The sequence below is a fragment of the Burkholderia sp. AU15512 genome (assembly GCF_002223325.1).
In the GTDB taxonomy this organism is placed as follows: Bacteria; Pseudomonadota; Gammaproteobacteria; order Burkholderiales; family Burkholderiaceae; genus Burkholderia.
In genome coordinates, this window is sequence record NZ_NKEX01000005.1 from 56,065 (window position 1) to 171,407 (window position 115,343).

The window sequence follows — 115,343 nt, forward strand, 5'->3', positions numbered from 1 at the left end:
CTGTGCGTGGCGGTGTGTCTTGATGCGCATCAGGCACAGCGGGTCGGCTGCAGACGCGTGTCACAGGGCCATGTCAGACTGTGAGCCATTCTTCGTGTGGCCCCGCTGTTGTCAGCCGTGATGCGTGGACGCTGTCGTGAGCGCAGTGCCCGCGGATTCACGCCGGGCGAACCGGTGCGCCACGCTTCCTGAACGGAGGACATCGCATGTCGAACCGGACCCACGACGACGGGAACGACGCCCGCCCTGCCAAAGCAGCGGAAGAATTCGCTGATGCGCAGCGCGACGCGTTGCTTGTGTTGTTGAATGAGCTGCTGGAAGCCGAGCGCGCAGGTGCGCGGGTTGCGTCGGAGACGGCGGCGGAAATCGACGATCCCGAACTTCATCGGCTCGTCGCGAGTATTCGGCAGGATGAGGCGCACTGGTGCGCGGTACTGGTCGATGCGATTCGGTCGCTCGATGCGACGCCAACGCATGCTACCGGGGCGTTCTATGAGAAGGCGATGGCGATCGAGGACCTGGCCGAGCGGCTGGCGTTTTTGAATCGTGGGCAGCGGTGGGTTGTGCGGAAGCTGCAGGCGTTGCTGCCGACGCTTGTGCAGCCGGATATGCACCATGCGCTCACGCAGATGCTCGTGGCGCATGAGAAGAATATTGGGGCGGTTGATGTGCAACTGCGGATCAAGGGTGGTGGCCCGAGTGCGGCATAGCGACGGTGGTGCGAAAGACGTTGTTTGCGGATGCCCGCCGATGTCGGACCCGCAAGGAACGGTCGCCCATATGCAACGCGGCCGTTCAGACAGAGTCCGCCGGGCGCAGTGTTCAACGAAATGCCTGCCGGATTCCCAGCGCAATCATGAGCCCGCCACATGTGAGGTCGATCCACGCCTTCGCGCGACGATATGCGGTCGCGATCGCCGCGTGCGACAGAACGAGCGCGACTGCTCCGTACCAGCACGTCGCCGATACACCGACAGTAGCCAGCATCTCGACGAACGTCGGCGTGGAAACATGGGAGGGCACCGCTGAGGAAAACACCGCCGCATAAAAGGCGATGGACTTCGGGTTCGCGATATTTGTCGCGATGCCTTGCAGGAACGCGCTGCGAAACAGCGGCGCCTTCGTTGGGTGACGTGATGCTGGTGGGGTTGAACGTGCCGACGCAACGAGCCGTAGCCCAAACCAGATCAGATAAGCCGCGCCAGCAAGCCTGACGCCGACAGCGAGCCACGGGAAAATGGCGAACACCATTCCGAGACCCAGGATGGCGCAAGTCGCCCAGAACAGATTTACCGTCACGATTCCGGCGACAAGCGCGAGCGCATCGGCACGTGTGCCAGTGACCGCCTTGTGAGTGATTGCGACGAAGTTCGGCCCGGGTACGACGGCCCCTGCAGCATAGACAGAAGCGACTGTCGCAATAGCAGACCAATCAACCATTTGACGCCTCACTGAAATGGGGTCGTACAAAACGTGGCGTTGCTTCATCAGTCGGTATTCTGAAGCAATTCACGACGGACCGCTGGTGGCAGCCGACATCTGGCTACTTTGCCTTGCCGAAAAATTGCTGACGCATTTTCGAGAATGCAGTGGGGTTAGGTCGAGTCCGCAACCATGCCAGTACGGACTGGCCGCACTCGAGTGCGTTTGTAAACGACGTATCGATGACGTGATCGTAGTGCCGGTCAGCATGAATCGAGTGGAATTGAGACTTTGCCAATCCGATCTTACGGTCGCCACGGGCAAGCTCGCGCTCGATCAGAATCTCGAGCGAACAAAAGACTCCGACGATGAGGACCGGGAGACCGACCAAGTCTTCGAGCATGTAGTGCCATGCATCGGATGAAAGGACATGGTCAACGATCACTGGCTGACCATGCCTGGAAAAAGTCGCGGCAGTGGCATTGATTGCTCGGCACAGCGCGGCCATACGAACCTCTATCTCCTGCTTCTCAACTTCCCAGTAGTTTGCTGGCTCCATGTGTCGGAACACGTCCAGCTCCACGTGCAAATGATGTTCAATCAAGTTCTCGCATAAATACCTGGCCAGCGTACTTTTTCCTGCACTACTCGGACCGTTGAGCACAACAACGGCCCCGTATGGTCGATGCGGCAATTCCGTGATCGGCATAGAGGTACCCGTCAGTGGTCCGTGAATGCAGGCGGCGCTCAATTGTCGGCGAACCGAGATGCGATGTCGAACGGCTTCTTGTGGTTGAAAATGAGCGGCATATACCGCGTTCCCAGTCAATTTACGCCAACAAAAAAAGCCCGCCGAAGCGGGCAACCTCACGATGCGGAGGGGGAGATACGAATACGCGAAGCTGCGCGTTCAGCCTTTGGTCGCACCAAACGTCAGCCCCGCCACGAAATGCTTCTGCATCGCGAAGAACATCGCGACGGACGGCAACGCCGCCAGGATCGACCCGGCCGACACGAGATTCCAAGACGTCGTCCACTGCCCCTTCAACGCGGCAACGCCAGCCGTAATCGGCGCAGCCTCGTCCCCTTGCGTGAGACACAGCGCCCAGAAGTAGTCATTCCACACGAACGTAAAAACGAGAATCGCCAGCGCGGCCAACGCGGGCCGAATCAACGGCAGCACGATCCGGTAAAACACCGTCCATTCCCCCGCCCCTTCGATCCTTGCCGCTTCGATCAACTCGAACGGCAGTTGCTTGATGAAGTTACGCAGGAACAGCGTGCAGAACCCGGTCTGAAACGCGACGTGAAACAGAATCAGCGCCTCGACGGTATTGAACACGCCGAGCCGCAGCGACAGATCCCGCACCGGAATCATCAACACCTGCACGGGCACGAAGTTACCGGCAACGAACGTCCCGAACAGCGCCGTGCTCCCGCGAAACTTGTAGGTCGCCAGCGCGAATCCGGCCATCGCCGCGAGCGCGATCGACCCGACAACGGAAGGCACCGTAATCTGCACGCTGTTCCAGAAGTAATGCAGCATCGGCGACGTCGTCAGCGCGTCGCGATAGTTCTCGATCATCGAGAAGTGCCGTGGCCAGCCCCAGTAGTGGCCCTCGACCAGTTCCTCGGTCGAGCGCACCGACGTAATGAACACGGCAATCATCGGCAACAGCCAGATCAGCAGCGCAACCGGCAGCGACAACTTGTACAGCCTGCGCGAGACAGGCTTCCATTGGGCAACGGGAGTCGGAAACATGATGGCCACCGGTCAGGTTATTGCTCGTTGCGCAGCAGGCGGCGCAACTGGAACACGATGTAGACGAGCATGATCGCGAACAGCACGACCGCAATCGACGCGGAATAGCCGAGCCGGTAGTACTTGATCGCCTGGTCGTACATGTAATACGCGAGCACGGTCGAGCTCTCGAACGGGCCGCCGCTCGTCATCACCGAGATCAGGTCGAAGCTGCGCAGCGCGCCGATCACCGTGACGACGATCGCCATGAAGGTGGTCGGTCGCAACTGCGGCAGCACCACGTGCCACAGCAGCGCGAAGCCGCGCGCGCCTTCCATCCGTGCGGCTTCGATCTGTTCCGGGTTGAGCGACGTAAGGCCGGTGAGGTACAGGATCATGCAGTACGCGGTCTGCGGCCACAGCGCGGCGAACACGATGCCGAACGTCGCATAGCGCGCGTCGCCGAGCACCGGGATGCCGTGCCCGGCGATCAGCGCGAGCAGCCCGAACGTCGGATCGTAGAACCACGAGAAGATCAGCCCGACGACCACGCCGGACAGCACGAACGGCGCGAAGAACAGCGACTTCACGAGCCGGATGCCGGCCACCGCCTGGTTCAGGTACAACGCGAGCGCGAGGCCGAGCGGCGGCGCGAGCATGAAGAGCGCGAGCCAGATCACGTTGTTGCGCAGCGCGGTGTAGAACGTCGGCGCATGCAGCAGCTCCGCGTAGTTCGCGAGACCGACGAAGGTGCGCTCGGTCATCCCGTCCCAGTTGTACAGGCTCAGCCACAGCGTCGACAGGATCGGCCAGATCACATAGACGGCCACCATCGCGCAGGCCGGCGCGAGAAAGAGCCATGCGGCGCGCTGTTGCCGCCGCACGGCAGGTGACGGGCGACGTGCGGGCAGGGCGGTGGCGGCGGATGCGCCGCGCGGCGGCGGCGCGGCGCCCGCGCCGGCGGGCGGGGTGGACGTGATCGGACTGGACACGGCAAGCCTCCTGAACGGGCACGGCGGCACGAGGCCGCCGGTTGAGTCACACGGTCACTTCTTGTAGATGCGCTTGCGGGTCTGTTCGAGTTGCGCGAGCACCGTATCGAGCTGCGCGGGATTCGCGACAAACTGCTGCATCCCCTTCATCCCCTCGTCGGCCATTTCCTTCGTCATGTCGCGGTCGTAGAACTGCGCGACGCCGCCCTTCGTGTCGGCGAGGATCCGGAAGCCGATACGCGAGATCGGATCGGCCGGCTCCGGCGACTTGCTGTTGGCCGACAGCGAGCCGAGCCCTTCCGCGAGCTTCGCGCCCATCTCGGGCGTTTCGACGAACGCGAGGAACGTGTGCGCGTCGGCCTTGTTCTTCGCCTTCGTCGGAATGTGCAGCGATTCGACCGGGCCGTCTTCGGCGGTCGGCACCTTCGGGTCGATGATCGGGAAGCGGTAGTAGCCCATTTCCTGCTTCACGTTCGGCGGAAAGCCCGCCGCGATGAAGGTGCCCATCAGCATCATCGCGGCCTTGCCCTGGAACAGGAACGGCTGCGCGCCGTCGAGATCGTAGGACAGCGCGTTGTCGATGAAGTAGCCCGCGTCGATCAGCGATTTCCACGTCGTGTAGACCTTCTTCACGCGCGGGTCGGTGTACGGCACGTCGCCGGCCATCAGCTGCTGGTGGAACACGTTGCCGTTCAGGCGCAGGTCGAGATAGTCGAACCAGCCGGCGAGGGTCCACGCGTCGCGGCCGCCGACCGCGATCGGCGTGATGCCGGCCGCTTTCAGCTTCTTGCACGCGTCGAGAAACTGGTCCCACGTCTTCGGCTCGTCGGCGATGCCGACCTTGTGGAACAGGTCCTTGCGATAGAACAGCCCCCACGAGTAGTAGACGGTCGGCGCCGCGTACTGCTTGCCGTTGTACGAGGATGCGTCGCGCGTCGACGCGTACATCGTGCCCCAGCCGTTCTTCGTCCAGTCGCCGCTCAGGTCCTCGAACAGCCCGCGCTTCGCGTAGTACGCCATCCGTTCGCCGGCGTGCCAGTTCACGACGTCCGGTGCGACGGTCGTGAGCCAGGCGGGGAGCTGCACCTTGTACGCTTCCTCGTCGACGAAGGTCGCCTTCACGTCGATGTCGGGATGCGCCTTGTGGAACGCTTCAATCGTCGACTGCCAGACCGCGCGCTGGCTGGCGCCCTTGAACGCGATGTTGATCGTCAGCGTGCCGGCATCGGCGGGCGCCGTCATGCCGAGCGATGCCAGTGCGACAGCGGCGGCCGTGGCGAGCCGAACGGCGGTGCGAAGGGGGCGATGGGTCATACGTGTCTCCAGTCCTGGGTGTCGTTGTGCGTGACCGGCGCGTCGTGGCGCCGGTCGCGGTTGCTACGGACGGCTTCGATACACGGCCACGTCTTGCGGCCCGACTTGCGTCGTGCCGAGCACGAACGCGGACGGCGGTACCGCGTCGATCGTGTGCGGCGCGTCGCCATAGTTGAAAACGTAGGTCAGGCCGCCGCGCCGGCTTACGCGTACGCCGTCGCCGAGCGGCGCGGGCGCGAGGCCGGCTTCGGCCGCGACATCGGCGAACAGCCGGGCGGTGGTCGCGTCATCGAACAGCGCGGCCCAGTAGTGCAGCGTGCCGTGCGATACCCACGCCGGGTGACCGTCGGCGAAGCGCGCACGCACGACGCCGTGCGTGTCGTCGTGCAGCTCGACGAAGTCGCGCCAGTGGCGTGCGTTGCCGGCGAGCGGCGCGCCGTCGCGCAGCGTGCCGTCGATCCGCTCGGTCACGTTCGGCCGCAGCGATTCGACGCGCCACACGCGCACCGGCAGGATCGACGCGAGCGGGCCGGGCGGCAGCGTCGGCGGGATCTGCAGGTCGACGGTCTTCGAACCGGTGCGCGGGCCGAGCACGACATGCGCGCCGGAGGCGGCGAGCCGCGTGGCGAAATCGTTCGGCACGACCGGCAGCGGCGGCACGACGACGAGGCGGTAGCCGTCGAGCGGCGCGTGCGCGGAAACGATGTCGACGTCGAGGCCGAGCGAGCGCAGCGCCGAGTAGTACTCGAACGCGAAGCGCGGGTAATGGAAATCGGCGCCCTGCGGCTGCACTTCGAACAGCCACTTCGCTTCGTAATCGAAGACCAGCGCGACGGGAGCGCGCACGGCGCCGTCCGCATCCGCGCCGGCGTCGTGCACGGCCGCGATCTCTTGCGCCACGCGTTGTGCCTCGCGGCCGCCTTCGTCGAGCTTGTCATCGGGGGTATGCAGGCCCGCATGCATCTGCTCCTGCGCGAACGGCGCCTGCCGCCAGCGGAAGTACGACACGCAGCCGGCGCCGTGCGCGAACGCTTCCCAGCTCCACAGGCGCACCATGCCCGGCAGCGGTGCAGGGTTCCACTGCGCCCAGTTCACCGGGCCGGGCTGCTGCTCCATCACCCAGAACGGCAGTTTCGACATGCCGCGATAGAGATCGTGATTGAACGACGCGAAGTCGGGATGCCCGGTGCGCAGCCAGCGCGCTTTCACGTCGGGTGCGAACCATTGCTCCTCGAGCGCGCCGAGCGGATAGCTGTCCCAGGTCGCGATGTCGAGGTCGCGCGCGACTTCGTAGTGATCGAACTCGGTGAACAGCTGCATGAAGTTGTGCGCGACGGGGCGGCCCGGCGAATGCGCGCGGATCACGTCGACCTGCATCCGGTGATAGCGCGCGACTTCGTCCGACGCGAAGCGCCGGTAGTCGAGGCGATGCGACGGGTGGGCCTCGGTCACGGTGCCGACCGGTGCGTCGATCTCGTCGAAATGGCGATACTCCATGCTCCAGAACACGGTGCCCCACGCGCGGTTCAGCGCGTCGATCGTGCCGTAGCGCGCCTTCAGCCACGCACGGAAACGCACGAGCGCGGCCGGCGAGTAGCTGACGACGGTCTGGTGGCAGCCCAGCTCGTTGTCGGTCTGCCAGTAGCGCACGGCCGGGTGGCGGCCGTAGCGTTCGGCGACGGCCGTGCAGATCTGGCGCGACGCCTCGAGATAGGTCGGCGACGAGAAGTCGTAGTGGCGGCGCGAGCCGAACGCGCGCGGCCGGCCGTCCGCGCCGATCGCGAGGATGTCGGGGTGGCGATCGACCAGCCATTTCGGCGGCGTCGCGGTTGGCGTGCACATCACGATCTCGAGGCCGGCCGCGCCGAGCACGTCGATCGCGCGATCGAGCCAGCCCCAGTCGTATTCGCCCGGCGAAGGCTCGATGCGGCTCCACGCGAATTCGGCGATCCGCACCTGCTCGATGCCGAGGGCTTTCATCCGGCGGGCATCGTCGGCCCACATCGTTTCCGGCCAGTGTTCCGGGTAGTAACAGACTCCGAGGCGCATGCCCGATCCTTATGCGTAGTGGTGAACGTGGACGTCGGCGCGCGCGGGCACCGCGCGGCCGTCGTCGGTGAAGAGATGGCAGGCCGCGGCCGGCGCATGCACACGCACGCGTTCGCCGCTGCGCACCTGCGCGTCGCCGGGCACCTTCGCGATGATCGAGTGGCCGCCGGGCTGGTCGAGATGCACGTAGGTCTGTTCGCCGAGGCGTTCGACGAGTGCGACGTCGCGCGCGAGCGCCGTCGCGTCGTGTGCGGCGCCGAGCGTCAGGTGTTCGGGGCGAATGCCGAGCGTCACGGTGGCGCCCGCGCCGAGCGCCGAGCCGTCACGTGGCAGTACGAAGGTTTCGCCGGACGGCGTGAGCGTGACGGTCGTGCGATGCGCGTCGCAGGCGGTCACGACGGCCGGCAGGAAGTTCATGCGCGGCGAACCGATGAAGCCCGCGACGAAGCGGCTCGCCGGGTGGTGGTAGAGGTCGAGCGGCGCACCGACCTGCGCGATGCTGCCGTGCTGCGCGGTATCGGCGCCGGCGTGCAGCAGCACGATCTTGTCGGCGAGCGTCATCGCTTCGGTCTGGTCGTGCGTCACGTAGACGACGCTCGCGCGTTCGAACTGCCGGTGCAGCTTCGCGATCTCGATGCGGGTCTGGCCGCGCAGTGCGGCGTCGAGATTCGACAGCGGCTCGTCGAACAGGAACACGCCGGGCTCGCGCACGATCGCGCGGCCGATCGCGACGCGCTGCCGTTGTCCACCCGACAGCGCCTTCGGCTTGCGATCGAGCAGCGTATCGAGCTGCAGGATGCGCGCGGCATCGCGCACCTTCCGGTCGATCTCGGCCTTCGGCACGCGCGCGAGCTTCAGCCCGAACGCCATGTTCTCGTAGACCGTCATGTGCGGAAACAGCGCGTAGCTCTGGAACACCATCGCGACGCCGCGTTCGGCGGCCGGCACGTCGTCGACGCGGCGGCCGTCGATCGACAGCTCGCCCGCGCTCAGATCCTCGAGCCCGGCGATCATCCGCAGCAACGTCGACTTGCCGCATCCGGACGGCCCGAGGAACACGCAGAACTCGTGCGCGCCGATCTCCAGATCGACGTCGCGAATGACCGGCGCGTGATCGCCATAGGCTTTCTGCACGCGCCGCATCGAGATGCTCGCCATTGTCTCCGCTCCATGTTCTAATGCGCTTTCATCAGTGATTAAGCGCTTAATCATCGCGATCAAAAAAAGAGGCGATGCGATCGCGGCCGAGTCGCGCCCGTCGGTCGGGCGGCAGGGTGTGCGGCGATAGTGCGCCGCTTCGGTAAGCGAAGCAAATACTGGATAGACGTCTCATATAGTGAGCAAGCGATGGCAACCCTGGATGAAGTAGCGCGCCGCGCCGGCGTGACGGCCGCGACCGTGTCGAACGTGCTGCGCGACCGCGGCCGGGTGGGCGAGGCGACGCGGGCGCGGGTGCTGGAGGCCGTGGCGGCGCTCGGGTATCGGCCGCATCTCGCCGCGCGGGCGCTGGCGGAAGGGCGTGCGCCGACGGTCGCGCTGATGGTGTCGAGCATCGCGAACCCGTTCTATCCGGAGTTCGCGCTGGCGGTCGAGCGTGCGGTGCGGCGCAACGGGCAGTTCCTGATCGTCTGCAACACGAACGAAGATCCGTTGCAGGGGCGTGCGTATCTCGACCAGATCGCCGGCACGATCTCCGAAGGCATTCTCGTGACCAATGCGAACCTGCATCTGCCGGATCTGCGCGACGTGGCGGCACGCGGCGTGCCGGTCGTGCTGTGCCTGTGGGAGCGGCCCGAGGCGCCGCCCGACGGGTTGCCGTGCGTGGCGATCGATTTCCGCGAGGCGGGGCGGATCGCGACGCGGCACTTGCTCGAACTGGGCCACGAGCGCATCGGCGTGATCATCGGCGGGTCGGCGAGCGGCGTGCAGGCGGCGCGCTACGACGGCTTCGTCGACGTGATGCGCGAAGCGGGGCTCGATGCGTCGATCGTCGCGGCCGAGCCCGATTCGATCGAAGGCGGCGTGCGCGCGGCGGGGTGGTTGCTCGATGCGCACCCGCGGTTGACCGCGCTGGTCGCGACCAACGACCTGCCTGCGATCGGCGCGATGCATGCGGCGGCCGATCGCGGCCGGCGTGTGCCCGATGATCTGTCGATCGTCGGGATCACCGACATTCACCTGGCGAGCGACACGCGGCCCACGCTGACGACCGTCGCGATCCCGACCGCCGAGGCCGCCGGGCTCGCGGTCGAACTGCTCAATGCGCTGCGCGAGGCGGGTGGTCACAGCGATGCGGCATCGCGCGTGCGGACCGCGTCGCTGCCGAAGCTGGTGGTGCGGGGTACGACGGGGCGCGTACCGGGCGGGGGCGCGACGCCGTCGGTTTGATGCGTGGCGGCGGCGAGTAGGTTGAAGTCGCTGTCGTGATCGTTGCGACCCGGCATCGGGTGGCGCCCGCCTTGGCAAACGGCACATGGCAAGCGGCAAACGCACCGCCGTCCTCACCTGCCTTCGACGAGCCGCATCACGATGCTTCTGGCCGATTCCAGATGCGCGACCGTCATCGAGCGCGCTGCACGCGCATTGCGTTCACGGCACGCCTGCAGGATCTCCTCGTGCTCGACCTGGAACGACGGCGTATCCGCGAGCAGCGTGGCCTGCAGGCGCTCGTACCGTTCAACCTGGCTGCGCAGTTCCGCGATCGTCTTCAACTGCCGAGCGTTGCCGCAGCACGAATACAGCAGCGCGTGGAATTCGCGGTTCAGTTCACCCTGCCGGCGCGGCACGGCCGCGTCACCGAGCAAACGATGGACGAGCTCGGCGCGTGCGAGCGTCTCGTCGTCGAGCCGCTTCACGCTCCGGTAGATCGCGTCGCCTTCGAGCAGCGCGCGCAGGTCGTAGATTTCCTGCACGTCCGACGCACTCAGCATGCGCACGACGGCGCCGCGATTCCTGAAGATGTCCAGCAAGCCTTCGCGTTCCAGGCGCTGGATCGCCTCGCGCATCGGAATCCGGCTGATGCCGAACCGGTCGGCCAGATCGCGCTCGACGAGCCGCTCGCCGGCTTCCAGTTCGCCGTTGATGATCATGTCCCGCAACGAGGCGGCGACCGCGTCCGCCGTGGAATCGAGTTTGGCTTCCATGCCTGCATGTTCCGTCAATTTGGAATAATGGTATACCAAATGGGAATCCGGTGCCAAAATGGCGAGCGCAGGCGGGCTTCGCAAAGCGACATCCGGCCCGGCCGAAGCAACCCACATCAATGGAGAGCGAGATGGCATCTGGCGAACACACGTATCGCGTCGCAGTAGAGTGGACGGGCAATCGCGGCACCGGCACGTCGGGGTATCGCGAGTACGGGCGCGATCATCTGATCCGGGCCGGTTCCAAGCCGGATATTCCCGGTTCGTCGGACGCGGCGTTTCGCGGCGACGCCGCGCGCTGGAATCCGGAAGACCTGTTGCTGGCGTCGGCATCGGCGTGCCACAAGCTCTGGTACCTGCATCTGTGCTCGGAAGCGGGTATTCGCGTGCTTGCGTATGTCGACAACGCGGAAGGCACGATGGTCGACAGTGCCGATGAAGGCTGCTTCACGGAAATCGTGCTGCGCCCGCATGTGACGATCCAGGCCGGCGACGATCGCGAACGGGCGGCACATCTGCATCATGACGCGCACGCGAAGTGCTATATCGCGAACTCGGTCAACTTTCCGATCCGCTGCGAACCGGTGATCGAGTTCGCCGCCGCGTAGTCGACTGGAACCGCCGCGACGACGTCACAGCGCGACACCGTAAACCTCCCGCGCCGCCGCGCGAATCGCATCGGCCATCATCGCGACGGCCGGCGAATGCAGCCGGTCGGTGCGCGTGATGATCCCGAAGTCGTCCATCCGGCAATCCATCTCCAGCGGCAGCACCGTGACGATCCCGTGCCGCGCGTAGTAGCGCGCGACGTCCTCGGCCAGCACCGCGATCATGTCGCTCTGTTCGAGCAGTTGCGTGATGAACAGCAGCGCGGACGTCTCGACGAGGTTCGCCGGCGGCGCGAGGCTCGCGCGCTGGAACACGAGATCGAAGCGGTGGCGCAGCACGCTGCCGGCCGGCGGCACGACCCACGCGGCGCGCTGCACGTCCGCGAGCGACAGCGGCGCTTGCGCGAGCAGCGGATGGCCCGTCCGCACGACCGCGGCCACCGGCTCGCCGGTCAACGGCTCGTAGCGCAGCCGCAGCTTGTCGTGTTCGGCGGAGAGCCGGCCGATCACGATGTCGATTTTTTCCTGTGCGAGATGTTCGAGCAGCACGTTGCTGGTGTCGATCTCGACCGACACGTGCAGGCCGGCATGCGTGCCCTTCACCGCGGCGACGGCCGGCGGCACGAGCCGCAGCCCCGGTGACGTGATCGCCCCCACCGCCACGTGCCCGAGATGGCCGGCCTTCAGCGCGGCCAGCTCCTCGTGCGCCTGGTCGAGGCTGCCGAGCGCCGCGCGCGCATGGCGGATCAGCGCATCGCCGTAGAGCGTCGGCCGCATCCCGCGCGGCAGGCGCTCGAACAGCACCGCGCCGATCGATTCCTCGAGTTCGCGCAGCAGCTTCGACGCGGCCGGCTGCGTCATGTTCAGCGCGGCCGCCGCGCGGTGAATGCTGCCTTCGTCGGCAAGCGCGACGACCAGCAGAAGCTGGCGCGTCTTCAGGCGGCCACGGTTTCCCCACGGGCTGGCTTCGGGCATCGTACGGGTTTATATCGATATCGGAATCGATATCGTAATCGCCAAAAACGTCATTAGCCAGTTATCAAAATTCTGCCTAGACTGCGCCGGTATCCCGTCACCACAGGACTGACGATGTCGGCAACGAAACCCAGGCTGCGCTCCACCCAATGGTTCGGCACGAACGATAAGAACGGCTTCATGTACCGGAGCTGGATGAAGAACCAGGGCATTCCCGATCACGAGTTCGACGGCCGGCCGATCATCGGCATCTGCAATACGTGGTCCGAACTGACGCCGTGCAACGCGCACTTCCGCAAGCTCGCCGAGCACGTGAAGCGCGGGATCTCCGAGGCGGGCGGCTTCCCGGTCGAGTTCCCGGTGTTCTCGAACGGCGAATCGAACCTGCGCCCGTCGGCGATGCTCACGCGCAACCTCGCGTCGATGGACGTCGAGGAGGCGATCCGCGGCAACCCGATCGACGCGGTCGTGCTGCTGGCCGGCTGTGACAAGACGACGCCCGCGCTGCTGATGGGCGCGGCGAGCTGCGACGTGCCGGCGATCGTCGTGTCGGGCGGCCCGATGCTGAATGGCAAGCTCGAAGGCAAGAACATCGGCTCCGGCACCGCCGTGTGGCAACTGCACGAAGCGCTGAAGGCCGGCGAGATCGACGTCCATCACTTCCTGTCGGCCGAAGCCGGGATGTCGCGCTCGGCCGGCACCTGCAACACGATGGGCACCGCGTCGACGATGGCGTGCATGGCCGAGGCGCTCGGCGTCGCGCTGCCGCACAACGCGGCGATTCCCGCCGTCGATTCGCGCCGCTACGTGCTCGCGCACATGTCCGGCATCCGCATCGTCGAGATGGCGCTCGAAGGGCTCGTGCTGTCCAAGATCCTCACGCGTGCGGCGTTCGAGAACGCGATCCGCGCGAATGCGGCGATCGGCGGCTCGACCAACGCGGTGATCCACCTGAAGGCGATCGCGGGCCGCATCGGCGTGCCGCTCGAACTGGAAGACTGGATGCGCATCGGCCGCGATACGCCGACGATCGTCGACCTGATGCCGTCGGGGCGCTTCCTGATGGAAGAGTTCTATTACGCGGGCGGGCTGCCGGCGGTGCTGCGCCGGCTCGGCGAAGGCGGGCTGCTGCCGAACCCGGATGCGCTGACGGTGAACGGCAAGTCGCTGTGGGACAACGTGCGCGAAGCGCCGAACTACGACGACGAAGTGATTCGCCCGCTCGACCGGCCGCTGATCGCGGACGGCGGCATCCGCATCCTGCGCGGCAATCTCGCGCCGCGCGGCGCGGTGCTGAAGCCGTCGGCGGCGAGCCCCGAGCTGCTCAAGCATCGCGGCCGCGCGGTGGTGTTCGAGAACCTCGACCACTACAAGGCGACGATCAACGACGAGGCGCTCGACATCGACGCAAGCTCGGTGATGGTGCTGAAGAACTGCGGGCCGCGCGGTTATCCGGGGATGGCCGAGGTCGGCAACATGGGGCTGCCGCCGAAGCTGCTGCGTCAGGGCGTGAAGGACATGGTGCGGATTTCCGACGCGCGGATGAGCGGCACCGCGTACGGCACGGTCGTGCTGCACGTCGCACCGGAAGCCGCCGCCGGCGGGCCGCTCGCGGCCGTGCGCAACGGCGACTGGATCGAGCTCGACTGCGAGGCCGGCACGCTGCATCTCGACATTACGGACGACGAACTGCAGCGCCGCCTATCGGACGTCGATCCGACCGCGGCGCCGGGCGTGGCCGGACAGCTCGGCAAGGGCGGCTACGCACGGCTGTACATCGATCACGTGCTGCAGGCCGACGAGGGGTGCGACCTCGACTTCCTGGTCGGTACGCGCGGCGCGGAGGTACCGAGCCATTCGCATTGAGCGGCTGCGCGGCTGCGCGGCAGCCGGTTGCGGGCTCTCACGGCCCGCGCAACGTGAAACCGTAAACGCATGACGGCCGGTCGTCACCGAGGCCGAAGCAGGACGCGAACCATGACATCGAGCAGCGCGCCGCGCTATCGCGGCATCTTCCCCGTCGTTCCGACGACGTTTACCGATACGGGTGAACTCGACCTCGCGAGCCAGAAGCGCGCGGTCGATTTCATGATCGACGCGGGCTCGGACGGGCTGTGCATCCTCGCGAACTTCTCCGAGCAGTTCGCGATCACCGACGACGAGCGCGACGTGCTCACGCGCACGATCCTCGAGCACGTCGCGGGCCGCGTGCCGGTGATCGTCACGACGTCGCATTACAGCACCCAGGTGTGCGCGGCGCGCAGCCTGCGCGCGCAGCAGCTCGGCGCGGCGATGGTGATGGCGATGCCGCCGTACCACGGTGCGACGTTCCGCGTGCCCGAAGCGCAGATCTTCGAGTTCTATGCGCGCGTATCCGATGCGATCGCGATCCCGATCATGGTCCAGGACGCGCCCGCGAGCGGCACCGCGCTGTCGGCCCCGTTCCTCGCGCGGATGGCACGCGAGATCGAACAGGTCGCGTACTTCAAGATCGAGACGCCGGGCGCCGCGAACAAGCTGCGCGAGCTGATCCGGCTCGGTGGCGATGCCATCGAAGGGCCGTGGGACGGCGAGGAGGCGATCACGCTGCTCGCCGACCTGCACGCGGGCGCGACCGGCGCGATGACGGGCGGCGGGTTTCCGGACGGCATCCGGCCGATCCTCGAAGCGTGGCGCGAAGGGCGCCATGACGACGCCTACGCGCGCTACCAGGCCTGGCTGCCGCTGATCAATCACGAGAACCGCCAGTCCGGGATCCTCACCGCGAAGGCGCTGATGTGCGCAGGCGGCGTGATCGCGTGCGAGCGGCCGCGGCATCCGATGCCGGAACTGCATCCGGACACGCGCGCGGAACTGCTCGCGATCGCGCGCCGGCTCGACCCGCTCGTGCTGCGCTGGGCGCACTGAACGGTCACCGAACGATTCGCGAAGGAGGCATGCACGATGAGTGATCAGGTTTCGCTGGGGGTCGTCGGCATCGGCAAGATTGCGCGCGACCAGCATCTGCCGGCGATCGACGCCGAACCGGGTTTCAAGCTGACCGCGTGCGCGAGCCGCCACGCGGAAGTCGCCGGCGTGCGCAACTATCGCGACCTGCGCGCGCTGCTTGCCGCCGAGCGCGAGCTCGACGCCGTGTCGCTGTGCGCGCCGCCGCAGGTGCGCTATGCGCAGGCGCGCGCCGCGCTCGAAGCCGGCAAGCACGTGATGCTCGAGAAGCCGCCGGGCGCGACGCTCGGCGAAGTGGCCGTGCTGGAAGCGCTTGCGCGCGAGCGCGGCCTCACGCTGTTCGCGACCTGGCATTCGCGCTGCGCGAGTGCGGTGGAGCCCGCCCGCGCCTGGCTCGCGACGCGCGCGATCCGCGCGGTGCAGGTGCGCTGGAAGGAAGACGTGCGGCGCTGGCATCCGGGGCAGCAATGGATCTGGGAGCCGGGCGGCCTCGGCGTGTTCGACCCGGGCATCAACGCGCTGTCGATCGTTACGCGCATCCTGCCGCGCGAGCTCGTGCTGCGCGAGGCGACGCTCATCGTGCCGAGCGACGTGCAGACGCCGATCGCCGCCGAACTCGATTGCGCGGATACCGACGGCGTGCCGGTGCGCGCGGAATTCGACTGGCGGCACGGCCCGGTCGAGCAATGGGAGATCGCGGTCGACACGGCCGACGGCGTGCTCGCGATCAGCCGCGGCGGCGCGCAATTGTCGATCGCGGGCGAGCCGGTCGAGCTCGGCCCCGAACGCGAGTATCCGGCGCTGTATGCGCACTTCCATGCGCTGATCGCGCGTGGCGAAAGCGACGTCGACGTGCGGCCGCTGCGGCTCGTCGCCGATGCGTTCCTGTTCGGCCGGCGCGTGCAGACCGACGCGTTCGGCCGCTGATCACGCGGGCGCGCCGCGGCGCGATCGCACACGACGAATCATTACGGCATAAGCCGATATCAAGGAGACACCGCATGAACCGCACGACTCACACGATCCGCCGCCATACCTTGCGCGCGCTGCTTGCCGCACTGTGCATCGCGCCGCTCGGCATGCAGGGCGCCGCGCGCGCAGACGCACCGCTGAAGATCGGCTTCCTGGTGAAGATGCCCGAGCAGGCGTGGTTCATCAACGAGCAGAACGCGGCGTCCGCGCTTGGCCAGAAGGAGAATTTCTCGGTCGTGAAGATCGGCACGCCCGACGGCGAGAAGGTGCTGGCCGCGATCGACAACCTCGGCTCGCAGGGCGCGCAGGGCTTTGTGATCTGCGCGCCGGACGTGCGCCTCGGCCCGGCGATCGCCGCACGCGCGAAGCGCTACAACATGAAGTTCGTGACCGTCGACGACCAACTCGTCGATTCGACCGGCAAGCCGCTGCCGAACGTGCCGCACCTCGGGATGTCGGCGACCAAGATCGGCAACCAGGTCGGCCAGGCGATTGCCGACGAGATGAAACGGCGCGGCTGGAAGCCCGAGGAAGTCGGCGCGCTGCGGATCACGAACTACGAGCTGCCGACCGCGAAGCTGCGCACCGACGGCGCGACGCAGGCGCTGCTCGCGAACGGTTTCCGCAAGGAGAACATCTTCGACGCGCCGCAGAAGACGACCGACGACGAAGGCGGCTTCAGCGCGGCCGCGCCGGTGCTCGCGCGCCATCCGAACGTGAAGAAGTGGGTGGTCTACGCGCTGAACGAGGAAACCGTGCTCGGCGCGGTGCGCGCGACCGAGCAGCTGCATATCCCGGCGGCCGACGTGATCGGCGTGGGCATCAACGGAGCGGGCGAGGCGTTCGCCGAATTCCAGAAGAAGGAGCCGACCGGCTTCTACGGGACGATCGCGGTCAGCTCGACGAATCACGGCAAGGACAGCACGCAGAACCTCGTCGAATGGATTCGCGACGGCAAGACGCCGCCGGCCGACACGCAGACGAGTGGCAAGCTGATGACGCGTGCGAACTGGCAGGCGGTGCGTGCCGAGCTCGGCATCTGAGCGCACGAGGCGAGAACGCGATGACGACGCAGACGATGACGGCCGTATCCGGCAACGATGCCGCCGAGACGCCGCCGGGCGGCCCGCTGCTCGCGCTCGACGGCATCACGGTGACGTTCCCGGGCGTGCGCGCGCTCGACGCTGTGTCGCTGTCGGTGCGCGCGGGCGAAGTGCACGGGCTGATGGGCGAGAACGGCGCGGGGAAGTCGACGCTGCTGAAGGTGCTGTCCGGCGTGAACCAGCCGCAGGCCGGCACGCTGACGCTGAACGGCACGGTGCAGCGCTTCGCGTCGACGCGCGCGGCGCTGGAGGCCGGCATCGCGATCATCTACCAGGAGCTGCATCTGGTGCCCGAGCTGACGGTCGCCGAAAACCTGATGCTCGGGCAACTGCCGAGCCGGCTCGGCGTGGTCGACGAACGCACGCTTGCCGCGCGCGCGCTCGATGCGCTGGAGCGGCTCGGCGAGCATATCGATCCGGGTATTCCGGTGAAGTACCTGTCGATCGGCCAGCGCCAGATGATCGAGATCGGCAAGGCGCTGATGCGCGACGCGCGCGTGATCGCGTTCGACGAGCCGACGAGTTCGCTGTCCGCGCGCGAAACGACGCAGCTGTTCCGGATCATCCGCGCGCTGCGCGCGGAAGGGCGCGCGATCATCTACGTCACGCACCGGATGGAGGAAGTGTACGAACTGTGCGACCGCGTGACGGTGTTCCGTGACGGCCGCCGCATCGACACGTTCGATTCCGTCACCGATCTCGACCGCGACCGGTTGATCGGCTGCATGGTCGGCCGCTCGATCGAGGACGTGTACGGCTACCGGCCGCGCCCGGCCGGCGACGTGCTGATCGAGGCGAAGGGGCTGGTGGGGCCCGGGTTGTCCGAGCCGGTGTCGTTCACCGCGCGGCGCGGCGAGATCGTCGGCTTCTTCGGGCTCGTGGGCGCGGGCCGCTCGGAGCTGATGAAGCTGCTGTACGGTGCCGCGCGCCCGAGCGCGGGGCATGTCGAGCTGAACGGGAAGCGGGTGGCGTTCGGGAGCCCGCGCGACGCGGTGCGCGCCGGCCTCGCGCTGTGCCCGGAAGACCGCAAGCAGGAGGGCATCGTCGCGATCGCGTCGGTGGCCGACAACCTGAACATCAGCGCGCGCCGGCATTTCAGCCCGGCGCGGGTGCTGCTCGACGGGCGGCGCGAACGCGAACTCGCGCAACGCTACATCGAGCGGCTCGCGATCAAGACCCGCGACGGCGACACGCCGATCGGCGCGCTGTCCGGCGGCAACCAGCAGAAGGTCGTGCTCGCGCGCTGGCTGGCCGAGCGCATCGACGTGTTCCTGATGGACGAGCCGACGCGCGGCATCGACGTAGGCGCGCGCGCGGAAATCTACAACCTGTTCTACGAACTCGCGGAAGCGGGCCGCACGGTGATCCTCGTGTCGAGCGACCTGGCCGAGGTGATCGGCGTGTCGGACCGGATCATCGTGATGAAGGAAGGGCGGATCGCGGGCGAGGTCGCGAAGGCGCAGGCGACGCCCGACGCGCTGATCAAGCTCGCGCTGCCGCGCTAGCGCCCCGCAACGATCAACCGGATGCAAACGACATGAGCCAGGCAATGCAACCCCAACGCACTTCCCCGTCCCCCGATGCCGCCGTCGTACCTGCGCGAGCGCGCGGCGGCGTGTGGCAGCTGATCAACCGCTCCGGCATCGTGATGGTGTTTCTCGTGCTGTTCGCGACGCTGTCGCTGACCGTGCCGGACTTCCTCACGCCGCGCAACATCCAGGGCCTGCTGCTGTCGGTCACGCTGATCGGCTCGATCGCGGTGACGATGATGTTCGTGCTCGCGCTCGGCGAGGTCGACCTGTCGGTCGCGTCGATCGTCGCGTTCTCGGGCGTCGTCGCGTCGACGCTGATCACCGCGACGCACAGCGTCGTGCTCGGCATCGCGGGCGGCGTGCTCGCGGGCGGCGCGGTCGGGCTCGTCAACGGCGTGCTGATCGCGCGCTGGCGGATCAACTCGCTGATCGTCACGCTCGCGATGATGGAAGTCGTGCGCGGGCTCGCGTTCATCACGTCGAACGGCGACGCGGTGATGATCTCCGAGGAACGCTTCTTCGATCTCGGCGGCGGCTCGTTCCTCGGCATCTCGTATCCGATCTGGAGCAACATCGTCGGCTTCGTCGTGTTCGGCTTCCTGCTGCGCAAGACGGTGTTCGGCAAGAACGTGCTCGCGGTGGGCGGCAACGGCGAGGCCGCGCTGCTCGCGGGGCTGCCGGTGATGCGCATCAAGATCACCGTGTTCGTGCTGCAGGGGCTCGTGACGGGTTTTGCCGGCGTGATGCTCGCGTCGCGGATGAGCCTCGGCGACCCGAAGACGTCGGTCGGGCTCGAACTCGGTGTGATTTCCGCGTGCGTGCTGGGCGGCGTGTCGCTGACGGGCGGCGTCGCGACGATCTCCGGCGTGCTGGTCGGCGTGCTGATCATGGGCTCCGTGCAGGATGCGATGAGCCTGCTGAACGTGCCGACGTTTTACCAATATCTGATACGCGGCGGAATTCTGTTGCTCGCGGTGCTGTTCGACCAGTATCGTCGCAACCAGCGGCGCGCGATGAAGATCTGACCCTGGCGAACGCGCGGCCGCCTGCATAAGCGACAGATATCGGGAGACGGCATGCAACAGATTCATCCGGCGGGGCAGGCGACGCTGCTGGCGGACACCCGCAACATGCTCGGCGAAGGCGCGACGTGGTGCGACAGGACGCACGCGCTGTATTGGGTGGACATCGAAGGCGCGCAACTGTGGCGCTGCCGTGCGGATGGCTCCGACCTCACGCCGTGGGCGATGCCCGAGCGGCTCGCGTGCTTCGCGCTGACCGACGACCCGGACGTGCTGCTCGTCGGGCTCGCGACGCATCTCGCGTTCTTCAATTTGCGCAGCGGCGCGTTCACGCGGATCGTCGACGTCGAATCCGAGCTGCCGACGCGGCTGAACGACGGGCGCTGCGACGGTTCCGGCGCGTTCGTGTTCGGGATGAAGGACGAAGGCAGCGAGCCGCCGCGCGCGGTTGGCGGGTTCTATCGGCTCAATGCCGATCTCACGCTCGAACGGCTTGCGTTGCCTGCGGCCGCGATTGCGAACAGCATCGGGTTCTCGCCGGATGGCACGAAGATGTACTTTTGCGATTCGCTCGTGCGCGAGATCTTCGTCTGCGATTACCGTGCGGGCGGCGATGTCGCCAACGTGCGGCCGTTCGCGCGGCTGATCGATCCAGATGGCGACCCGGACGGCTCGATCGTCGATCGCGACGGCGGCCTGTGGAATGCGCAGTGGGGTGGCCGGCGGGTCGTGCGCTACGGGCCGGACGGTGTCGAGACGGATCGCGTGGCTGTACCGACCGCGCAGCCGAGTTGCACGGCGCTCGACGGTGAGGGCCGCCTGTACGTGACGAGCGCGCGCATCGGGTTGAGTGACGATGCGCTGGCCGACGACCCGCACGCAGGCGGCATGTTCGTCGCGCAGACGCGGCACGCGGGGTTGCCGACGGCGCGGTTTGCGGGAACGCCGCGCGGCTGAGTGCATACGGAAAGCCGTTAATGGGATGCCGCTGACGCAGCGGGTTTCGCGGCCGGGCCGGCGGTTCGCCATGCGCGCGTGAGTGCGCAGCGGCTGTCCGGCATGCCTGGAACGCCCTGTTCCCCTCCCGACGTGCTGGTAAGATGGCCCGCAATTCCATCCCGCCCGCACCATGAGTTCCGCACCGACCAAACCCGCGAATCCGAAGAACGCCACGAAGCCCGCCGCCCGCGCAACGGGAGACAAGCCGAAGGCGCGCGTGCAGCAGCGCCTGACCTACGTGATCGGCGGTCTCGACCGGCTGCTGCGCCGCCACATGACCGACGCGCTCGCCCCGCTTGGCATCACGCTCGCGCAGTACACGGCGCTGTCGGTGCTCGAGGCGCGCGGCGCATCGTCGAACGCGCAACTGGCCGAGCGCTCGTGGATCACGCCGCAATCGGCGAATGAAGTGATGAGCGTGATGGCCGCCCGCGGTTTCGTCACGCGTGAAGCCGACCCGTCGCACGGCCGCATCATCCTGCTGACGCTGACCGACGAAGGCGCGGCGATGCTGCGTGAATGTGAAGCCGTGCTGCGCCCGCTCGAAAAACGCATGCTCGGTGACATCTCGGCCGACGACGCCGCGCACGTGCAGCGCGCGCTCGAACTGTTCTCGCGCAACCTGCGCGGCTGACCGCTTCCCCGATTTTCACGACACGGGCCCGCCGGGCCCGCGCTCGCTTCGTCCGCGCCATCGACGGCCGCCCGACCGCTCCCTGATTTCCCCGCCGCTTTCTCCGCGTTCCGCTCCGGGTTTACACCGGCGCTCGTGCCGCTTGCAATATCAGGTAGCCTGATATTAAATGAAGCCGTCCGCAGCAGGAATGCTGCGCACCGAATCGCACTGGAAACGAACGACAGGAACAGACATGAGCAAGTACGACAACCGCTGGCAGACCGTTGAAGTGAACGTGGAGGCCGGCATCGCGTGGGTGACGTTGAATCGCCCCGAGAAGCGCAACGCAATGAGCCCGACGCTGAACCGGGAGATGCTGGAAGTCCTCGACGCAGTCGAGTTCGACGACGAGGCGAAGGTGCTGGTGCTGACCGGTGCGGGCGCCGCGTGGACGGCCGGCATGGATCTGAAGGAATATTTCCGCGAGATCGACGGCGGCTCCGACGCGCTGCAGGAAAAAGTGCGCCGCGACGCATCGGAATGGCAATGGCGCCGCCTGCGGATGTACAACAAGCCGACGATCGCGATGGTGAACGGCTGGTGCTTCGGCGGCGGTTTCTCGCCGCTCGTCGCGTGCGACCTCGCGATCGCGGCCGACGAAGCGGTGTTCGGGCTGTCGGAGATCAACTGGGGCATCCCGCCGGGCAACCTCGTCAGCAAGGCGATGGCCGACACGGTCGGGCACCGCCGCGCGCTGCACTACATCATGACCGGCGACACGTTCACCGGCACCGAAGCAGCGGACATGGGCCTCGTGAACAGCAGCGTGCCGCTGGCCGAACTGCGTGAAGCGACGATTGCGCTCGCCGCGCGTCTGATGGACAAGAACCCGGTCGTGCTGCGCGCGGCGAAGCACGGCTTCAAGCGTTCGCGCGAACTCACGTGGGAACAGTGCGAGGATTACCTGTATGCGAAGCTCGACCAGGCGCAGCTGCGTGACCCGGAGCGCGGCCGCGAGCAGGGTCTGAAGCAGTTCCTCGACGACAAGACGATCAAGCCGGGCCTGCAGGCTTACAAGCGCTGATACAAGCGCGGACGCAGCCGCCGGCTTCCCCGCCGGCGTAATCGCAAGAGACAGGCAAGGCAGGAGACAACATGACCGACAGACGGATGCTGATCGCCGGCGAGTGGTGCAACGCTCGCGACGGCCGCACTTTCGACCGCTTCAACCCCGCGACGGGCGCGCTGGCGTCGCGCGCGCCGGCGGCCGGCCTCGCCGACGCCGACGCGGCGATCGACGCCGCGCACCGCGCGTTTCCCGCCTGGTCGGCGCTCGCGCCGACCGAGCGCCGCCGGCTGCTGCTGAAGGCGGCCGACCTGATGGACGCGCGCATCGACGCGTTCATCGCGACCGGCGTGGCCGAAACCGGCGCGACGCCGGGCTGGATCGGCTTCAACGTGACGCTCGCGGCGAACATGCTGCGCGAGGCCGCGTCGATGACGACGCAGATCGCCGGCGACGTGATCCCGTCCGACGTGCCCGGCAATCTCGCGCTCGCGATGCGCGTGCCGTGCGGCGTCGTGCTCGGCATCGCGCCGTGGAACGCGCCGGTGATCCTCGGCACGCGCGCGCTCGCGATGCCGCTCGCGTGCGGCAACACGGTCGTGCTGAAGGCATCCGAAGCGTGCCCCGGCGTGCATGCGTTGATCGGCGCGGTGCTGGATGAAGCGGGGCTCGGCGCGGGTGTGGTCAACGTGATCACGCACGCGGCGGCCGACGCACCCGAACTCGTCGAGCGGCTGATCGCGCATCCGCACGTGAAGCGCATCAACTTCACCGGGTCGACGCATGTCGGGCGCATCATCGCGCGCCACGCGGCGGCGCACCTGAAACCGGTGCTGCTCGAACTCGGCGGCAAGGCGCCGGTGCTGGTGCTCGACGATGCGGATCTCGACGCAGCCGTCGATGCGATCGCGTTCGGCGCGTTCTTCAACCAGGGGCAGATCTGCATGTCGACCGAGCGCGTGATCGTGGCGCGGGCGGTTGCCGATACGCTCGTCGAACGCCTCGCCGCGAAGGCGCGCACGCTGGTCGCAGGCGATCCGCTGGCCGGCCATCCGCTCGGCACGATGGTCGACGCGGCGGCCGCCGCGCGCGCGGCGTCGCTCGTCGAGGATGCGCGGGTGCATGGCGCGAATCTGCCGCTCGGCTGTCGCGTCGAAGGTGCGACGATGCAGCCGGCGATCGTCGATGGCGTGACGCGCAACATGCGTCTGTATCGCGAGGAATCGTTCGCGCCGGTCGTCGCGATCCTGCGCGCGGACAGCGACGACGAAGCGGTCGCGCTCGCGAACGACAGCGAGTTCGGGCTGTCGTCGAGCGTGTTCAGCCGCGATATCGCGCGCGCGATGGCGGTCGCGCGACGGATCGAATCGGGGATCTGCCACATCAACGGCCCGACCGTACACGACGAGGCGCAGATGCCGTTCGGCGGCACGAAGGCGAGCGGCTACGGCCGCTTCGGCAGCCGTGCATCGATCGCCGAATTCACCGAGCTGCGCTGGATCACCGTGCAGACCACGCCGCGGCATTACCCGATATGAGCGAGGCGACGATGAATGTAGCGAAGCCTCCGGGCGAGGCCGCACAAGATACCGGCGGCGTGCGCTATCGCGCGGCGGCCGTCGCCGTCGGCGCGGCCGAGATTCGTCGCGCGGAAAACGGCGCGTGGTACCTGCGTTCGCGCGAACCGCTCGGCGACTACCCGACGCGCCTGACCGACTGCCTCGTGAACGGCGCGCAAGCGCATCCCGATCGCGTGCTGGCCGCGAAGCGCGGCGACGACGGCCGCTGGATCGAGATCACCTACGCGCAGATGCTCGACCGCGCCCGCGCGCTCGGACAGGGCCTCGTCGATCTCGGGCTGTCGGCCGAGCGTCCGCTCGCGGTGCTGTCCGGCAACGATCTCGAGCATCTGCAGCTGATGTTCGCGGCGATGCTGGCCGGCGTGCCGTACTCGCCGATCTCGCCCGCGTATTCGCTGGTATCGACCGACTACGGCAAGCTGCGTCATACGCTCGGCGTGCTGAAGCCGGGTGCGGTGTTCGTCGCCGAACGCGCGCCGTTCGCGCGTGCGCTCGACGCCGTGTTGCCGGCCGATGCGGCGCTGATCGTCGCACGCGACGACGATGCCGATGTCGACGCCGACGGAAAGGGCCGCGCGGTGCCGCTCTCGCACTTGCTCGCCACCCCTCCGCGCACGATCGACGCGATCCACGCGGCGGTCGGCCCCGATCATCTCGCGAAGATCCTGTTCACGTCCGGCTCGACGAAGCAGCCGAAGGCCGTGCCGACCACGCACCGGATGCTGTGCAGCAACCAGCAGATGCTGCGCCAGACGATGCCCGAACTGACGCGCGAACCGCCGGTGCTGGTCGACTGGCTGCCGTGGAATCACACGTTCGGCGGCAGTCACAACCTCGGCATCGCGCTGTACAACGGCGGCTCGCTGTATATCGACGACGGCCGCCCGATGCCCGGCCGCTTCGACGAAACCGTACGCAACCTGCGCGAGATCGCGCCGACGATCTACTTCAACGTGCCGAAAGGCTGGGAAGAGCTGACGGCCGCGCTCGAACGCGATGCCGAGTTGCGCGACACGTTCTTCTCGCGCGTGAAGCTGTATTTCTTCGGCGGCGCGGGCCTGTCGCAGGCCGCGTGGGACCGGCTCGACCGCGTGACCCACGCGCATTGCGGCGAGCGGATCCGGATCATGGCCGGCCTCGGGATGACGGAGGCGTCGCCGTCGTGCCTGTTCACGACGGGGCCGCTGATGCGCGCCGGCTATATCGGGCTGCCCGCGCCCGGCTGCGACGCGAAGCTCGTGCCGTGCGGCGGCAAGCTCGAACTGCGTTTCAAGGGGCCGAACGTGATGCGTGGCTACTGGCACGCGGACGTCGATCCGCGCGACGTGTTCGACGACGAAGGCTATTACCGCAGCGGGGATGCGGGCGTGTTCGCCGATCCGGCGCGGCCGGAGCTCGGGCTGCTGTTCGACGGGCGGCTGACCGAGGATTTCAAGCTGAGCAGCGGCACCTTCGTGAGCGTCGGGCCATTGCGCGCGAACGCGGTGTCGAGCGGTGCGCCGTACGTGCAGGACGTGGTCGTCACCGGGATCAATCGCGACGACATCGGGCTGCTGGTGTTTCCGCGCGTCGACGCGTGCCGTGCGTTGGCGCGGCTCGCGGCCGATGCGTCGGTGACCGACGTGCTGCGCGCGCCGGCCGTGCGCGCGGTGTTCGAGCAATGGCTCGTCGAGCTGAACCGGCAGGCGAGCGGCGGTTCGACGTTCGTCGCGCGCATCCGGCTGATCGACACGCCGCCGTCGCTCGATCTAGGCGAAGTGACCGACAAGGGTTCGCTGAACCAGGCGGCCGTGCAGAAGCATCGCGCGGCGACGATCGACGCGCTGTATGACCCGGCGCGGCGCGATCCCGACGTGATTTACGCGTAAGCAGTACGCGCGAGCAGTAAGCAGCAACAAGCACGCACAACGACCGGCCGGCCACGATACCGGCAGGCATGCTTGCGGCCAGTGAATCAGGTTGCCTGATAAAGGCGGCCGTTCGGACGACACCTTGCGCGCCGCATCGCCACTGGCCGGCGACGGCGCGCGGCGGCCGTTACCGGGCTGACCGACTACAAGACATGGGACTGGAGACAGGATGAACACTTACGTTGCCGAAAAACCCACGGTCGCGACCACGCTCGCGCTGTGTTTCGCGATCGCCCTCCTCGAGGGGCTCGACCTGCAGTCGGTCGGCGTCGCCGCGCCGCGCATGGCGCGCGAATTCGGGCTGTCCGTATCGCAGATGGGCATCGCGTTCAGCGCGGGCACCTTCGGGCTGTTGCCGGGCGCGATGCTCGGCGGGCGGCTCGCCGACCGGATCGGCCGCAAGCGCGTGCTGATCGCATCGGTCGTGCTGTTCGGGCTGCTGTCGCTCGCGACCGCGCAGGTATCGACGTTCGCGATGCTCGTCGTCGTGCGCGTGCTGACCGGCATCGGCCTCGGCGGCGCGATGCCGAACCTGATCGCGCTGTCGTCCGAAGCGGTCGAGCCGCGCTCGCGCAGCAGCGCGGTCGCGACGATGTACTGCGGGATCCCGTTCGGCGGCGTGATCGCGTCGGTGATCGGCGTGCTGCTCGCGGGCGACACCGAATGGCGACACATCTTCTACGTCGGCGGCGTGGGGCCGCTGCTGCTCGTGCCGCTGCTCGTGTGGTTCCTGCCGGAATCGCGTGCGTATCTCGACGTAGCGGGCACGCCGGCCGCGCGGTCCAGCGTCGCACGCACGCTGTTCGGCGACGGCCGCACGACGTCGACGGTCGCGCTGTGGGTCAGCTACTTCTGCACGCTGATCGTCCTGTACTTCCTGCTGAACTGGCTGCCGTCGCTGATGGCCTCGCGCGGGCTCGATCGCGCACACGTCGGCCTCGTGCAGATCGCGTTCAACGTCGGCGCGGGGCTGGGTGCGCTCGGCATCGGCGCGGCGCTCGACCGGATGCGCGCGTCGCGCGTGGTGGGCGGCATGTATATCGGGATCGTGCTGTCGCTCGCCGCGCTCGCGGCCGCGCCCGGCTTCGCGTCGCTCGCGGCCGCCGCGTTCGCGGCCGGGATGTTCGTGGTCGGCGGCCAGTCGGTGCTGTATGCGCTCGCGGCGATCTACTACCCGACCGCGATGCGCGGCACGGGTGTCGGCGCGGCGGTGGCCGTCGGCCGGCTCGGTTCCGTCGTCGGGCCGCTCGCGGCTGCGACGCTGCTGGCCGCGGGCCGCAGCGCGCCGGTCGTGATCGGCGCGAGCATCCCCGTCACGCTCGTCGCGGCCTTCGCTGCATTCGTGCTGATTCGCCGCCCGCAAGCCGGCGACTGACGGTTCGTTTTTATCAATGCGCGCCGTCAGAGCGCGCTTACTCAAGGTCTGGAGACGCAACGAATGAAAACGAAGACAAGGAACGGCCTGCTGGCCGCCGGCGCGTGCTGCGCATTTGCCGCGCCGGTCGCGCACGCGCAGTCGAGCGTGACGCTGTACGGGATCATCGACACGGGCGTCGAATACGTGTCGCACGCGAACGCGGCCGGCGACCACGTCGTGCGGATGCCGGGCGTGACGGGCGAGCTGCCGTCGCGCTGGGGGCTGCGCGGCACCGAGGATCTCGGCGGCGGCTATCAGGCGGTGTTCACGCTCGAAAGCGGCTTCAACGTGCGCGGCGGCGATCTCGGCCAGGGCGGCCGGTTGTTCGGGCGCCAGGCGTTCGTCGGGCTGAAGAGCGGTTTCGGCACGCTCGCGTTCGGCCGTCAGTACACGATGACCTATCTCGCGCTGCAGGGCGCGGACATCATCGGCCCCGACATCTACGGGCTCGGCTCGTTCGACGCGTACGTGCCGAACGGCCGCGCCGACAACGCGGTGACCTACGTCGGCGCGTATCGCGGCGTGACGTTCGGCGCCGCGTATTCGTTCGGCCGCGACGGCGCGGGCACCGGCAACTCGCCGGGGCAGGGCACGTGCGCGGGGCAAGTGCCGGGCGACGCGGTGCAGTGCCGCAACTGGTCGGTGATGCTCAAGTACGACAGCGCGTACTTCGGTGCGGCGGCGTCGTACGAGGAACAGCGCGGCGGCACCGGCGCGGCCGCGAACTTCTTCGACGGCGTGGCGCCCGTTCCGTTCACCAGCAGCGGCGGCAAGGACGCGCGCGCGCACGTGAGCGCGTATGCGCAGGCGGCCGGCGCGAAGATCGGCGCGGGCTGGATCGGGCGGCGCGTGTCGACCGGTTCGCCGGCCGCGGCCGGCGCGCATTCGGACCTGTTCTTCGTCGGCGCGTCGTATGCGGTGAAGCCCGATTTCGTCGTCGACGGCGAAGGCTACCGGATCATCAACAGCGCGCACGACACGCGCGCGACGATGGCCACGCTGCGCGCGACCTATCTGCTGACCAAGCGCACGGCGGTCTACGCACAGTCGTCGTATCTGTGGAACAGCGCGCATGCGCGCTACTCGGTCAGCGGCGGCGGGCCCGGCACGACACCCGGCGAAGGGATGGGGCAGCTCGGCGCGATGGTCGGCGTGCGGCACATGTTCTGATTCACCGGCGTGACGAACCGAACGGGAGTTATCTTGAACAGGAAATCTGCATTCCTCTGTATTGCGCCGCTGTCCGCCGCCGCGATGCTCGCCGGTTGCGGCGGCGACGATTCGGTGAATTCCGCACCGACGCACCTGAGCGCCGCGACACCGGCCGCGATGGCGCAGACCTGCGACGCGCTCGCCGCGAAGCTCGCGTATGCGAACACGTCGTTCACGTCGGTGACGACCGCGGCTGCCGGCGCGCTCACGGTGGCCGGCAAGCCGATCGCCGAGCACTGCGTGATCGAAGGGAAGATGAACGAGCGCGTGAGCACGGTCGACGGCAAGACCTATGCGATCGGCTTCGAAATGCGCTTGCCGAAGGCGTGGAACGGCCGCTTCTTCTACCAGGCGAACGGCGGCCTCGACGGCAACGTCGTGACCGCGACCGGTGAGATCGGCGGCGGCGGGCCGCTGACCGACGCGCTGAACCAGGGCTTCGCGGTGATCAGCTCGGATTCCGGGCACAGCGCCGCGCAGAACCCGCTGTTCGGCCTCGATCCGCAGGCGCGCATCGACTACGGCTACGGCGCGGTCGATGCGCTCACGCCGATGGCCAAGCAGGTGATCCGGCTCGCGTACGGCAAGGCGCCCGACCGCAGCTATTTCGGCGGCTGCTCGAACGGCGGCCGTCACGCGATGGTCACGGCGGTGCGCAACCCGGCGGACTACGACGGCATCATCGCGGGCGATCCGGGCTTTCATCTGCCGAAGGCGGCGATCGGCGAGATGTACGGCGCGCAGCAGTTCGCGAAGATCGCATCGGCGACCGGCTCGAACGGGCTGCCGGATATCCGCAGCGGCTTCACCGACGCGGAGCGGCAGTTCGTCGGCGCGAAGATCCTCGAGAAATGCGATGCGCTCGACGGCGCGGCCGACGGGATGGTGCAGGACGTTGCCGCGTGCCAGGCGCACTTCAGCGTCGATACGGACATCCCGACCTGCGCGAACGGCACGCGCACGGGTGCCTGCCTGACGACCGCGCAGAAGACCGCGCTCGAGAACGTGTTCACCGGCGCACGCAACAGCGCGGGCACGGCGCTCTACGCGGGCTTTCCGTACGATCCGGGCATCGCCGGCGGCGGCTGGGCCGCGTGGAAGCAGTCGAATTCGATCACGCTCGACCCGGCCGCGATGGCGTTCACGTTCATGTCGCCGCCGAAAACCGCCGCGGCGCTCGCGAACCTGCCCGGTTTCGCGCTCGGCTTCGACATGGACAACGACGCGCCGGCGATCTTCGCGACCAGCGGCGTGTACACGCAATCCGCGTGGACGTTCATGACGCCGCCCGACGAGACCAACCTGTCCGCGCTGAAGACGCGCGGGGCGAAGCTGCTGGTCTATCACGGCACCGGCGACCCGGTGTTCTCGTTCGACGATACGCGCGACTGGTACTCGCGGGTTGCGCAGGCGAACGGCGGCGATGCGTCGGATTTCGCGCGCTTCTATCCGGTGCCGGGGATGAACCATTGCTCGGGCGGCCCGGCGGCCGACCAGTTCGACCTGCTGACGCCGCTCGTCGCGTGGGTCGAACAGGGGCAGGCGCCGGGTGCGGTGGTGGCCACCGCGCGCGATGCGACGAACGCGGTGCCGAATGCGGACGTGCCAGCGTCATGGGGCGCGGGACGTACGCGGCCGCTGTGCCCGTATCCGCAGGTGGCGCGCTACAACGGATCGGGCGACGTGAATTCGGCGGCGAGCTTCAGTTGTCGCTGACGTAGCCGTCGATGGGAGGCGGCCGGCGCATGCATTCGTGCGCCGGTCGCCTCATGTGTGCAACTGTTCACTTATTCGCCCGGTTCGACCGGCACTTCGAGCCCAACCTTCACGCGGCTCATGCTCACCAGCGTCTTGAACCGCTTCACGTTGTTGTTCGCGAAGAACAGCTCGCGCGTGAGCGCGTTGTACTGATCCATGTTGCGCACGGCCAGGATCAGCACGAAATCCCATTCCCCCGTCACGTAGTAGCACTGCTGGATCTGCGGGCAGCGCTCGAAGCTCCGCTTCATCGCGTCGAGCTGGTCGATCTGCTCGCTTTCGACCTCTACGTTGACGACGATCGTCAGCGGATGATCGACCTTGTCCGGCGCGACGACGGCCGTGTAGCGCTCGATCACGCCTTCGTCGGCGAGACGTTTCAGGCGCCGGTTCACGGCCGCGGTCGACAGGTTGACGCGCGCGCCGAGTTCGCTTTGCGGCGTTTGCGCGTCGCGCTGGATTTCCATCAGCAGCTTGCGATCGAACGCATCGAGTGGGGTGGTCATGATGGCGCGTGAAGCCTCGAAAGAATGAGAAATTTTTGCGTGGCGGCCGCCGATTTGGCGATTTTATTGATCCGCATGCGCAATATTATTTTTCGAACCGGCGGCGCGTGCAACCCGTGCGCGCCCGACCCGAACCGACTCACGGAGTGCTGCCCGCCATGCTGATCGCCAACCCCCGCGCCTCGCGCGCCGCCTATCCCCACGCGCTGCGCCGCGTGATGAACATCGCATCGGCCGACGAGAGCGGCGCGTGGCTGTCGCACTGGCCGCTCGTCGGCAACGCGCGCACGCCGCTGCGCGCGCTGCCCGATCTCGCCGCGCGGCTGGGCGTCGCGAGCGTCAGCGTGAAGGACGAGTCGTGCCGTTCGCCGCTCGGCAGCTTCAAGGCGCTTGGTGCGCCGATCGCGCTGGTGCGGCTCGTGAAGCGGCTGCGACGCACGCAGGATCTCGATCCGCAAGGGCTCGTCACCGGCCGCTACGCGGCGGAACTGGCCGACCTGACGGTGATCAGCGCGACCGACGGCAATCACGGCCGCGCGCTCGCCGCCGCCGCGCGTGCGATCGGCTGCGGGTGCGTGATCGTGCTGCACGCAAACGTCGACGCCGAGCGCGAACGCGCGATCTCCGCGTACGGCGCGCGGATCGTGCGCATCGAGGGGAACTACGACGAGTCGGTCGTCTGCGCGGCGCAGCTCGCGCAGGCAAACGGCTGGTATGTCGTGTCGGATACGTCGTACGACGGCTACGAAGCGATTCCGCGCGACGTGATGCAGGGCTATGGCGTGATCGCCGCCGAGGCGGCCGCGCAGGCGGCTGAGGACGACGGGCGGCCGTTCACGCACGTGCTGCTGCAGGGTGGCGTGGGCGGCCTCGCCGCGGGCGTCGCGAGTTACCTGTGGGAGCGCGACGGCGCGCAGCGGCCGCGTTTCGTCGTCGTCGAGCCGCGCCAGGCCGACTGCCTGTACCAGAGTGCGCTCGCGGGGCGCGCGTCCAGGGCGACCGGCAGCGTCGACTCGGTGATGGCCGGGCTCGCGTGCGGCGAGGCGTCGCCGCTGGCGTGGGACTTCCTCGAGATGTGCATCGACTACTTCATGCTGATCGACGACGAAGACGCGGTGCAGGCGATGCGCGGCCTCGCGGCCGGCAGTGAACGCGACGTGCCGCTCGTGGCCGGCGAATCGGGCGCGGCCGGCGTCGCGGGGCTCGAGGTGCTGATGCGCGACCCGGCGCTCGCGCGGCAGGTGGGGCTCGATGCGCACTCGCGCGTGCTGGCGATCAATACGGAAGGCGCGACGGCGCCGTCCGTGTACCGGAACTGCGTCGGCGAAACGGCCGATGCCGTGCTCGCGCGGCAGCGCGCCTGGCTGGACCGCGCGGCAGTGGCGGCCTGAACGACATCCCGACCGATCCCGATCGACCACGACTGACGAGGCCAACGCGATGGACGCAACCGAAGAAAGCACGCTGCAGGGGCAACTGAAGGCCTGGCGCCGCCACTTGCACCAGCATCCGGAGACGGGGTTCGAAGAGGTGAACACGTCGGACTACGTCGCGCGCATCCTGACGACGCTCGGGCTCGACGTGCATCGCGGGATCGGCGGCACGGGGCTCGTCGCGAACCTGACGGCCGGCACCGGCAAGCGCGCGATCGGCATCCGCGCGGACATGGACGCGCTGAACATCGCCGAGCACGCGCCGGGCCGCGAACACGCGTCGCGCACGCCCGGCAAGATGCATGCGTGCGGGCACGACGGCCACATGTCGATGGTGCTCGGCGCCGCGCAGCTGCTGGCCGAGCGCAAGGATTTCGACGGCACCGTGCGCTTCATTTTCCAGCCGGCCGAGGAGCACGGTCGCGGCGCGAAGGCGATGATGGCCGACGGGCTGTTCGAGCGCTTCCCGGTCGATGCGATCTTCGGCGCGCACAACATGCCGGGCATGCGCGCGGGCACGTTCTCGACGCGTGCGGGCGGCATCATGGCGAGCGAGGACAACTTCGTGATCCGGATCGACGGGCGCGGCACGCACGCGGCGCGCCCGCACATGGGCATCGATCCGATCGTGATCGGCGCGCAGGTCGTGCTCGCGCTGCAGACGATCGTGTCGCGCAATCTCGATCCGGGCGAGCAGGCCGTGATCTCGTGCACGGAGTTCATCACCGACGGGCTGCGCAACGTGCTGCCGTCGACGGTGACGATCAAGGGCGACACGCGCAGCTATTCGCGCGACGTGCAGGCGCTGCTGGCCACGCGGATGCGCGAGATCAGCGAAGGGATCTGCCGCACGCACGGCGCGACCTGCGCGTTCGAGTACACGCACGAGTTCGCGCCGACGGTGAATTCGCCGGAATGGGTCGACACGGCCGTGCGGGCCGCGGCGCAGGTGGCGGGCGCGGAGAACGTGGATGCGAACGTCCAGCCGATGATGATCTCGGAAGACTTCGGCGCGTTCTTGCAGGCGGTGCCCGGCAACTTCGTCTTCATCGGCAACGGCGAGGCCGCCGGGCGCGGCGGCGTGCCGCTGCATAACGCGGGCTATGACTTCAACGACGAGATCCTGTCGATCGGCGCGCGGTATTTCGAGGCGGTGGCGCGGCAGGCGTTGAAGGCGGCGTAGCGCATCGCTGCATGAGGCGGATGCGACGGGAAACGGCTCGCTGTGCGGCGGTCCGTTTCACTGTCACGCGACACGAGCGACGCCGCAGCCGCAGGCAACACATCGTGGCCGCGCTCGCGCGATGTGTTGCCTGCCGCGAATGTCACTGCATCACACCAGCTCGCCGAGACACGCGTCGAACTGCGCGACGAGCCGGTCGACATCATCGGCCGTCGTCTGCGGACATACGAGCATCATGTTGTGGAACGGCGTGATCAGCACGCCGCGATTCAGCAGGTACAGGTGCACGATGTGTTCGAGCTCGCTGTCGAGCTGCGCGCCGGCGAGCGTGCCGTTGCGCGGCGGCACGGGCGCGAATTGAAACTCGGTGCGCGCACCGATGCGCGTCACGCACCACGGCAGTTTGTGTTTCGCGATCGCCTGTTCGAGCCCCGTCGCCAGCCGCGCGGCGAGTTCGAACATATGCGCATAGGCCGCGTCGGTCGCGACTTCGGCGAGCGTCGCACGCATCGCATGCATCGCGAGCATGTTCGCGGTGAGCGTCGTGCCGATCCCCGAGTGGCCGGGCGGCGCGTTCAGCTTCGCCTGCTTCGCGCGTTCCGCGAATTCGGCGCTGAACCCGTACACCGCGCACGGCACGCCGCCCGCGATCGGCTTGCCGACCACCAGCATGTCCGGCTCGAGATCGTGCGCGACCGCATAGCCGCCCGGGCCGCTGCTGATCGTGTGCGTTTCGTCGATCACGAGCAGCGTGCCATGGCGGCGCGTCAGTTCGCGCGCGGCCTCCCAGAAGCCCGGATCGGGCAGCACCATCCCGATGTTCGTCATCGCGGGCTCGGCGAGCACGCAGGCGACATCGCCGCCTTTCAGCGCGGCTTCGAGCGCGGCGAGATCGTTGAATTCGACGACGCGCGTGTTCGCGAGCAGGTCGTACGACTGCCCGAGCAGGCTGTCGCGCTGCACGGGGCGGCCATCGACGAGATCGACGAAGACGTCGTCGACCGTGCCGTGATAGCAGCCGTTGAACACGACGATCGTGTTGCGGCCGGTGGCCGCGCGCGCCCAGCGCAGCACGAAGCGGTTCGCGTCGCTCGCGCTCAACGCGAATTGCCAGACCGGCAGCTTGAAGCGGCGCGCGAGTTCGCGCGACACCCACGCGGCATCCTCGCTCGGCAGCATCGTCGTGTAGCCGCGCGTGGCCTGCTCGATGAGTGCCCGCGCGACGGGTTCGGGCGCGTGGCCGAACATCGCGCCGGTGTCGCCGAGGCAGAAGTCGGCATAGCGGTGGCCGTCGACGTCGGTGAAGGTCGCGCCGCGCGCTTCTTTCACATACAGCGAGAACGGCGTCGACCAGTCCTGCATCCAGTGCAACGGCACGCCGAACAGCAAGTGCTCGGACGCTTCCGCGGACAGGGCGCGGGAGACCGGCATGGCTTCGGTGAATGCACGGCGCTCGCGATCGAACAGCGCGCGGGCGCGGATGAGGTCGACTCCGTGGCGGGAAGGCAAAGGCAGCTCCTGGGCTGTGAGGATGACGAAGACGATAGCGCGGAGCGCGGGGGGCTGAATAGAGGCGGAATTACGGAGGCGGACGCAGGTGCTCGGACGCGGTGATTCAATGATGCGCATGTTGACGTGCGAGCAGCACGAAGGCCAGGCTCATGTTTCCATTCGATTCAATTTGATTGGGGGATAGCATAGGTAAATAAAAAACGGAAATCGGCATAAAGGTTTCCATGTATTTGATTCCGGTTTTTCGCAACCTATCGTTGACGCATGTCGTTGCGTGAATATGTCCACATGGCTAGGTGAATACTGCCTTACGGGAGGGTGGCGGCAGGGTGGGCAGGCTGGCGAAAGGGCATTGCCGGCCCCGTGCGCGCAATGGCGTAAATGGCATTCCACGGGGATATTGCATTCAAATTTCGAGATACTGGAATATCGACTTTGAATGGAATGGGCGGAATGTTTTGTCCGAATCGAACCGCTCATGGGCGGCGTTCGGATTTCACGAAACGGCCTGAATATGGAATAGAAAAATGAAGATCGGCAAATACCTCATCGCGGCGGGCGCATGCATTGCATTCACCGGCCTCGCCCAGGCGGGCCCGACGTCGCCGCACGCCGTCGTCAAGACGATCCGGCTGACGGCGCACATTGGCGACAGCCTGTTCGTGTCGACCTCGGGCGATGCGGCCGCCCATGGCGTGGTCGAGCTGAATGCGACGGACGGTTCGCCGCAGACGTTCGGCGCAACGCTGCCGATCCACGTCTACACGACGAATCCCGACGTCCGCGTCGCGCTGCTGCAGCCGCTGAGGCTGTCGAACGGCCGCTACGACATGACCGACGCGAAGGTCGTGCTGGCGGACAAGGCCGGCGGCGCGGACATCGCGCACGACGGCGCGCGCACGCTCACCCTGGTCAAGCCCGGCATCAATGGCTACGACGAAACCCGCAACCTGACGATCCGTGCCAATGCGCCGGCTACGCGCGGGGCAGCCGGGATCAACGGAAGCTATCGGGGCGATCTGGTGCTGATGTTCGAACCGGTCGCGTCGGCGGGGGACGATACGATCCCGGGCGGCGGGGTGGCGGCGGTAGACAAGTAAGGATCTGGCCGGCCGGGTTGCTGCAATAAAAGTTTTTGCGCATAAACCGACAGCGGCACGACTGGCCGCTGTCGTATTGCATGGAAAGTTAGTGTGTGCTCACATTCGGGCTGTTTCGTTCGACGTGTGTTCGGCGCCGGTCCATGGTGTGCCGACGTCGCTGCGAATGACGGGAGCGTCGACGCGCGGTGCCGGTGAGTGGGTGCTCGCTTGGCGGTGCCTGGCGCTTCCCGTTCGCAGCAGCGGCACGCTACGCCAGCGTCTTGACCATGTGGTGTTCGTCGTAGAACCGCCCATCGACGAACATCGAGCGCGGTTCCGTCCCGAACCGCACGAACCCTTGCGACGCATACAGCCGCTCCGCGGTGGCGTTGACCTCGTTCACGCACAGCATCAGCTGCTTGCAGTCCCATTCCCGCGCCGCGTGCGTGGTCGCGCTTTCGAGCAGCGTTTGCGCGATGCCTTGCCCGCGATACGCGGGATCGACGAACACGCCCCAGATCGTCGCCTTGTGCGCGATCTTCACGCGCGCATCGCGGCGCACGCCCGTGATGCCGACGAGCGTATCGCCGTCGAACGCGCCGAACACGGCACGTTCACGGGTCGGCGTGATGCGCGTCGCGAATTCGTCGACCGGCACCTGGGATTCTTCGTCGAGCGTCGGCAGGAATGAGGTGGGGGCGGTGTCGACCGCACGCAGGCGAACGGTCTGGAAACGGGCGGCGTCGGCCGCATCGAGCAGGCGGGTGGTGATCGTCATCGGGGTCGTTCCGGTTGATGGTCTTGCATGCCGGCGCGAGCCGCTGGGGCCGCGGGATGCATCGTCCTTATCGTAATAGGAATCCCGGTGTTGCGCGGCGACGTTCGGCACCGCCGCGTGATCGCATTCAGACCGTCAGATCGCGTCGCGCGGCCGCTTGGCATCGCCGTCGACGCAGCACGCGAGCACCTCGGCATCGGTGTCGCCGAGGCTCAGGTACACGTGCCCGACCGCACTGTCGAAATACAGGCTGTCGCCGGCGCCGAGCCGGTACGCATGGCCGTTCTCGAAGCGCAGCTCCAGCTCGCCGCTCAGCACGAACACGAACTCCTCGCCGCTGTGCCGGATGTAGTCGGCGAAGTCCGACAGCTTGCGCGCATGAATGCGCCCGCGCACGGGCACCATCCGCTTGCCGGTCAGGTCGTTCGCGAGCATCCCGTACGCGTAGTTCGGCGTGTCATAGACCATCTGCTGGCCGGCCGGCGTGAACGACGGCGTCATCGCGCCGGCCGGCGCGGGGCGCCCGAACATCGTGTCGAAGTCGAGCGCTAGCGCATGCGTGAGCGCCGCGAACTTGTCGTAGGTGAGCGCGATGTCGCCGCGCTCGGCCTTCGAAATCGTCGACACCGCGATACCGGAGCGCTCGGACAGTTGCGCGAGCGTCAGGCCGCGCGACTTGCGCGCGTCGCGCAGCCGCGCGCCGACCGTCTGGTGGTCGAGCTGCGGCGCGGCGTCGGTGGGCGGCGGAACGGGGACGGTGGATTTGGGCATGCGGATACGGGGCGCGGCGTCCGTGACGTGAATACGGGTTTTGTCGTATACGAGAATAAATTTTCTCGTATATGATAATTTTCGTCGAAATCGCCGACGGTGGGCGTGACGGCCACTCTAGCATCGGACGGCGCGAAACTCGCGGAGCCGGTGCGGCCGGCGTGAACGACACGTGTGCGTATCGGCGCAGCTCGCCCGTGCGGCGGTTGCCCGACGATTCCGCACACGGCAGCGGCTTTCCCAGCCATTTATTTTCCCGGCCGGTCGCGGCCGGCCTTGCGAAGGTGCAAACCATCATGTCCAGTGAAATCCAACGTCTGCAGACGAGCGCGCGCATGAGCCAGGTCGTGATCGCGAACGGCTTCGTCCACCTGGCCGGCCAGGTGCCCGATACGGCCGGCGCGCCGATCGCCGTGCAGGCGACCGAAATCCTCACGCGCATCGACGCGCTGCTCGCATCGGCCGGCATCGACAAGACCCGCGTGCTGACGGCCAACATATGGCTCAGCGATGCCGCGCACTTCGACGCCTTCAATGCGGTGTGGGACGCGTGGGTGCCGGCCGGCCACGCGCCGACCCGCGCCTGTGTGCAGGCGTTGCTGATGAAACCCGGTCTCGACGTCGAGATCGCCGTGACCGCGCTCGCCTGACGCCCGCGCCGCGCGCCCCGAGGCACTCACGATGACATTCGACACGCTCGTTCTCGGCGGCGGCATGATCGGCGTGTCCGTTGCCGTGCACCTGCAACAGCGCGGCCTGTCGGTCGCGCTCGTCGACCGCAAGGCGCCCGGCAACGAGACGTCGCTCGGCAATGCCGGGCTGATCCAGCGCGAAGGCGTGTATCCGTATGCGTTTCCGCGCGGCTTCGGCACGCTGCTGAAATACGCGTGCAACCGCTCGCCCGATGTCCGATATCACTTTGGCGCGCTGCCGAAACTGATTCCGTTCCTGTACCGCTACTGGCGCAACTCGCATCCGGCGCGCCATGCGGAGATCGCGCGCGCGTATGCGCCGCTGATCGAACACTGCGTGACCGAGCATCGCGCGCTGATCGACGCGTCCGGCGCCGGCGCATTGCTGCGCGAAGGCGGGTGGCTGAAGGTGTTCCGCACGGCCGCGACGCGCGATGCCGAAACGCGTGACGCCGAGCGCTGGCGCGCCGAATACGGCGTGACCTTCGACGCACTCGATGCGGCCGCGCTGCGCGACGCCGAGCCGAACCTGAGCCGCGCGCTGGTCGGCGCGCTGCGCTACACGGGCTCCGATTCGATCAGTGATCCGAATGCACTCGTGACCGCGTATGCGCGCCGCTTCGAGCAGCTCGGCGGCCGCATCCTGACCGGCGATGCGCTGACGCTGTCGGCCGCGAACGGCTGGCGCGTCGACACCGCGCAAGGCCTGGTCGATGCGCGCGCGGCAGTCGTCGCGCTCGGGCCGTGGTCGGACCTGCTGTGCGAACGGCTCGGCTACACGCTGCCGCTCGCGGTCAAGCGCGGCTATCACATGCACTACGCGGCGCAGCCGGGCGCGCGGCTGAACGGGCCCGTGCTCGATGCCGACAGCGGTTTCCTGATCACGCCGATGACGCGCGGCATCCGCCTGACGACCGGCGTCGAGCTCGGGCTTTGTGATACGCCGCCGACACCCGTCCAGCTCGCCGCCGTCGAACCGGTCGCGCGCGAGCTGTTTCCGCTCGGCGCGCGCGTCGACGGCGCGCCGTGGCTCGGCCGCCGGCCGTGCACGCCCGACATGCTGCCCGTGATCGGTGCGGCGCCGCGCCACCGCGATCTGTGGTTCGCGTTCGGGCATGCGCATCACGGTTTCACGCTCGGCCCCGTGACCGGCCGGCTGATCGCCGACCTGATGACCGGCACGCAGCCGTTCGTCGACCCGACGCCGTTTCGCGTCGAACGCTTTCTGCACGGCCGCTGAACCGGCGACCGTGCGCTGCAGCAGGGCGGCCGGCACACGACGCCGGCCGCTCCATCCAGCGGCCGGCCGATCCGGCTCGCCGCGACGATCAACGACTGGAGACAACATGCAACAGCACACGATGCGGCGCGAACTCGGCGCGCGCCAGATTTCGTTCATGGCCCTCGGCATGGCCATCGGCGTCGGTCTGTTCCTCGGCTCGGCGTCCGCGATCAAGGCGGCCGGCCCCGGCGCGCTCGTCGCCTATCTGATCGGCGGCGCGATGATCTTCCTGATCATGCGCGCGCTCGGCGAGATGGCCGTGCATCGGCCGGTGTCCGGCTCGTTCGGTGCGTATGCGTTCGAATATGTCGGGCCGTTCGCCGGCTACGTGGTCGGCTGGAGCTACTGGCTGCTGATGGTCGGCGTCGGCGTCGCGGAGACGACCGCCATCGGCATCTACATGGGCTTCTGGTTTCCGGATGTGCCGCAGTGGCTGTGGGTCGTGTCGGCGATCGCCGCGATCTCGGCGTTCAACCTGCTCAACGTGAAGGTGTACGGCGAGCTGGAGTTCTGGTTCGCGATCGTGAAGGTCGTGACGATCGTGCTGATGATCGCGGGCGGCGCGCTGATCGTGTTCACCGGGATCGGTCATGGCGGCGAGCCCGTCGGGCTGTCGAACCTGTGGCGCCACGGCGGCGTGTTTCCGCACGGCGTGCTCGGGGTCGTGAGCGCGCTGCCGATCGTCGCGTATTCGTTCGCGGGCGTCGAGATGATCGGCCTCACCGCCGGCGAGGCGCGCGAGCCGCAGAAGATGATCCCGCGCGCGATCAACTCGGTGCTGTGGCGCATCCTGATCTTCTACGTCGGCGCGCTGTTCATCATCATGGCGCTGTATCCGTGGCACGAGCTCGGCGAGCATGGCAGCCCGTTCGTGACGACGTTCGAATCGCTCGGGCTGCGGCAGGCGGCCGGCATCGTCAACTTCGTGGTCGTGACGGCTGCGTTGTCGAGCTTCAACTGCATCGTGTTCAGCGGCGCGCGCATGCTGTCGAGCATGGCCGGCAACGGCCTCGCGCCCGCGTCGTTCGCGGCGCTGAGCGCAAGCGGGTCGCCGTCGCGCGCGGTGCGGGCGACCGTGCTGTTCATGTCGGTCGGCGTGGTGCTGAACTATGTGATTCCGGCGCGCGTGTTCGGCTGGCTGATGTCGTTCCTGTCGTTCGACGTGGCCGTGATCTGGGCGATGATCGTGCTGACCCACATGCGGTTCCGGCGCGCGCTGGCCGCGCGCGGCGAGACGGTGGCGTTCCGCATGCCGTACGCGTCGGTCACGTCGTGGATCTGCCTCGTGTTCGTCGCGTTCGTGTTCGTGATGCTCGGCGTCGATCCGTCGACGCGCGGGTCGCTGTATGCCGGCGCGGCGGTGATGGCGCTGATGGCGATTATTTACCGGCGTTCGCGGCACCTGCAGGCGGCAGCGCGGTCGACGCGCGTCGGGCTAGGCGTCGAGCGGGTGTGACGCCGATGCCCGGGGCACCGGTGCGGGTGAGCGTGGGAGTGATCGCGCGACGGGGGCGTTGCGGGCGAGGGTGTCGCGGAAATATCGGCGGCGCGTGATGCGCGCCGCGCGGGCATGAAGAACGTGAGCGAGGTGAAACAGGCGCGCCGTCGCGCCGAACCGGTGCCCGACGCCAAACGCGCGACGAGGCGCCCGATCAGGTCAGGCGCTCCGCATCGGAATCAATAACGCGACAATTGATTGCCGTTGATCTGCACGCGATCGCCCGGACGCAGGTTGCCCGGCGACTGCACGTCGAACGAGCGCATCGTGCCGTCGCTGACCTGCACGTCGATCCGGTAGCTGCTCGGGCCTTGCGCGGCGCCCATCTGCTGGCCGATCTGGTTGCCGGCCACCGCACCGCCGAGCGCACCGATCACGGTGGCCGCATCGCGGCCGTGACCGCGGCCGAACTGGTTGCCGACCAGGCCGCCGACCAGCGCACCGACGACGGTGCCGGCGACGCCCGACGGGCCGACCGAGCCGTTGACCGGCTGGATGTTCGAGACCGTGCCGTATTGCGTGCCGTAGCCGTTGCCGTACTGCTGCTGATTGCCGTACTGGTCATACGGCTGCGACCCGTATTGCTGCGGGTTGCCGTACTGATCGTACGGCTGCGGCGCCTGGTTCGGATACGGCTGTTGCTGCTGCACGTAACCCGGTTGCGAATACGCGGGCTGCGCGTAGCCGGGCGTCGCGTATTGCTGCTGCTGCGGATACCCCGGCTGCGCGCCGTAGTAACCCGGCGCGACGCAGGCGGTCAGCGGAAGCGCCGCGACGGCGACGAGCGAGGCGAACAGAACGGTCTTCGTGGAAGGCATGCGCATCATGATGTTTCCTGCATCGGCAACGGGTTCGCCGACGAATGCCGGAACGGGTGGCGAACTCGGCGTGAGTATAAGGAATGGCCGGAGGCGCGTCCGGTGCGGCCGGGTAACAACGTGTAAAGTCTGTTGCCGCGTAAATCGCCGCGCGGGCGGCGCGCGAAAGCGACGCCCGGCAAGGGCGCGACACGCCTTCCGGACATCCGCCTTCCGGCGATGCCGATACTGCGCGACCTTCGGCCTTTCCGCCGTCTTCCCCGTGATCCCGCCCCATCGCCGTGCCAGGCCCGGCGGCCGCGCGCGCCGCGCATCGCGAAATCGAATGCGCGGCATCGCGACATTTAATTGGCCTCGGGAGACGGCGTCCGATATCGTGGCCGGATCCCCTGTCAACGGTCGCGCCGTGCCGGCTGCGGTGCCTTCCCCTGTCCGCGCCGGCGACGTGCCGCGACCGCCCCACATTCCGAGCCATGACCGATCGTCTCTTCATCAACGCCGTCGACGCCGGCGGCCAGCCCATCCACCTCGTCGTCCGTGACGGCCGCTTTGCCGCGATCGGCGCCGATTGCGCCGCCGCGCCCGGCGCGGAAACGATCGACCTCGACGGCCGCGTCGTGCTGCCCGGCTTCGTCGACGGCCACATCCACCTCGACAAGAGCTTCGTCGCCGATCGCTGGGTGCCGCACGAACCGGTCGGCACGCTGCGCGAGCGGCTCGCGGTCGAAAAGCGCCAGCTCGCGGCCGCGCCGCCGATCGTCGAGCGTGCGAACGCGCTGATCGCGCAGGCCGCCGCCTTCGGCACGGTCGCGATGCGCAGCCACGTCGACGTCGATGCAACCACCGGCCTGTCGAACCTGCAGGCCGTGATGGCCGCGCGCGAGCAATGGCGCGGGATCGTCGATATCGAACTCGTCGCGTTTCCGCAGGCCGGCGTCGTCACGTGCCCGGGCACCGCCGGGATCCTCGACGCGGCCGTGCGCGAAGGCGCGGACGTGGTCGGCGGGATCGACCCGACGACGCTCGACGGCGATGCGGACGGCCAGCTCGACATCGTGTTCGGCATCGCCGAGAAGCGCGGCGCGAAGATCGACATCCACCTGCACGAGCCGGGTGAAACGGGCATCGCGCAGCTGCTGCGGATCGCGGCGCGCACGCGCGCGGCGGGGCTCGGTGGCCGCGTGAACGTGAGCCATGCGTATGCGCTCGGCCAGGTAAGCGATGACGACGTGCAGCGCACCGCGGCGGCACTGGCCGACGCCGGCGTGTCGATCCTGACGAATGCGCCGGGCGACTGCGCGTTTCCGCCGGTGCAGGCGCTGCGCGACGCGGGCGTGCACGTGTTCGCGGGCAACGACAACATCCGTGACGCCTGGTGGCCGTACGGCAACGGCGACATGCTGCAGCGCGCGATGATGGTCGGCTATCGTTCGGGCTTCTACACCGACGAAGCGCTCGGCATCGCGCTCGACATGGCGACGCACGCCGGTGCGCGCGTGATCGGCAAGGACAACTATGGAATCGCAGTCGGCTGCGATGCGACGTTCGTCGCGGTGCGTGCGCCGAATGCGGCGGCGGCCGTCGCGGGCGTGCCGGCCGAGCGCTGGGTGTTCCGTCGCGGCGAAAGCGACACCGGCGCGCCGTTCGCTCCCGCGCTGCGCTTCACGCGCTGACCGACCTGACCGGCGGCACGGCATGCGCCGTGCCCCCTTCGCACTGAACGCACTCACTGCACTGACCGACCTCACCGGAACCGACATGACGAACCTGCTGATCCGCAACGTCCGCCCGAACGCCGACGCCGCGCTCGACATCCTGATCGAAGGCGATCGCATCGCGCGCGTCGGCCCGTCGCTCGACGCGCCCGCCGGCTGCGCGATCGAGGACGGCGCGGGCGCGCTCGCGCTGCCCGGCCTCGTCGAAGGCCACACGCACCTCGACAAGACGCACTGGGGCATGCCGTGGTATCGCAACCAGGTCGGGCCGCGCCTCGTCGACCGCATCGAGAACGAGCGCCACTATCGCGCGACGAGCGGCCATGACGCGGGCGCCGCGTCGCTCGCGCTGGCGCGTGCGTTCCTCGCGGCCGGCACGACGCGCATCCGTACGCACGTCGACATCGATACCGAAGCCGGGCTGCGGCATCTGCACGGTGTGCTCGCGACCCGCGAGACGCTGCGCGGGCAGGTCGAGATCCAGATCGTCGCGTTTCCGCAATCGGGCGTGCTCAAGCGGCCGGGCACCGCTGCGCTGCTGTCCGAAGCGCTGGCCGCCGGCGCCGATCTGCTCGGCGGGCTCGACCCGTGCGCGATCGAAGGCGATCCGGTCGAAGCGGTGGACGTGCTGTTCGCGATCGCCGAGCGTCACGGCCGCGGGCTCGACCTCCATCTGCACGAGCGCGGATCGATGGGCGCGTATTCGCTCGACCTGATCCTCCAGCGCACGGCTACGCATGGCATGCAGGGCAAGGTGACGATCAGCCACGGGTTCTGTCTCGGCGATATCGCCGAACGCGAGCGCGATGCGTTGCTCGCGCGGATGGCCGAACTCGGCGTCGGGCTCGTCACGACCGCGCCCGCGGCGGTGCCCGTGCCGCCGGTGGCCGCGTGCCGCGCGGCGGGCGTGACGGTCATCGGCGGCAACGACGGCGTGCGCGACACGTGGACGCCGTACGGGTCGCCCGACATGCTCGAACGCGCGATGCTGATCGGCATGCGCAACGATTTCCGCCGCGACGATGCGCTCGAAGTCGCGCTCGACTGCGTGACGCATGGCGCGGCGCGCGGTTGCGGCTTCGACGGTTACGGGCTGCAGCCGGGCAGCCGCGCGGACGTCGTGCTGGTCGACGCGCTGACGTTCGCCGAGGCTGTCGTTGCGCGGCCGGTGCGGCGGCTCGTCGTGTCGTCGGGGAAGATCGTCGCGCGCCACAGCGCGCTGGTCTGAGTGAAGCGTGAGCGCAGCGTCGCCCCGGTATGATCGGGTTTTCAGCGGGATTGCCCGGGAGACGACGATGCGACGCACGACAGCGGCACGGGCCGCACGATGGATGGCGGCGGCCCTGTTCGCCGTGACCACCGCGCACGCGGTGGCGGCCGGGCCAACGGACGCGCAGCAGGAAGCCAACCGGCGGACGGTGCTCGCGTTCTACGAGAAAGGCCTGAACGAGAAGGACGCCGACGCCGCGCTCGCGTACGTCGGCGATCGCTACGTGCAGCACAACCCGAACGCGGCCGACGGCCGCGACGGCTTCCGCAAGTTCGTCGCGTTCCTGCGCGACAAGTATCCGCAGTCGCACAGCGAGATCAAGCGCTCGTTCGTCGACGGCGACTACGTGATCCTGCACGTGCATGCGGTGCGCGAACCCGGCACGCGCGGCAGCGCGATCATGGACATCTTCAAGCTCGAGAACGGCAAGATCGTCGAGCACTGGGACGTCAATCAACCCGTGCCCGAGCAGGCCGCGAACGGGAACACGATGTTCTGACGGGGGCCGGGCGCTCGGGCATGTCGACGCGCCCGCGATCTCGTCGCATCGGCCGTGCCGGCGGTGTCCTTGACATGGCCGCCGCATCCGGCCTGCTTGCTACTCCTCCAACTCCAGCATCGTCGCGAGCGCCTTCGTCAGTTCGCTGACCATCGGGTCGGCCGTCGGCCGATGCAGGATCGCGATGTCCATGTGCTCGATCGGCGCGAAACCCTGTTTGGCGGTCAGCACGACGTGCTCGTCCGTCACGACGCGCGCGGGCAGCACGCTGATGCCGAGCCCGTCCGCGACGGCGGCCTGGATGCCGCTCAGGCTCGACGTCGTGAAGCTGATCCGCCAGCGGCGGCCGCGCTCCTCGATCGCCTTGATCATGTCGTCGCGATAGAGCCCGCGCGGCGGGAAGACGACGATCGGCACCGGGTCGAGATCGATCGTCGGATGCTTCGCGCTGTCGATCCAGCGCAGCTTTTCGGGCCAGCGCACGACGGCCTCGCGGCTGTCGCGCCGCTGCTTGATCAGCACGAGATCGAGCTCGCCGCGGTCGTATGCCGCGCTGATGTCGCGGCTCAGCCCGCACGTCACTTCGAGCTTCACCTGCGGATGCGCGCGCTTGAACGCCGCGAGCGCATGCGTCGTGCGGCCCGCCGCGAAATCGTCGGGCACGCCGAGCCGGATCGTCAGCGCGACCGTGGCGCCCGACAACGCTTCCAGCATCTCGTCGTTCAGCGCGATCATGCGGCGTGCATAGCTGAGCACCGTCACGCCCGCGTCGGTCGGCCGCACGTCGCGCGTGCCGCGGTCGAGCAGGCGGTGCCCGGCGATTTCCTCGAGCCGGCGCACCTTCTGGCTGACCGTCGACTGCGTCGAATGCAGGCGCGCGGACGCCGTCGTGAAGCTGCCGCAGTCGGCGACCATCACGAGCGCGCGCAGCAGGTCGAGGTCGAACAGGGGTCTATTCATTTATGCACTTCTGTGGATTCGAACATTTCATTTCCAAATGCGTGCGACGACTTTTAACATGGCCGGACGGAGTGGGCAATCGCGGTTTCGCCGGACGGGGCGTGGCGTCACGGGGTGCCATTGGGGCGCCTGACGTATTGCAGCGGCCGCATATCGGCGTGCGCGGCACGCAAGGAGGAAACGGAATGTTGTTCAAACGGATCGCGATCATCGGCGCGTTCGCGTTGACCACGCTTACGTCGGCGGTGGCCGCCGCCGACGGCGGCGCGCTCGAAGGCCGGTTGCGCAGCGCGGCGGAGCGCGGCGATGCGGGCGAAGTGCGCACGCTGCTCGAGCGCGGCGCGCAGATCGATTCGCGCGACGGGCAGGGTCGCACGGCGCTCCTGATTGCGACGCACGGCAATCATGTCGATGCGGCGCGCGTGCTGATCGACGCGGGCGCGGACGTCAACGCGAAGGATGCGATCCAGGACAGCCCGTACCTGTATGCCGGGGCGCGCGGCCATCTCGACATCCTGCGGATGACGCTCGCGCATGGCGCCGACCTGCGCAGCACGAACCGCTATCGTGGCACCGCGCTGATTCCGGCGGCGGAGCGCGGGCATGTCGATACGGTGCGCACGTTGATCGATGCGGGCGTGAACGTCGATCATGTGAACCGGCTCGGCTGGACCGCGCTGCTGGAGGCGATCATGCTCGGCGACGGCAGCAAGCGGTATGTGCGGATCGTGCAGCTGCTCGTGGATGGGCACGCGAACGTCAATCTGGCCGATTCCAACGGCGAGACGCCGCTGCAGCATGCGCGCAGCCGAGGGTATGCGCGGATCGAGCGGATTCTGGTGGCGGCGGGAGGGCGGTAGGTATCAGTGGAGGGTACGATTTGCGCGTGAGTACGCCGTTGGTACTCGGTCGATCCACCGCAGCCGAGGCGACAATCCTATTCGCTTTCGTGCGAGCTTTGTATGCGACGTACGTCAATTGGACGAGTCTGATTTTTATTGTTTCGTAGTATTTAAGAAACGTTTGTCGTTGTGTAACGCTTTGCTTTCGATGCTTCGGGTTATGGTTCATCGGTCGAATTCAGACCAGCAGAAGAACGATGAACAAAGAGACCCACCGTCTGGTGTATTCCAGACGCCGAGGGATGGTGGTGGCGGTTGCAGAAACCGCGACTGCTACGGGGAAATCAGCCGATGGTGAGACTCGTGCTCTTCGCGTGTTGCGCAGCGCGTCGATTGTGGCCATCGCCACCGCGCTGGGCGTCATGCCTGCAATCGCACCGGCGCAAATCGTGCCGACACCGGGCGCGCCGACACACGTCCTCCAGACGCCGAACGGCTTGCCGCAAGTCAACATCGCCGCACCAAGCGGCGCGGGTGTATCGATCAACAACTACAATCAATTCGACGTCCAACGCAACGGCGCGCTGCTGAACAACTCGCCGACGATGGTCCCGACGCAGCAGGCGGGGATGATTAACGGCAACCCGAACTTCGGGCCCGGACAGTCGGCACGCATCATCGTCAATCAGGTCAACAGCACGGCTGCAAGCCAGATTCGCGGCTACGTGGAGGTCGCAGGCAATCGCGCGGAAGTCGTGCTCGCGAACCCCGCCGGCATCGTGGTGGACGGCGGCGGCTTCATCAACACCAGCCGCGCCACATTGACGACTGGCCAACCGTACTACGGCGCTGACGGCTCGCTTGCGGGCTATCAGGTCAACCGTGGACTGATCACGGTCCAGGGCGCGGGCCTGAACGCGTCGAACGTCGACCAGGTGGATCTTATCTCCCGTGCCGTACAGGCCAATGCGGCGATCTATGCAAAGAACCTGAACGTGATCGCCGGTTCGAATCAGGTCGACCACCATGCACTCGCTGCCACGCCGATTCAAGGCGACGGCGCCGCGCTGGGTGTGGCAATTGACGTCAGTCAACTGGGCGGCATGTATGCCGAGCGCATCCTGCTGGTTTCGAATGAGCGCGGTGTTGGGGTTGCCAATGCCGGAACAATCGCCGCACAGTCGGGCGACCTGACGCTGCAGTCGAATGGCCAGCTCGTGCTGACCGGCAAGACGAGCGCCGCCGGCAATCTCGCGGTCACGGCGCAAGACGGCATCCAGAACAGCGGCACAACGTACGGGCAGCAAAACGTCTCGGTGTCGACGGCCGGTACGCTGTCGAATAGCGGCGCATTGGCGGCGCAGCAGGCGCTGAACGTTTCGGCCGGCAGCGTTGCGTCGACCGGCTCGCTTGGCGCCGGTGTCAATGCGGATGGCGCGGTCAGCAGCAATAGTGACCTGACCGTCACCACTGCCGGCCGGTTGACGGCGACCGGCCAGAACGTCGCGGGCGGCAACGTCACGTTGACGGGCAGCGGTATCGATCTGTCGGGCTCGAAGACGGCTGCGAACGCAAACGTTTCGCTGCTCGCGCAGGCGGGCAACCTCAACCTGACGAACGCGACGACCAGCGCGCAACGCGCGATCGAAGCGCGTGCCGCGGGCACGCTCGTCAACGACCACGGCACGCTGTCGAGCCAGGCCGGCACGACGCTCGAGGCAGGCGCCCTGTCGAACCGGGGCGGACAGGTCTCCGCAGTCGGCCCGCTCGCAATCAATACGTCAGGACAGGTCGCGAACCAGGACGGGACGCTCGTGACCGACGGCGCCCTGACGCTGAATGCGGGTGATATCGAGAACGTCGCCGGCACGATGCAGAGCGGCGGCGCCCTGTCGGTGTCGGGTACATCGCTCGACAACTCGGCGGGTCGGATCGTGTCACTCAATGGCGACGGCCTGTCGTTGTCCACGACCGGCCAGCTGACGAATGCCGGGGGTACGACGGCGACCGGTGCGCAAGGCGGCGTGATCGGCGGCAACGGCGACGTGACCGTGAAGGCCGGCGCTGTCATCAACCGCGGCAGCCTGACGGCACGGCAGGCGCTGAAAGTCACGACGGCCCTGCTCGACAACCGCGACGGCGCAATCGCCGCGGACCGGCTGAACGTAAAGGCCACGGACCTGCACAATGCGCACGGTTCGCTCACACAGTACGGCAATCAGGACACGACGCTCGACGTCAGCGGCACGCTCGACAACGCGAGCGGCACGATCCAGACCAACGGCACGAACCTGACGCTCGCGCCGGCGATGCTGAACAACGCAAGTGGCACGATCATTCACGCTGGTACGGGCGCGTTGATCCTGATGCCCGGCCTCGGGTCGGGGCGGCTGACGAACGCCGGCGGCTCAATCGTGAGCCGCGGGTCGGTCGGGTTGTCGGCGGGCACCTTCGACAACATCGGTGGCATGCTGGCTGCGCTCGGTTCGGTCTCGGCGAGCGTTGGCGGTGAACTGAACAATGCGGGCGGCTCGGTCGCGGCCAACGGTGACGTGTCGCTCGACGCTGGCACTGTGACCAACACCCAAGGCGGGCGGCTCGGCGGCGCGAACGTGCAGCTTCGTACGGACAGCTTGATCAATGACGTCGGTCGAATCGGCGCCGATGGCGACGTCGATATCACGACGACCGGAGCGGTATCCAATGCGGGTGGCCAAATCGGCGCGACGCGAAATCTTTCCGTCAACGCGAGCTCGCTCTACGGCGGTGGTGCGTACAGCGCGGCGAACGACCTGGCGCTGTACCTGCAAGGAGACTTTACGAACACGTCGGACTACCAGTTCAACGCCGGTCGCAATCTGGCGTTTACGCTGCCGGGTACGTTCAACAACGTCGGCGGCCTGATGAGCGTGAACGACCTGAGCATCGACGCCGGCGACATCGCCAACAGCGGCACGATGGCGGCCGGCGGCCTGCTGCGTACGCAGTCGGACGTGCTGATCAACACCGGCACACTGGTGGGCGGCAGCGTATCGCTGGCCGCAGCGTCGACGATCGTGAACCTCGGCCCGACCGCGCTGATCGGTGCGTCGGACAGCGACGGACTGCTCGAGCTGCTCGCGCAGAACATCGAGAACCGCGACGATACGACCGCGACCGATACTCCGGCGCTGACCGCGATCTACGGCCTGGGTCGCGTGGTGCTGGCGGGCGGCAAGGATGCGGCCGGCCACTACACGAAGGCTGCGCATATCCTGAACCAGTCGGGATTGATCCAATCGGACGGCGACATGGCACTGCATGCCGGTCTCGTGACGAACACGCGTCGCGAGATGCAGACGGCGTGGACCTCGCAGGTTGATGCTGCGCTGCTCGAGAGTCTTGGCATCAGCCTTTCCGGCCGCACTGGTCAAGTCGGCGTGAAGAATCCCGACAGCATCGGCGGTGTCTACGTCGAGCCGCCGCACGGTGGCGAATACAACAGCACGTACCAGTACACGACCTATGCGGGCACGCCGCTGGCGAACCTGATCTCGAAGATCACCCCGGAAGCGCAGATTGTGGTGGGCGGCAACCTGAATGCTTCGTCAGTCGACACGTTCCAGAACTACTGGAGCCGGGTGACGGCAGCCGGTGACATCGCGATGCCCGGCACGCTCGATCAGGACAGCTGGAAGGGGCAGCTTGCGCCCCAGATCAAGGTGACCTACACCGGCAATTACTGGTACCGCAACTACGACGGCACCAAGTTCTGGAGCTATTCGTTCTGCGATACGCCGGGCTGCAACGCGCCGTCGGACCTGCGCGAGTACGCGCTGCCGGGCTACGAATCGAGCTTCGTCGCAAACGGTACGCTCTCCGGCACGGGCGTGAGCATCGACAACCCGGCCGGCAATGCGGGGATTCCATCGATCGGGCTGCCGCCGGGCGTTGACGTGAGCGCCGTCGGTGGCGGCATCGACCGGGTAATCGCTAGTGCGACGGCAGTCGACGTGCTGACGAACCTGACGATTCCGCAGGGCGGCCTGTTCCACCCGAACCCGGTGCCGAACGCGAACTACCTGATCGAAACGAATCCGGCATTCACGAACACGCGCTCGTTCATGTCGAGCGACTACTACCTGCAGCAGCTCGGGCTGAACCCGGACCGGACGGAGAAGCGTCTGGGCGACGGATTTTATGAGCAATGGCTGGTGCGCAATCAGCTCACCTCCCTGACCGGCAAGGCGGTGCTGGGGCCGTACACGGACATCGAATCGATGTACCGGGCGCTGTTGTCGTCCGGTGCCGATCTGGCGAAGTCGCTCAATCTGCCGCTCGGGATCGGTCTGTCGGCCGAACAGGTCGCACAGCTCACGAGCAACGTGGTGCTGCTGGAGACGCGCGTCGTCGACGGTCAGTCCGTGCTGGTGCCCGTGGTGTATCTGGCCAAGGCAAGCCAGCAAGACATGAACGGCCCGCTGATCGCCGGCGGCGATATCGATCTGAAGGAGGTGCAGTCGTTCTCGAACAGCGGCACGATCCGCGCAGCGGACAGCCTGTCGATCGGTGGCCAGAGCCTCCACAACCGCTTCGGCGCGCTGCAAAGCGGCGGCCAGATGACGCTGGCGACGACCGGCACGGTCGACCTGACCTCGGCGAGCGTGAAGGCCGGCAGCCTGGCGCTGGTGGCCGGCGGCGACCTGATCCTCGATACCGCGACGCAGACGCGAAGCGAGACAAACGCCGACGGCGCGACGCGTGTCTCGACGACGCTCGGGCCGCAAGCGAGCATCGACGTCGCCGGCGACGCGGCGATCGTGACCGGCGGCAACTTCCAGCAGAACGCCGGCAATCTGAGCATCGGCGGCGATCTCGGGATGCAGGTCGGTGGCGACTGGACGCTCGGCGCGCAGCAGGTCGGCGAGCATAAGGTGGCCGAGCGCGCAAACGGCGTATCGGACACGGACATCAACCGAAGCGTCGGCAGTTCGGTCAAGGTCGGCGGTGTCTCCGGCATCGCGGTCGGCAACGACCTGACGGCGCACGGTGCACAGATTGAACTGGGTGGCGGTGGCGCCGTCGCCGCTGGCGGCACCGTGACGCTGGGTGCCGCGAGCGCGACGTCGACCGTGAACAGTAACAGCTCGGGCGGCGGCGGTGGCCGCAGCTATGCGGAGACGCTGCATACATCGGATCAGGCCTTGACCGGCACGACGCTGACCGGTGGCGACAGCGTGGCGATCGTGGCCGGCAAGGACCTGAACGTGATCGGTAGCGCGATCAGCCTGGACCAGGGCAATGCGACGCTGGCGGCGGCTGGCGACGTGAACATCGGTGCCGCAACCGAGACGCACGACCTGAACTCGCACGAAACGCACAGTCGCAGCGGTGTGGTGAGCGGCACGAAGGTCGCAAGTGGGATCGACCAGACAATGACGCTGAATCAGGGCAGCCTGGTGTCGGCGGATGGTGTGACGATCGCGAGTGGCAAGGATCTGAATATCCAGGGCAGCACGGTCGTCGGCACGAACGACGTCGCACTGAGCGCGGCGCGCAACGTGACGGTGACGACGACGCAGGATACCCTGGAGTCGTCGAGCTACTACCAGAAGAAGGAAACGGGACTGATGTCAGGCAGCGGCCTGTCGGTATCGGTGGGTAGCAGTTCGCTGAAGACGACCAGCCAGACGAGCGAGGTGTCGAACAATGGCAGCACGATCGGTTCGTTGAACGGCAATCTGAGCGTCACCGCCGGGAATGACCTGCACGTGACGGGCAGCGACCTGATTGCCGCGCAAGACATCAGCGGCACGGGCGCGAACGTGACGATCGATGCGGCGCAGGACACCGGTCATCGTCGCGAGACGCAGGAAGTGTCGAAGAGCGGGCTGACGCTGGCGCTGAAGGCGCCGGTGATCGACGCGGTGTCGAACGTGGTGGACCAGTCGCGCGCGGCCAGCAAGCGTCAGGATGGTCGAGCAGCAACGCTGCACGGGATGGCGGCCGCCAGCGGCGCGATCGATGCAGTCGGCGCGGGCGCGGCCGCGCTGGCCGGAGGCGCAACGCCCGAATTCAAGGTCGATGTCAGCGTCGGCAGCAGCCATAGCAAGAGCGCGTTCACGGAGGACAGCGTGACGAATCGTGGCTCGAGCGTGAATGCGGGCGGAACGGTGGCGTTTGCGGCGACGGGCAATGGGCAACCGGGTAGCGGCAACGTGACGATCGCCGGTTCCGACGTGAACGCGACCGACGTGATTCTGGCAGCCAAGAATCAGGTCAACATCGTCAATACAACGGATACCGATTCCACGCGCAGCACGAACGAGTCGAAGAGCGCGAGCGTGGGCGTGTCGGTGGGCACCGGCGGCTTTGGCGTGTCGGCGGCGATGTCGAAGGCCAACGGCGACGGCAACAGCGATCTGGCCACGCAGAACAACAGTCACGTGAACGCGGCGAATACAGTCACGATCATCTCGGGCGGCGATACGAACATCATCGGCTCGAACGTGAGCGGCAATCAGGTGAATACCGACGTGGGCGGCAACCTGAACATCGCGAGCGTGCAGGACACGCTGTCGAGTGCGGCACATCAGTCGAGTTCGGGCGGCGGCTTCAGCGTCAGCCAGGGCGGCGCCAGCGCGAACTTCAGTCAGAGCAAGGGCAACGCGACGGGCAGCTACGCGGGCGTGAATGAACAGGCCGGGATTCAGGCGGGCGATGGCGGCTTCAACATCAACGTCGCGGGCAATACTGACCTGAAAGGGGGGGTGATCGCAAGCGATGCGGACGCGTCGAAGAATGCGCTGACGACGGGGTCCCTCTCCTTCTCGGATATCCAGAATCAGTCGAGCTACGATGCGAGCTCGAGCGGCTTCAGTGCGGGCGCGACGACCGGTGACGGTGGGATGAACTACAGCACGCATGGCAGCGGATCGGGCAAGAATGCCGGTGGTGCATCGCCGATGCTCGGCCAGCACGACAGCGGCAGCGACAGCGCGACGACGCAGAGCGGCGTGAGCGCGGGAACCGTCACGATCACGGATTCGGCGAACCAGCCGCAGGATCTGGCGAGCCTGAATCGCGACACGACCGACACGAACGGTACGGTGGCCAAACTGCCAGACATGCAGAACCTGCTAGACAAGCAGGCGGACATGATGGCGGCAGCCAGCGCGGCGGGCGAAGCAGTGTCGCGGCGGATCGGCGACTACGCGGACAAGATGATGGAGGCAGCGAAAGCCAACGGTGATCGGGCTGGCGTCGACTCGTGGAAGGAAGGCGGAGCGAACCGCGCGCTGATGCAGGGCGCGGGCGCGGCACTGGTGACGGGGCTGGCCGGCGGCAATGCTGTGGGCGGCGCCGCGGGCGCGGCGGTTGCGTCGATCGCTGCAGGTAGGCTGAACGACCTGAGCAGAGCGATCGCGGGCAGCGATCTGACCGGCAACGCCAACCTGAATCAGGCACTGGGCAACATCGTGGCGAACGTGATCGCGACGGGGGCGGGTGGGGTTATTGGCGGTGAGTCGGGGGCGTTTTCTGGGTATAACGTTGATCGGTTTAATCGGCAGTTGCATCCGGATGAAAGGGTGCTCGCGAAGCAACTGGCTGCAAAGAGCGGTGGCAAGTACACGCTAGAGCAAATCGAGGACCAGATGCGGATCATGAGCGGCTCGATTGCCGGAGACCGAGAGTTAGGTACCCCTGATACGTTGGTCGGACAGATGCCCACTGATTCTGGAGCACGGTGGCAATACGCAGGCACGACGGATGATGGCAAGCCGATACTGACACAGATCACGGTACAGCCGAATTCGGAGTTGCAAAGCTTCATTCTGAGGAATTCCGGGGAGGAACAGGGTGGCGTGCCGAACATCACTTATGACCAGACCGGCAAAGACGGCTCTGGTATCAAGCTGACCGGGCCGTTCACGAAGTTCGACAAGTCGGATGCGAACTCTATGAGGAACACGACGGCGGATGCGACGTCGATCTTTTCAACGAATGTCGCGAGGTTTGGTGCGGCTGTTGCTGCGATGGCGGCGATTCCATCACCATACTCTGGTGGTCTTTCAGTAGCAGCTTATGCGGCTACGGTTGCTGGATTTTATGCCGATGCGTTGGGGCAAATCGTTAAGCCAGACGTAGGCCAATACACCGTATCCGGCATCACTGGTTTGATCGCTGGAAATTTGTCAGATCGAGCGCCGGGGTTCGGCCCGGCGATAAATGAAACGGCGAACATGTTCAACAACAGCAGTGCAGGTCAGCAGATGCAGAATTCCATGAATAAATACTGGAATGATTTCGTTAATTTTTGGAAAGATAGATGAAGATTCGATTTATTGAAGATGGGAATTTTTCAGGATGGGTTCGGGCGATCCTGCTTGTCATCGGTCTTCTAATAATTTTTCTCGCATGCAAATACGTGTCGCCGGCACCGTATGGAGGATTTCTGGTATTGCTTGGGTTGGGAGTTGCGGCAGTTGGCGGGTATGCGAGCAGAGCACATTTGCTAAAAATCAAACCTTTTGACAATAGCTACAAGAGGGCTCGCAAGAGCTACGAATCAGACGGCGACAAAGAGGAAGTAAAGAAGTGAGTGAAATATGGTCACATTTGTAACAGACATGATTGCAATGGGGAGGCTGGTGGGGTTGTGGGTGGTGAGTCGATGACGTTTTCGGGGTACAACGTCGATCGATCCGGTTTGCTGAAGGCAAGAGGTCAGGGCGATAGCGTTTTACGTAAGCTAGCCGGGGACGGTGATCTCACTATCCGTATCGAATGGGTGAAAGTTTTTTAATATTAAGAAAATTGATTTTTAAGTCATCGTGAAAATAAAATTCATTGCAGCGCTTCTCTCCCCGCTCCTTGGTGCATGTTCCGTGCTTGCCCCGGATCTCGCGAGTGAAAATCAGGGATTGAAAGGTCAGGCTGCCGAGAGCTTGGAGCAGTTCTATGGGGCTTACCAGGTGGCCAACATCAAGGGGCGAAGCTGGGACGTATCAACGGTGTCCGTTATCCGGGGCGATGCTGCCGGAAATAATCTCCCAGTGTTTCGTCTCTACAGGAAAGACGGTACGCAGTTCGACACAATCACGCCGCGAGTGTGCGAGACGTCCGATGCACGGAGAAGACCCGAAGGTAGCAACGGGACCTACGTGAGATGTGGGTTAACTGGAATGATGTCCAATGAACCTTTCATCGTCTTCGATAACTTCCCGATGGTAAGTCGGTCAAGTAATCTTCTTTTCAAGGAGAAACCGTTCGAAATCAAGCCGGGTGAGTATCGCTTGTTCCTTGCTTATAAGCACGGTGGTTCCGCAGACTTTGAGTTGGTTCGCGTCAACGGTGCTGGCACGAACAAGCCGACAGTAAAGTGACCGCCACTACCATAGTGACTCCCCGCGTGGTTCACACGGTAACGAGCCTCTCCATGAAGCCAATGGTAATGACGCTGGCTTTGGTTTCGCTATCGGCTGGCGCGCAGCAACACCCGCCGACGCCGGCCGATGCCGCAGCCGCTGCACGCGCGAATGCCGAACAACAGCAGCAGTTGCAACAGCAACGCGACGCGCAGCGGCGCGAAGCAGTGATCGACGCGCCGACGGTACGTTCGGACGTCTCGCGTGTCGAGATCCATCCCGCCCTGCCGGAAGAAACGCCGTGCTTCCCGATCGACCGATTCACGCTGGATGTACCCGAGGCACTACCGGATGGGGTGAAGGCCCAAGCCGCATCGGCACTGCCGCAGGACCGCTTTGCGTTCGCGCGCGACTGGCTCGATCACTACGTCGGCGCCTGCATCGGCAAGCAAGGCGTCGATACGCTCGTCAAGGGCCTGTCGCGGGTCATTCTGTCGCGCGGCTACGTCACGACGCGTGTGCTGCTGTCGGAACAGGACCTGTCGTCCGGCACGCTGACGCTCGTACTGATCCCCGGTGTGATCCGCCACGTGCGTTTCACCGACGAAAAACTGCGCGGCACCTGGAAAACCGCCTTCCCGACCCGCGCCGGAGAACTGCTGAGCCTGCGCGACCTCGAGCAGGGGCTCGAGCAGATGAAGCGCGTATCGAACCAGGACGTGTCGATGCAGATTGTTCCGGCCGACGTGCCGGGCGAAAGCGATGTCGTGCTCGACGTAAAGCGCGGCAGGCCGTGGACGGTGGTCGCGTCGATCGACAACTCCGGCACGCGCGCGACCGGCAAGCTGCAGGGCAACCTGTCACTCGGCATCGACAACCCCCTGGGCCTGAACGACGTCTTCAACATCGGCGTGAGCCAGGATCTCGAACTCGGCGACAAGGGACTCGGCTCGCACGGCTGGAACGGCTTCTATTCGATCCCGTGGGGCTACTGGACTGCGACGCTGTCCGCATACACGAACACCTACTACCAGCAGATCGCCGGTGTAAACCAGACCTTCGTCGCAAGCGGTAATTCGAAGACGGTCGACCTGAAACTGCACCGTGTGCTCGCACGCAGCCAGAACGACGTGCTCGGTGCGCAGATTCGCCTGTCGCGCCGTTTCGGCCAGAGCTTCATCGAAGACACGGAGATTCCGCAGCAGCGCCGCAACAACACGTTCGTCGAGCTGGGCCTGACCGATCGCCACTACTTCGGCGGCGCCCAGTTCGACGGCACGCTGGCCTACCGGCAGGGCGTCGGCGCATTCGGCGCGCAGGACGACATCCTCGCTTTCGGCGGCGGTCCGACTTATCGCTATCGGATGGCCGTGCTGGACGGCAACCTGTCCGTGCCGTTCGCGATCGCGCGGCAGCCGCTGCGCTACGTGACGACGGTCCACGGCCAGTACACGGGCAACACGCTGTACTACATCGACGATCTGACGATCGGCGGCCGCTGCACGGTACGCGGCTTCGACGGCGAGACGATGCTCGCCGCGGCACGCGGCTTCTACTGGCGCAACGAACTGCAGGCGCCGATCGCCCAAACTGGGCACGCTGCCTATGCGGGTCTCGACTACGGACGCGTGTGGGGTCCGCAACCGGTCGCGCTGGTCGGCACGCAATTGGCAGGCGCTGCGATCGGGATCAAGGGCAGCGTCGGCACGCGGTTCGGTGCGTACGCCTACGACCTGTTCGCCGGCACGCCGGTCTATAAGCCGTCGGGGTTCGACACGGCACGCGTGACGGTCGGCTTCCAGTTGACCTCGCAGTTTTGATCGTTGAATCGACGGGCGATTTCAGTGCTGTCCGGCACATCTGCGCGTCGCCGTCCGCGAGGCGACGTCGCCTCGTCCTAACCACACCTCCCCATGAGTGGGGAAACCTGGAGAACCATACGATGCAGGAATTCTTTCGCTCCCCCCGTCTTCTCGCGGTTGCGCTGATCACGGCAACGCTGTCCGCGTGCGGCGGTGGAGACGACGGCAGCACACCCGGTACGGGATCGTCCTCGTCGTCCTCATCCGAAACCACTGCCCCGTCTGCACAAGCCGCGTGCAGACCGAACGGCAGCTTTACCTATTCCGGTTCCGCGTCTTCGGTTACAGCCAGCAACGGACAGTTCGCCGTGGTGGTTGTCCCGAGTCTGCCCACGGAGTATCAGAAAGGCCGAAATTTCACGGCACCGGCGGCACCGGCCTCGAGCCAGGTTCAGCAAGCAAGCGGTGCGTTTACCACGCTGGCCTCCTCGGCCGCGGCAACCGATTGCCTCGGCCTCGACCACGGCATGGTGACCGACATCCAGGGTGTGGGCAGTGACGTCGCGATTGGTCGATGGGTTCAAGCCATGGACACGGACGGCAATACCTACAACATCCAGCAGGGCGTCCACTACGCGGTCGGCACGCCGCTGTCGTTGTCGGCGACGAGCGGAACGCTGGTCTGCACGCAATTGATCGCGGATACCGTCGCCAATAACAACGGCGGCCCGGCCGGCACGCTGGGAACGACTTCAGCCACGCTCGATCTGGGCACGCGCACGCTGAACGACCTGAGCCTGTCGATCAATCTGGCCAATACCCCGTACACGCTGACGAAGTCCCAGACGCCATTGAATGCCGCTTCGACCGAGGGACAGTTGTCCATCCAGTCGGTTGTGGTGGGACATGACATGGCGCAGCCGATGGTGGCGCTCGGCTACTCGGCAACGCTGCCGAATACGCAGGGGATTGGCGGTGTCGTGGTGTTGTCGTGCCGATGACGACGCCTGCGGTTGCAGCAACAACACGACGCGTGGCAGCGTCGTCGTCGCGCCCGGCGGATTCGGGGGAGGACAAGGCATTGACGGCGTTCCTCATGGACCAGATCGCATCGATCCTGTCGGAGCGTCACGAACCGCGTCCCCATTGCCCGCGATGTAGCGGTAGCCACATCAGCAGCGCGGGATTCAAGGTGCGGCAAGTCAGTCGGCGGCCGATGTTCGAGTGCGTGACGGAACAGGTGCTGCCACCGGCCGTCGGGTAAAGCACCCGGTGTGGCTACCCCCACACTTCCCGAGAAAGATGCAGATCCTTCGACCACGCGGCGAGACTCTTCCAGATGTTCCGCAGCGGCGTGCCTGAGCGCTCGGCGGCTTCCTCGGCGGCTTTCACCACCACCGGCAGCGGCACTTCGTCGAGGATGACGGAAAACTGCGATTCATATCCCGTCGGAATCCGTCCGGTAGCCAATGCGTCGGCCAGCAGCCGTTCGGTCAATTCACCCTTGTAACTGACGTTTGAACTCACAACGGCCTTGTAGAGACCGTTTTGCGGCTGCCGCGGTAGCGCAAGGAGTTCGATGCCGAGCACGCTGAGCAGCGTAATCAGCTTGTTGACGCCGAGATCCTTGACTTTGCCAGATTCGAGCTGGTTCACGGTGAGGCGAGACAAGCCGGCGAGTTTCGCAAGTTGGGCCTGCGTGAGGTCGAGTTCTGCCCGCCGTTTTGCGACAGCCTGACCAATTTCATAGCGTTGCGTGGCGACCTCCTGCCGTGGGGTACGGCGATCTTCTATGTAAGGTATGTCTTACATCTCTGGGCGGGTTTTCGTCGTCGGGGAATTCCACCGTGGTCTAGGGCGCATCGCCCACACCGCTGGACACGCTTGGTCAAGACCGTGATGAGATCGCCGCTATAGACATCGTCACCCTACAGATATCGGGAAAATCACGCCCTGTGGCGGGCGTGCGTCGCACAGGGTAAACACCGCAAAGAGCCAGAAAAATCCCGCCAGACAGCCCTTTTGTAAGCGCAACCCAATTTTTCCTCCCTGATTTTGGCCCCCCGCGCACCCGCTACTCACCCCACCCCCATTTCCCCCGCTTGCGCACAAAAATTGAGCGGTCTAGACTGCATCGCAGTTTCATCGAAGTCCCTGTCTTTCGCGCACCGCGCCGGGTGATCCGGCGTAACGCTCCCCACCGGACGCCGGCGTTCACCCGCCGCGTCGAGACCATCAAGGACACGCCATGAACCGCACTGCAAAGCTCCTCGTTACCGCGCTGGCGTTCGCGCCGCTCGTGTCGTTCGCGCAGGACACGTCGACGATCCGCTGGGGCATCGACCCCACGTATCCGCCGTTCGAGGCGAAGCAGCCCGACGGCTCGCTCGCCGGCTTCGACATCGACCTGCGCAATGCGATCTGCGAGCAACTGCATGCGAAGTGCGTGTGGGTCGAGCAGGGCTTCGACGGGATGATTCCGGCGCTGCGCGCGCGCAAGTTCGACGTGATCATGTCCGCGATGACGGCCACCGACGAGCGGCTCAAGCAGATCGACTTCTCGAACAAGCTGTATGCGTCGCCGGGTGCGCTCGTCGCGCCGGCCGGCTCGACGCTGCTGCCGACCGCCGCGTCGCTCGCGGGCAAGCGCGTCGGGATCGACCAGGGCACGACGCAGGAGGCGTACGCGAAGGCCGAATGGGCGACCAAGGGCGTGACGATCGTCTCGTACCAGAACCAGGACCAGGTGTACCAGGATCTCGTCAACGGCCGCCTCGACGCGACCTTCCAGGACAAGACGCAGGCCGGCTACTCATTCCTGAAAACGCCGCGCGGCAAGGGCTATGCGTTCGCGGGCCCCGACGTGACCGACGTGCGGATCACCGGCTACGGCGTCGCGATGGGTGTGCGCAAGGGCGATGAAGCGATGAAGAAGAAGCTGAACGACGCGATCGTCGCGATCCGCGCGAACGGCACGTACCAGAAGATCGCCGCCAAATATTTCGACTTCGACATCTACGGTGCGAAGCAGCAACTGACGTCCGCACCGTGAATCAGTGATTCCGTGATTCACTCCATCGACAGGCACACCATGACGAGTATCCAGGACCGCGTCGCGCAAGCCGTGACGCCCGAACTGATCGCCGCGTTCCGCGAGGAAGGCGCGGTCTGCATCAAGGGCATCTTCTCGCCCGACGAAGTCGCCGCGCTGCGCGCCGGCATCGACACGAATCTCGCGCAGCCGAGCGAGCGCGCGAAAGTCGCGAGCCGGCCCGACGATCCGGGCTGGTTCTTCGAGGATTTCTGCAACTGGCAGCACAACGACGCGTATCGCGACTTCATCGTGCGCTCGCCGGCGCCGTCGGTCGCCGCCGCGCTGATGGGCACTGAGCACGTGCGACTGCATCACGACCACCTGCTCGTGAAGGAGCCCGGCACGCGGCAGCGCACGCCGTGGCATCAGGATCAGCCGTACTACAACATCGAAGGCGACGACAACGTCAGCATGTGGATTCCGGTCGATCCGGTGCCGCTCGAATCGACGCTGGAATTCGTCGCGGGCTCGCATCTCGGGCCGTGGCTGATGCCGCGCACGTTCATGGACAAGGAAGCGAAGTGGTTCCCGGAAGGGAGCCTGGCTGACTTGCCCGACATCGAAGGCGACCGCGCGGCGTTTCCGATCCGCCACTGGGCGCTCGAGCCCGGCGACATGGTGTGTTTCCGGATGCTCACGCTGCACGCGTCGGGGGGGACGCAGAACCGTCGGCGCGCGTTCTCGATCCGCTTCGTCGGCGACGATATCCGTCACGCGCCGCGCCGCTGGAAGACGTCGCCCGATTTCCCGGGGCTCGCCGAGCAGCTGCCCGATGGCGCGCCGCTCGATCATCCGCTGTTTCCGGTCGTGTGGTCGCGTGGCGCGGGGCAGGCCCGCGCGATCTGACGCGGGCGGGTGTGCGTGACGGACGCGGCGGCCGCTTTCCGACGAAACGGCCGCCGCGCGCTTTTGTCCTTGGGAAACAGGATCAGGTCGGGTGGCGTCCGGCGCCCGGCTTGAAGCGCGAGCCGAGCCGGTAGCGGTTGCCCGGATGCAGGAAGTGCACGAACGTGACGGGCTGCCCGTTCGTCCAGGTGCGGCGCGTGAGCGTGAGGCACGGCTCGTCGGCGCGCATGTCGAGCAGCCGCGCCTGTTCGCCGGTCGGCAGCGACGCATCGACGACGTGCTCGATCTCCAGTTCGTCGTGCGACACGTTGTTGAACAGGTACTCGGACGGCGGCTCGACCTGGAAATCCTGGTCGATGAAGCCGGGCGCGGCGGCCGGGTTCACGTAGCGATCCTCGAGCTGGATCGGGCGGCCGTTTTCCTCGTGCACGCACACCACGTGAAACACCGGCGTGTTGACCGGCAGGCCGAATGCAGCCGCGACATCGAACGACGCGGGCTCGCTCGACTGGCTCAGCACGCGGCAGCGATATTCGTGCCCGCGCGCGCGGATTTCGTCGCGGATGTGCGCGATCATCAGCAGGTTCGACTGCGGCTTCACTTCGGCGACGAACGTGCCGACGCCCGCGATGCGCTTCAGCACGCCTTCCTCGGTCAGCTCGCGCAGCGCGCGGTTGACCGTCATGCGTGCGACGCCGAACTGGGCGGCGAGATCGAGTTCGGACGGGATGCGGTCCCCGGGGCGCCAGTCGCCCGCTTCGACGTTCTGGCGAACGAGCGTCTTGATCTGCTGGAACGGTGCGGTGGCCTTCGTGACCATCGGGGATCCTTGCGCGAAAAGGTGACGATGCTAGTCGTCGTGACTGACGATGACCAGGATCTCCGCCTGCGCGGTGCCGAGGCTGCGCGTGCGGTGCGGGATGAGTGCGTTGAAATAGACTGAATCGCCGGTCTTGAGTTGCACCGTCTCGTTCGGAAATTCGATTTCGACGCGACCCTTGTGCACGAACAGGAATTCCTCGCCTTCGTGCTCGCGGAACGTCGACGCGACGAATTCGTGCGGCGGATGCACGACGAACGGCAACATCTTCTTCGGCGCGACGCCGGCCGCGATGCTTTCGAAGCGGTGGGCCTGGCTGTCGGCTGCGGCGCCCATCGCCGTGCGCTCGCCGGCGCGCGTGACCGTGATCAGCTCGCGATTGCGGCTTTCCGAGAACAACTGCTCGACGTCGACGTTCAGTGCCTTCGATACCTTCAGCGCGACCGCGATCGACGGCACGCTCAGGCCGCGCTCGACTTTCGACAGGTAGCTCTTGGTGAGGCCCGTCTCGTCGGCCAGCACGTCGAGCGTCCAGCCCTTCTGTTTTCTGAGCAGCTTCAGGCGAATCGTCATGGGGCGCCAGGTGTCCTTCGAAAAACCGATTGTAACGCATGACACTATGTGTCCTGTGGTGTATCGTGTGTCATGTTTTGCCGGGAAAGCGGCCGCGGACGGCGCGACCGACCCGATCCATTCAGGAGGTGAACATGGCGGAAACGCTGAATCTGGCGAGGGAGGCGCTGGTCGCGCTGGCGGAGCGGCGTCTGGACAACGCGGTGGGCGACAGCGGCTGGTCCGCGCGGCAGAAGCTCGCGCTCACGTGCCGGATCCTGTTCGACGCCGGTCACGATTCGGGCCTGGCCGGGCAGATCACCTGCCGCGCGGGCGAGGCCGGCACGTACTACACGCAGCGGCTCGGGCTCGGTTTCGACGAGATCTCGGCGGCGAACCTGCTGCGCGTCAACGAGGATCTCGACGTCGTCGACGGCGAAGGCATCCCGAATCCGGCCAACCGGTTCCACACGTGGATCTACCGCGAGCGCCCGGACGTGAACTGCATCATCCATACGCATCCGGCGCATGTCGCGGCGCTGTCGATGCTCGAGCAGCCGCTCGTCGTATCGCACATGGATACCTGTCCGCTGTACGATGATTGCGCGTTCCTGAAGGACTGGCCCGGCGTGCCGGTCGGCAACGAGGAGGGCGAGATCATCTCGAAGGCGCTCGGCAGCAAGCGCGCGATCCTGCTGTCGCATCACGGCCAGCTCGTGGTCGGCAAGACGATCGAGGAAGCGTGCATTCTCGCGCTGCTGATCGAGCGGGCCGCGAAGCTGCAACTGCTCGCGATGGCGGCCGGCGAAATCAAGCCGGTGCCGCCGCCGCTGGCGCGCGAAGCGCACGACTGGATTTCGAAGCCGAAGCGTGATGCGGTGACGTTCGACTACTACGCGCGCCGGGCATTGCGGACGCATCAGGATTGCGTCGCATGAGCGGGCGATTCGTCGTTCTCGTCTCAGACCATCATTGAGGAATACCTATCGTGTCCATCCTGCTGAAAGGCATCATTGCCTACCCGGTTACGCCGTTCTCCGCTGACGGCGGCGTCGACCTGAAAGCACTCGAAGCGCTGATCGAGCGGCTGATTGCCGACGGCGTCCACGCGATCGCCCCGCTAGGCAGCACCGGCGAAAGCGCGTACCTGTCCGACGCCGAATGGGAGGCGGTCGCCACCGCGTCGATTCGTGCGGTGAAGCGGCGCGTGCCGACCGTCGTCGGCATTTCCGATCTCACCACGGCGGGCGCGGTGCGCCGCGCGCGCTTCGCGGAACAGGCCGGCGCCGATGCGGTGATGGTGCTGCCGGTGTCGTACTGGAAGCTCGCCAACGACGAGATCGTCGCGCACTATCGCGCGATCGGCGCTGCCATCGGCATCCCGATCATGCTGTACAACAACCCCGCGACGAGCGGCGTCGACATGTCGCCCGACCTGATCGCGTCGATCTGCCAGACCGTCGACAACGTGACGATGGTGAAGGAGAGCACCGGCGACATCGGGCGGATGCACCGGCTCGCGCAACTGAGCGACGGCGCGATTCCGTTCTACAACGGCAGCAATCCGATGGCGCTCGCCGCGCTCGCGGCGGGTGCGGCCGGATGGTGCACGGCCGCGCCGAACCTGAATGCGGCGTTGCCGCTGGCGCTGTTCGACGCGATGCAGGCGGGCGACCTGGCGCGCGCGAGGACGGTCTTTCATGCGCAGCTGCCGCTGCTGCAGTTCATCGTCAACGGCGGGTTGCCGGTGACCGTGAAGGCCGGGTTGCGCCTGCGCGGCTTCGATGCCGGCGAACCGAGGAAGCCGCTGATGCCGCTCGGCGACGCGCGCACGCGCGAACTCGAACGCCTGCTCGCGGCGCTGCCGGACGGAGTGACGACATGAGCGATACGGCACGACCGCTGATCTCGACCGCCATCGGCGCCGTGCGGGTCGGCAAGTGCCGGCCGCTGGCCGACACGCCGCACGCCAGCGCGATCGACAAGCAGCCGGTCGGCGCGCGTCTGTGGCTGGGCACGCTCGGCTTTGCCGGCGACGAGCAGGCCGATGCGCGGCATCACGGCGGCCCTGACAAGGCGGTGCACCACTATGCGCACGATCACTATGCGTGGTGGTCGGCGCAGATCGGCACGCGTGACGTGCTCGCGCAACCGGGCGCGTTCGGCGAGAACCTGTCGACGCACGGCGTGACCGAGCACGACGTGTGTCTCGGCGACGTGTTCACGCTGGGCGGCGCCGTGCTTCAGGTGTCGCAGTCGCGGCAGCCGTGCTGGAAGCTGAACGCGCGTTTCGATCATCCGCGGATGGCCGCGCTCGTGCAGCAAAGCGGCCGGACCGGCTGGTACTACCGCGTGCTGCAGGAAGGCTGGGTGGAGTCGGGTGACGTGCTGGCGCTGCATGAGCGCCGCTACCCGCGATGGCCGCTGGCGACGGTGCTCGACGTGCTGTACCGGCGCACGCTCGACATGGCCGCGCTCGATGCGCTGTGCGACGTGCCGATATTGCCGCCCGGCTGGCGCACGATGCTCGAAAGGCGCCGAACGGAGCGGCAGGTCGAAGACTGGACGAAGCGGCTCGAAGGGCGATGACGCGCCGCGTGCCGCGTGCCTCAGTGGCTCGGCAGTTCCCGCACGTCGGCGGTGGGCACCGAGCCGAACGCGTCGCTCAGCGCATAGCCGATCAGATGTCGCGCGGCCGCCTCGGGCGTCGCGAGTGCACCGCTCGCCTTCAACTGGTCGAATTTCTCGCGCATCGGGAAGTTGTCCTCGCTGGTCGAGCGGATCGTCGCCTGCATGCCCGTATCGACGACGCCCGGCGCGACGCTGCAGATCCGCAGCGCGCGGTTCGCGTCGAGCGCGACTGCGCGCGCATGGTGATCGAGTGCGGCCTTGGTCGCACAGTAGACGCTCCAGCCCGCATACGCGTTGCGTGCCGCCCCGCTCGACACGTGCAGGATCCGGCATTCGGTCGTGGCCCCTGCCGCTTGCGTGAGCGCGGCCGACAGCATCAGCGGCGCCGCGACGTTCACGCCAACCGCGCGTGCGACGATTGCCGGATCTTGCGCAGCGAGCGGGCCGATCGGGTCGACGATGCCCGCGTTGTTGAACAGCAGCACGATCGACGCGCCGTCGACGAAGCGGCGCAGCGTGTCGCCGGCCAGCCAGGCTGCGACGGCCGCCGGGTCCGACAGGTCGAGTTCGATTTCGGCGAAGCGGTCGCCGGCTTGCGACGCGAGCGAAGGATGGCGGCTGCGCGACACGCCGAGCACGGCGACGCCTTCCAGCAGCAGTTGCTCGGCGAGCGACGCGCCGAGGCCGCGCGTGTGTCCGGTGACGATGGCGCGTACGTGCGGCGCGGAGGAGGATGCGGTCATGGTGGTGAGCGGGTCGAAGAGGTGAACGGGATGAGCGGCGTCGACGAGCGGTGCGCATGCGTGGCGGCGTGGCGTGCGGGACGGACGATGCGTGGTATTGCGTGCGAAGGCGGTCGCGCGGCGCCGCGGACGTCGGGGTGACGCATATCGTAGCGCCCGCATGCGTGTCGCGCAAACGCCGCCGCGCGGGCGGAGGCGGAATCCGCGGTGCTGCGTGTATCCGACGCCGCGCGGCGCGGGCTCGCCGATACGTTGGACGAAAGCCTGCTGCGGCAAGTGCACGCGCCGGCACGCCGCGCAGCGCCGGGCCACGCGACGCGAGCTATCATATGGCTCGCCCGTGCGCGATGCCGGACGGGCCGCGACCGTTTCCCTTCACCTGCTGCACGCTGCGACGCCACCATGAACACCACGCCGGATACGCCCACGCCACGCGCCCTTCGCGAACTCACGCCCCTCGAGGCCCGCATTCTCGGTGTGCTCGTCGAGAAACAGCACACGGTGCCGGACACCTATCCGCTGTCGCTGAATGCGCTGACCGCGGGCTGCAACCAGAAAACCGCGCGCTCGCCGGTGATGAACGTGAGCGAGGATGAGGTCACGACCGCGCTCGACGGACTGAAGCACCTGAGCATCGTGATGGAAGGCAGCAGCAGCCGCGTGCCGCGTTTCGAGCACAACATGAACCGCGTGCTCGGCATTCCGAGCCAGGCGATCGCGCTGCTGACGATCCTGCTGCTGCGCGGCCCGCAGACGGCCGCCGAACTGCGCCTGAACAGCGCGCGCCTGCACGGTTTCGCGGACATCTCGTCGGTCGAGGCGTTCCTCGACGAACTCGCGGCGCGCACGCAGCCGCTCGTCGTCCGGCTGCCGCGTGCGCCGGGGGCGCGCGAGAACCGCTGGATGCACCTGATGTGCGGCGAAGTGAACCTGGCCGACTTCGCGAGCGCGGAGGCCGGCGGTGCGGATTCCGTGCCGCCTTCCGAATTCGAAGCGCTGAAGGCGGAACAGAAGCGCCTCGCGGATGAAGTGGCGCGGCTGAATGCGCTGGTTCTGCGGATGGCCGGCGAGCTGGGCATCGACGTCGACGCGCAAGGCGCGTCCTGACATCAGCGGCTGCGGGGCGTATGCATCGCCCGGCCCCGTCGCCACACGGCCGGGCCGGTGCGCGATGTGGGCACCGCCACGCACCGCCGTGTTACTTCAGCTTGACACCCGGTACGAGATAACGCGAACCGCCCGGTTTCAGGATCGGTGCCAGCGCCGCAAAAGGCGCATCGAGTTGCGGCCCGAGGCAGGCGCCCATCGCGTGCCCGATGCCGGAGACGCTGAACGACAGCTTGCCGGGCGCATCGAATTCGAACGCCAGATATTGCGGGAACACATCAGCACACGCCGTCGAATCGCCGTCGCCGTCCGTCGGGTGAGCGCCAGATTCGGCCTTGTCACGCAACCGCGTAATGAAGTTCACCAGCGCGGGGCTCGCTGCCGGTTCGCCGTCCTTGCCCGCCGCAGTCGCGTCGATCACGCGATCCCAGTCGAGATACGTACCACGCAACAGGTCGAACGTGACCGGATCGTAGTGATTGTTCGGATGGGCGCCGCCGCAGTACGTACTGCCCGATTCCACGATGCCGAGTGCCGCAGGTGACAGCCACGTGACCGTCACCTGTTCGTCGTCGAAGCCGCCGAGCGAACCGGCGGCCGGCCCGTCGTCGGAATAGCGGGTCGACGCGCATTCGAGCGCGGCGAGATTGATCTGCCAGTGCTGCTGCTCGAGCAGGCGGTTGACCCGTGCCATGACCGCCGGATCGGGATGACGGCTCAGACGCGGATACATGAGCTTCGTGCGCGGGTCGCGCCACATCCGGTACGCAACGGTGCCGTCGCCGATCTCGGGGCCTGCGGGCTGCGCGTGCCCGGCAAGCTTCAGCGTCGCATAAGGCGCCTGCCGCATGTCGATGGCCACGCCGCTTGCGATACCGCTGCCGACGCCACCGGCGATGCTGTTGGTGACGGCTTCGACGGCACCGGGCGCAACCGCATCGGGATCGTATTCCGCAACGCGCCGCAGCGTGAAATTGCGTGACTTGCCAGAGCGCGCATCGATCCAGCGGCCGCGATAGCCGGCCTTGTCCCGCGTGCCCTGCCAGGTGGCCGCGGCATGATCGAAATCGGCTTGCTGGCCGAATCCCAACGAACTGCGGGCATCGTCCGGCAACTGCGATCGCACGAGCGGTTCGACCAGTTGCGCGGGCGTGCCGTGCAGCGGAATATCGACGCCGTGCTGCGCATAGAAGTAGCGGCCCGAGAGTGAACCATCCGCAGCCGGGCGATCGTCGAGTTCCATCACGACGGCGCCGGCGCCTTGCAGCGTTCCTTCGTAGACCGTGCGCGGCGCGGCATCGACACAGCCCGCGCGCAGCGCGAACAGCACCAGCACGAACCGGATCAGCGGGCGCATCACCAGCGGCACCCGGTTTGTTCGGACGCGTCGACGTCCAGTACCCTGCCGAACGCGGTCTGCTTGCCGGTGCGCGCGCTGGTGTAGGTCATCGAATAGATCATCGCGCCTTGCGACATCATCTCGTACCGCCCGTTGATCCTGCCGTCGACCATCTCGACCCAGGTTGTCGTGAACTGGTGCGGGCGGCCCTCGGCGAGCACTTCCTCGTCCACGTGCTCGACCACCAGCGGCAGCGCCGTTTTCGCTTTCGCATAGCGAACCATGCCGCCTGACCAGCCGACGGCGTCGTCGTAGTAGGTGCGCATCTCGAAGCGCACGGGCTTGTCGCCGTCCGACTTGAAGCAGTACACGTCGGTGGAGACCTTGGCGAACGCGGGCAGCGACGCGCAGAGCAGCAGGGCGGCAAGGATTTTTTTCATGATGAGCCGGTGAAGAATGAAGTGCGGCATCAACCTAGCACGATCCGCGTCGCGCCTGCATCGACGAGCCGGAACAGCAGATCCTCGACGGCCGTCTCGGGCGCGGAGCCGAGATCCGCATTGACGCGCCACCCCTGTTCCGTGCGAACCGGTTCCGACAGGTAGTGAGCGATGCCGTGCAGGCCGTCTTCGGCCGGCGTGTTCTCGTCGTCGACGTCGAACCACGCGAAGAACCACGCCCTGAACGCCTCGACGGCCGCGCTTTCGTCGAGACCATCGGCCTCGATCGCAGCCCAGTCCCACACGAACGGGCGGATCGACACGGCCGCCGTTTCGAGGTCGAACGCCAACGGCTCGAATGCCAGTTGCGTGGCGGAATCGACCATCGCCGGCTGGCCGGCCGATTCGCCTTCCGTGGCAATGAGGTCGGCCCGGCACGGCAACGCGAGCGGCCCTTCGGTGGCGAGCGTGCCGTCGGCCCGCCGGTAGGCCGGTTCGACGATCACGGCCGGTTGCGCCGCCGCTTTCGCGAGCAGGTCGGCATACGGTTGGCGGATGGCGCGGAGCAGTTCGGAGACGGTCATCGTGGCGTATCGGTTGGGCAGGGGCGATCGGTTACAGGCAGTCAGTATGCGGCGCGGCCGGCATCGCACGACGGGGCCTTCGGTACCGGACAGCCGTGATCGTACGGCACTTCGACAACACGCGGACAGTCGGCCGAATGGCCTGCGCCACCCGCATCGCGCGGCGGCCGATTTAGACGTTTACCTTCAAACAATCGAAAACGCCCGTCGAGCGCGCGCTCGTTGTGCTTCAATTCATCCGGTTTGTAGTCCTACTAAAATTACAGGTTCGGAACAGGCCGGATTACTCATTCACAGGAGACAGTCGATGGCTCGGAAACGGTTTTGAAGCGGCACACGCGATGGTCTGCAACACCGCGAACTTCCTTCGATGAAAGCAGGTTATCCCAGGGGCCCCAACCATGTTCTCAAGACGTTTCATGATGGCCGCGGCAGCGATGTCCGCCGCGTTGGCCATCACCGCGCCGGCAGCCAGCGCCGCCGCGCCGATCCCATCCGACCCGTTCTACACGTACACCGGCACCACGCCGTTGGCATCGATTCCACCGGGCACGGTGCTCAAGACGCGCAACGTCACCTACCACGTGGCCGGCATCCCCACCGCGCTGACCGCGCAGCAGTTGCTGTATCGCACCCATAACGCGCTGAACCAGCCGGTCGTCAACGTGACGTCCGTGATCCGGAGCCCGGTCAGCAACGGCCAGGCCATCTCGTACCAGTCGGCCTACGATTCGCTGAATCCGTACGACGAGCCGTCGCAGGTGATCGCCGGCGACCGTGACGTCACGAAGATCATCAACGTCGGCACATTGCTCTACAGCGCGGAATCGATTCCGCTGTCGACGCTGCTGCTGCTCGGCTACAACGTCATCGTGCCCGATACGGAAGGCCAGACGGCCGATTTCGCCGCCGGCCCCGAATACGGGATGACGACGCTCGATTCGATCCGCGCGGCGCTCAATACGCCGTCCACGGGCCTGAATCCGTCGAGCAAGGTCGCGATGATCGGCTATTCCGGCGGCGCGATCGCGACGAACTGGGCCGCTCAGCTCGCGCCGAGCTATGCGCCCGAGATCAACAGGCAGCTCGTCGGCGCGGCGGAAGGCGGCGTGCTGGTCGATCCCGCGCACAACCTGCGCTACGTCGACGGCAGCATCGTGTGGGGCGGCGTGGCCGCGGCCGCGCTGGCCGGGCTGTCGCGCGGCTATGGCTTCGACCTGACGCCCTATCTCAGCGATACCGGCGTCGCCGTGTTCAAGGACATCCAGAGCCAGTCGCTCGCCTACATCCTGCCGAAGTACACGGGGCTGCACTGGGGCACGCTGTTCAAGCCGCAATACGCGAACGACATCAACAGCATTCCCGTGTACGTGACGTATGCGAACAAGGTGAATGCGGGGCTGGCCGCCTCGCCGACGATCCCGATGTTCATCGGCCAGGGCACGGCCGGCGCGCTCGATGGCACGTTCAGCAGCCAGGTGGGCGACGGCGTGATGATGGCGTACGACGTGCGCGCGCTGGCGCAGAAGTTCTGTGCCAGCGGCACGCCGGTCGTGTACAACGAGTATCCGCTCGAACATGCGGGCGCGATCGTGCCGTGGGTGGCCGGCATGCTGCCGTGGCTCTACGACCGTTTCAACGGGAAGGCCGCGCCGAGCAATTGCTGGCTGACGTCGCTGCTACCGAGCAATTCGCTGGCGCCCGAGACGCTGCACTAGCCGCCACGCCGCGTGCGATGCGGCGCGTGTCCGGGCGACCCTCCGCGGGTCGCCTTTTTTTTCGCCTGTTGATCTGCGTCGCGCTGCGGCAAGGGCGCCGCGTCGGTCCCCCCGCCGCAGCCCGCCACCGTCCCGTCCGGGTGCCATAATCGAGCCTGCCCATCATTCCAGACGTCCCCCGGAGAATCACCATGCAGAACCTCGACAATCCTTCCCACGATCGCGAGGTAGGCAGCGCCGACGCGACGCAGGACACCACGCGCATCGACGACGTCCGCATCGGCGCCGTGCGCCCGCTGATTTCGCCGGCGCTGCTGCTGGACGAACTGCCGGTGCCGGCCGCCACGCAGACGCTCGTCGAGGACACGCGCCGCGCGATCGGCGACATCCTGCACGGCCGCGACGACCGGCTGCTGCTCGTCGTCGGCCCGTGCTCGATCCACGATCACGACCAGGCACTCGATTACGCGCGCCGCCTGAAGATCGCCGCCGATGCGCTGAAGGACGACCTGCTGATCACGATGCGCGTCTACTTCGAGAAGCCGCGCACGACGGTCGGCTGGAAGGGCTACATCAACGATCCGCGCCTCGACGGCAGCTTCCGCATCAACGAAGGGCTGCGCGCCGCGCGGCAACTGCTGCTCGACATCAACGCACTGGGCCTGCCGGCGTCGACCGAATTCCTCGACCTGCTGAGCCCGCAATACATCGCCGACCTGATCGCGTGGGGCGCGATCGGCGCGCGCACGACCGAGAGCCAGAGCCATCGCCAGCTCGCGTCGGGCCTGAGCTGCCCGATCGGCTTCAAGAACGGCACCGACGGCGGCGTGCAGGTCGCGTCCGACGCGATCGTCGCCGCGGCCGCGAGCCATGCGTTCATGGGGATGACGAAGATGGGGATGGCCGCGATCTTCGAGACGCGCGGCAACGACGACGCGCACGTGATCCTGCGCGGCGGCAAGAACGGCCCGAACTACGACGCCGAGCATGTCGAGGCGAGCTGCGCGGTGCTGCGCAAGGCCGGCCTGCGCGAGCAGGTGATGGTCGACTGCTCGCACGCGAACTCGAACAAGTCGCACGACCGCCAGATCGACGTCGCGCAGGATCTCGCGCGGCAGCTGTCGCAGGGCGAGCAGCGGATCGTCGGCGTGATGGTCGAGAGCCATCTCGAGGCCGGCCGCCAGGACCTGAAGCCGGGCGTGCCGCTGAAGTACGGTGTGTCGATCACGGATGCGTGCCTGAGCTGGACGCAGACGGAGCCGGTGCTCGACGTGCTGGCAGCGGCGGTGCGGCAACGGCGTGCGCAGTCGCGCAACGCGTGACGAGGGCGATGTACGCGATTCGCTGCGGTGTCCGTAATGTCGCCATGGCAAGAGGTGGCTGACAGCGGCTGCGTCATCACGTCCGATGCAGCGTTTCGCGAGTGGCGCTAACATGGGCCGGTGTGATGCGTCGTACAGAGGCCTTTTCGTTTCACGCGGCGCATGCACGGAGGCGGCTTGGCCGGCCGCCGACACCGACAACAACCGAACCGGAGTACATGACAGCATGGCTTTCTACAAGACCCTCATCGCAGCAACCGTCCTCGCCTCGAGCGTCAGCGCACATGCGCAGATCGCGGGTGCGCAGCCGCTCAGCGTGACCGTCGAGCAATCGCAGGCGCTGCTCGAAGGCTGGAGCGTGAAGAAGAGCGTGCTCGGCAAGGCCGTCTACAACGACGAGAACCAGAAGGTCGGCACCGTGCGCGACCTGATCGTCGCGCCGGACGGCTCGGTATCGGCGGCGATCGTGTCGGCCGGCGGTTTCCTCGGCGTGGCCGCGCATGACGTCGCGGTGCCGATCGCATCGCTCGACGTGCGCAGCGGCAACATCTACCTGCCGGGCGCGACGAAGGATGCGCTGAAGGCGACGCCCGCGTTCCAGTACGCGAAGGTGCCGTCGCCGCCGAAGCCGAAGAAGGTCGACGACAAGCACTGAGCCAGCACGGATTGGCAATACCCGGCGCGCAACGCGCCGGGTATTTAGTTTGCGGTCAGCCGTTCGACGGATCGTCCGGAGGCGCGAGCGCCACGATGTGGCTGATGCCTTCGTGCGCCATCTTCGTATAAGGGCTGAAGCGCTCCGTATTGCGGACGAGTTCTTCCGCCACCGTGCGCTCGACGCCCGGCAGCTGCACGCGAATGTTCGCGTTCAGCATGAACAGCCCATCCACCGGATCGCGGCAGAAGTCGACCGATGCACTGACCGACGCGCCGGCGATCGACACGCCGGCCCGCGTGGCGAGCAGGCTCAGCGCCCCATGAAAGCACGCTGCATAGCTCGCGGCAAACAGCTGTTCCGGGTTCGGGCCGTCGCCCGGGCCGCCCAGTGCGGACGGCAGGCGCAGCGCCACGTCGAGGCGGCCGTCGTCGGAACGCGCGACACCCGATGCGCGCCCATGCTCCGCCGCCCCGCCCGTGACGGTCACCGTCGTCGAATAGAGCGTCTGCGGTTCCCGCCCGCGATACTTGTCGAGCAGCGAGAGCGGCGGTGGCCGTAGCGGCGTCATGGCGTGCGCGATCCTGCGGTGCGGCTCAGCGCGCGGGCTGGTTTTTTTTGAACCACGTATCGAAGGTCGTCGCAGCGAGGCGCGCGCCGGGCGCGGGGGCGAGCGTGTCGTCCTGCAGTATCGCGCCGAAATAATCGGCGCCTGCGTCCCTGACCACCGTGCGCGGGTCGTGCGTGATCTTCAGGAAATGGTCGACCAGGTCGGCGATCCGCACCCGATCGGGGCCGCCGATTTCGGCAATGCCGTTGCGCGGTGCGTCGAGCGCGACATCGGTGACGGCGGCCGCGACGTCGTCCGACGCGATCGGCTGGAAGAACGCGGTGGCCTGCCGCGTGGTGTCGCCATCGGCGCTCGCCTGTGCGATCGCGCCGACGAATTCGAAGAACTGCGTCGAGCGCACGATCGTGTACGGCACGCCTGCTGCGCGGATCAGGTCTTCCTGAATGAGCTTGCCGCGGAAATACGCGCTTTGCTGCAGGCGGTCGGTACCGACCACCGACAGCGCGACGTGATGGCGCACGCCCGCCGCGCGCTCCGCGGCGAACAGGTTGCGCCCCGACGTCTCGAAGAATGCCTTCACGGCCGCTTCCTCGAACGACGGCGAGTTCGCGAGATCGACCACGACGTCCGCGCCCGCCAGTGCGTCGCCCAGCCCCGCGCCCGTGATCGTATCGACGCCGGTCGACGGCGCTGCCGCCATGGCGTCGTGGCCGCGAGCGATCAGGTTCCTGACGACTTTGCTGCCGATGAGGCCGGTACCACCAATCACGACGATCTTCACGATTGCTCTCCTTGAACGGGCGCGCGGGAGGCGCGCCGCCTGAATCGGTCGAAGCCGGCGCGCATTGCATTCGCACGCGTGCGCCGGCACGTTGCCGAATGGCGCGCCGCGATGCCCGCACGCCGTTCGATCAACCCGCATCGTAGGCAGATGCCGCGCGATCCGGTAGAGCCCCACCGGTGCTCACGGTGTTGCTTCGAATGCATCAATCGACCGGCTCCAGCGGCGCCGTCGTCGTGACGGTGGTCATCGTGGTCATCGTCGTGAGGCACTGCAGGTCGCGTGCGCGCGTCTGTTCGATCATGTAGTCGATGAATGCGCGGATGCGCGTCGGCAGGTGCTTGCGGCTCAGGTAACACAGATAGTGTCCGCCGTCGTCCGGCGCGTGCTGGCCGAGGCAGCTCACCAGTTGCCCGTCGGCGAGCAGGTCGCACACCTGGTACGCGGGCAGTTGCGCGATGCCGAGGCCGTCGAGCGCCGCGCGCACGACCAGATCCATGTCGTTGAAGGTGTGATGCGCGGCGAGCTGGTGCTGCTGCGCCAGCCCGTCGACCTTGAATTCCCATTCCGCGGCGCGGCCCGACGCGGTGCGCAGGTTGATGCAGCGATGCTGCGCCAGCTCGTCCACGTGACGCGGCAAGCCGTGCCGGTGCGCGTACGACGGCGACGCGCAGACGATCATCTGCATCGGAATCAACTGGCGCGCGACGATCGCGCTGTCCTCCATGCGGCCGTCGCGAAACGCGACGTCGATGCGGTCGACGGAGAAATCGGCCGGCCGGTCGTTCAGCAGCAGTTCGAGCGTGATGTCCGGATACTGCGCGTGGAAATCGCCCAGCAGCGGCGCGATGATCTTGCGGCCGAAGCCGGGCGTCGAGCCGATCCGCAGGTGTCCGCTCGGCGGGCCGCTGCGCAGCTCGCGCATGTCCTCGAGCGCCTGCGCGAGCTGTTCGATGCCGGGGCGGCAGCTTTCATAGAAGCGTTCGCCTTCGCGCGTCAGCGACATGCTGCGCGTCGTGCGCTGGAACAGGCGCGCGTCGAGCCGGTCCTCGAGCCGCTGCACGTGGCGGCTGACCGACGAGCGGCCGACGCCGAGGCGATCGGCGGCACGGGCGAAGCTGCCTTCGGTGACGACGGCCAGGAAGGTGACCACGCCGGCGTAGCAGGTCGAGAAGCTGCGCGCGAACGGATCGTCGGCGTCAGGGCGGCGGATGGAAGTATCTGGCATGAAGGTGCTGGAATCGTGGTGTCCATACGCGACTAGACGTTTCAGCACAGCGGCCTGTGACACCGTCCTCTATCTTTTTTAAAAAAGGGACGCGGCGACGGGCGGGCAGGATTTTTTCCGGCACGAGCACGAGCTCGAGCTTCGCTGGCGCGCGATGCGCGCACGTCAACCGGCGATGCAGGTTGCCGCGATCCGGGCGAGCTTGTCGGGGTTGCGCTGCACGAGAATCCGGACGATGCGCGTGCCGTCGGTCTCGAACGACATCGCGGCGTCGAGCTGTCCGTCGATGAAGCGCAGCATGGCCCACTGGCCGTTGAGCACGACGGACCGCATCTCGACCCCGCTGCCGTGGCGCAGCCACGTCGCATAGAACAGTTGTGCGACACGCCGGCTGCCGACCATTGGCCTCGGGACGCTCCGGACCTTGCCGCCGCCGTCGCCGATCAGGGTCGCGTCCTCGGCGAGCAGCGCCTGGATCGACGGGAAGTCGCCCTGCGCGAGCGCGTGCGAGAACGTCTGCAGCAACCGGTGGTGCGTTTCGCGCGGCACCGCGTGGCGAGGCGAGCCGTCGTCGCGCAGCCGCGCCTTGGCACGGCTGACGAGTTGCCGGCACGCGGCTTCGGTCTTGCCGATCGCGTCGGCGATCCGGTCGTAGTCGATCTCGAAGATTTCATGCAGCAGGAAGGCGGCGCGCGCCTCCGGCGTCAGCCGTTCGAGCAGCAGCAGGAACGCGACCGACACGTCGTTCGCGCGCTCGATCATTTCCTCGGGCGTGGCCGGTGATGCGTCGAGTTCCGGCTCGGGCAGCCAGATCCCGGTGTATTGCTCGCGCCGGCGCTTCGCGGCGCGCAGGCGGTCGATCGACGTGCGTGTCGTGACGGCGACGAGCCACGCTTCGGTGTTCTCGATCCCGTCGCGTGCCGTGTCGTGCCAGCGCAGCCAGACGTCCTGCACGATGTCCTCGGCGTCCGCGATGGAGCCGAGCATCCGGTACGCGATCTTCTGCAGGCGCGGACGCAGTGCCTGGAACGTGTGTGCGTCGTCGGCCGTCACAGCCACACCCCGCTGAAACCGAACGCGACCGGCCCGCTCAGGAGCACGCTGCCGGCGCCATCCCAGCGCACCGTCACGTCGCCGCCGTCGCATTCGACCCGCACGCTCTCGTCGAGCAGCCCGCGCCGGATGCCGTTGACGACCGCCCCGCACGAACACGATCCCGAACCGAGCGGCACGCCGCCGCCGCGCTCCCAGATGCGCAGGCGAATATGCGTGCGATCGATGACCTGAACGAAATGCACGTTGGTTTTCCGCGGAAACAGCGGGTGCGTTTCGATGGCCGGGCCGAGCGCCGCGACATCGATCGTGCCGAGATCGTCGACGAAGAACGTGCAGTGCGGATTGCCCATGTTGCACGCGGCCGGCGCGCCGGGCAGCGGCAGCGCGAGGGGGTCGAGTGCCTCGGCGAGCGGCACGTCCCGCCAGCCGGTGAGCGGCCGGCCCATCTCGACGGTGATCAGGCCGTTCGCCTCCGTCGAGCACACGAGATACCCGCGGGGCGTCCGCAGCACGAGCGACGACAGGCCGGTTTCCTGCATCAGTTGCCACGCGACGCCGCGCGTCGCGCTGCCGCAGGTGTCGAGCGGCGTGCCGTCCGCGTTCCAGAACGCGACGCGGGCCGCCGCGTCGTCGCAGTCCGACACGACAGCGAGCTGGTTGAAGCCGATGCCGAAACGCCGGTCGCCCATGCGCCGCACCAGATCCGGGGCGATGGGGTGCGCTTGATTCTGGTCCTGATCCTGACCGCGCAGGTCGACGATGGCGAAGTCATCGCCATTCGCGTTCATCTTCTGAAATCCGAGCGGCATGACAGTTCCGGAAGGGGGCAGGCGAACACTGTACGTGGCTCGCCGTTCGCGATCAATCGCCGCACGATGCCGTGCCCGCGCCGCGCATCTACGTAATTCTACGTAGCTCCGCATACGTAGTTATCCGCTTGTAAGCCGCCCCGGTCGCGCGGAATACTACGGCCCATCGCCGCGACCTCTGCGAGGCTGCGGCACGACGCATCGACGTCACGCGGGTTCGGCCCCTCGCCGCATCCACTCAAAAACACATTGGAGACCAGGAGACGCCATGAATCGGGCTTCCAGTACCCTGCTCTGGATCGCGGTCGCGCTGCTCGGCGCGTTCGCGTTCGGCACGATCGCACTCGCACACGGCGAGCGCGTCAGTGCCCTCTGGATCGTGATCGCCGCAGTCTGCGTGTATCTGATCGCGTATCGCTTCTACAGCCGTTTCATCGCCAGCAAGGTCATGCAGCTCGACGGGCTGCGGATGACGCCGGCCGTCAAGTACAACGACGGCCTCGACTACGTGCCGACCAACAAGTACGTGCTGTTCGGCCATCACTTCGCCGCGATCGCCGGCGCCGGCCCGCTCGTCGGGCCCGTGCTCGCCGCGCAGATGGGCTACACGCCCGGCATGCTGTGGATCCTGGCCGGCGTCGTGTTCGCCGGCGCGGTGCAGGACTTCATCGTGCTGTTCATCTCGACGCGCCGCGACGGCCGCTCGCTCGGCGATCTCGTCAAGATGGAGCTCGGCACGGTGCCCGGCGTGATCGCGCTGTTCGGCGCGTTCCTGATCATGGTGATCATCCTTGCGGTGCTCGCGCTGATCGTCGTGAAGGCGCTGACCAATTCGCCGTGGGGCACGTTCACCGTCGCCGCGACGATCCCGATCGCGCTGTTCATGGGCGTCTACACGCGCTACATCCGTCCGGGCCGCATCGGCGAAGTGTCGATCATCGGCTTCGTGCTGCTGATGGCATCGATTGCGTTCGGCCAGCACGTGCACGATTCGCCGACGCTCGCCGCGTGGTTCACGTTCACGGGCACGCAGCTCACGTGGATCCTGATCGGCTACGGCTTCGTCGCGTCGGTGCTGCCGGTGTGGCTGCTGCTCGCGCCGCGCGACTACCTGTCGACGTTCCTGAAGATCGGCACGATCCTCGGCCTCGCGATCGGCATCCTGGTCGTCGCGCCGGAACTGAAGATGCCCGCGCTGACGAAGTTCGTCGACGGCACGGGCCCCGTGTGGTCGGGCAACCTGTTCCCGTTCCTGTTCATCACGATCGCGTGCGGTGCCGTGTCGGGCTTCCACGCGCTGATCTCGTCGGGCACGACGCCGAAGCTGATCGACAACGAAACCAACGCGCGCTTCATCGGTTATGGCGCGATGCTGATGGAATCGTTCGTCGCGATCATGGCGCTGGTCGCTGCCTGCGTGATCGAACCGGGCATCTACTTCGCGATGAACGCACCGGCCGCCGTGCTCGGCTCGACGCCGGAAGCGGTGGCCAACACGGTCACGCAATGGGGCTTCGTGCTGACGCCCGACATGCTGACGCAGACCGCGAAGGCCGTCGGCGAAACGACGATCATCGCGCGCGCGGGCGGCGCGCCGACGCTGGCCGTCGGCATGGCGCACATCCTGCACCAGGTGATCGGCGGCGAAGCGATGATGGCGTTCTGGTATCACTTCGCGATCCTGTTCGAGGCGCTGTTCATCCTGACGGCCGTCGATGCCGGCACGCGCGCGGGCCGCTTCATGCTGCAGGACCTGCTCGGCACGTTCCACCCGGCGCTCAAGCGCACCGAGTCGCTGCCCGCGAACCTGGTCGCCACCGCGCTGTGCGTGGCCGCGTGGGGCTACTTCCTGTACCAGGGCGTGGTCGATCCGCTCGGCGGCATCAACACGCTGTGGCCGCTGTTCGGCATCTCGAACCAGATGCTCGCCGCGATCGCGCTGGTGCTCGGCACCGTCGTGCTGTTCAAGATGAAGCGCGAGCGCTATGCGTGGGTGACGATCGTGCCGACCGTGTGGCTGCTGATCTGCACGCTGACCGCCGGCTGGCAGAAGATCTTCGACGCGAACCCGAAGGTCAGCTTCCTCGCGCACGCCGCGAAGCTGCAGGCCGCGGTGGACGAAGGCAAGGTGCTCGCGCCGGCGAAGTCGATCGCGCAGATGAAGCGGATCATCTTCAACGACTACATCGATGCGGCGCTGGCCGGGCTGTTCATCTTCGTCGTCGTGGCGATCGCGGTGTACGGCGTGATCGCCGTGCTGCGCGCGCGCCGCGAGTCGAAGCCGACGGTGCGCGAGACGCCGTACGAAGCGATGCCGGCCGCGCAGGCGCTCGGCAGCGGACGTTAAGGGGAGGCCGCGATGTTCAGCGATCTTGGCAGCGACCTGCGCAGCGCGGGGCGTTACCTCGGGCAGGCGTTGCGGCTGATGGTCGGCCTGCCCGACTACGACACCTACGTCGCGCACATGCGCGCGACCCATCCGGACCGCGAGCCGATGACGTATGAGGAATTCTTCCGCGAGCGTCAGAACGCGCGGTACGGGTCGGGCGCGGGGAAGTGCTGCTGAACCGGGCTGCCTAGGCGGTTCGGTCATCGAAAGGGAAGCGCCGCGATGCATGTCGCGGCGCTTTTTTCTTTGGCGGGCCGGCGGCGCGCTTCGCCGTTTGCCTGAACGCAGCACGGCAAATTCCGCCGGCCGGTATCATAGGGTTTCCTCTTTTCCCGATGGACCCGCAGGAGAACACGTCGTGCATGTCGGTGAGCGTTTCAACAGCATTTCCCATCTCGTCGGCGCGGTGCTGTCGGTGGTCGGCCTCGTGGCGCTCGTGACGATGGGCGCGCTCGAAGGCGATCCATACAAGGTGGTGAGCTTCAGCGTGTATGGCGCGATGCTGATCCTGCTCTATGCGATCTCGACGCTGTACCACAGCGTGCGCAATCCGCGCCTGAAAGCGATCCTGCAGAAGTGCGACCACTCGGCGATCTACCTGCTGATCGCCGGCAGCTATACGCCGTTCACGCTGGTCACGCTGCGCGGCCCGTGGGGCTGGTCGCTGTTCGGCGTGAGCTGGGGGCTGGCCGTGTTCGGGATCGTGCAGGAGCTGACGCTCGGGCGGCGCACGCGCCTGCTGTCGATGATCCTGTACGTGGCGATGGGCTGGCTCGCGCTCGTCGCGGTGCGTCCGCTGATCCATGCGCTGCCGCCGGTCGGCACCGCGTGGCTCGTGGCCGGCGGCCTGATCTACAGCGCGGGGATCTACTTCTTCATCAACGATGAACGCATCCGCCACGGGCACGGCATCTGGCATCTGTTCGTGCTGGCCGGGAGCCTGTGCCAGTTCGTCAGTGTCGCGATGTATGTCGCGTGAGCGACGGGCGGCGTTGACGCAATGACGGCGCGCCGTGCCGCCGCGCGCGCACCTGCCGGAGCATGCGTTAGCGACGCGTGACGGTTTGTAGCGGCGTGGCCGGTTCGCCAGGTACCCGTGTCGGCCGCGCCGTGACCCACCATGTCGCGGCGGCGAGCGCGGACATTCCGGTCGCGATGCCGAGCGCCGCCCGCATCGCCGCCGGAAACGGCTGCAACGTCGCGATGCACGCACCGAAAATCGCCACCCCGAGCGCCGATCCGCTCTGGCGCGCCGCGTTCAGCGCGGCCGCCGCCACGCCGGCGCGGCGCCGGTCGACCGTCCCGAGCGCCGGCGACGTCGCGGCCGGCGAGATGAATCCCGATGCAAAGCCGATCGCGAGCATCGGCACGACGGCGAGCCATGCGGGTGTCGTCGCGCCGATGCCCGTCATGCCGAGCGCGCCGGCCGCATAGAGCCCAAACGCCGCGCACATCGTGCCGCGCGCGCCGAAGCGCGCAACCAGCCTGCCCGAACCCAGCCCGCCGAGCGCGACCATCGCGGTCATCGGCAGGAACGCGAGCCCCGTGTCGAGCGGGCTCGCGCCGCGGACCTGCCGATAGAACAGGCTGAGCACGAACAGCAGGCCGTAGAACACGAACGCCGACGCCATCGACACGAACGTCGATCCGGCGAACAGCCGGTTGCGGAAGAACGCGAGCGGCAGCATCGGTTCGCGGCGCCGCGCTTCGATCGCGATGAACGCGCTCCACGCGACGACGCTCGTTACCGCGCCGCCGATGATCGGCGCCGAGCGCCAGCCGAGCGACGGGCCTTCGATCAACGTGCCGATCAGGGCCGCGATCGCGACGATGGCCGCGGCCTGGCCGCCCCAGTCGAAATGCCGCGAGGCGTCGACGACGGCGGCGCGCACGACCGAGCGGCCGAGCCAGATGCCGGCCAGCCCGAGCGGCAGGTTCACGAAGAAGAGGCTGCGCCACCCGAACAGATGGATCAGCAGGCCGCCGATCAGCGGGCCCGACGCCATCGCGATGCCGCCGCAACCCATCCACAGGCTGATCGCCGACGCGCGCGCGGCCGGTTCGGGGAAGGCGCGGTTGAGCAACGCGAGCGAGCAGGGCACCAGCATCGCGCTGCCGACGCCTTGCAACGCGCGGGCGATCGCGAGCGCCGGGAGGGTCGGCGCGACGCCGCACAGCGCCGACGCACCGACGAAGACCGCGAGCCCGGCGATATAGACGTCGCGATCGCCGAGCCGGTCGCCGAGCGTGCCGCCCGTCATCAGCAGGCTCGCGAACGCGAGCGTGTACGCGTTCACGATCCACTGCAGGCCGGCCACGCGGCTGCCGAACGTATGGGCGATGTCGGTGAGCGCGACGTTGACGATGGATGCGTCGAGCAGCACGAGCGTGTAGCTCACGCAGGTCGCGGCGAGCATGCGGCAGGCCGCGGCGCGATTCGGCACGGCGGCCGTCATGCGCGCTCCGGCGCCGGCGTGGCGGCGCGCAGCGCGAGAAAGCCGACCCATCCCCAGTACACGCGATGATGCGCGATCAGCCCGTCGCGCAGCTCCATCACCTCGACGAGATCGACCTGGTCGCCGTCCGGCGTGGCGCGCGGATATTCCCACGTGAGGTGGCGGCCGTTCGAGAAGAACAACCCGGTGCGGTACCAGCGCCCGAGCTTGTTGCCCGGATTGCGCAGGCCCGCTTCGAAGAACGCGCCGATCGCGGCCTTGCCGTGCAGCACGCCGGCGCCATGATCGGGCAGCGTGACGACGATCAGCGGCGTTTCGAGTACGGCGTCGTCGGCATACAGCGCCATCAGCGCATCGACGTTGCGCGCGACGACGGCCGCGTGCCAGCCTTCATAAATGTGCCGGGCATCGGCGTGGGCGTGTGACATGGCGGGTTCCGGAAGCATCGATAACGGAACCCACTGTAGGGGCGCGCCGCCGCGGGACGTTTCACGTCGACCCGAAACATGGATGTCGCCGCGGCGCAGGCGGCCGCGTGCCGGCTGTTATCCGGCCAGCGCGTCGAGATTCAGCTGATACGACTTCCCGATCCACACCGCGCAATCGCGATGGTCGCGCAGTTCGTCGTTCGTATTCGGATGCAGGAAGATGTCGAGCGCGCCGTGGTTCAGCACGAGCCACGGCACGATCTCGTCGAAGCGCGCGGCGTCGAATGCGATCTGGTACGACCAGGCCGGGTGCGGGCCGACGAGGCGTTCGTGAAAGCGGCCGAGTTCGATGACCGCGCCGAACCGTTCGTCGACGAGCTGGCGAAACGCCCAGGCCGCGTCGCGGCTGGCCGCATCGAAATAGACGTGTGCGTGCCAACTGTGGATGGTGGTGGTGTCGAGGGCTGCCATGGAAGGACTCGATGAGAATGGGAATGCATGAGGTGCCGTGCGAAACGGCCGATGCGTGATTATCGCGCGTCATTGCCGTGCGCGTCGTGTCTCGATCCGGCAATCCGGACGCGATGACTTGTCCTGAATCACGAGAAACGTTCGATTAGATGGGCCCAGCGATTGGGGTATCCGCACGCGCGATATCACGCCGGAAGCCTTGTCGGCGGGTGCGCCGGTGGTGATCGCATCGGCAACATGTCATTTCCGAAATTGAAAAAGCGCGGCGTGCGCTGCTTCGGATCGTCTGAACAAACGCGATCAGGGCGTTGAATGAAATAAAGAAATGCCTGTTTGGCGGGATTCGCGCATGACGCGATTTGCGCACCGGGTGTCGACACCGAAAATATCAATTGCAGAATCGGCTATTCATACGGAATGCAGCGCGTCATACGATGGTTTCAACGCATCGTCGAACACGATCGATGCGGGGACAACCACCTGGAGGCCACTATGCGATCCCTCGTTCCCGTTGCGGTACTTTCCTGCGCACTCGCTGCGCTGCCCGCCGTCAGTTTCGCTCAGTCCGCCGTCATCGACGGCGCATCGAATGCGTCGCTGTCGAGCTGGTCGGCGGCGCGTGCCGAAACCGACGCGCAACTGATGCAGATGACGCGCGCCGGTTATCGCGCGACGTCGGCCGGCAACCAGAACTATCCGCTCGCGATGCAGCGTGCGCTCGAACGTATTCACAACCCGGTGCCGGACCGGTCGCGCGAAGCGCGTGCCGCGATGGAGGCGCGCGCCGCGCGCGACGTGCAGGGCGGCCATCCGGTCAAGGCGTTCTTCGTGAAGACCGCGTACTACCTGAAGGGCGAGAACACGTTCTGATGCAGGAGACGAGCATGCCTTGCACGATCCGATTTGCCGGCGGCGGCGTGCGCGCGTCGGCGCCGCGCCGGCCGCCGGACGCACGAGCGACGCAACGGCGCGACGATGGGCACGACGCGCGGCGTCGTGCGAAGCATCCGCGCGATGCGCGCCGCGACGCCGTTGGGTGCCGCATCGCATGGCCGGCTTTCGACGCGAGCGATGCGCCTGCCGACGGGAGCCCATCATGAAGGGCGCCCGGAAGAACCGTCGCCACGTGCCGCTGACCCGCGAGTGGCTGCTGCCGCTGCCGCCCGTGCATGCGCGCGACATCTCGCTGAAATGCCACATGGCGCTCGTCGCGCTGCGTAGCGGGCATGGCAGCGAGGCGCTGCTGATGCGCTTGCGCACGAGCGTCTACCTGGTGTTCCTGGCGCTCGACGATGCGGTGTTTGCAGATGCGGACATCGACCTGTGCGTCGACGCGGAGCGTGCGCTCGATACGGGCGTGGCGCGCGCGGCGCAAAGCGGCGCATGGACGCTGCGCGACGACGAATGCGCGGTACTCGAGCAGGTGCTCGCGGCGCACGACACGTGCGTCACGACGCTCAAGCGGCATCGGCTGGCCGAGCTGTGGGAGCACGTCTGCGCGTTTGCATCGAGCGGCCAGCCGGCGCTCGTCGCGGGCGCGGCGCAGAAGATGCGCCTGCATGCGGCCGAATCGCTGGCCGCGTAGCGTCGCACCGGTTTCGCAGGGAGGATGGAGGAGACAGGGCCGGCCGCACCGGCGCAGCCCACACAGTCGCGCTGATTCAGCGCAGGCGTGGCTGTCGCGGCAATCGATACGGTGACGGCGAAACGCGAGGCAAAACCGCGGCCCAAAACAAAAGCGCCACGGAGCGGACTCCGTGGCGCTTCATCTTTTCCCGCCGGCGCGGAGGCGTGGCCTCCGCGTGGCGAAACGCGCTTAAGCTGCGGCTGCCGGCTTCGCCGCCTTTTGCAGCTTGCCCTTGCCGGCGCGCTGGATTTCCTCGAGCTTGATCTCGACGTGACGCGAGAACACGTACTCGGCCGGGCGCTGCTTGTCGATCGGAATGTCCGGAGCGAACGGGCCGTCGGTCTTGATGCCCTTGCGGCTCACGGCGAACGCCTTCAGCGGATGGGCCATCGTGTCCATCACGGCGGTCGCTTCGAAGCCGCAGTGGACCATGCAGTCCGCGCACTTCTCGTAGTTGCCGACGCCGTAGTTGTCCCAGTTCGTGTCTTCCATCAGTTCCTTGAAGGTCTTCACGTAACCTTCGCCGACCAGGTAGCACGGCTTTTGCCAGCCGAACACCGTACGCGCCGGGTTGCCCCACGGCGTGCACTTGTACGTCTGGTTGCCGGCCAGGAAGTCGAGGAACAGCGACGACTGGCTGAACGACCAGCGCTTGCCGCCTTCGCCGCGCTTCAGGATTTCGCGGAACAGGTTCTTCGTCTTGTCGCGGTTCAGGAAGTGCTGCTGATCCGGCGCGCGCTCGTACGCGTAGCCCGGCGACACGGTGATGCCGTCGACGCCGATCGGCTTCAGCGTATCGAAGAACTTCGCGACGCGCTCGGGGATCGCATCGTTGAACAGCGTGCAGTTGATGTTCACGCGGAAGCCGCGGCGCTTCGCTTCCTTGATGGCCGCGACCGCCTTGTCGTACACGCCTTCCTGCGACACCGAGTGGTCGTGCATCTGCGCGTCACCGTCGAGGTGGACCGACCAGACGAAGTACGGGCTCGGCTGGTAATCGTCCATCTTCTTTTCCATCAGCAGCGCGTTCGTGCAGAGGTAGACGAACTTCTTGCGCTTCATGATGCCGCGGACGATTTCCGGCATTTCCTTGTGCAGCAGCGGCTCGCCGCCCGCGATCGACACGATCGGCGCGCCGCACTCGTCGACCGCTTCCAGGCATTCCTGGACGGACAGACGCTGGTTCAGGATGGGGTCCGGGTAATCGATCTTGCCGCAGCCGTTGCACGCGAGGTTGCAGCGGAACAGCGGCTCGAGCATCAGCGCGAGCGGATAGCGTTTGTTGCCGGACAGGTGTTGGCGCGTGATGTACGCGCCGACGCGGACTTGCTGGAGCAGCGGAATAGACAAGAGATGTCCTCCTTAAACTTCGCGGGCGACAGCTTGCGTGAGCTTCGCCGGCAGCTTGAATTCGACTTTTTCCTCACGGCCCGCCATCGTCGTGACGTCGACGGGACCCAGCGCGCGCAACGCGCCGATGACATCTTCGACCATCTCCTCGGGCGCGGACGCCCCGGCGGTCAGGCCCACGGTTTTCGCATTCGCGAACCATTCGGCCTTGACTTCCGAACCGTCGGCGACGAGATAGCTCGGCACACCGCTTTCGGTGCCGATCTCGCGCAGGCGGTTCGAGTTCGAGCTGTTCGTCGCACCGACGACCAGCAGCACGTCAACCTGTTCGCTCAGCTCGCGCACGGCGGCCTGGCGATTTTGCGTCGCGTAGCAGATGTCGCGCGTGTCCGGGCCGACGAGGTCGGTGAACCGGCGCTGCAGCGCTTCGATGATGCCGCGCGTATCGTCGACCGACAGCGTGGTCTGCGTAATGTACGCGACCGGCGTGTCGACGGGCAGCGTCAGCGTAGCGACTTCGGCTTCGCTCTGCACGAGGATCACCTCGGCCGGAATCTGGCCGATCGTCCCCTCGACTTCCGGGTGGCCCGCATGGCCGATCAGGATCAGCCGGCGGCCCGCCGCGACATACTGGCGGCCTTGCACGTGCACTTTCGTGACGAGCGGGCAGGTGGCGTCGAGTACGTCGAGCCCGCGCGTTTCCGCGTCGCGCTCGACCGTCTGGGCGACACCGTGCGCGCTGAAGATCGCGACAGCGCCGTGGGGCACCTCGTCGAGTTCCTCAACGAATCGGGCCCCTTTATTACGCAGATTTTCGACGACATGCCGGTTATGCACGATCTCATGACGCACATAGACCGGCGCACCGTGCTGTTGCAGCGCGCGATCGACGATCTCGATCGCACGGACAACCCCCGCACAAAAGCCGCGGGGCTGGGCAAGGATGACTCGCATAAGTGAGCGAACTCCGACGACAGACGCCGGGGTTCGAGGCGCTTGGCACGCGCTTGCTCGCCCCGGCTTGATGTTATGAAGGCAGGAACGAACCGGCCGGCCAGGCCCCGGAACCCCGAATTAATCGCGCATTTTAACTCTATCGGGAAGTCCTTGCTCTGGTGCTGTGTCCGGCGTGTTGCATTTGCGGGAGAACCGCGTCGGCGCTGGCGCGCGCGGAACCCAGTAAACTACGCGGTTTCGCGGGCAGCCGCTCCGGCTGCCTGGCGTCGCGCTCATTTCAAGGCCATTCGATGACCGTCGATTCTTACGCGTATTGCCCGTCCGCCGGTGCGGTTTCGGGTTTTTTGTTCCCGACCCCTATTTATTTTGCCGATGCCGGCGCCCGACAGGAGGCGCGCCGATGATGCTGGTTCTTGCATTCCTGGTGTCCGGCGTGTCGCTGATGATCTGGATCGTGCTGCTCGTCGCGCGCGGCGGCTTCTGGCGCGCGGTGCCCGCGCGGCCGCTGCCGCCCGAGGCGCGCGGCGCGGCGGCCGAGGCCGGCTGGCCGGCCGTCGTCGCGGTCGTGCCGGCGCGCAACGAGGCCGACGTGATCGCCCGGGCGGCGACTTCGCTGCTCGAGCAGGATTACCTGGGCGACTTTCATCTGATCATTGTCGATGACCACAGCGACGACGGCACCGCCGACGCGGCCCGCGCGGCCGCGCTCGCGATCAACCGCGCCGACCGGCTGACGGTGCTGGCCGCGAAGCCGCTGCCGGCCGGCTGGTCGGGCAAGGTGTGGGCGCAGTCGCAGGGGATCGCCGCGGTGCAGACGCTCGGCCTGCCGGCCGACTACCTGCTGCTGACGGATGCCGACATCGGCCATCCGCCCGACGCCGTCGCGCAGCTCGTCACGCGCGCGCAGGCCGAGAACCGCGATCTCGTGTCGCTGATGGTGCGGCTGCGCTGCGATTCGTTCTGGGAAAAGGCGCTGATCCCGGCGTTCGTGTTCTTCTTCGCGAAGCTCTACCCGTTCTCATGGATCAACAACCCGCGCAACCGGACGGCCGGCGCCGCGGGCGGCTGCATGCTCGTCAAGCGCACGGCGCTCGAGGAAGCGGGCGGCATCGAGTCGATTCGCGGCGCGCTGATCGACGACTGCAGCCTTGCCGCGCAGATCAAGCATCGCGGCGAAGGCCGCCATCCGATCCGGCTCGACCTGGCCGACCGCAGCGTGTCGCTGCGCCCGTACGACAGCTGGCGCGACATCTGGAACATGATCGCGCGCACCGCGTTCACGCAGCTGCACTACTCGCCGCTGCTGCTGGCCGGCACGCTGCTCGGGATGACGATCATCTATCTCGTGCCGCCCGCCGCGGCGCTCGCGTACGGTGCGCGCGCGTGGCCGGCGTGGCTCGCGTGGGCGTCGATGTGCGCCGCGTATGCGCCGATGCTGCGCTACTACCGGCGCTCGCCGCTGTGGGCGCCGGCGTTGCCGCTCGTCGCGCTGTTCTACGTCGGCGCGACGTTCGCGTCCGCGTGGCGCTACTGGCGCGGCAAGGGCGGCCAGTGGAAGGCGCGCGTGCAGGCGCCGGTGGATCGCTGAGTCTTGCCCGGGAGGCGTGCCTCCCGGCAGCCGGAAAGCACACAGCCCGATCGGTGGAAACCGGTCGGGCTGTTTCGTTTTGGACGGTGCCTGCTCGGCGGGCGGTGCGGCTTGCCGGCGTTTAGCGCTGCGTCAGCATCATGTACATCTGGACCACCACATCCGGCGAGAACGTGAACGGCACCCAGCCGTAGCCCGTATGGCGGGCCACCAGCAGGCGGTCGCCATTCGACTGCTTCTGCACGGCCATCATCGGGTTCTTCGTCGTCACGAAACGCCAGCCGGCCGGGATGCCGGGCGGCGGCTCGGGCTGCATCGACGCACGCGCATGCGCGAGTTCCTCGATCAGCTGGCCCAGTTGTTCCGGATGCAGCGTGATCGATTCGCCGTTGATGGTCAGCGTGAGTTCGTTCTGCGTCGGGCGCGACACGTGCAGCGTCGCTTTGTCGGACGGGGCCGGGGCGGTGGCGACGTCGGCTTCAACCGGCGTTTCGGCTTCAACCGGCGTTTCGGCTTGCGCCGTCGCGACGATGGCCGTGTCAGCGTCGGCCGTTGCATCCACCGTTTCGGCCGCCGCCGCCGCGGGGGCGATCACGGCCGGTTCCGCCGCCGGCGTACCCGCCTGTGCAGGTTCGACGACTTCGGCTGCCACTGCCGTGGCGGGGACTGCACTCGTCGCGGCTTCCTTGACGACGGCCTCGACCAGCGCCTCGGCGTCGGCGATGGCCTTCGCGTGGTGCTGCGCCGCCGCTTCGGCTTGTGCGATCGCTTCGGCATGACGCTGCGTGACGGCCTCCGCCTGCGCGGTGGCATCGGCGTGGCGCTGCGCGGCCGCCTCGGCCTGCGCGATCGCTTCGGTGTGGCGTTGCGTGACGGCTTCGGCCTCGGCGGTCGCCTCGGCATGACGCTGCGCGGCGGCCTGCGTTTCCGCGATCGCCTGCGTGTGCTGCTGCGCGAGCGCTTCGGCTTCCTTGATCGCAGCCGTATGGCGCTGCGCGGCAGCTTCGGCTTCGGCGATGGCAGCCGCGAGACGCTGCGTGGCCGCTTCGGCTTCGGCAGTGGCTTCCGCGTGCCGCTTCGCGGCGGCCTCGGCTTCGACGGTCGCGGCTGCATGGCGCTGCGCGGCCGCTTCGGCTTCGGTGGCAGCCGCGTGATGGCGCTGCGCGGCGGCCTCGGCTTCGGCGATCGCTGCCGCGTGGCGCTGCGACGCCGCTTCGGCATCCGCATGACGCTGCGCGAGTGCTTCGGTCAGCGCGGTGGCTTCCGCATGGCGCTGCGACGCGGCTTCGGCTTGCGCGGTGGCATCGGTATGACGCTGGGCGGCGGCTTCGGCCGCGGCGGCCGCGCTGGCATGGCGCTGCTGCGCCGCCTCGGCATCGGCTGCTGCTGCCGTGTGGCGTTGTGCGGCGGCCTGCGCTTCGGCTTCCGCGGCGGCGTGACGCTCGGCCGCGGCCCGGGCCTCCGCTGCCGCGGCGCGCGCGAAGGCTTCGGCGCTGCGGGCCGCCTGCTGCGCGGCGTGGTGATCGTGGAGGAGCTGATCGACGCCCGTGGCGAGCGAAGCGATCTGATCGTTCAGGTTCATGCGTGTCTTCTCTGCGTAAGACCCGCGATTTTAACCGCTGCGCCGGTAGCGGGCCGCGCGCGACGTGTAACAAAGTGCGCAAAGCGGCGTGAAGCACGCCGCTTTGTGTTACCTCAGGTAGCCCGCGGCGCCGAACCAGTCGAGCGCATCGCGCAGCCCTTCACGGTACGGGCGCGCCCGGTAGCCGAGTTCGCGCTCGGCTTTCGCGGACGTGAAATACATCTTGTTCTTCGACATCCGCAGCCCGTCCACGGTGACGAACGGCTCCTTCTTCGTGAACTTCGCGACCGCTTCCGCACCGACCGCGAGCGGGTAGAGCGGCCAGCGCGGCAGCGCGATCGTCGGCGCCTTGCGGCCCGTCATCTGCGCGATGTCGGCCAGCATCTGCTGCAGCGGCAGGTTCTCGCCGCCGAGGATGTAGCGCTCGCCGATCCGGCCGCGCTCGAGCGCGAGGAAGTGGCCGTGCGCGACGTCGTCCACATGCACGAGGTTCAGCCCCGTGTCGACGAACGCGGGAATCTTGCCGAGTGCGGCTTCGACGATGATGCGGCCGGTGGGCGTCGGCTTCACGTCGCGCGGGCCGATCGGCGTCGACGGATTGACGATCACGGCCGGCAGCCCTTCGTCGGCGATCATCCGCTCGACCGCGCGTTCCGCCAGCACCTTGCTGCGCTTGTAGACGCCGATCGCCTGCTCGGCCGTGAGCGGCCGGTTTTCATCGGACGGATCGCCGGCGCTCGTCACCTTCAGCGTCGCGACGCTGCTCGTATAGACGATCCGCTCGACGCCTTCCGCGCGCGCCGCACGCATCGTCGCGACGGCCCCTTCGAGGTTCGCGCGCTCGATCTCGTCGGGATCGGGCGCCCACAGGCGGTAGTCGGCCGCCACGTGCAGCAGGTAGCGCACGCCGCGCAGCGCGGCGCGCATCGACGCCTCGTCGCGCATGTCGCCGGTGACGATCTCGGCGTCGAGATCCGCCACGTTCGTGCGCGGGCTGGTCGGGCGCACGAGCACGCGCACCGCATAGCCCTTCTGCTGCGCAATGCGCGCGACGGCCGAGCCGACGAAGCCGGATGCGCCGGTGACGAGAACGAGATCGCGGGAGGTATCAGTCATGCGTTTCCTTCAGGGCCGCGCGCGGGCGGCGCGGCGGTTGAGCATCGGCGAGATTGTACGTGGTCGGCGCGGGCGGCGACGCCAGGCCGTGACGGGCACGAAGCGGCTCCGGCCCGTGTGCGAAGCGGCCGACGCGACTACAATGCCGGGCTTGAATGCAACGGGAGGGCGCCGCGATGAGCCGCAATGAACTGGACGAACGGATCGAGACCTACTACGTGCGGGTGCGCGGCGTCGTGCAGGGCGTCGGCTTCCGTCATGCGACGGTGCGCGAGGCGCATGCGCTGAAGCTGCGCGGCTGGGTCGCGAATCTCGAGGACGGCACCGTCGAGGCGATGATCCAGGGCCCCGGCGCGCAGATCGACCGGATGCTCGCGTGGCTGCGCCACGGGCCGCCGGCCGCGCGCGTGACCGAGGTGACGTTCGAGGAACGCAAGACCGAGAAACGCTTCGAGCGCTTCCAGCAGCAATAAGAAGAGGCGCGGAACGATCATGACGGGGTATCCGGAGGCCGGGCGCGGCCTCGTGTTGTCGGTGATGGCGTCGACACTGTTCGCGCTGATGTCCGCTTACGCGAAACTGCTGGCGCCGCTTACGGGGCTCGACATCTTCGCATGGCGCGTGTTGTGGACCGCGCCGGGCGCGCTCGCGCTGATCGCGCTGCGCGGCCGCTGGCCCGCGCTCGTCGACCTCCTGCGGCGCAGCGTGCGCGACTGGCGCCTGCTGATTGCGCTGCCCGTGAGCGCCGCGCTGCTCGGCGTGCAGTTGTGGCTGTTTCTGTGGGCGCCGCTGCACGGCCGCATGCTCGAAGTGTCGCTCGGCTATTTCCTGCTGCCGCTGACGATGGTGCTCGTCGGCCGCTTCTACTATCACGAACGGCTCGATCCGCTGCAATGGGCGGCGGTCGCGTGCGCCGCGCTCGGCGTCGCGCACGAAGTGTGGGCGACGCGCGCGTTCGCGTGGCCGACGCTCGTCGTCGCGCTCGGCTATCCGCCGTATTTCGTGCTGCGCCGGCGGATCAACGCCGATTCGCTCGCCGCGTTCGCGGTCGAGATCGTGCTGCTGTGCCCGATCGCGTTCGCGATGGTCGCGACGAGCACGACGCAGGTGGCCGACCACGCGGTGCTGTGGGCCGTGCTGCTGCCGGGCCTCGGTGTGCTCAGCACGCTCGCGCTCGCCAGCTACCTGAAGGCGAGCCGGATGCTGCCGATGGCGCTGTTCGGGATTCTCGGCTACGTCGAACCCGTGCTGCTCGTCGCGGTGTCGCTGCTGCTGCTCGGCGAGACGCTGAGCATCGCGAAGCTCGCGACGTACGGGCCGATCTGGGTCGCCGTCGCGCTCACCGCGTGGCACAGCGCGATGCTGATGCGGCGCCTGCCCGCGCGCGGATAAACGTCGATCGCGACGCGGCGGCTGCATGCGGCGTGCCGCGTCGCGCCTCGCAAGACAATCACGCCGCAGCGGTCGAACCCATCGATGCTGACCGCAACCTGGCGTCGCGCTGGCGCGAGTCTGGCGACGCTGCCTGCCTTGCCCGACAAGGCCCGCGCCTGTAATCGAACAGAAGATTCGGTTGCACTTTGTTACTTAGGGTCTCCCCGGATCGGCCATTAGACTGGCCTTACCGACTTCCCTTCGTATGCAGCCTTTCAATGAACGGTCATCTCCGTGCCTGGCCGGCCGGGTTGGCGCGATGCGGGCATACGCGTATCGCCGCTGATCGCGCTCGCCTTCCGCTCCTCGATCCATTCTCCGGTGCGTATCGCACCGCCGTCGTGCAGGTGTGCTCATGTCGTTGAGCCCGCCGCCTTCCGCCACGTTTCCACCGTCGCGCGGCGGCCGCCTGATCGAAGTCGATTTCTTCCGCGGCATCGTGCTGTTGATGATCGTCGTCGATCACATCGGCGCGAGCGTGCTGTCGCGCGTCACGCTGCACGCGTTCGCGCTGTGCGATGCGGCCGAGGTCTTCGTCTTTCTCGGCGGCTTCGCGACCGCGAGCGCCTATGGCGCGATTGCCGAGCGGCACGGCGCGCGCGCCGCGCAAAAGCGCTTCGTGCGCCGCGCGATGCAGATCTACCGTGCGTTTCTCGCGACCTCGACGCTGATGCTCGTCGTGTCGGCCGTGCTCGATCACTACGGGATCGATGCGCCGAACCTCGCGCTCGACGACGTCAGCGTGATGCTCGCGTCGCCGCTCACGGGCGCAGCCGAACTGCTGACGTTCCAGCGCCAGCCCTATCTCGCGTCGGTGCTGCCGATGTACGTGCTGTTCGCGCTCGCGTCGCCGGTGCTCGTGCCGTTCGCGCGCCGGCATCCGTGGCTGCTGGTTGCGCTCAGCGTCGCGTCGTGGCTGACGGCGGGCTGGCTCGGCCCCGAGCTGCTGGATGCCGACGGATTCCGCTGGAGTTTCAATCCGTTCGCGTGGCAACTGATGTTCGTCGCCGGCGTGCTCGCGCGCTGCCAGCCGTTCTACCGGCACATCGCGCTCGGGCGCTGGGGGGCCGCCGCGACCGGGCTCGCATGCGCGGTCGTGCTCGGCTGCGCGAGCTACAAGCTGTTCTCGGGGCTGCCGCTGCCGGAAGGCGTGTTCAAGCGCGATCTCGCGCTGCCGCGCGTCGTGAGCTTCGCGGCCATCGCGTGGCTGATGGCCGATTGCGTGCGCTTCGGCTGGATCGCGCGGATCGCGCAGGGCGTGCGGCCCGTCGTGGCCGTGGGCCAGCGCGGGCTGATCTGCTTCGTCGCGGGCGCGGCGATCTCGCTCGTCATCGATTCGCTGCTGCATCCGGTCGTGCGCAGCGCGGATCTGCGGCACGTCGGCGTAGGCCTCGTGGCCGACGCGTGCGCGCTCGGGCTGATGATGGCCGTGGCCGGCTCGGGATCGTGGATCGCGCGGTGGCGCGGCGCGGCCGCGTGAGCGGCGCGGGACGCAGTGCGTGCGGCACGGAGCGTGCCGCGCGGCGTCAGTGAGGTGAGTCGATACGGGAGCGGGGAACGGGGGTGGCGTCGTCGGATTCGGTGTCGTCGCGTTCGTCGGGCGCCGGCTCGTCGCGTTCCGCGAGTACCGCGTCGGCTTCGGCCGCGGCGCGCGCGGCACGTATCGCGGTGCAGCGCTGAGCGTGCCGGATGTCCGACAGTATCCTCAAGAGCCGCGTTGCTTTGCTTTTCATCGTCTTCTCCCGCCAGTGCGCATCTCGCGAAGCGGATGCGCTTCCTGCAACCAGTGTAGGACGCGTTCGCGTGCCTGGCGGGAGAATGTGGCGTGCACGCCGCACGCCGAGGGATATTACTTACTGCGCGGTGGCGACGCCCTGCGCCTGCGGCGCTTCTTCGCGGCGCGCTTCCGCACAACGCTGGTGCTGGCGCGACAGGCGGTTCATCAGCGGCAGCAGCAGCAGCGCGAGCACCATGCCGACCGCGGCGAGCCAGCCGAGCTTCTCGAACAGCGACAGGTACAGCGGCAGCGATTCGGTGGCCGGCAGTTCGTGCGACGGCATCTGCGCGAAGTTCGCGACGACGCTGCCCAGATACTGCGACACGCCGGTCGCGACGAAGTACGCACCCATCATGAAGCCGCTCATGCGCGCCGGCACGTAGCGGGCGATCATCGCGAGGCCGAGGCCGCTCACCAGCAGTTCGCCGAGCGAGTAGAGGCCGTAGCCCCACACCATGAACCACGACGACACGCGGCCGTCGACCGCGTAGCGGCCGCTGATCGTGAACACCAGGTAGCCGGCGGCCACCGCGCCGAAGCCGAGCGCGTACTTCGCGGCGACCGGCAGGTCGCGGCCGCTCTTCGCGACGGCGTTGTACACCCACACGAGCACCGGGCTCAGCAGCATGATCCAGATCGGGTTCAGCGCCTGGAACTGCGCGGCGCTCCACGTGAACAGCGTCGTGTCGAACAGCATGAAGCGCGGATCGACGTTGCGCAGCGCGAACAGCGTCAGCGACGTCGACATCTGCACGTAGAAGATGAAGAACAGGATCACCTGGCCGATCAGCACGAGCGCCGCGATCAGGCCCGCGCGCTCCGAGCGCTCCGACTTCGCGATCATGTACGCGAAGATCGCGAGGATCGCGAACGCTGCCGTCCACACGCTGGCGACGGCGAGCTGCTTGTGCTGCAGCACGTACAGCGTGATCAGCGCGAGCCCGACCCCGCCCAGCGCGACCGCGCCGAGGCGCTTCCAGCGGATCGGCTGGTCGTCCGGCAGCGAACCGACGTGCGCGAGCGTGCGATGCATCAGCATGAAGTTGAGGATCGCGAGCAGCATGCCGCCGCAGCAGACCGCGAACGCGGCGTGCCAGCCCCAGTGATCCTTGATCCACGGCGTCGCGAGCATCGACACCGTCGAGCCGATGTTGACCGCCATGTAGTAGATCGTGAACGCGCTGTCGATGCGCGCGTCGTCACCTTCATAGATGCGGCGCACGAGGTTGGCCGCGTTGGCCTTGAACAGGCCGTTGCCGACGACGATCACGCCGAGCGACGCGTACATGTACGTCAGCTGATCGTTCGGGACCGACAGCATCAGGTAGCCGGCGCACAGCACGGCCGCGCCGATGATCATCGTGCGACGCGCGCCGAGCACCTTGTCGCCGATCCAGCCGCCGATCGACGGCGCCGCATAGACGAGTGCGGTGAACGCACCCCAGGTCAGGTTCGCATGGCTGTCGGTGAAACCGAGCCGGTCGACCATGAAGAGGACCAGGAGCGCGGCCATGCCGTAGTAGCCGAAGCGCTCCCACATTTCGATGAGGAAGACCGTCGTGAACGATCGGGTTTGTGAAACGGGTGGTTGCATCATCAATCTCGTTTGAAACGGACGGCACGGATCACGCGTCGTCTTTTTGGGGTCGAACTGGCGCCGGTGCACAATGGGGCCGGGTAGGCTACGTGCTGGCGATGGAACAGTCGGGCGGTTAGCCCGGGCCGGGGTCTGACTCCGCCGGGAATGGCGGAGAGGGGCCCCGACCGGCGCGCGCATGGTAACGGCTGCCGGTCCGGTGCGTCAGGTGTCTGCCACCTAGGGAAACTCCCAATGTGGCAGCAGCTTTCAGGAACATTCGTCTCATCATCTATTTGTAAGCTTTCGTGCAGGTCCTCCGAAGATTCCCGGAGAGCCGCTTGCAGCTTGCCTGTGAAGCCGGCGAGTCTGGCAAGATAGCGCGTCGTTTCGCTCGCTTCGTGTCCCGTTTAGTGCACCGGGCTTGACACCGAAGACGTGGGCGAACCCGAAGACTAAGCTATATCGTTCTAACTTAGTTATTTTCCATCAAACATTTTTTGACGATCACTTTTCGGCCTGCTATGGTTCCCCCCACTGAAAACTCGCGGGCTGCAGATGCTGCCGCGCTGGGCAGCAAGATTCGCGCGTTGCGCCAACGACTCAAGCGCACGCTCGACGACACCGCTACCGCCGCGGGGATTTCGAAGCCGTTTCTGTCTCAAGTCGAACGCGGGCTCGCGTCGCCGTCGCTGACATCGTTGGCCGGTATCGCGCACGCGCTCGGTGTGACGGTGCAGTACTTCGTGGATACGCCGAGCGAGGAACGCTCGGTGTGCCGAGGCGAGCAGCTGCGCTTCTTCGGGTTTGCCGATTCGGCGAACCTGTTCGCGCGGCTGACGAACGTATCCGAAGGGCGCCAGCTGGAGGCGATCCTCGTGAGGATGCCGCCGGGGCAGAAGCGGTCCGAGGTGACGACACATGCAGGAGAGGAGTTCCTGTATGTGATTGAAGGGGAAGTGTCGCTGACGCTGGAAGGCAAGACGTTCGTCCTGCAGGCCGGCGACAGCTCGCACTATCAGTCGACGGTCCCGCACAGCTGGGTCAACACCGCGAAGATCGAGTCGGTGGTGGTCTGGGTCGGTACACCGAGGCTGTTCTAACGCACAGGTATTCCTTCGTTTCGAAGACGGAATACCTGTCGAAAGAAACGTAAGGAATACTAAAATGCAATACGAGAATCACGGGCCTCCTCAATCGCTGCGCCCGTCAGCGTCTCAAGCGTAATCCGCGGCATCCGCCGCGCGACGCTCACCGAACAACCTTTCTCAAGACTGCCACGATGAAATCCTTGCATGCCATGTCGGCCGTGCTGGCCGCGCTCGCCCTGACGCCTGCCGCCCACGCCGTTACCGTTCCGTCGAACGTCGCGCTCGCGCCTCAACAGGACTTGACGCGACAGGTGCCCGCCGAAGTCGAATCGCTCGACCCCGCGCACATCGAGTCGTGGACCGGCAACACGATCGGCCTCGACCTGTTCGAAGGGCTGGCCCGCATCGATGCGGCCGGCCAGGTCGTGCCGGGCGTCGCGCTGTCGTGGGAGCGCAAGTCGCCGACGACGTGGATCTTCAAGCTTCGCCGTGACGCGAAGTGGAGCAACGGCCAGCCGGTGACGGCCGCCGATTTCGTCTATTCGTGGCAGCGCCTCGTCGATCCGAAGACGGGCTCGAAATACACGATCCTCGTCGAGTTCATCAAGAATTCGAAGGACATCATCGCGGGCAAGGCCGCGCCGTCGACGCTCGGCGTGCGCGCGGTCGATCCGTACACGCTCGAAGTGACGACCGACGTGCCCGTCGCGTTCTTCCCCGAGTTGACCGCGATGGCGCCGCTCGTGCCGGTGAACAAGGACGTCGTCGCGAAGTTCGGCGATGCATGGACGCGCCCGGGCAACATCGTCAGCAACGGCGCCTACCAGCTCGTCGACTGGCAGCCGAACAACCGCATCGTGGCGACGAAGGACGCGAAGTACTGGAACGCGCCGAAGGTCGTGATCAACAAGGTCACGTACCTGCCGATCGAAAGCGACGAAACCGCGATGCGCATGTACCAGGCCGGCCAGATCGACTACAGCTACTCGATCCCGTCGGGCATCTTCCAGCAGGTCAGCAAGCAGTTCGGCGGCGAGCTTCGCCAGGGCCTGCAGCTCGCGACGTACTACTACTACCTGAACAACAGCGACGCGGCGCTGAAGGACAAGCGCGTGCGCCAGGCGCTGTCGATGGTGATCGATCGCGACGTGCTCACGTCGAAGCTCACGCAGGCCGGCGAGAAGCCGATGTACGGCCTGATGCCGAACGGCACGAAGGGCGTGCAGCAACCGTTTACGCCGGAATGGGCGTCGTGGCCGATGGCCAAGCGCATCGCGGCCGCGAAGGACCTGCTGAAGCAGGCCGGTTACTCGGACGCGAAGCCGCTGTCGTTCACGCTCACGTACAACACCAACGACCTGCACAAGAAGGTCGCGCTGTTCACCGCATCGGAGTGGCGCACGAAGCTCGGCGTCAACACGAAGCTCGAGAACGTCGAATTCAAGGTGCTGATGAAGCAGCGGCATGACGGCAAGGTGCAGATCGCGCGCGACGGCTGGTTCGCCGACTACAACGACGCGATGACCTTCTTCGACCTGATCCGCTGCGGCAGCGCGCAGAACACCGTCGGCTACTGCAACAAGCAGGTCGACACGCTCGTCGACGAAGGCAACCAGAAGCTCGACGACCAGGCGCGCGCCGCGCTGCTCACGCAGGCGCACGACACGGCGCTGAACGACACGCCGATGGTGCCGCTGTTCCAGTATTCGGCCGACCGCCTCGTGAAGTCGTACGTGGGCGGCTACTCGCTGAAGAACGTGATCGACATGCGTGCTTCGCAGGACATGTACCTGATCAAGCACTGAGCGGAGCGATCATGCTGGCCTACGCACTGAGGCGCACGTTGTGGGCGGTGCCGACGATCCTCGCGGTCGTCACCGTCTGCTACCTGCTCCTGCATTTCACGCCCGGCGGCCCGTTCGATACGGAAAAGCAGCTGTCCGCGGCCACGCTCGCGAACCTGAACGCGAAGTACCACCTCGACGAGCCGCTGTGGAAGCAGTACCTGCTGTACCTGAACGCGCTGCTGCACGGCGATCTCGGCCCGTCGTTCCGTTACGTCGACTGGTCGGTGAACGATCTCGTGAAGAAGGCGCTGCCCGTGAGCCTCGGCGTGGGCGGCGTGTCGATCCCGATCTCGATCGTGTGCGGCGTGCTGCTCGGCACCGTCGCGGCCGTGCGCCGCGACAGCTTCATCGACCGCTTCGTGATGCTGATCGGCAACTTCGGCAACGTCATCCCGCCGTTCGTGCTCGGCCCCGTGCTCGTGTGGATCTTCGCGATCCTGCTGAAGACGTCGTCCGGCAACGGCTGGCTGCCCGCGGGCGGCTGGGGTGACGGCGGCTGGCAGTACCGGCTGCTGCCGATCGTGCTGCTGACCTTCATCAACATGTCGCTGCTCGCGCGCGTGATGCGCGGCTCGATGATCGAGACGCTGTCGAGCAACTACATCCGAACCGCGCGCGCGAAGGGCCTGCCGGGCTCGACGATCGTGCTGCGCCATGCGCTGAAGCCCGCGCTGATGCCGGTCGTGTCGCTGTTCGGCACGGTCTGCATCACGTCGATCACGGCGGCCGTCGTCACCGAATCGGTGTTCGCGCTGCCGGGGCTCGGGCAGCTCGTCGTGAACGGTGCCATCAACCGCGACTACACACTGGTGCTCGGCCTCGTCGTGCTGACGACCGTCTGCGCGGTGCTGTTCAACCTGCTGGTCGACCTCGCGTACGCGTGGCTCGATCCGCGCATCCGTTATTGAGCGAGGCACAGCGATGACTCCGACTACACCTGTCGTCGGCCTGCCCGTGCAGACCGACTCGCCGCCGCGTTCGCGCTCGCCGCTCGCGCTTGCGATGGCGCGCTTCCTTCACAACCGTGCGGCCGTGTTCAGCCTCGTGCTGCTCGCGCTCATCACGCTTGCCTGTTTCGTCGGCCCGTGGCTGCTCGCGGCCGATCCTTCGGCAAGCGACTGGGGCTCGATCAGCCTGCCGCCGACCTGGGCCAACCAGCACTGGTTCGGCACCGACGAGCTCGGCCGCGACCTGCTGGTGCGCACGCTGATCGGCGGCCGCGTGTCGATCGAGGTCGGCCTGCTCGGCACGCTCGTGTCGGGCCTGTTCGGCGTCGCATGGGGCGCGACCGCGGGCTTCGCGGGCGGCCGTGTCGACTCCGTGATGATGCGCATCGTCGACATGATGTACGCGATCCCGTACCTGCTGATCGCGATCCTGATGATGACCTTGTTCGGCCGCTCGTTCATGCTGGTCGTGCTGACCATCAGCGCGTTCTCGTGGATCGACATGGCGCGTGTGGTGCGCGGCCAGACGCTGTCGCTGCGCAGCCGCGAGTTCGTCGATGCGGCACGGGCGATCGGCGTGACGCCGGCGTCGATCGTGCGGCGCCACATCGTGCCGAACCTGCTCGGCGTGGTCGTCGTGTACGCGACGGTCTCGGTGCCGGGCATCGTGCTGACCGAATCGGTGCTGTCGTTCCTCGGCCTCGGCGTGCAGGAACCGATGACGAGCTGGGGCGTGCTGATCCAGGACGGCGCGCAGAAACTGGAATCGACGCCGTGGCTGTTGCTGGCCCCGGCCGTCATGCTGTGCGTGACGCTTTACTGCGTGAACTTCGTCGGCGATGGCCTGCGTGACGCGCTCGACCCGAAGGATCGCTGAAATGGGTGCACTGCTGGAAGTAGACAACCTCGGCGTGCGCTTCACGCGCAAGGACGCGCCGCCGGTGGACGCCGTGAGCGGCGTGTCGTTCTCGCTCGAAGCCGGCAAGACGCTCGGCATCGTCGGCGAATCGGGCTCGGGCAAGAGCCAGACCGTGATGGCGATGCTCGGCCTGCTGGCCGGCAACGGCACGACCACCGGTGCCGCGCGCTATCGCGGCGACAACCTCCTCGAGATGGATTCACGCGCGCTGAACAAGATACGCGGCGACCGGATCGCGATGATCTTCCAGGATCCGATGACGTCGCTCAATCCGTTCCTGACGATCGAGCGCCAGATGACCGAGACGCTGCAGCTGCATCGCAAGCTGTCGCGCAAGGAAGCCACGAAGCGCGCGATCGAGGCGCTCGAATCGGTGCGGATCCCCGACGCGGCACGCCGCATCCGCATGTATCCGCACGAGTTTTCGGGCGGGATGCGCCAGCGCGTGATGATCGCGATGGCACTGCTGTCCGAACCGGAAATCCTGATCGCCGACGAGCCGACCACCGCGCTCGACGTGACCGTGCAGGCGCAGATCATCGACCTGCTGCGCGAGCTGAACCGCGAGCGCGGCACCGCGATCGTGCTGATCACGCACGACATGGGCGTGGTCGCGGGCCTCGCGGACGACGTGATGGTCATGTATGCGGGCCGCACCGTCGAATACGCGCCGGCCGAATCGATCTTCGCGGCGCCGTCGCATCCGTACACGATCGGCCTGCTCAACGCGCTGCCGCGCCTGACCGACGCGGACGATGCGCCGCTCGTCGCGATTCCCGGCAATCCGCCGATGCCCGGCACCGCGCCGGCCGGCTGTGCGTTCGCGAAACGCTGCACGTATGCGGAAGAACGCTGCGGCGCGGCGCGCCCCGCGCTCGAAACCTATGGCGCCGCGGGCGCGGTGCGCGCGTGCCACCGTCCGGTGGCCGATCTGACGGGAGGTCTGCGATGAGCGTCAATGAACGCCGCCAAGCCGGCGCGACGGACGACACGCTGCTGTCCGTCGAGGGTCTGAAAGTGCATTTCCGCGTGCCGCTCGGCGGCTATCCGTGGTCGCCGAAGGGGACGCTGCGCGCCGTCGACGGCGTGTCGTTCGACGTGAAGCGCGGCGAGACCGTCGGGCTCGTCGGCGAATCGGGCTGCGGGAAGTCGACGCTCGCGCGCGCGCTGATCGGCCTCGTGCCGATGACGGCCGGCACGGTGAAATGGCGCGGCGAAGCCGTGGCGCCCGATCACCTGCGCGGCACCACGATGCGGCGCGAAGTGCAGATGATCTTCCAGGATCCGCTCGCGTCGCTCGATCCGCGCATGACGATCGAACAGGTCGTCGCGGAGCCGCTCGTCACGCACCAGCCCGGCCTCGGCCGCACCGAGGTGCGCCGCCGTGTCGTCACGATGCTCGAACGCGTCGGCCTGAACGCGCATCACCTGCTGCGTTATCCGCACGAATTCTCCGGCGGGCAGTGCCAGCGCGTCGGCATCGCGCGTGCACTGATCGGCGAGCCGAAGCTTGTGATCTGCGACGAGCCCGTCTCGGCGCTCGACGTGTCGATCCAGGCGCAGATCGTGAACCTGCTGCGCGACCTGCAACGCGAACTGTCGTTGTCCTATCTGTTCGTTGCACACGATCTGGCGGTGGTGAAGGCCATCAGCCAGCGTGTGCTCGTGATGTATCTCGGCCGCGTGATGGAGTTCGGCACGCGGCATGACGTGTACGGCGTGCCGCAGCACCCGTACACGAAGGCGCTGCTCGACGCGGCGCCGACGCCGGAGCCGGCGCGCGAGCGTGCTCGCCGTCCGATGCTGCTGGCGGGCGAGATGCCCTCGCCGCTCAACCCGCCGTCCGGCTGCGCGTTCCGCACGCGCTGCCCGGTCGCGATCGACGCGTGCGCGCAGGACGTGCCGCTGCCGGAAGTTCGGCAGGGGTCGGCCGCGCATGTCGCGTGCATCCGCGCGGGTGTGGCGTGAGCTGAAGTGACGCAGCAAACATAACCAAGGCAGGTCAACAGGGGTAGGTGCGGCGCGAACGATCTTCGCGCCGCGGGTACAGGCGCGTCCTTAATCGGGCGCGCCGGGGGGCCGGGCGCGGATCGCAACCGGCGTGGACGATATCAACACAAGACGAGAATGACGATGAAAAAACAGAAGACGATCGGGACGGCATCGAAAATGCTGCTTGCCTGGGGGCTGCCGGCGCTCGCCGGTGTCTCGCTGACGGGCGTCGCGCACGCCGACGACGCGGCCCCCGCGCCGCTGACGGTCGCGCAGGCCGCACCGGGCACGACCGTTGCGCAGGCAACGACCCCGAACGCCATCATCAACGCCGAAGCGAACCAGGCCGTCACGCCGCCCGACGAGCCGTCGGCCCAGTCGCAGTCGAAGGGTTTCATTGCCGACAGCCATCTCAACTTCCTGTTCCGCAACTATGCGGACACGCTCGACGCCAAGGGCGGGCCGCATCGCCACGCGTGGGTTCAGGGCGCGATGGCGAACTTCGAGTCGGGCTACACGACGGGCCTGATCGGTATCGGCTTCGACGCATCGCTGTATGCGGCGCTGAAGCTCGACGGTGGCCAGGGCGCCGGCAGCATGGTGCACATCGCGAAGGGCGGCGGTGGCGGCAACCAGCTCGCCTGGGCCTATCCCGGCATCTACGACGTGAAGGCACGCATCTCGAACACGGTGGTCAAGTACGGTCTGCAGGCCGTCGACAACCCGTTCATGGAGCAGCACGACAACCGTGCGCTGCCGCCGACGTTCCTCGGTGCGACGCTCGTCAGCAATGAATTCAAGAACGTGATGCTCGAGGCCGGCAGCTTCACGAAGACCGACGCGCGCGGTCACACGACGCTCACCAACCTGACGACGCAATACGGCGGCACGCGCATCAACCGCCTGTCGTACGTCGGCGGCACGTGGGACTACTCGCCGAACGGCGAAATCGCGCTGTACGCGAACCAGGCCGACGACGTGTGGCACCAGTACTACGCGTCGGTGAAGCACAGCATCGGCAGCCCGCAGACGATCAAGTGGACGGGCTTCGGCAACGTCTATTCGACGCACGACACGGGCGATGCGCTGCAAGGCAAGATCAACAACAACGCATACAGCCTGTCGCTGGCCGCGCAGCACGGCCCGCACGAGCTGCTGCTCGGCTTCCAGCAGGTGCTCGGCGACCAGTTCTTCGACTACCTGAACGAAACGAACGGCATCTTCCTGACCAACTCGATGGACGTCGACTACAACGCGCCGCACGAAAAGTCGCTGCAGCTGCGTTACACGTTCTACGGCAAGGAAGCGGGCCTGCCGGGCTTCAAGGCAATGGTCTGGGGCGTGACGGGCTGGGGGGCGGACGGCAGCGCGGGTGCGGCGAACGACCCGAGCAAGTCGAGCATCTACTGGAGCAACGGCGCGCCGGTGCAGGGCCGTCACCACGAGTTCGGCTTCATCCCGTCGTACACGTTCCAGAGCGGCAAGCTGAAGGACACGAAGGTCACGTTCATCGCGATGTGGCACGCCGGCTCGGCACACTACTCGGACGCGACGAACACCGAGTACCGCCTGGTCGTGAACCTGCCGCTGCACGCGTTCTGATCGCAGGGGGCGCAGGCGCCCCCACTTCGCACGGCCGGCCTTCGATCGACGCGATCAGGCCGGCTTGTGCAGCCCCGCGACCGGATCGTTCGCAGCGGGCATCTCTTCCACGAGCGACGTGAGCTGGCGGCCGGTATCGCGCCATGCATCGAGGCCGCCGCGCAGCGCGAGCGCATCGGTGAAGCCGGCGTCGAGCAGGCGCTTCGCCATCAACGCGGCCGTGAACTCGTTCGGGCACGAGCAGTACACGACGAACTTCTGCGAGAACGGATAGCGCGCGACGATGTCGCTGATCTGGCGTTCGTCCGCGAACTGCGCACCGGGAATCGTGAACGGGTCGAGCTTGCGGTGCTCGGGCGAGCGCACGTCGAGGACCACCGGCGCGGACGTATCGCGCAGCATCGCGTCGAGCTCGTCGACGCCGACCCGCGCGCTCGCGAGCTGGCGGATCAGCGCGCGGCGGCGCATCCAGCGGATCGCCGCGTACACGGCCAGCACCGCGACGGCCACCAGCAGCGCCGCGCGGCCGAGCTGGCCCGCACCGGCGAACAGCCAGTCGATCTGGCGAGCGAACATCAGCCCGACCATCAGCCCGACGATCGTCCACAGCGCGGCGCCGAGCGCGTCGTAGCCGACGAACGTGCGATAGCGCGTGCCGAACGCGCCGGCCATCGGCACCGACACGAGCGACAGCCCCGGAATGAAGCGCGCGACGGCGAGCACGCGCACGCCGTAGCGGCCGAAGAAGCGTTCGGTTTTCTTCACGCAGCTGTCACGCGACAGCGACAGGCGGCAGATCGTCTTCAGCGTCGTGCCGCCGAAGCGCCGGCCGGCGAGGTACCACACCGTGTCGCCGATCAGCGCGCCGAGCACCGACAGCACGACCACCGTGACCAGTTGCGAGCCGATCATCGCCGGATGCATCGCGGACATCGCGCCGAACAGCACGAGCGTCGGCATCGCGGGCACCGGCAGCCCGATGGCCGCCGCGAGCACGTTGACGAAGACGAGAAGCGGCCCGTATTGGGCGACGAGGTCGCGGAGGAGCATGACGGCTGGCCGAAAAAGGAAACGCGCGCGGAAAGCACGCAGATGGGCCGATTATCGGCCTTTTTCAAGTCAGCGGCGGGAATAACGCAACGTGCCTGACGGCGGCAGGCGGCGCGGTGAGCCGGCGCGTTGCGCGCGGCTCACCGTTCGAAATCAGGAGGAGGTGCGGGCGAGCGACGCGGCGCCGTGGTTTTCGCCGGGGAGCTCGGCGCCGTGCGAGCGGATCGCCGCGATCAGTTCGGCCGGCGTGATCTCGTAGCGGACTTCGCGGTGGATGCCGGGCTTGCGTTCGTCGATCTCGATCAGCAGCACGCTCTTGCCGTCGCCGGTTGCTTCGAGCCGGAGCGAGCGCAGTTCGCGACCGTCGGTCGGGTCGTGTTCGGTGAGCAGGGTCATTGCCCCGGATGAGCCGGTAGTGCGCATCGAACCTATCCTCGTATCGTGGATGCCGTAGTGGCGAAGATGTCTTTGTTGAATGCAGCTTGGCGCAGTTTAACGCGAACGGGCCGCAATTCGGAGCAATTTCGTTGGGGGGAATTGAGGGCTGAACCATGGATCCATCTGATGTTTGAGCCGCGCCGGGCGGGCGTTTGCGCCGGATCGGGCACAGCCGCGGCCGGCGCCTGACCGCCGTTCGCGGCCGGGCCGGCCCGGGCGGCGACACGCGGCGCAGCGCGGGTCGCCGCGGCGGCATCAGAAGCGGTCGGCGAGCCCCATCGCCGGGTCGCTGACCGAGTGGCGGCCGGTTTCGACGCGGCCGGCGACGCGGCGCGAGAAACTCGCGTCGCTGTCCGCGGTGACGATGAAGTCGTACCAGTGGCCGGTCGAGTCGAGCTGCCAGTGCAGCTCGGCCTGGTCGCCGGCGCGCACCGTGACCGTCCACGTGGTGCCGGTACCGTGGCCATGACCCTGGCTGTTGCCGTCCTCGTGGCCGTGGCCACGACCGCGATCGTCGTGCGCGCCATGGCCGGACAGCGGCCCGTAGACCTGGTTCGACTTCACGGTGAAGCGTACCGTCCCGCCGCCGTGGTTGCGCAGCTTCAGGTGGAGGTTGCCGCTCGCGCCCGCATAGCCGACGCGCACTTCCGGCTGCGGCGCGTATGCACCGGCCAGGCGGCTGAGGTCGCCGGTGAAGCGGCGGTGATAGCCGTTCGGGCCCAGCACCCACAGGTCATATTTACCGCCGCTGTCGGCGCGCGCGGCCCAGTCGCCGTGCAGCGTCTTGCCCGGTTCGACGACGTAGCGCCGCGGCAGGCGGTCGAGGTGCAACTTGTCATAGACGTGAAACACGGCGGCGGCGCGGCCCGTGTTCGCGAACTTCAGCGTGACCGCGCCGGTGCCGGCATCGGTACGCGCGCTGGCATGCAGTTCGTAAGGCAGCGCGCGCGACGGGCGCACGCCGGTCGCCTGGGCGGGCAGCGACGGCGCGGCCGGCGGCACGATCTTCGGCGCGGCCTGTTGCGCGGCGCTCAGCGCGTCGACCTGGCTTTTCGTCGTATGGCCCGCCAGCGTCGGCAGCGGTTCGTGGTTCGGCGAGCGGAAGTTGAACGCGCTCGTCAGGTCGCCGCACACCGCGCGGCGGTACGCGCTGATCTGCGGCTCCGCGACGCCGAAGCGCTGTTCGAGGAAGCGCAGCGTCGACGTATGGTCGAACACCTGCGAGTTGACCCAGCCGCCGCGGCTCCACGGCGACACGACCCACATCGGCACGCGCGGGCCCGGGCCGTACGGGCGGCCGTCGGTCGCCGGCTGGCTCGACGTGGCCGGCGTGAAGTCGTGGTACTCGGCGGCGACGTCGGCATCCCGCAGCGTGTGGCCGCCCGCGAGCGTGCCGTCGGCGTTGCGCGACGGCACGGCCGGCGACGGCATGTGGTCGAAGAAGCCGTCGTTTTCGTCGTAGTTCACCAGCAGCACGGTCTTGCTCCATACCTCCGGGTTCGCCGTCAGCGCATCGAGCACGGCCTGCACGTACCAGCCGCCCTGCGCGGGGCTCGACGGCCCCGGATGTTCGCTGTACACGGACGGCGGGATGATCCACGACACCTCGGGCAGCGCGCCGTTGCGGATGTCGTCGCGGAACGATTCGAGGAAGCCGTACGGCATCGTGTTGCCGAACCCCTTCGCCAGCGGGCTCAGCGGATCGTCGATCGCCGGATCGTAGAACGCGCCGGCCGCCGTCACGGGCTGCGTGATGTCGGTCGACGCGACGTACGCGGGCCGGCGCGCGGGCGGCATCTGCTCGATCGCCGCGCGCCAGTGGCGGAAGCTCATCATCTCGTTGCAGCCGAAGTTGTCGATCAGGCTCTGGTAGACCTTCCAGTGCACGCCGGCCTGCTGCAGCCGGTCGGCGTAGGTGGTCCAGGTCCAGCCCTGGCTCGACGGGCCGATGTCGTTGCCGCCGTTGAACTGGTTGTTCAGCGCGGCGATCTTCACGCGGCTGCCGTCGGCCGGGCTGATGCCGTTCGGGCCGTTGGTGCCGCTCCAGTAGAACAGGCGGTTCGCGATCGTGCCCGTGTGCATCCCGCAGTGATAGTGGTCGCACAGCGTGAACGCATCGGCGAGCGCGCGCTGGAACGGTACTTCCGCCGCGTCGTAGTAGCCCATCGACAGCGGCGTCTTCGCGTCGGGCCAGCGGTTCATCCGGCCGTGGTCCCACGCGGCCTGCGCATCGGCCCACGTGTGCGGCGTGCCGCCCGCGCGCTGCGCGTTGCCCTGGCTCGCGTCGAGGTGATACGGCGTGACGGTGGTGGCGGGCGTCGCTTTCGTGTACGTCTGGTGGAACACGTCGCGGCCGTTCGGCGACGGCACCGCGAAGCGGTCGCCGTAGCCGCGCACGCCCTTGAACGTGCCGAAGTAGCTGTCGAATGCGCGGTTCTCCATCATCAGCAGCACGACGTGCTTCACATCCTGGATGGTCCCCGTTTCGTGAAACGCGGGAATCGCGAGCGCGCGGCGGATGCTCGGCGGAAACGCGGACAGCGCGGCGGCGGCGAGACCGGAAGTGGCGGTTTGGTGAAGGAATTTGCGGCGTGACGTCATGGCGTTCGGGTCCTGTGATGATGGGAGCGTTCGTGACTTCGTCTGGCGGCGCCCGTGCATCGCCCCCCCTGGGACGATTCGCGCGGCGCGTGCGTTCGAGTGCATCGGCCGCGCGTGGCGGAGGTGCGTGCATCGCGCGATGCGTGGTGTCGCGCGGATGCGTTGGCCGTCGCCGCGATCCCGTGCAACGCGCGCTCGTGATGCGCGGCCGGGACGCCGGCACACACCGGCCCGGCACATGCCGGGTTGGGCGGCGCCCAGTCTAGGGAGGCGGCGTGACGTCGACGTGATGAAGACATGACATCGCATGTCGTGCGTATGACGTTGTGTGCGCAACGATTAATCGGGAAGCGGTGCGCGACGGAATGGGTCAGGAATTACCGATCGGGGCGTGAGAAATCGGTCATATTTTTCCGGTTCGCGATGGAGGGGGTACTCGCGCATCGTTGCGGGTGCAACGGCATCGCATGACGCCCATGTTTCAAATGCGTGAAATCGGATAAGCTCGACACGTTGCTGCGCACGTGTCGCAGCCCGCGCGACTGGCGCGACTTTTCGGAACCGGCCCACCCATGACCGACATCACGATCCGGCACAGCGAGGCGCACGACGTCGACGCGATCCGGCAAATCGCCGCGCATCCCGCGGTGTACGCGAATACGTTGCAGCATCCGTTTCCGTCGCTCGAGAAATGGCAGAAGCGGCTCGACGGCGTGCGCGAGCATGGCGTGAGCCTCGTCGCCGAAATCGACGGCGTGGTGGTCGGCCATCTCGGCCTGCATCCCGAACAGAATCCGCGCCGTCGCCATGCGGCAGGGCTCGGCATGATGGTCGACGCGACGCACCACGGGCGCGGCGTCGGCAGCCGGTTGCTCGCGGCCGCGATCGATCTCGCGGAAAACTGGCTGAACATCACGCGCCTCGAGCTGACCGTGTTCACCGACAACCTTGCGGCCGTCGCGCTCTACGAGAAGCATGGCTTCCGGGTCGAAGGTGAATCGCCGGGCTATGCATTGCGCGATGGCGCGCATGCGTCCGTGTATCGCATGGCGCGGATCAAGCCGCGGCAGTGAAGGCTCGGCCGACGCTTATCTGACAGCACGCGCGGCCGCGATGCCGCATGTCATATTCATTCGAGAATTCGTTCGTTTTCTGCCGGCTGTGCCCGTCGTATCGTCGAAGGATTTGCCGGCCGCCTCGGCCGGCGTGCGTTTTTCCGAAACGATCATGCGCGGCGTTGCACGTCGGCAGGCTTCATCGTCATCGCTTCATGGCTGTGACTTCCCAGCCATCGCTTCGCGCGCCGCACCTTCCCGCAACCGTCTCTTTCAACGGACCCGCTTCGATGAAAACTGCTCTCCGGAATCTGACTGCCGCCTGCCTGTTCGCCGCCGCGGGTGCGGCGCTTGCCGCTGCCACGCCCACGGGCGCCCCGGCGGCGAGCGCCGCGCCTGATGGCGCGCACCTGCCGCCCGGCATCGCGTGGCAGCACGGCGACGTCGACGCCGCCTTCGCGCTGGCGAAGCGCACCGGCAAGCCGCTGCTGCTTTACTGGGGCGCGGTGTGGTGCCCGTCGTGCAACCAGGTGAAGTCGACGATCTTCAGCCAGCAGGCATTCAAGACGCGCTCGTCGTTCTTCGTGCCCGTGTATCTCGACGGCGATACCGAAAGCGCGCAGAAGCTCGGCGAGCGTTTCAAGGTGCACGGTTATCCGACGATGATCCTGTTCCGTCCCGACGGCACCGAAGTGACGCGGCTGCCGGGCGAAGCCGATCTCGATCGCTACATGCAGGCGCTGTCGCTCGGGATGACGGCCGCGCATCCGGTGCGGCAGACGCTCGCGACCGCGCTGAAGAATGGTGCGTCGCTGACGCCGGACGAATGGCGCCTGCTGGCCGACTATTCGTGGGATACCGACGGCGCGCTGCCGGTGGCGGCCGATCGCGTCGCCGAGACGCTGCAGTCGCTCGCGCAACGCGCACGCGCGGCCGGCGCGAAGGCCGAATCGGCGCGTTTCGCGCTGAAGTCGGCCGTGGTCGCCGCGTCCGACGATCCGGCGCAGGCCGGCGCGCTCGACAAGGCGGCGCTTACCGATTCGTTGCGCACGGTGCTGCAGGATCCGGTGTTGTCGCGCGCCGACTCGGACGTGCTGGTTGCGGCGCCCGCGCGCGTGGTCGCGTATCTCGGCGGCGACGACGCGCAGCGCGCGAAATTGCGCGGCGCGTATGACACGGCCCTCGCGCGCCTGTCGACCGATACCACGCTGTCGTCGATCGACCGACTGATGGCGCTGCACGGCCGCGTGCTGCTCGCGCGCGGCGATGCACGCAAGGGGGCACCGCTGGCCGCGCCGGCGCTGGCCGACACGGCGCGCAAGCAGATCGCCGCGTCGGTGCAGGGCGCCGCGAATGCCTACGAGCGGCAGGCGCTCGTCAGCGAAGGGGCCGACACGCTGACCGACGCGGGGCTGTACGACGAGTCGGATGCATTGCTGAAGACCGAGCTGACGCGCTCGTCCACGCCGTACTACTTCATGTCCGGGCTGGCTGCGAATGCGAAGGCGCGCGGCGACAAGGCCGCGGCGCTCGACTGGTACCGCAAGGCCTATGACTCGGCGAGCGGGCCGGCGACGAAGCTGCGCTGGGGCGCGACCTATTTTGCGAATGCGGTCCAACTGGCGCCGGACGATTCGGCGCGCATCGAAGGGATTGCCGCGAGCGTGCTCGCGCAGGCCGACAAGACGCGCGACGCGTTCTACGGCGCGAACCTGCGCGCGCTGACCAAGGTCGTCACGCAGTTGAACCAGTGGCGCGCCAGCGGCGCACACGATGCATCGGTCAAATCGATCGCGAAGCAGTTCGACGGCATCTGTGGGAAACTGCCCGCCGGCGATCCGCAGGCAAGTGCCTGCGCGCGCCTGATCCAGCCGGTCAAGGCATAGATCCGGTGGCACTGCGTGGGCTGTCGGGATGCCTTCCGGCGCTTGTCCCGATACCCACGAGGCCACCGACACCATGCCCCACCTGACGCTCGAATATTCCGCGAACCTCGACGGGTTCGACGGCGCCGCGACCTTGCGCGCGCTCAATGCCGCGCTCGCCGCGTCCGGTCATTTCAACGAGCTCGACATCAAGAGCCGCGCGCTGCGGTTCGATACATTCGCGGTCGGCACGTCGCCGGCGCCGCGCGCGTTCGTCCACGCGACGCTCGCGGTGCTGAGCGGCCGGACGACCGACGTCAAACGTGAATTGTCGGAGCAGGTACTGACGGAACTGAAGCGGCACGTCGTTGCGCCGCCCGGCACGCACCTGCAGCTGAGCGCGGAAATACTCGAACTGGAACGCGAGTCCTACGCGAAAGCGAGCATCGAGCCACGCTGAGCGGACGGTGCGGTGCGTGCCGCGCGAGCCGCGAACGCGGCGGTGATGCGCGCACGGCCGGCGGATTCGAAACCGGACTATTGGCCCGTGGAGTACGTGCCGCGATTGCCGTAGCCGGCGCCCGCGGCCCGCGGCGCACCCTGCTGCCGCGCGATCTTCGCTTCGGCCGCCTGAATGCTGGCCGGGTAGAACCAGTCGCTCGGCTGGAAGCCGGCCTTTCTCAGTGCAACCACTTCGGCATGAACTTCGGCGCGCGTGAGCGGCTGGCTGGCTTGCGCCTGCGCGGCGAGGGGCGCGGCGAAGACGGCGGCGACGGCGATGGTGCGGATGAGCGGGTTCATGAGCGGATACCTCCAGGTTTTCGACGGCGCCGATTGCATGCGGTCACCGTTGAAAGCAGTGTAGGCCTCGCCCGACGCGCGAAAAATGCCGCTGCGACCAACGTAGTGTTCTGCTGCGGGTAACAATGCGTGAGCCGGCGAGCGCGCGTGGGCGGCGTGTGGCAGAAAGGGGGGATGGGTGGAGGCGCGGCCGGCCGCATCGACGCGGCCGGCGGGCGGCGGCCCGGAGACGGGCCGCCGCGGGGTGTTACACGAGCCCCGTCGTGTAATACACGGCGATCACGAAGAACACCGCGAGCGTCTTGATGATCGTCACCGCGAAGATGTCGCGATACGACTCGCGGTGCGTGAGGCCCGTGACCGCGAGCAGCGTGATCACCGCGCCGTTGTGCGGCAGCGTGTCCATGCCGCCGCTGGCCATCGCGACCACCCGGTGCAGCACGTCCAGCGGGATATTGGCGGCCTGCGCACCCTTGATGAACAGGTCCGACATCGCGGCGAGCGCGATGCTCATGCCGCCCGATGCCGAGCCCGTGATACCGGCGAGCGAGCTGACCGACACGGCCGCGTTGACGAGCGGGTTCGGGATGCTCTTCAGCGCATCGCTGACGACGAGGAAGCCCGGCAGCGCGGCGATCACGCCGCCGAAGCCGTATTCCGACGCGGTGTTCATCGCGGCGAGCAGCGCACCGGCGACGGCAGCCTTCGAACCGGCCGCGAAGCGCCCGCTCACGCGCTTGAATGCGGTCAGCACGACCAGCACGATGCCGAGCAGCAGCGCGGCCTCGACCGACCAGATCGCGACGACCGTCTTGATCGACGTCGTGACCGGCGCGTGCACGCCGGGCAGCACGTCCGGCGCGACCGTGTACGACGCGGCGCCGTACCACTGCGGAATCAGCTTCGTGAACGCGAAGTTCGACACGCCGACCAGGATCAGCGGCAGGATCGCGAGCGCCGGATGCGGCAGCGACGTGGTCTCGACGCGCTCCGGCTCGTTGACGAGCGACGTGCCGTAGCCTTCACCCTTCGCCATCGCCGAACGGCGGCGCCATTCGAGATACGTGAGGCCGACGACGATGATGAACAGCGAGCCGATCGTGCCGAGCACCGGCGCGGCCCAGGCGGTCGTCTTGAAGAACGTGGTCGGGATGATGTTCTGGATCTGCGGCGTGCCGGGCAGCGAATCCATCGTGAACGAGAACGCGCCGAGCGCGATCGCGCCGGGCATCAGCCGTTTCGGGATGTTGCTCTGGCGATAGAGTTCGGCTGCGAACGGATAGACCGCGAACACCACGACGAACAGCGAAACGCCGCCATAGGTGAGCAGCGCGCACACCGCGACGATCACCGCATTCGCACGCGAGCGGCCGATGTAGCGGATCGCCGCATGGACGATCGACTCGGAGAACCCGGAGAGTTCGATCACCTTGCCGAACACTGCGCCGAGCATGAACACCGGGAAATACAGTTTGACGAAGCCGACCATCTTCTCCATGAAGATGCCGGAGAAGACCGGCGCGACGGCGGCGGGTTCGGTCAGGAGCACCGCGCCGAGCGCGGCGATCGGCGCGAACAGGATCACGCTGTAGCCGCGATACGCGGCGAACATCAGGAACGCCAGCGCGGCGAGGACGATCACGAAAGACAAGGGAGTCTCCTAATGGCTTTGGTTGTTGTTCGATCGCGGGACGCGCCGCGGACCGGCTCAGGTTCGTGCA

Annotated in this window: 100 protein-coding genes and 1 pseudogene; 60 read left to right on the forward strand and 41 right to left on the reverse strand. The window is 67.2% G+C overall.

Annotated elements, in window-relative coordinates; translation table 11 throughout:
• Positions 1-266: 266 nt before the first annotated feature.
• Positions 267-710, forward strand: a pseudogene (locus tag CFB43_RS17765) (DUF6306 domain-containing protein); the annotation flags it as partial.
• Between the two features lie 112 nt (positions 711-822).
• Here the strand turns inward: CFB43_RS17765 and CFB43_RS17770 are convergent.
• The 7 genes from CFB43_RS17770 to CFB43_RS17800 all read right to left on the reverse strand — a co-directional run bounded on the left by CFB43_RS17770 (position 823) and on the right by CFB43_RS17800 (position 8,676).
• Positions 823-1,440 (reverse strand): LysE family translocator, encoded by a 618-nt coding sequence (locus tag CFB43_RS17770; RefSeq protein WP_089495941.1) that lies wholly within the window; start codon positions 1,438-1,440, stop codon positions 823-825.
• Positions 1,441-1,543: 103 nt separating this feature from the next.
• Complete coding sequence (locus CFB43_RS17775; protein WP_089495942.1) at positions 1,544-2,131, reverse strand: chloramphenicol phosphotransferase CPT family protein; 588 nt, start codon at positions 2,129-2,131, stop codon at positions 1,544-1,546.
• Between the two features lie 201 nt (positions 2,132-2,332).
• Positions 2,333-3,184, reverse strand: a complete 852-nt coding sequence (locus CFB43_RS17780) for a carbohydrate ABC transporter permease (RefSeq protein ID WP_089475931.1) — start codon at positions 3,182-3,184, stop codon at positions 2,333-2,335.
• Between the two features lie 17 nt (positions 3,185-3,201).
• Positions 3,202-4,155: a carbohydrate ABC transporter permease gene (locus CFB43_RS17785; RefSeq protein ID WP_089495943.1), complete on the reverse strand. Its 954-nt coding sequence runs from the start codon at positions 4,153-4,155 to the stop codon at positions 3,202-3,204.
• A gap of 54 nt (positions 4,156-4,209) precedes the next feature.
• The gene (locus tag CFB43_RS17790) at positions 4,210-5,469 is read right to left on the reverse strand and encodes an ABC transporter substrate-binding protein (protein WP_089495944.1); all 1,260 of its coding nucleotides are present in this window, start codon (positions 5,467-5,469) and stop codon (positions 4,210-4,212) included.
• A gap of 63 nt (positions 5,470-5,532) precedes the next feature.
• A complete protein-coding gene (locus CFB43_RS17795; RefSeq protein WP_089495945.1) occupies positions 5,533-7,518 on the reverse strand; it encodes a beta-galactosidase in 1,986 nt (661 codons plus the stop codon).
• Positions 7,519-7,527: 9 nt separating this feature from the next.
• Positions 7,528-8,676 (reverse strand): ABC transporter ATP-binding protein, encoded by a 1,149-nt coding sequence (locus tag CFB43_RS17800; protein ID WP_089495946.1) that lies wholly within the window; start codon positions 8,674-8,676, stop codon positions 7,528-7,530.
• 189 nt (positions 8,677-8,865) lie between these two features.
• Here CFB43_RS17800 and CFB43_RS17805 point away from each other — a divergent pair, with 189 nt between their 5' ends.
• Positions 8,866-9,906, forward strand: coding sequence for a LacI family DNA-binding transcriptional regulator (locus tag CFB43_RS17805; RefSeq protein WP_089495947.1), 1,041 nt, complete (start codon positions 8,866-8,868; stop codon positions 9,904-9,906).
• 113 nt (positions 9,907-10,019) lie between these two features.
• On the opposite strand, the gene CFB43_RS17810 is transcribed toward CFB43_RS17805, so the two are convergent.
• Entirely contained in the window at positions 10,020-10,661 is a 642-nt protein-coding gene (locus CFB43_RS17810) for a GntR family transcriptional regulator (protein ID WP_089495948.1), read from the reverse strand.
• 131 nt (positions 10,662-10,792) lie between these two features.
• Between CFB43_RS17810 and CFB43_RS17815 the strand changes: the two genes are divergently transcribed.
• On the forward strand, positions 10,793-11,269 hold the full coding sequence (locus CFB43_RS17815; RefSeq protein WP_089495949.1) for an OsmC family protein: 477 nt from the start codon (positions 10,793-10,795) through the stop codon (positions 11,267-11,269).
• A 24-nt stretch (positions 11,270-11,293) separates the two neighbouring features.
• Here the strand turns inward: CFB43_RS17815 and CFB43_RS17820 are convergent, their stop codons facing one another.
• A complete protein-coding gene (locus CFB43_RS17820) occupies positions 11,294-12,244 on the reverse strand; it encodes a LysR substrate-binding domain-containing protein (RefSeq protein ID WP_089495950.1) in 951 nt (316 codons plus the stop codon).
• A gap of 114 nt (positions 12,245-12,358) precedes the next feature.
• Between CFB43_RS17820 and CFB43_RS17825 the strand changes: the two genes are divergently transcribed.
• The 14 genes from CFB43_RS17825 to CFB43_RS17890 all read left to right on the forward strand — a co-directional run bounded on the left by CFB43_RS17825 (position 12,359) and on the right by CFB43_RS17890 (position 30,335).
• Positions 12,359-14,110 carry an IlvD/Edd family dehydratase gene (locus CFB43_RS17825; protein ID WP_069252773.1) on the forward strand — a complete coding sequence of 584 codons (1,752 nt, stop codon included), beginning with the start codon at positions 12,359-12,361 and terminating at the stop codon, positions 14,108-14,110.
• A 111-nt stretch (positions 14,111-14,221) separates the two neighbouring features.
• Positions 14,222-15,151 (forward strand): dihydrodipicolinate synthase family protein, encoded by a 930-nt coding sequence (locus tag CFB43_RS17830; RefSeq protein ID WP_089495951.1) that lies wholly within the window; start codon positions 14,222-14,224, stop codon positions 15,149-15,151.
• A 36-nt stretch (positions 15,152-15,187) separates the two neighbouring features.
• Positions 15,188-16,117 carry a Gfo/Idh/MocA family protein gene (locus tag CFB43_RS17835; RefSeq protein WP_089495952.1) on the forward strand — a complete coding sequence of 310 codons (930 nt, stop codon included), beginning with the start codon at positions 15,188-15,190 and terminating at the stop codon, positions 16,115-16,117.
• Positions 16,118-16,191: 74 nt separating this feature from the next.
• Positions 16,192-17,205 carry an arabinose ABC transporter substrate-binding protein gene (locus CFB43_RS17840; protein WP_089495953.1) on the forward strand — a complete coding sequence of 338 codons (1,014 nt, stop codon included), beginning with the start codon at positions 16,192-16,194 and terminating at the stop codon, positions 17,203-17,205.
• A 20-nt stretch (positions 17,206-17,225) separates the two neighbouring features.
• A complete protein-coding gene (araG, locus tag CFB43_RS17845) occupies positions 17,226-18,770 on the forward strand; it encodes an L-arabinose ABC transporter ATP-binding protein AraG (protein ID WP_089495954.1) in 1,545 nt (514 codons plus the stop codon).
• 32 nt (positions 18,771-18,802) lie between these two features.
• The gene (gene araH, locus CFB43_RS17850; protein ID WP_089428760.1) at positions 18,803-19,822 is read left to right on the forward strand and encodes an L-arabinose ABC transporter permease AraH; all 1,020 of its coding nucleotides are present in this window, start codon (positions 18,803-18,805) and stop codon (positions 19,820-19,822) included.
• 51 nt (positions 19,823-19,873) lie between these two features.
• On the forward strand, positions 19,874-20,776 hold the full coding sequence (locus tag CFB43_RS17855; RefSeq protein WP_089495955.1) for an SMP-30/gluconolactonase/LRE family protein: 903 nt from the start codon (positions 19,874-19,876) through the stop codon (positions 20,774-20,776).
• A gap of 172 nt (positions 20,777-20,948) precedes the next feature.
• A complete protein-coding gene (locus CFB43_RS17860; RefSeq protein WP_089495956.1) occupies positions 20,949-21,452 on the forward strand; it encodes a MarR family winged helix-turn-helix transcriptional regulator in 504 nt (167 codons plus the stop codon).
• Between the two features lie 235 nt (positions 21,453-21,687).
• Positions 21,688-22,518 (forward strand): p-hydroxycinnamoyl CoA hydratase/lyase, encoded by an 831-nt coding sequence (locus tag CFB43_RS17865; protein ID WP_089495957.1) that lies wholly within the window; start codon positions 21,688-21,690, stop codon positions 22,516-22,518.
• Between the two features lie 71 nt (positions 22,519-22,589).
• Positions 22,590-24,038, forward strand: coding sequence for an aldehyde dehydrogenase (locus CFB43_RS17870; RefSeq protein ID WP_089495958.1), 1,449 nt, complete (start codon positions 22,590-22,592; stop codon positions 24,036-24,038).
• Complete coding sequence (locus CFB43_RS17875; RefSeq protein WP_373452552.1) at positions 24,035-25,948, forward strand: feruloyl-CoA synthase; 1,914 nt, start codon at positions 24,035-24,037, stop codon at positions 25,946-25,948. The genes CFB43_RS17870 and CFB43_RS17875 overlap by 4 nt, the downstream gene beginning before the upstream one ends.
• 211 nt (positions 25,949-26,159) lie before the next feature.
• Positions 26,160-27,365 carry a 3-(3-hydroxy-phenyl)propionate transporter MhpT gene (gene mhpT, locus CFB43_RS17880; RefSeq protein ID WP_089495959.1) on the forward strand — a complete coding sequence of 402 codons (1,206 nt, stop codon included), beginning with the start codon at positions 26,160-26,162 and terminating at the stop codon, positions 27,363-27,365.
• Positions 27,366-27,428: 63 nt separating this feature from the next.
• A complete protein-coding gene (locus tag CFB43_RS17885) occupies positions 27,429-28,577 on the forward strand; it encodes a porin (protein ID WP_089495960.1) in 1,149 nt (382 codons plus the stop codon).
• A 33-nt stretch (positions 28,578-28,610) separates the two neighbouring features.
• Positions 28,611-30,335: a tannase/feruloyl esterase family alpha/beta hydrolase gene (locus CFB43_RS17890; RefSeq protein ID WP_089495961.1), complete on the forward strand. Its 1,725-nt coding sequence runs from the start codon at positions 28,611-28,613 to the stop codon at positions 30,333-30,335.
• A 71-nt stretch (positions 30,336-30,406) separates the two neighbouring features.
• On the opposite strand, the gene CFB43_RS17895 is transcribed toward CFB43_RS17890, so the two are convergent.
• Positions 30,407-30,883, reverse strand: coding sequence for an Lrp/AsnC family transcriptional regulator (locus CFB43_RS17895; RefSeq protein WP_089459233.1), 477 nt, complete (start codon positions 30,881-30,883; stop codon positions 30,407-30,409).
• Between the two features lie 158 nt (positions 30,884-31,041).
• Here CFB43_RS17895 and CFB43_RS17900 point away from each other — a divergent pair, with 158 nt between their 5' ends.
• Positions 31,042-32,274 carry a diaminopropionate ammonia-lyase gene (locus tag CFB43_RS17900; RefSeq protein WP_089495962.1) on the forward strand — a complete coding sequence of 411 codons (1,233 nt, stop codon included), beginning with the start codon at positions 31,042-31,044 and terminating at the stop codon, positions 32,272-32,274.
• Positions 32,275-32,323: 49 nt separating this feature from the next.
• A complete protein-coding gene (locus tag CFB43_RS17905; protein ID WP_089495963.1) occupies positions 32,324-33,499 on the forward strand; it encodes a M20 aminoacylase family protein in 1,176 nt (391 codons plus the stop codon).
• A 150-nt stretch (positions 33,500-33,649) separates the two neighbouring features.
• Here the strand turns inward: CFB43_RS17905 and CFB43_RS17910 are convergent, their stop codons facing one another.
• Positions 33,650-35,008 (reverse strand): aspartate aminotransferase family protein, encoded by a 1,359-nt coding sequence (locus tag CFB43_RS17910; protein WP_089495964.1) that lies wholly within the window; start codon positions 35,006-35,008, stop codon positions 33,650-33,652.
• Between the two features lie 530 nt (positions 35,009-35,538).
• Between CFB43_RS17910 and CFB43_RS17915 the strand changes: the two genes are divergently transcribed.
• Positions 35,539-36,111 (forward strand): hypothetical protein, encoded by a 573-nt coding sequence (locus CFB43_RS17915; protein ID WP_089495965.1) that lies wholly within the window; start codon positions 35,539-35,541, stop codon positions 36,109-36,111.
• A gap of 250 nt (positions 36,112-36,361) precedes the next feature.
• On the opposite strand, the gene CFB43_RS17920 is transcribed toward CFB43_RS17915, so the two are convergent.
• Both CFB43_RS17920 and CFB43_RS17925 read right to left on the reverse strand, forming a co-directional pair.
• Positions 36,362-36,871, reverse strand: a complete 510-nt coding sequence (locus CFB43_RS17920; RefSeq protein WP_089495966.1) for a GNAT family N-acetyltransferase — start codon at positions 36,869-36,871, stop codon at positions 36,362-36,364.
• Positions 36,872-37,006: 135 nt separating this feature from the next.
• Positions 37,007-37,642 (reverse strand): helix-turn-helix domain-containing protein, encoded by a 636-nt coding sequence (locus CFB43_RS17925; RefSeq protein WP_011353677.1) that lies wholly within the window; start codon positions 37,640-37,642, stop codon positions 37,007-37,009.
• A gap of 296 nt (positions 37,643-37,938) precedes the next feature.
• Between CFB43_RS17925 and CFB43_RS17930 the strand changes: the two genes are divergently transcribed.
• The 3 genes from CFB43_RS17930 (at position 37,939) to CFB43_RS17940 (ending at position 41,072) form a co-directional block, all read left to right on the forward strand.
• A complete protein-coding gene (locus tag CFB43_RS17930; RefSeq protein WP_089475899.1) occupies positions 37,939-38,292 on the forward strand; it encodes a RidA family protein in 354 nt (117 codons plus the stop codon).
• A gap of 31 nt (positions 38,293-38,323) precedes the next feature.
• On the forward strand, positions 38,324-39,574 hold the full coding sequence (locus CFB43_RS17935) for an NAD(P)/FAD-dependent oxidoreductase (protein WP_089495967.1): 1,251 nt from the start codon (positions 38,324-38,326) through the stop codon (positions 39,572-39,574).
• Positions 39,575-39,680: 106 nt separating this feature from the next.
• Positions 39,681-41,072, forward strand: coding sequence for an amino acid permease (locus tag CFB43_RS17940; RefSeq protein ID WP_089433510.1), 1,392 nt, complete (start codon positions 39,681-39,683; stop codon positions 41,070-41,072).
• A 221-nt stretch (positions 41,073-41,293) separates the two neighbouring features.
• On the opposite strand, the gene CFB43_RS17945 is transcribed toward CFB43_RS17940, so the two are convergent.
• The gene (locus tag CFB43_RS17945) at positions 41,294-41,941 is read right to left on the reverse strand and encodes a glycine zipper 2TM domain-containing protein (protein WP_089428777.1); all 648 of its coding nucleotides are present in this window, start codon (positions 41,939-41,941) and stop codon (positions 41,294-41,296) included.
• Positions 41,942-42,405: 464 nt separating this feature from the next.
• On the opposite strand from CFB43_RS17945, the gene CFB43_RS17955 reads away from it, so the two are divergent.
• The 3 genes from CFB43_RS17955 (at position 42,406) to CFB43_RS17965 (ending at position 45,416) form a co-directional block, all read left to right on the forward strand.
• Entirely contained in the window at positions 42,406-43,605 is a 1,200-nt protein-coding gene (locus CFB43_RS17955; protein ID WP_089495969.1) for an amidohydrolase family protein, read from the forward strand.
• A gap of 85 nt (positions 43,606-43,690) precedes the next feature.
• On the forward strand, positions 43,691-44,875 hold the full coding sequence (locus CFB43_RS17960; protein WP_089496167.1) for an amidohydrolase family protein: 1,185 nt from the start codon (positions 43,691-43,693) through the stop codon (positions 44,873-44,875).
• A 67-nt stretch (positions 44,876-44,942) separates the two neighbouring features.
• Complete coding sequence (locus CFB43_RS17965) at positions 44,943-45,416, forward strand: nuclear transport factor 2 family protein (protein WP_089484770.1); 474 nt, start codon at positions 44,943-44,945, stop codon at positions 45,414-45,416.
• Positions 45,417-45,515: 99 nt separating this feature from the next.
• Here CFB43_RS17965 and CFB43_RS17970 read toward each other — a convergent pair whose 3' ends face one another.
• Positions 45,516-46,376, reverse strand: coding sequence for a LysR family transcriptional regulator (locus CFB43_RS17970; RefSeq protein WP_069252751.1), 861 nt, complete (start codon positions 46,374-46,376; stop codon positions 45,516-45,518).
• A gap of 185 nt (positions 46,377-46,561) precedes the next feature.
• On the opposite strand from CFB43_RS17970, the gene CFB43_RS17975 reads away from it, so the two are divergent.
• The 6 genes from CFB43_RS17975 to CFB43_RS17995 all read left to right on the forward strand — a co-directional run bounded on the left by CFB43_RS17975 (position 46,562) and on the right by CFB43_RS17995 (position 59,368).
• Entirely contained in the window at positions 46,562-47,236 is a 675-nt protein-coding gene (locus tag CFB43_RS17975) for an ankyrin repeat domain-containing protein (protein ID WP_089495970.1), read from the forward strand.
• A gap of 239 nt (positions 47,237-47,475) precedes the next feature.
• A complete protein-coding gene (locus tag CFB43_RS17980) occupies positions 47,476-55,530 on the forward strand; it encodes a hemagglutinin repeat-containing protein (protein WP_089495971.1) in 8,055 nt (2,684 codons plus the stop codon).
• Positions 55,527-55,799, forward strand: a complete 273-nt coding sequence (locus CFB43_RS17985) for a hypothetical protein (RefSeq protein WP_089495972.1) — start codon at positions 55,527-55,529, stop codon at positions 55,797-55,799. The genes CFB43_RS17980 and CFB43_RS17985 overlap by 4 nt, the downstream gene beginning before the upstream one ends.
• A gap of 232 nt (positions 55,800-56,031) precedes the next feature.
• Positions 56,032-56,583 carry a hypothetical protein gene (locus CFB43_RS37780; RefSeq protein ID WP_144023070.1) on the forward strand — a complete coding sequence of 184 codons (552 nt, stop codon included), beginning with the start codon at positions 56,032-56,034 and terminating at the stop codon, positions 56,581-56,583.
• 53 nt (positions 56,584-56,636) lie between these two features.
• Positions 56,637-58,385, forward strand: coding sequence for a ShlB/FhaC/HecB family hemolysin secretion/activation protein (locus tag CFB43_RS17990; RefSeq protein ID WP_089495973.1), 1,749 nt, complete (start codon positions 56,637-56,639; stop codon positions 58,383-58,385).
• Positions 58,386-58,507: 122 nt separating this feature from the next.
• Entirely contained in the window at positions 58,508-59,368 is an 861-nt protein-coding gene (locus CFB43_RS17995) for a hypothetical protein (protein ID WP_089495974.1), read from the forward strand.
• Between the two features lie 277 nt (positions 59,369-59,645).
• On the opposite strand, the gene CFB43_RS18005 is transcribed toward CFB43_RS17995, so the two are convergent.
• Positions 59,646-60,170 carry an XRE family transcriptional regulator gene (locus tag CFB43_RS18005; protein ID WP_306427112.1) on the reverse strand — a complete coding sequence of 175 codons (525 nt, stop codon included), beginning with the start codon at positions 60,168-60,170 and terminating at the stop codon, positions 59,646-59,648.
• A 445-nt stretch (positions 60,171-60,615) separates the two neighbouring features.
• Here CFB43_RS18005 and CFB43_RS18010 point away from each other — a divergent pair, with 445 nt between their 5' ends.
• Positions 60,616-61,419, forward strand: a complete 804-nt coding sequence (locus CFB43_RS18010) for an ABC transporter substrate-binding protein (protein WP_089495977.1) — start codon at positions 60,616-60,618, stop codon at positions 61,417-61,419.
• A gap of 39 nt (positions 61,420-61,458) precedes the next feature.
• Positions 61,459-62,307: a phytanoyl-CoA dioxygenase family protein gene (locus CFB43_RS18015; protein WP_089495978.1), complete on the forward strand. Its 849-nt coding sequence runs from the start codon at positions 61,459-61,461 to the stop codon at positions 62,305-62,307.
• An 82-nt stretch (positions 62,308-62,389) separates the two neighbouring features.
• Here CFB43_RS18015 and hutC read toward each other — a convergent pair whose 3' ends face one another.
• Complete coding sequence (gene hutC / locus CFB43_RS18020; RefSeq protein ID WP_069252748.1) at positions 62,390-63,127, reverse strand: histidine utilization repressor; 738 nt, start codon at positions 63,125-63,127, stop codon at positions 62,390-62,392.
• Positions 63,128-63,157: 30 nt separating this feature from the next.
• Positions 63,158-63,700 (reverse strand): helix-turn-helix domain-containing protein, encoded by a 543-nt coding sequence (locus CFB43_RS18025; protein ID WP_089495979.1) that lies wholly within the window; start codon positions 63,698-63,700, stop codon positions 63,158-63,160.
• Positions 63,701-63,834: 134 nt separating this feature from the next.
• On the opposite strand from CFB43_RS18025, the gene CFB43_RS18030 reads away from it, so the two are divergent.
• From CFB43_RS18030 to CFB43_RS18040, 3 genes are read left to right on the forward strand one after another with little or no spacing between them, the layout of a single operon-like run.
• On the forward strand, positions 63,835-64,617 hold the full coding sequence (locus CFB43_RS18030) for an aldolase (RefSeq protein ID WP_089495980.1): 783 nt from the start codon (positions 63,835-63,837) through the stop codon (positions 64,615-64,617).
• A 50-nt stretch (positions 64,618-64,667) separates the two neighbouring features.
• Positions 64,668-65,564, forward strand: coding sequence for a dihydrodipicolinate synthase family protein (locus CFB43_RS18035; RefSeq protein ID WP_089495981.1), 897 nt, complete (start codon positions 64,668-64,670; stop codon positions 65,562-65,564).
• Positions 65,561-66,268, forward strand: coding sequence for an MOSC domain-containing protein (locus CFB43_RS18040; RefSeq protein ID WP_089495982.1), 708 nt, complete (start codon positions 65,561-65,563; stop codon positions 66,266-66,268). The genes CFB43_RS18035 and CFB43_RS18040 overlap by 4 nt, the downstream gene beginning before the upstream one ends.
• A gap of 20 nt (positions 66,269-66,288) precedes the next feature.
• On the opposite strand, the gene CFB43_RS18045 is transcribed toward CFB43_RS18040, so the two are convergent.
• Entirely contained in the window at positions 66,289-67,053 is a 765-nt protein-coding gene (locus CFB43_RS18045) for an SDR family oxidoreductase (protein ID WP_089495983.1), read from the reverse strand.
• A 402-nt stretch (positions 67,054-67,455) separates the two neighbouring features.
• Between CFB43_RS18045 and CFB43_RS18050 the strand changes: the two genes are divergently transcribed.
• Complete coding sequence (locus CFB43_RS18050; protein WP_089495984.1) at positions 67,456-68,160, forward strand: YceH family protein; 705 nt, start codon at positions 67,456-67,458, stop codon at positions 68,158-68,160.
• A gap of 91 nt (positions 68,161-68,251) precedes the next feature.
• On the opposite strand, the gene CFB43_RS18055 is transcribed toward CFB43_RS18050, so the two are convergent.
• Genes CFB43_RS18055 through CFB43_RS18065 form a run of 3 tightly spaced genes read right to left on the reverse strand, consistent with a single transcriptional unit; the run spans position 68,252 to position 70,523 of the window.
• Positions 68,252-69,517 (reverse strand): hypothetical protein, encoded by a 1,266-nt coding sequence (locus CFB43_RS18055; RefSeq protein WP_089496168.1) that lies wholly within the window; start codon positions 69,515-69,517, stop codon positions 68,252-68,254.
• Complete coding sequence (locus tag CFB43_RS18060; protein ID WP_256990040.1) at positions 69,517-69,969, reverse strand: hypothetical protein; 453 nt, start codon at positions 69,967-69,969, stop codon at positions 69,517-69,519. Before CFB43_RS18060 ends, CFB43_RS18055 begins: the two co-directional genes overlap by 1 nt.
• Positions 69,969-70,523 carry a hypothetical protein gene (locus tag CFB43_RS18065; protein ID WP_089495985.1) on the reverse strand — a complete coding sequence of 185 codons (555 nt, stop codon included), beginning with the start codon at positions 70,521-70,523 and terminating at the stop codon, positions 69,969-69,971. The genes CFB43_RS18060 and CFB43_RS18065 overlap by 1 nt, the downstream gene beginning before the upstream one ends.
• 401 nt (positions 70,524-70,924) lie before the next feature.
• Between CFB43_RS18065 and CFB43_RS18070 the strand changes: the two genes are divergently transcribed.
• The 3 genes from CFB43_RS18070 (at position 70,925) to CFB43_RS18080 (ending at position 74,218) form a co-directional block, all read left to right on the forward strand.
• Positions 70,925-72,241 (forward strand): lipase family protein, encoded by a 1,317-nt coding sequence (locus tag CFB43_RS18070; protein WP_089495986.1) that lies wholly within the window; start codon positions 70,925-70,927, stop codon positions 72,239-72,241.
• Between the two features lie 191 nt (positions 72,242-72,432).
• Positions 72,433-73,563 (forward strand): 3-deoxy-7-phosphoheptulonate synthase, encoded by a 1,131-nt coding sequence (locus CFB43_RS18075; RefSeq protein ID WP_089495987.1) that lies wholly within the window; start codon positions 72,433-72,435, stop codon positions 73,561-73,563.
• Between the two features lie 226 nt (positions 73,564-73,789).
• Positions 73,790-74,218: a PRC-barrel domain-containing protein gene (locus CFB43_RS18080; RefSeq protein WP_089495988.1), complete on the forward strand. Its 429-nt coding sequence runs from the start codon at positions 73,790-73,792 to the stop codon at positions 74,216-74,218.
• A 55-nt stretch (positions 74,219-74,273) separates the two neighbouring features.
• On the opposite strand, the gene CFB43_RS18085 is transcribed toward CFB43_RS18080, so the two are convergent.
• From CFB43_RS18085 to dapF, 5 genes are all read right to left on the reverse strand, one after another.
• Positions 74,274-74,789 carry an Ohr family peroxiredoxin gene (locus CFB43_RS18085; protein WP_089475879.1) on the reverse strand — a complete coding sequence of 172 codons (516 nt, stop codon included), beginning with the start codon at positions 74,787-74,789 and terminating at the stop codon, positions 74,274-74,276.
• Positions 74,790-74,814: 25 nt separating this feature from the next.
• Positions 74,815-75,570 carry an SDR family oxidoreductase gene (locus tag CFB43_RS18090; RefSeq protein ID WP_089495989.1) on the reverse strand — a complete coding sequence of 252 codons (756 nt, stop codon included), beginning with the start codon at positions 75,568-75,570 and terminating at the stop codon, positions 74,815-74,817.
• Between the two features lie 205 nt (positions 75,571-75,775).
• On the reverse strand, positions 75,776-76,798 hold the full coding sequence (locus CFB43_RS18100) for a LysR family transcriptional regulator (RefSeq protein ID WP_089495991.1): 1,023 nt from the start codon (positions 76,796-76,798) through the stop codon (positions 75,776-75,778).
• A gap of 165 nt (positions 76,799-76,963) precedes the next feature.
• A complete protein-coding gene (locus tag CFB43_RS18105) occupies positions 76,964-77,851 on the reverse strand; it encodes an RNA polymerase sigma-70 factor (RefSeq protein ID WP_256990041.1) in 888 nt (295 codons plus the stop codon).
• Positions 77,848-78,663 (reverse strand): diaminopimelate epimerase, encoded by an 816-nt coding sequence (gene dapF, locus CFB43_RS18110; RefSeq protein ID WP_089495993.1) that lies wholly within the window; start codon positions 78,661-78,663, stop codon positions 77,848-77,850. Before dapF ends, CFB43_RS18105 begins: the two co-directional genes overlap by 4 nt.
• 268 nt (positions 78,664-78,931) lie before the next feature.
• On the opposite strand from dapF, the gene CFB43_RS18115 reads away from it, so the two are divergent.
• The 3 genes from CFB43_RS18115 (at position 78,932) to trhA (ending at position 82,031) form a co-directional block, all read left to right on the forward strand.
• Positions 78,932-81,010, forward strand: coding sequence for a carbon starvation CstA family protein (locus CFB43_RS18115; RefSeq protein WP_089428804.1), 2,079 nt, complete (start codon positions 78,932-78,934; stop codon positions 81,008-81,010).
• A gap of 12 nt (positions 81,011-81,022) precedes the next feature.
• Positions 81,023-81,229 carry a YbdD/YjiX family protein gene (locus tag CFB43_RS18120; RefSeq protein WP_011353713.1) on the forward strand — a complete coding sequence of 69 codons (207 nt, stop codon included), beginning with the start codon at positions 81,023-81,025 and terminating at the stop codon, positions 81,227-81,229.
• A gap of 181 nt (positions 81,230-81,410) precedes the next feature.
• Entirely contained in the window at positions 81,411-82,031 is a 621-nt protein-coding gene (trhA, locus tag CFB43_RS18125; RefSeq protein ID WP_039349524.1) for a PAQR family membrane homeostasis protein TrhA, read from the forward strand.
• A gap of 67 nt (positions 82,032-82,098) precedes the next feature.
• Here trhA and CFB43_RS18130 read toward each other — a convergent pair whose 3' ends face one another.
• The 3 genes from CFB43_RS18130 to CFB43_RS18140 all read right to left on the reverse strand — a co-directional run bounded on the left by CFB43_RS18130 (position 82,099) and on the right by CFB43_RS18140 (position 84,407).
• Complete coding sequence (locus CFB43_RS18130) at positions 82,099-83,508, reverse strand: MFS transporter (RefSeq protein WP_089495994.1); 1,410 nt, start codon at positions 83,506-83,508, stop codon at positions 82,099-82,101.
• Positions 83,505-83,936 (reverse strand): nuclear transport factor 2 family protein, encoded by a 432-nt coding sequence (locus CFB43_RS18135; protein ID WP_089495995.1) that lies wholly within the window; start codon positions 83,934-83,936, stop codon positions 83,505-83,507. Before CFB43_RS18135 ends, CFB43_RS18130 begins: the two co-directional genes overlap by 4 nt.
• Positions 83,937-84,053: 117 nt before the next feature.
• Positions 84,054-84,407 (reverse strand): DOPA 4,5-dioxygenase family protein, encoded by a 354-nt coding sequence (locus CFB43_RS18140; RefSeq protein ID WP_089495996.1) that lies wholly within the window; start codon positions 84,405-84,407, stop codon positions 84,054-84,056.
• A 492-nt stretch (positions 84,408-84,899) separates the two neighbouring features.
• Between CFB43_RS18140 and CFB43_RS18145 the strand changes: the two genes are divergently transcribed.
• Positions 84,900-85,277 (forward strand): hypothetical protein, encoded by a 378-nt coding sequence (locus CFB43_RS18145; protein ID WP_089495997.1) that lies wholly within the window; start codon positions 84,900-84,902, stop codon positions 85,275-85,277.
• 226 nt (positions 85,278-85,503) lie between these two features.
• Positions 85,504-85,992 carry a hypothetical protein gene (locus tag CFB43_RS18155; protein WP_089495998.1) on the forward strand — a complete coding sequence of 163 codons (489 nt, stop codon included), beginning with the start codon at positions 85,504-85,506 and terminating at the stop codon, positions 85,990-85,992.
• A gap of 231 nt (positions 85,993-86,223) precedes the next feature.
• Here CFB43_RS18155 and hpnH read toward each other — a convergent pair whose 3' ends face one another.
• Positions 86,224-87,384: an adenosyl-hopene transferase HpnH gene (gene hpnH / locus CFB43_RS18160; protein ID WP_039349540.1), complete on the reverse strand. Its 1,161-nt coding sequence runs from the start codon at positions 87,382-87,384 to the stop codon at positions 86,224-86,226.
• Positions 87,385-87,396: 12 nt separating this feature from the next.
• On the reverse strand, positions 87,397-88,338 hold the full coding sequence (ispH, locus tag CFB43_RS18165) for a 4-hydroxy-3-methylbut-2-enyl diphosphate reductase (protein ID WP_089495999.1): 942 nt from the start codon (positions 88,336-88,338) through the stop codon (positions 87,397-87,399).
• A 403-nt stretch (positions 88,339-88,741) separates the two neighbouring features.
• Here ispH and CFB43_RS18175 point away from each other — a divergent pair, with 403 nt between their 5' ends.
• Positions 88,742-89,929: a glycosyltransferase gene (locus CFB43_RS18175; protein WP_089496001.1), complete on the forward strand. Its 1,188-nt coding sequence runs from the start codon at positions 88,742-88,744 to the stop codon at positions 89,927-89,929.
• Between the two features lie 121 nt (positions 89,930-90,050).
• Here CFB43_RS18175 and CFB43_RS18180 read toward each other — a convergent pair whose 3' ends face one another.
• Complete coding sequence (locus CFB43_RS18180; RefSeq protein ID WP_089496002.1) at positions 90,051-91,511, reverse strand: phage tail protein; 1,461 nt, start codon at positions 91,509-91,511, stop codon at positions 90,051-90,053.
• A 108-nt stretch (positions 91,512-91,619) separates the two neighbouring features.
• The gene (gene hpnA, locus CFB43_RS18185; RefSeq protein ID WP_089496003.1) at positions 91,620-92,627 is read right to left on the reverse strand and encodes a hopanoid-associated sugar epimerase; all 1,008 of its coding nucleotides are present in this window, start codon (positions 92,625-92,627) and stop codon (positions 91,620-91,622) included.
• 176 nt (positions 92,628-92,803) lie between these two features.
• Between hpnA and CFB43_RS18195 the strand changes: the two genes are divergently transcribed.
• From CFB43_RS18195 to CFB43_RS18205, 3 genes are all read left to right on the forward strand, one after another.
• Positions 92,804-93,100, forward strand: coding sequence for an acylphosphatase (locus CFB43_RS18195; RefSeq protein WP_069253069.1), 297 nt, complete (start codon positions 92,804-92,806; stop codon positions 93,098-93,100).
• Between the two features lie 19 nt (positions 93,101-93,119).
• Positions 93,120-94,019: an EamA family transporter RarD gene (rarD, locus tag CFB43_RS18200; RefSeq protein ID WP_089496004.1), complete on the forward strand. Its 900-nt coding sequence runs from the start codon at positions 93,120-93,122 to the stop codon at positions 94,017-94,019.
• A 397-nt stretch (positions 94,020-94,416) separates the two neighbouring features.
• Entirely contained in the window at positions 94,417-95,541 is a 1,125-nt protein-coding gene (locus CFB43_RS18205) for an OpgC domain-containing protein (protein ID WP_089496005.1), read from the forward strand.
• 46 nt (positions 95,542-95,587) lie between these two features.
• Here CFB43_RS18205 and CFB43_RS18210 read toward each other — a convergent pair whose 3' ends face one another.
• Entirely contained in the window at positions 95,588-95,794 is a 207-nt protein-coding gene (locus CFB43_RS18210; RefSeq protein WP_089496006.1) for a hypothetical protein, read from the reverse strand.
• Positions 95,795-95,914: 120 nt separating this feature from the next.
• Positions 95,915-97,435, reverse strand: a complete 1,521-nt coding sequence (locus tag CFB43_RS18215) for a peptide MFS transporter (RefSeq protein WP_089496007.1) — start codon at positions 97,433-97,435, stop codon at positions 95,915-95,917.
• Between the two features lie 503 nt (positions 97,436-97,938).
• Here CFB43_RS18215 and CFB43_RS18225 point away from each other — a divergent pair.
• From CFB43_RS18225 to CFB43_RS18255, 7 genes are all read left to right on the forward strand, one after another.
• Entirely contained in the window at positions 97,939-98,517 is a 579-nt protein-coding gene (locus CFB43_RS18225) for a cupin domain-containing protein (RefSeq protein WP_069252724.1), read from the forward strand.
• Between the two features lie 179 nt (positions 98,518-98,696).
• Positions 98,697-100,310 (forward strand): peptide ABC transporter substrate-binding protein, encoded by a 1,614-nt coding sequence (locus CFB43_RS18230; protein WP_089496008.1) that lies wholly within the window; start codon positions 98,697-98,699, stop codon positions 100,308-100,310.
• 11 nt (positions 100,311-100,321) lie between these two features.
• Positions 100,322-101,260 carry an ABC transporter permease subunit gene (locus CFB43_RS18235; protein ID WP_089496009.1) on the forward strand — a complete coding sequence of 313 codons (939 nt, stop codon included), beginning with the start codon at positions 100,322-100,324 and terminating at the stop codon, positions 101,258-101,260.
• A 13-nt stretch (positions 101,261-101,273) separates the two neighbouring features.
• Complete coding sequence (locus tag CFB43_RS18240) at positions 101,274-102,176, forward strand: ABC transporter permease (protein WP_089496010.1); 903 nt, start codon at positions 101,274-101,276, stop codon at positions 102,174-102,176.
• Between the two features lies 1 nt (position 102,177).
• Positions 102,178-103,170 (forward strand): ABC transporter ATP-binding protein, encoded by a 993-nt coding sequence (locus tag CFB43_RS18245; RefSeq protein ID WP_089496011.1) that lies wholly within the window; start codon positions 102,178-102,180, stop codon positions 103,168-103,170.
• Positions 103,167-104,186: an ABC transporter ATP-binding protein gene (locus CFB43_RS18250; protein WP_179254851.1), complete on the forward strand. Its 1,020-nt coding sequence runs from the start codon at positions 103,167-103,169 to the stop codon at positions 104,184-104,186. Before CFB43_RS18245 ends, CFB43_RS18250 begins: the two co-directional genes overlap by 4 nt.
• 165 nt (positions 104,187-104,351) lie before the next feature.
• On the forward strand, positions 104,352-105,812 hold the full coding sequence (locus CFB43_RS18255; RefSeq protein ID WP_089496172.1) for an OprD family porin: 1,461 nt from the start codon (positions 104,352-104,354) through the stop codon (positions 105,810-105,812).
• 54 nt (positions 105,813-105,866) lie between these two features.
• Here the strand turns inward: CFB43_RS18255 and CFB43_RS18260 are convergent, their stop codons facing one another.
• The 3 genes from CFB43_RS18260 to CFB43_RS18270 form a co-directional block, all read right to left on the reverse strand.
• Positions 105,867-106,862, reverse strand: a complete 996-nt coding sequence (locus CFB43_RS18260; protein ID WP_089496012.1) for a DedA family protein/thiosulfate sulfurtransferase GlpE — start codon at positions 106,860-106,862, stop codon at positions 105,867-105,869.
• Between the two features lie 153 nt (positions 106,863-107,015).
• Positions 107,016-107,285 carry a hypothetical protein gene (locus tag CFB43_RS18265; protein WP_039349596.1) on the reverse strand — a complete coding sequence of 90 codons (270 nt, stop codon included), beginning with the start codon at positions 107,283-107,285 and terminating at the stop codon, positions 107,016-107,018.
• A gap of 270 nt (positions 107,286-107,555) precedes the next feature.
• Positions 107,556-109,901 (reverse strand): phosphocholine-specific phospholipase C, encoded by a 2,346-nt coding sequence (locus CFB43_RS18270; RefSeq protein WP_089496013.1) that lies wholly within the window; start codon positions 109,899-109,901, stop codon positions 107,556-107,558.
• 572 nt (positions 109,902-110,473) lie between these two features.
• Between CFB43_RS18270 and CFB43_RS18275 the strand changes: the two genes are divergently transcribed.
• The 3 genes from CFB43_RS18275 to CFB43_RS18285 all read left to right on the forward strand — a co-directional run bounded on the left by CFB43_RS18275 (position 110,474) and on the right by CFB43_RS18285 (position 113,281).
• The gene (locus CFB43_RS18275; protein ID WP_089496014.1) at positions 110,474-110,974 is read left to right on the forward strand and encodes a GNAT family N-acetyltransferase; all 501 of its coding nucleotides are present in this window, start codon (positions 110,474-110,476) and stop codon (positions 110,972-110,974) included.
• A gap of 272 nt (positions 110,975-111,246) precedes the next feature.
• Positions 111,247-112,842 (forward strand): thioredoxin family protein, encoded by a 1,596-nt coding sequence (locus CFB43_RS18280; RefSeq protein ID WP_089496015.1) that lies wholly within the window; start codon positions 111,247-111,249, stop codon positions 112,840-112,842.
• Positions 112,843-112,915: 73 nt separating this feature from the next.
• Positions 112,916-113,281 carry a 5-carboxymethyl-2-hydroxymuconate Delta-isomerase gene (locus CFB43_RS18285; RefSeq protein ID WP_089496016.1) on the forward strand — a complete coding sequence of 122 codons (366 nt, stop codon included), beginning with the start codon at positions 112,916-112,918 and terminating at the stop codon, positions 113,279-113,281.
• 77 nt (positions 113,282-113,358) lie between these two features.
• On the opposite strand, the gene CFB43_RS18290 is transcribed toward CFB43_RS18285, so the two are convergent.
• Both CFB43_RS18290 and CFB43_RS18295 read right to left on the reverse strand, forming a co-directional pair.
• Complete coding sequence (locus CFB43_RS18290; protein ID WP_089496017.1) at positions 113,359-113,622, reverse strand: DUF4148 domain-containing protein; 264 nt, start codon at positions 113,620-113,622, stop codon at positions 113,359-113,361.
• 247 nt (positions 113,623-113,869) lie between these two features.
• Positions 113,870-115,273: a GntP family permease gene (locus tag CFB43_RS18295; RefSeq protein WP_089428826.1), complete on the reverse strand. Its 1,404-nt coding sequence runs from the start codon at positions 115,271-115,273 to the stop codon at positions 113,870-113,872.
• Positions 115,274-115,343 lie beyond the last annotated feature (70 nt).

Bases quoted from the DNA above. Each gene is read 5' to 3' on its own strand.
- CFB43_RS17905 (WP_089495963.1), top strand. From the start codon at position 32,324: ATGGACGCAACCGAAGAAAGCACGCTGCAGGGGCAACTGAAGGCCTGG.
- CFB43_RS18115 (WP_089428804.1), top strand. From the start codon at position 78,932: ATGAATCGGGCTTCCAGTACCCTGCTCTGGATCGCGGTCGCGCTGCTC.
- CFB43_RS18055 (WP_089496168.1), bottom strand. From the start codon at position 69,517: ATGCGCCCGCTGATCCGGTTCGTGCTGGTGCTGTTCGCGCTGCGCGCG.
- CFB43_RS17855 (WP_089495955.1), top strand. From the start codon at position 19,874: ATGCAACAGATTCATCCGGCGGGGCAGGCGACGCTGCTGGCGGACACC.
- CFB43_RS17775 (WP_089495942.1), bottom strand. From the start codon at position 2,131: ATGCCGATCACGGAATTGCCGCATCGACCATACGGGGCCGTTGTTGTG.
- CFB43_RS17930 (WP_089475899.1), top strand. From the start codon at position 37,939: ATGTCCAGTGAAATCCAACGTCTGCAGACGAGCGCGCGCATGAGCCAG.
- CFB43_RS18280 (WP_089496015.1), top strand. From the start codon at position 111,247: ATGAAAACTGCTCTCCGGAATCTGACTGCCGCCTGCCTGTTCGCCGCC.
- CFB43_RS17820 (WP_089495950.1), bottom strand. From the start codon at position 12,244: ATGCCCGAAGCCAGCCCGTGGGGAAACCGTGGCCGCCTGAAGACGCGC.
- araH (WP_089428760.1), top strand. From the start codon at position 18,803: ATGAGCCAGGCAATGCAACCCCAACGCACTTCCCCGTCCCCCGATGCC.
- CFB43_RS18270 (WP_089496013.1), bottom strand. From the start codon at position 109,901: ATGACGTCACGCCGCAAATTCCTTCACCAAACCGCCACTTCCGGTCTC.
- CFB43_RS17795 (WP_089495945.1), bottom strand. From the start codon at position 7,518: ATGCGCCTCGGAGTCTGTTACTACCCGGAACACTGGCCGGAAACGATG.
- CFB43_RS17815 (WP_089495949.1), top strand. From the start codon at position 10,793: ATGGCATCTGGCGAACACACGTATCGCGTCGCAGTAGAGTGGACGGGC.
- CFB43_RS17955 (WP_089495969.1), top strand. From the start codon at position 42,406: ATGACCGATCGTCTCTTCATCAACGCCGTCGACGCCGGCGGCCAGCCC.
- CFB43_RS18040 (WP_089495982.1), top strand. From the start codon at position 65,561: ATGAGCGATACGGCACGACCGCTGATCTCGACCGCCATCGGCGCCGTG.
- CFB43_RS17805 (WP_089495947.1), top strand. From the start codon at position 8,866: ATGGCAACCCTGGATGAAGTAGCGCGCCGCGCCGGCGTGACGGCCGCG.
- CFB43_RS18145 (WP_089495997.1), top strand. From the start codon at position 84,900: ATGCGATCCCTCGTTCCCGTTGCGGTACTTTCCTGCGCACTCGCTGCG.
- CFB43_RS18045 (WP_089495983.1), bottom strand. From the start codon at position 67,053: ATGACCGCATCCTCCTCCGCGCCGCACGTACGCGCCATCGTCACCGGA.
- CFB43_RS18230 (WP_089496008.1), top strand. From the start codon at position 98,697: ATGAAATCCTTGCATGCCATGTCGGCCGTGCTGGCCGCGCTCGCCCTG.
- CFB43_RS18235 (WP_089496009.1), top strand. From the start codon at position 100,322: ATGCTGGCCTACGCACTGAGGCGCACGTTGTGGGCGGTGCCGACGATC.
- CFB43_RS18245 (WP_089496011.1), top strand. From the start codon at position 102,178: ATGGGTGCACTGCTGGAAGTAGACAACCTCGGCGTGCGCTTCACGCGC.
- CFB43_RS17920 (WP_089495966.1), bottom strand. From the start codon at position 36,871: ATGACGATCACCACCCGCCTGCTCGATGCGGCCGACGCCGCCCGTTTC.
- dapF (WP_089495993.1), bottom strand. From the start codon at position 78,663: ATGCCGCTCGGATTTCAGAAGATGAACGCGAATGGCGATGACTTCGCC.
- CFB43_RS17885 (WP_089495960.1), top strand. From the start codon at position 27,429: ATGAAAACGAAGACAAGGAACGGCCTGCTGGCCGCCGGCGCGTGCTGC.
- CFB43_RS17865 (WP_089495957.1), top strand. From the start codon at position 21,688: ATGAGCAAGTACGACAACCGCTGGCAGACCGTTGAAGTGAACGTGGAG.
- CFB43_RS17965 (WP_089484770.1), top strand. From the start codon at position 44,943: ATGCGACGCACGACAGCGGCACGGGCCGCACGATGGATGGCGGCGGCC.
- CFB43_RS18120 (WP_011353713.1), top strand. From the start codon at position 81,023: ATGTTCAGCGATCTTGGCAGCGACCTGCGCAGCGCGGGGCGTTACCTC.
- araG (WP_089495954.1), top strand. From the start codon at position 17,226: ATGACGACGCAGACGATGACGGCCGTATCCGGCAACGATGCCGCCGAG.
- CFB43_RS18140 (WP_089495996.1), bottom strand. From the start codon at position 84,407: ATGGCAGCCCTCGACACCACCACCATCCACAGTTGGCACGCACACGTC.
- CFB43_RS18015 (WP_089495978.1), top strand. From the start codon at position 61,459: ATGACGAGTATCCAGGACCGCGTCGCGCAAGCCGTGACGCCCGAACTG.
- CFB43_RS18010 (WP_089495977.1), top strand. From the start codon at position 60,616: ATGAACCGCACTGCAAAGCTCCTCGTTACCGCGCTGGCGTTCGCGCCG.
- CFB43_RS18210 (WP_089496006.1), bottom strand. From the start codon at position 95,794: ATGAAAAGCAAAGCAACGCGGCTCTTGAGGATACTGTCGGACATCCGG.
- CFB43_RS17975 (WP_089495970.1), top strand. From the start codon at position 46,562: ATGTTGTTCAAACGGATCGCGATCATCGGCGCGTTCGCGTTGACCACG.
- CFB43_RS17875 (WP_373452552.1), top strand. From the start codon at position 24,035: ATGAGCGAGGCGACGATGAATGTAGCGAAGCCTCCGGGCGAGGCCGCA.
- CFB43_RS18025 (WP_089495979.1), bottom strand. From the start codon at position 63,700: ATGACGATTCGCCTGAAGCTGCTCAGAAAACAGAAGGGCTGGACGCTC.
- CFB43_RS17940 (WP_089433510.1), top strand. From the start codon at position 39,681: ATGCAACAGCACACGATGCGGCGCGAACTCGGCGCGCGCCAGATTTCG.
- CFB43_RS18250 (WP_179254851.1), top strand. From the start codon at position 103,167: ATGAGCGTCAATGAACGCCGCCAAGCCGGCGCGACGGACGACACGCTG.
- CFB43_RS17830 (WP_089495951.1), top strand. From the start codon at position 14,222: ATGACATCGAGCAGCGCGCCGCGCTATCGCGGCATCTTCCCCGTCGTT.
- CFB43_RS17980 (WP_089495971.1), top strand. From the start codon at position 47,476: ATGAACAAAGAGACCCACCGTCTGGTGTATTCCAGACGCCGAGGGATG.
- CFB43_RS18215 (WP_089496007.1), bottom strand. From the start codon at position 97,435: ATGATGCAACCACCCGTTTCACAAACCCGATCGTTCACGACGGTCTTC.
- CFB43_RS18100 (WP_089495991.1), bottom strand. From the start codon at position 76,798: ATGCCAGATACTTCCATCCGCCGCCCTGACGCCGACGATCCGTTCGCG.
- CFB43_RS17825 (WP_069252773.1), top strand. From the start codon at position 12,359: ATGTCGGCAACGAAACCCAGGCTGCGCTCCACCCAATGGTTCGGCACG.
- CFB43_RS17935 (WP_089495967.1), top strand. From the start codon at position 38,324: ATGACATTCGACACGCTCGTTCTCGGCGGCGGCATGATCGGCGTGTCC.
- CFB43_RS18260 (WP_089496012.1), bottom strand. From the start codon at position 106,862: ATGCTCCTCCGCGACCTCGTCGCCCAATACGGGCCGCTTCTCGTCTTC.
- CFB43_RS18155 (WP_089495998.1), top strand. From the start codon at position 85,504: ATGAAGGGCGCCCGGAAGAACCGTCGCCACGTGCCGCTGACCCGCGAG.
- CFB43_RS18180 (WP_089496002.1), bottom strand. From the start codon at position 91,511: ATGAACCTGAACGATCAGATCGCTTCGCTCGCCACGGGCGTCGATCAG.
- CFB43_RS18175 (WP_089496001.1), top strand. From the start codon at position 88,742: ATGATGCTGGTTCTTGCATTCCTGGTGTCCGGCGTGTCGCTGATGATC.
- CFB43_RS18195 (WP_069253069.1), top strand. From the start codon at position 92,804: ATGAGCCGCAATGAACTGGACGAACGGATCGAGACCTACTACGTGCGG.
- CFB43_RS18085 (WP_089475879.1), bottom strand. From the start codon at position 74,789: ATGACGCCGCTACGGCCACCGCCGCTCTCGCTGCTCGACAAGTATCGC.
- rarD (WP_089496004.1), top strand. From the start codon at position 93,120: ATGACGGGGTATCCGGAGGCCGGGCGCGGCCTCGTGTTGTCGGTGATG.
- hpnA (WP_089496003.1), bottom strand. From the start codon at position 92,627: ATGACTGATACCTCCCGCGATCTCGTTCTCGTCACCGGCGCATCCGGC.
- CFB43_RS17790 (WP_089495944.1), bottom strand. From the start codon at position 5,469: ATGACCCATCGCCCCCTTCGCACCGCCGTTCGGCTCGCCACGGCCGCC.
- CFB43_RS17915 (WP_089495965.1), top strand. From the start codon at position 35,539: ATGAAGATCGGCAAATACCTCATCGCGGCGGGCGCATGCATTGCATTC.
- CFB43_RS17985 (WP_089495972.1), top strand. From the start codon at position 55,527: ATGAAGATTCGATTTATTGAAGATGGGAATTTTTCAGGATGGGTTCGG.
- CFB43_RS18060 (WP_256990040.1), bottom strand. From the start codon at position 69,969: ATGCCGCACTTCATTCTTCACCGGCTCATCATGAAAAAAATCCTTGCC.
- CFB43_RS17800 (WP_089495946.1), bottom strand. From the start codon at position 8,676: ATGGCGAGCATCTCGATGCGGCGCGTGCAGAAAGCCTATGGCGATCAC.
- CFB43_RS18240 (WP_089496010.1), top strand. From the start codon at position 101,274: ATGACTCCGACTACACCTGTCGTCGGCCTGCCCGTGCAGACCGACTCG.
- CFB43_RS17990 (WP_089495973.1), top strand. From the start codon at position 56,637: ATGAAGCCAATGGTAATGACGCTGGCTTTGGTTTCGCTATCGGCTGGC.
- CFB43_RS17770 (WP_089495941.1), bottom strand. From the start codon at position 1,440: ATGGTTGATTGGTCTGCTATTGCGACAGTCGCTTCTGTCTATGCTGCA.
- CFB43_RS17835 (WP_089495952.1), top strand. From the start codon at position 15,188: ATGAGTGATCAGGTTTCGCTGGGGGTCGTCGGCATCGGCAAGATTGCG.
- CFB43_RS18265 (WP_039349596.1), bottom strand. From the start codon at position 107,285: ATGCGCACTACCGGCTCATCCGGGGCAATGACCCTGCTCACCGAACAC.
- CFB43_RS17895 (WP_089459233.1), bottom strand. From the start codon at position 30,883: ATGACCACCCCACTCGATGCGTTCGATCGCAAGCTGCTGATGGAAATC.
- CFB43_RS17960 (WP_089496167.1), top strand. From the start codon at position 43,691: ATGACGAACCTGCTGATCCGCAACGTCCGCCCGAACGCCGACGCCGCG.
- CFB43_RS17860 (WP_089495956.1), top strand. From the start codon at position 20,949: ATGAGTTCCGCACCGACCAAACCCGCGAATCCGAAGAACGCCACGAAG.
- CFB43_RS18065 (WP_089495985.1), bottom strand. From the start codon at position 70,523: ATGACCGTCTCCGAACTGCTCCGCGCCATCCGCCAACCGTATGCCGAC.
- CFB43_RS17970 (WP_069252751.1), bottom strand. From the start codon at position 46,376: ATGAATAGACCCCTGTTCGACCTCGACCTGCTGCGCGCGCTCGTGATG.
- CFB43_RS18290 (WP_089496017.1), bottom strand. From the start codon at position 113,622: ATGAACCCGCTCATCCGCACCATCGCCGTCGCCGCCGTCTTCGCCGCG.
- CFB43_RS17780 (WP_089475931.1), bottom strand. From the start codon at position 3,184: ATGTTTCCGACTCCCGTTGCCCAATGGAAGCCTGTCTCGCGCAGGCTG.
- CFB43_RS17900 (WP_089495962.1), top strand. From the start codon at position 31,042: ATGCTGATCGCCAACCCCCGCGCCTCGCGCGCCGCCTATCCCCACGCG.
- CFB43_RS17995 (WP_089495974.1), top strand. From the start codon at position 58,508: ATGCAGGAATTCTTTCGCTCCCCCCGTCTTCTCGCGGTTGCGCTGATC.
- CFB43_RS18225 (WP_069252724.1), top strand. From the start codon at position 97,939: ATGGTTCCCCCCACTGAAAACTCGCGGGCTGCAGATGCTGCCGCGCTG.
- CFB43_RS17810 (WP_089495948.1), bottom strand. From the start codon at position 10,661: ATGGAAGCCAAACTCGATTCCACGGCGGACGCGGTCGCCGCCTCGTTG.
- CFB43_RS18255 (WP_089496172.1), top strand. From the start codon at position 104,352: ATGAAAAAACAGAAGACGATCGGGACGGCATCGAAAATGCTGCTTGCC.
- CFB43_RS18130 (WP_089495994.1), bottom strand. From the start codon at position 83,508: ATGACGGCCGCCGTGCCGAATCGCGCCGCGGCCTGCCGCATGCTCGCC.
- CFB43_RS17870 (WP_089495958.1), top strand. From the start codon at position 22,590: ATGACCGACAGACGGATGCTGATCGCCGGCGAGTGGTGCAACGCTCGC.
- hutC (WP_069252748.1), bottom strand. From the start codon at position 63,127: ATGGTCACGAAGGCCACCGCACCGTTCCAGCAGATCAAGACGCTCGTT.
- ispH (WP_089495999.1), bottom strand. From the start codon at position 88,338: ATGCGAGTCATCCTTGCCCAGCCCCGCGGCTTTTGTGCGGGGGTTGTC.
- CFB43_RS18135 (WP_089495995.1), bottom strand. From the start codon at position 83,936: ATGTCACACGCCCACGCCGATGCCCGGCACATTTATGAAGGCTGGCAC.
- CFB43_RS17945 (WP_089428777.1), bottom strand. From the start codon at position 41,941: ATGATGCGCATGCCTTCCACGAAGACCGTTCTGTTCGCCTCGCTCGTC.
- CFB43_RS18070 (WP_089495986.1), top strand. From the start codon at position 70,925: ATGTTCTCAAGACGTTTCATGATGGCCGCGGCAGCGATGTCCGCCGCG.
- mhpT (WP_089495959.1), top strand. From the start codon at position 26,160: ATGAACACTTACGTTGCCGAAAAACCCACGGTCGCGACCACGCTCGCG.
- CFB43_RS18285 (WP_089496016.1), top strand. From the start codon at position 112,916: ATGCCCCACCTGACGCTCGAATATTCCGCGAACCTCGACGGGTTCGAC.
- CFB43_RS18075 (WP_089495987.1), top strand. From the start codon at position 72,433: ATGCAGAACCTCGACAATCCTTCCCACGATCGCGAGGTAGGCAGCGCC.
- CFB43_RS18050 (WP_089495984.1), top strand. From the start codon at position 67,456: ATGAACACCACGCCGGATACGCCCACGCCACGCGCCCTTCGCGAACTC.
- CFB43_RS17840 (WP_089495953.1), top strand. From the start codon at position 16,192: ATGAACCGCACGACTCACACGATCCGCCGCCATACCTTGCGCGCGCTG.
- CFB43_RS18275 (WP_089496014.1), top strand. From the start codon at position 110,474: ATGACCGACATCACGATCCGGCACAGCGAGGCGCACGACGTCGACGCG.
- CFB43_RS17925 (WP_011353677.1), bottom strand. From the start codon at position 37,642: ATGCCCAAATCCACCGTCCCCGTTCCGCCGCCCACCGACGCCGCGCCG.
- CFB43_RS18030 (WP_089495980.1), top strand. From the start codon at position 63,835: ATGGCGGAAACGCTGAATCTGGCGAGGGAGGCGCTGGTCGCGCTGGCG.
- CFB43_RS18080 (WP_089495988.1), top strand. From the start codon at position 73,790: ATGGCTTTCTACAAGACCCTCATCGCAGCAACCGTCCTCGCCTCGAGC.
- CFB43_RS18205 (WP_089496005.1), top strand. From the start codon at position 94,417: ATGTCGTTGAGCCCGCCGCCTTCCGCCACGTTTCCACCGTCGCGCGGC.